Genomic DNA, 115,343 nt, shown 5'->3' on the forward strand with positions numbered 1-115,343 from the left:
CTTGTCTGCTGGCGGGAACCCCGGCATTCGCGATGGCGCCTGACAATACAGCGGCGCAGCCGCAAACGGATCGGCAGCCGGCCGCTCAGGAACATGAGGATTTCAAGGATGCGCGCAAGGATTGGAAGGCGATGCGCCATGACCATGCCGAACGCCGCTCTCAGCGCCTGAAGGAAGCCGCTCAATATTTCGGCATCAAGACCGAAGGCAAGACCGATGAACAGCTGCGGGATGAGTTGAAGAAGGCGCGCGAGGCGGATCCGGCCAAGTGGAACAAGTTCAAAGCCGAGCTGAAGGCCAAACGTCTGGTCCGCTTGCAGGATGAGGCCAAGCGTCTTGGCATTGCAACGGAAGGCAAGGATGCGAAGGCGCTTCATGAGGCGATCCGGGAGAAGAAGAAAGCGGATTGCGAGAAGAAGAAGGCGGATGGGACGTCGAGCGCGACGCAGGCGGAAGTTGCCCCGGCGCCATCGTCTTCGGCAGAGCGCCGCGCGTTGCCGAATTAATGGATGAATGCGGATCCCGCGCATGCAAGAGCCGCGCACGACCTGACGAACAGCCCGTACTATGGTACGGGCTGTTCGTCTTTCGCCAAGATTTGTCCACCTAAGAGAGAGTGCCCGATGGACAACTTTATGATGCTTGTCATGCTAGTCTGCATAATTGTCCAAGTCCCCTCATAGATATCTTAGCAGTCGAGTGTACACGGCTAAGCCAATTTTATCGAAATGAGGGGTGGATTTCATGCGTCGTCGAATCAGTCTACTTGCAGCAGTTCTTATGTGCCTAACGGCGTTGCTCGCCGCATGCGGCAGCGGCACGAAGGACGCGGAATCGGTTGTCAAGGATCTGGACAAAGTCGTAAGCAGCATGGAGAGCTATCATGGCAAAGGAACGATGACTCTGAATACCGGACAACAACCGCTCCAGTACGATGTAGACGTGACGTACCAGAAGCCGAATTATTACCGCATCGAGCTGACCAATGCCAAGAAGGACATCACGCAGATCGTCCTGCGCAACGATGAGGGCGTGTTCGTCTTAACGCCGCGCCTGAACAAGGTGTTCCGTTTCCAAAGCGATTGGCCGCAGAACCAAGGCCAGGTGTACCTGTACCAAACGCTGGTGCAAAGCATCCTGATCGACAATTCCCGCCAGTTCGCTATCGATAAAGAAACGTACGAGAAGGATTCCTATGTATTCGACGTCATGGCCAACTATCAGAACGGCTCGCTGGCCAGACAAAAGATTTGGCTCGATCAAGACAATTACATCCCGCTTAAGGTTCAAGTCAGCGACACGAACCAGACGGTGATGGTGACCGTCGAGTTCAAGGAATTCGCCTTCGACGCGAAACCGGACAAGAGCGTATTCGATACGCAGCGCAATCTGAGCGGGGCAGCGAACAAACCGTCGACAACCGAACCGGCTGACGAAGGTGCAGCTGACGCGCAAGAGCAGACGGATCCGGCGGCTACAGAAAACGGCAGCACGAACGGGGAGCAGCAACAAGGCGCAGACAACGCGGGCAATGCGGCCACCGGTACGGATGCCGAAGGAAGCACGGAACAACCGGATGCGCAAGCGGGCGAAGAGCCGGCTGAAGATACGATGGCGCCAGCCGATGACTCGAATGCCGGCGTAGACTTGCTCAGCGACGCGTTAGAGCCGCTCTATCTGCCTGAAGGCGTGGCTTTCGAGAAAACGATCGATATTGAATTCGGCGGCCTGCCGGGCGTGATCGACCGTTATTCTAGCGAGGACTACGACTTTACGATCCTGAAGACGCAGCCAGCCGACGTCGCTGCATCGACAATCAAAGGCACCATGGTTCCGCTGGGCTTCACGATCGCCGAGTTGACCGGCGGCGAAGAAAGCGAACAGCGTACGCTGACTTGGACGTATAACGGCATTCAATATCGCTTAACGAGCGGTACGCTGCCAGAGGCCGAGATGTTCAAGGTCGCTCAATCGGTTCAAGGCGAGATGACCAAATAACGATTGAACCAATCACAATCGTAGCACTTCCGTGCCTCTGCCGCTAAGTGACGATTGACCGAACTCCAATCGTAGCACTTCCGTGCCTCTGCCGCTAAGTGACGATTGACCGAACTCCAATCGTAGCACTTCCGTACCTCTGCCGCTAAGTGACGATTGACCGAACTCCAATCCTAACACTTCCGGCATCATTGACGGCTTTAGCCGATGGGTATAACATTAAGGCTATAAGTTTTTGCCCATCGGCCTTAAGCGTCATCTGATCTGCTCATGGATCGTCAGCCGCAAGTGGCGATGATTCCTCCCAAGGCTTGGACCTGAAACGTAATGCGCGAGCGCGGGGTTTTCCCCCGCGCCGTTTGTTTTGAATCCCAAGTCCGTTACGGGTCAGAAGGCAGATGGGCGTGCAACACGTAAGGCATGGAAGAGGAGAAGGTGGAGCGGTTGGACCCTTATTATCGCCCGACAAGGGCGGAGATTTCACTCGATGCGCTGAGGCGCAACTTGGAAGCATTCCGCGCGGCACTGCCGCAAGGCATGCGTCTGATGGCATCGGTGAAGGCGAATGCTTATGGACATGGGGCAGTAGAGGTAGCAAGGGAAGCCGAGCGATTCGGCGTCGATTATTTGGGTGTCGCATTTTTGGATGAAGCGATTCAGCTTCGCAAGGCAGGCATTGCAACTCCGATTCTTGTGCTCGGATTCGTGCCAGTGGAAGGGCTTGAGCTCGCAAGAAAGCTGAATATAACGATTGCGTTGTTCCGTGAGGATATTCTTCATGCCATATCGGCACTGCCGGCTGCGGAGCAGAAGCTTCGCGTGCATGTGAAGGTCGATACGGGCATGGGGCGTCTTGGCTTGCCGCCGGGCGATGAGGCGATTGCCTTCATCGAGCGGGCGTTAGCTGAGCCGAAGCTTGAGGTTGAAGGGCTGTTCACGCACTATGCGCGGGCCGATGAAGCGAATAAGGATTATACCGCGCTGCAGTATGAGCGCTTCAACAGTTTGACGCAGACGCTTGCGCAGCGGGGGATCGACATTCCGATCATCCACGCGGCCAACAGCGCGGCGGGCATGGAGACGCCGCAATGGGCATACGGTATGACGCGGCTGGGAATCGGCATGTATGGCCTGTATCCATCGCAAGAGGTCAATCAGACACGTATCAAGCTGTCGCCGGTCATGTCGCTCAAGACGCAGGTCGTCATGGTGAAGCAAGCGCCGCCGGGTTGGGGCATCAGCTATGGCACGCGTTATTTTACTGCGGGCGAAGAGCGGATCGGCACGCTGCCGATCGGATATGCGGATGGATACAGCCGGATGATGACCGGTAAAGCGCAGGCGATTGTACGGGGCGTGAAGGTTCCGGTACTCGGGACGATCTGCATGGACCAGTGCATGATCGCGCTAGATCCTGCCGCACAGGCCGGCGTTCCCGTCGAGGCGGGCGAAGAAGTTGTCTTAATCGGCGAGCAAGGCAGCGAAGCGATTACGGCCGACGACCTTGCGTCCATGCTGGATACCATCAATTATGAGGTGACTTGCATGATCGCAGCGCGTGTTCCGCGCGTGTATATCCGTGACGGTCAGCCTGTCGATACATGGAATCCATTGGGTTGATGGCAGATATTACCGGCAATCTCGACGCGTTTCTTGGAGGATTTCCGCAATTTTGCGCGAATAAGAATTAGAAGCACCGGGTATTGCGTGCATCATCTATCAATGTTTGCAGCATACATGCAATACGGACTGCATACGATGGATGGTGTATATTTCGAGGGGAACGAAGAAATACTGATAGTGCGCTTTTTTGGAAATGTTTTTGGAGGTGCGAGTTCGGTGGCCAATATGCAGAACACCAAGAGGATTATGATCAGTTTGCCGGATCATTTGCTGGAGGAAGTTGACGGGATCGTCGCCAAAGAAAACTCGAACCGAAGCGAATTTATTCGTCAAGCGATGAAATTGTACTTGATTGAACGGAAGAAACGCCAAATTCGCGAGTCGATGCAACGCGGGTATTTGGAGATGGCCAAGATTAATCTAGGTATGGCATCAGAGGCTTTTCAAGCGGAGGAAGACGCGGGCGACACGCTCGGCCGACTCGTAAGCGGGGTGTAAAGCTTGATCGTAAAACGCGGCGATGTGTTTTTTGCGGACTTATCCCCCGTCGTCGGTTCAGAGCAGGGGGGCGTTCGCCCGGTACTGGTCATTCAGAATGATATCGGCAACAGGTTCAGTCCAACGGTGATTGTGGCTGCCATTACAGCTCAGATTCAGAAAGCGAAGCTGCCGACCCATGTGGAGATCGACGCGGCATCGCATGGCTTTGACCGCGATTCAGTAATCCTGCTCGAACAGATCCGTACGATTGATAAGCAGCGGCTCACGGACAAAATTACGCATCTAGACGACGAGACGATGCGCAAGGTGGATGAAGCACTGCAGATTAGTGTTGGGCTGATCGACTTTTAATAACCTAAGCTTGCGGCATAAGCCTGGGATTCTTGAACCGTGAGGTTTAAGAATCCCAGGCTTTTTGCTGCGTACCGCCGCCGCTTGATATTCCGCTGCCTGAACGGCTAAGATGAACATATAATCGCATGTGGAGAGGATCGATACAGCAATGGGCACAATCGTAGTAATCGGCAGCATCAATATGGACGTCGTCAGCCATGTGGAGCATCATCCGCTTCCCGGCGAGACGATTCATGGAACGAATACAGGCAACTTCCCCGGCGGCAAAGGCGCCAATCAAGCGGTAGCCGCGGCGAGGTCCGGCGCTTCGGTTACGATGCTCGGCGCGGTCGGCGAGGATGCCTTCGGACAAGCGTTGAAGGATTCGCTCGCCGCGAGCGGCGTCGGCATCCATGCGGTGCTGACGAAGACCGGCACTTCGGGCCTGGCATTCATCGCGGTCAACGCGGAAGGCGAGAACACGATCATTCTGTCCGCCGGGGCGAACGGCCAGCTGATGGAGGCAGATATTGAAGCGGCACGGGCGGAATGGACCGGTGCTTCGGCGATTCTGCTGCAGAACGAGATTCCTTGGGAGACGACGCGCTTCGTTCTCGAGCAGGCATCCGCTGCCGGCGTACGCGTCTTCCTGAACCCTGCTCCGGCCTTGAAGCTGCCGCAGGACGTATTCCCGTGGATCGACACGATCATCGTGAACGAGACGGAAGCGCAGATCGTCACCGGCATTGCGGTGTCTGGCGCCGATTCGTCCGAGCAGGCGGCGGATGCGCTGATCGGACTTGGCGTTCGGGCAGCGATCGTCACGCTCGGGGAGAAAGGCTGCTTCTATAAAGATAAGGTTGGCGAGCGCGTCGGCATGCCGGCGTTCCGCGTCGAGCCGAAGGATACGACGGCTGCGGGCGATACGTTCATCGGCGCTTTCGCGGCCGAGCAGGCAAGCGGAGCGGGCATCGAGCAGAGCCTCCGTTTTGCCGCGGCTGCATCTGCGATCGCCGTTACGAAGGAAGGCGCGCAAGCGTCCATTCCGGCGAAGGCCGATACGCTTGCGTTCCTGCAGGAACGCGCGTAAGCTGGCCGCGGAAGGCCAATCAATCTCGTATTCGGTTACGACCGGATACGGGATTTTTTTGTATGCGCCAATACCGGCCTAGCTTGACGCACGACTGCAAATTCCGCCTCTAGACGTAGAACCTAATCCATCTTCCGTCGGTCCTCGGACAGGCCCGGATTTACGTATACTTAAGACATCAAGCGCGTTATGCGGCAGCGGCTCGGATCAATGGTGAAAGCGAGTGAGGCGGATATGATGATTCGCGTGGAGGAACGGGATTTGAACTTGAGCGGTACCGGTCAGATAGCAGGCGGCGCATACCGCTTCGTGAAGCTCGAAGGCATCAGCAAGGTGAATGGTCCCATGGCCTGCGAGCAAATGACGGTGAACGGGGTCGCGACGATGAATGGCAGCGTAGCCGCGGACCGATTCGAGCTGGCGGGCAAACTTACGGTTCATGGCGATCTGCTCATTCAGGCGGCGAAGGCCGAGGGGCAGATAACGATAGACGGGGACTTTCGCGGCGAGGCCGTCTCGCTTAACGGCATGGTCAAGGTGAAGGGGAATTGTGAGCTGCACGAAGCGGCTTTGGCGGGTGGCTTCACGATTCTAGGGAGTCTGCTCGCAAGCCGGGTCGATCTTAAGCTCTCCGGCCGCTGCCAGGCGAAGAGCATTCAAGCGGGCATGATCGAGATTCGGCAGCTTCAGGAGAGCAATTGGAGCAAGGGCCTCCGCTTTCTCATCCCGGCGCTGGATCCGCGTGCATGGGTCGGCCAGCTGATCGGAGAGCACATTCTGATCGAAGCTACCCAAGCTCAGCTCGTGAGAGGAGACCGGATCTCGATAGGCAAAGGCTGCGTCATCGACCGGGTGGAATATCGCGCGTCGTTGTTCATCGATCCGGAGGCGAAAGTACGAGAGCGGGTGAAAATATGAGCAAACGCGATTTTATGGCGCAGAACGGACTATTCGGCGGCCATGGCAAAGGTGCCGTGCCGCCTGTCCGCAAGCAGACCCTCCGCATTACAGGCAACGGCACGTCAGGCGGCGGACACTTCCAGCGCGTCCGGATTACGGGCGAAGCGATCATCCTCGGCGATCTGGAGAGCGAATCGTTCCGCTGCACGGGCACCGCGCGCATTCAAGGCGGCGCTCAGGCCAGGTCGTTCCGCGTGCAGGGCGAGACGGTTATCGAAGGGCTGCTGCAGGCGGAAGAGCTGTCCGTCATGGGGCAGATGAAGACGGGCGGGTTCCTCACTCGGCGCGCCAAGCTGAGGGGACAGCTAGAATCGCTCGGATCGTGCGAGGGCGGTCAATTAACGTTAAAGGGCGGTTTCGACGTGGCGGGCCGGCTGAGCGCAGAGCGGATGGAGATCACCCTCTATGCGCCGAGCATGGCGGCCGGCCTGCATGGCGGGACAATCGAGGTGAGGCGCAGCCGGCTGCTTGAGCTAAAGCAGCTATTCAGCGATTCGAAGAAGGCATGCTTGATGGCAGAGTCGATCGAAGGGACGGAGCTGTATCTGGAATATACGACGGCTAGCGTCGTGCGGGGCGGTAAAGTCACGATCGGTCCGGGCTGCAAGATCGGGCTCGTCGAGTATTGGCATTCGATCTCGGTCAGCAAGCATGCAGAGGTCGGACAGCAGATGAAAGTTTAGCGCGGATACGGCAAGCCCTTAACTTCTAGCGGAGGTTAAGGGCTTTCTTCGGTTATGCGAATTTGATGGTATAAAATCATTTCCTTGCTATCAAAATAAAGGAAAACGTTGTAACCAAGGTGATGCATGCATGATCTTCCATCGAAAGGTCGGGCAAGCCGGCGCCCGTTCATCGGATTCCGGCGGGCCGGGTGCACCGCCCAAAACGCCTGTGTGCCATACGCTTAGCGATAATATGGCCTGGCTAAAGTCGAAAATCGGCCATAGCGCGGATTTCGTCATTCGCATGATCGAACCCGTCTCCACTCCCAATAGCCAGCTGATACTGGCGTATATCGACGGTCTGGTGGACCAGCCGGGCTTGAATCGGGATATTATACAAGCCTTGCAGCAAGCCGCCGCAAGACATTCGGGCGATGCCGGCATGTGGCTGAACGAGCTGCAGCACCGGTTCGTGTCTACCGGTTCCACCGCCCGGAGCGAATATCTGGAAGACGCGCTCCAATCCATCCTCAACGGAATGTGTCTCATTCTCGCCGATGGCGCCGGATTTGCGCTTGTTGCCGAAGCGTCGGGCGGGGAGCAGCGCGGGGTAGAAGAGCCGAGCACGCAAGGGGTTCTGCGCGGTCCGCAGCGCAGTTTTACCGAAAATATCCGCACCAATGTCGCATTGGTGCGGCGCATTATACATGACCCCGAGCTCTATTACGAGGAACGTCTCATTGGACGAAGGACGCAAACCGCCGTCGGTCTCCTGTATATGAAAGGCATTATTAACGAAACCATCGTAAGCACGATCCAAGACCGTCTTGAGGCGATCGATATCGATAGCGTGCTGGAGAGCGGCTATATCGAGGAGTACGTGCAGGAAAAAACATTCACGCCATTTCCCACGCTGCTGAATACGGAGCGTCCGGACGCGGCGGCCGGCGCTTTGCTGGAGGGACAGTTCGTCGTGCTGGTGGACGGTACGCCGTTCGTGCTGATGGGACCGGTTACCTTCCATAAATTCTTCCAGTCGCCGGAGGATTATTACCAGCGCTTCGATATCGCCTCTTTCTTGCGGATGATTCGTTATGCCGGGTTCATGATCTCGATGTTGCTGCCGGCCGTCTATATTGCCGTGACTACCTTCCATCAAGAAACGCTGCCGACGCTGCTGCTCATCAGTCTTCTTGGCCAGCGTGAAGGCATTCCTTTACCTGCGCTCATGGAAGCTTTCCTGATGGAGATCACCTTCGAAGTCTTGCGGGAGGCCGGCGCACGGATGCCTCGGGCCATCGGACCGGCCATCTCCATCGTCGGCGCGCTCGTTCTCGGTCAGGCTGCGGTGCAAGCCGGCATCGTATCACCAGCCATGATCATCATCGTAGCCTTCACCGCCATCTCCAATTTCGTCATGCCGCAGCTTAATATCGCGATTGCCGCGCGGCTTATCCGCTTTGCCCTCATGCTCGCCGCGGGGGCGCTCGGCTTCTTCGGCATCTTCGCGGGAGTGCTGATTATCGCGATTCATTTGACGGGGCTCAAATCGTTCGGCGTCCCGTATATGGCGCCGTTTGCCCCGTTTGTTCCCGGCAGCATGCACGACATCATCATCCGGGCGCCGCTTCGTTCGATGAAGAAACGTCCTCGCATTCTAGGTACGAAAGATTCCGACCGCAGGCCGGGAGGGAGCGGACCGTGATGGCCTACCGTATCGCATGGAAGTTTAGCGCAGCGCTCCTGTCGTGCCTTCTGACAAGCGGGTGTTGGGACCGCAATGAGCTCAATGAACTGGGGATTATCTCGGCGACGGGAATCGACTGGGAGGACGGCAAGTGGCATGCGACGAGCCAAATCGTATTGCCGCTCAGCACGTCGGGCGAAGGCACCGCCAAGCAGATGAGTCTCTCGCCCGTGGACGTCTTCTCGACGGAGGGGGAGGGCATCCGGAGCGCTTTTCGCAAGGCAAGTCTGGAAACGACTCGGAAGCTCTATTTCTCTCACAATCAGGTTGTCATTATCGGCGAAGCGGCGGCACGCAAAGGCATTGACCCTTTGCTGGATGTCTATTTGCGCAATACGGATGCGCGGGAAGATGTCATCATCTTTCTAACGGCGGGGAAAGCCAGCACGATTCTTCGCCAGCTCTCGCCGACCGAATGGAATCCCGGCAACGGACTGCGTAAGCTGATCGAGATGGAAGAGTCGCAGAACTCCCGAATTCGCGCCATGAATATTTTCGAGGTCATATCGGAGCTGCTCGGTCCCACGCAATCCACGCTCATTCCGGAGATTCGCCTATCCGGCAATCCCCAAACGCTAACCCAGGTCGACGCGCAGAAAAAAACGCAGCTGGATGCCCGGTTGAAGCTCGGCAGAGTCGGTCTTGTGAAGCGGAACAAGCTGGTCGGGTGGGGGAAGTTCGACGAGTCGTTCGGCATGATGTGGCTGAGCAACCATGTGACGCGCGGGTTCTTACCCTATGCTTGCGCAAGCAAAGGGACCAGAAGCTCCAGCTTTCGCGTCATGAAAGCCCATACGAAAGTATCTCCCGTGCTGGTCGAGGGAGAGCTCGGGTTCAACGTGAACGTGGAAGCGGAAGGTAAGATCGAGGATTACACCTGCGAGGATGACCTTGCCGAGATCGAGGTGGTCAAGCGGCAGGAGAAGCTCATTGCGGAGGCGATCCGCCTGTTGATGAACAAGGGGTGGGAGGCTTCGAAGCGCATGAAGACGGATGCGATCGGATTCGGAACCAAGGTGTACGAGCGTTATCCGGCGCTCTGGGAGAAGATGAAGGAGGATTGGGATGAGCACTTTGTCGAGCTTGAACCGAACATACAGGTTCATGTGCATATCAAAGGGACAGGAAGCAGCAATCCATCGATCGTTTCCTATCAGAAGAAAAAATGAGCAGTCCTAACGTCGAAACGTCCACGGACAGGGTCGGCAAGTATCAGCTCATGACGGCGATCATCATGTTCGAAATCGGCAGCACGCCTATGTTCTTGCTCGGCATCAAGGCCGGTCAGAATGCCTGGATGGCCATGGCGGTCGGTGCGGTTGCCGGTCTTCTCGTACTGGTGCCCTGCCTGTATCTGCAGCGGTTGACTGGCGACACGGATTGGACGGAGATGCTGCTGCAACGATTGGGCAAGTGGGCCGGAGGCCTCGTCGCGCTGTTCTATGCGCTGCTGCTAGCCTACGAATCGATGCGCAACGTGCGGGATTTCGGAGAAATGGCCAATGGAACCATCTTGCCGCAAACGCCGAAGTGGGTGATCATGATCGTCATTACCACCATCGCCTGTTACGCGGTCCGCAAAGGCATTTTCGTGTTATTCCGAACAATCGAACTGTTCTTCCCGACCGTTGTGATGAGTTATACGACCCTCGTACTGTTCTTCTTCATCTCGGATTTGCCGTCCGTTCACAGGCTGCGGCCCATTCTGGACAAAGGCATCGGACAGGTGCTTGGCGAAGCCTTGCCGGAGCTGATCTCGTTCCCGTTCGGACAAGTCTTCGTATTCCTCCTGTTCTGGAAATACGTCAAGTCCGGCACGGGATTCGTGCGTACGAGCCTTGCTGCCTACGGCGTCGTCTCCTTGTTTCTTACGATCATGAGCGTACTCACTTTATCGATCCTCGGCGCGGATGTGGCCCAAGTCGTGGCCTATCCTTTTCTCGAGGCGGTTCAGCTCATACATATCGCGGATTTTCTCGAGCGTCTGGATATCTTCGTCACGCTCATTATTTTCTTGGGCCTCTTCGTGAAGCTTGCCGTGTTCTATCTGGCCTCGAACCTGATGGTCAGCCGTATGACCGGACTGCCTGAACGCACATGCGGCTGGTTTCTGGGGATCGTCATTTTCGCCGCTTCCTTCCTGGAGCCGAGCCAGACGTTTCATATTTGGCTGGGACTGAAGGTACAGGTGAAATACGTCTGGATCTTCCAGATGCTTATGCCTATCCTTATACTCGCGCTTACGCTTATCAGCAAGCGAAGAGGTCAAGCTTCATGCTGACGAAAGGGAAGCAATCGGTACCGTAACCATGCTATTCTCCCCAAGAAGCGGGGGGAAGCGTGGTTTTTTTATATCCGCCAGAGCTATCCGCTCGGGTGTGTTCGGGCGAGGCACTCGCGATTTGTACAAAACAAAAATGACAGGATTCGTGTTTGTCCATTGTCGATGGGCAAACGTTATTTTATATTTCTTAATAATGATAATCAATCTCAGTTAGTTGAGGTGCCGATTCAAAAGGGGGAAGAAAGATGAAACAAAAAACATTGCGTACTGCCGGTACGGGTATGATGATCGCGGTACTATCCATGATGCTGCTCGCTTGCGGCAATCAGTCGACGAACGGTTCGTCCGAGGAGGCAACAACGGCTTCAACGTCTAACGAAGCGCAAGCAACGACAGCCGAGCAGGAGAATGCAGCGTCGTCCGATAGCACGAGCGAAACCAAGCTATTCAAAGATTGGACGGGCCACGAAGTGGAGGTACCGACCAATCCGCAGCGTGTTATCTATCATGGCGAGGTGACAGGGGATCTGCTCGCTCTAGGCATCGTTCCGGTCGGAATCCTGAAGCAGGAGGGTACCGTGTTTGACGATCAGGTCGCTGAGGCGGAAGACGTTGGCTTCCCGATCAGCACGGAGAAGTCGCTCGCTCTGAATCCCGACCTGATCATCATCTCCAATAGCGATGAAACGTTATATGAGCAAGTGTCCAAAGTAGCTCCAACCGTAACCTTCAATTCCTTCGATCCGCTGGAGGAACGCATTCGTTTCCTTGGCGACCTCTTCGACAAGAAGCAGGAAGCAGAGGATTGGTTGGCCGCTCATGCCGCAGCGACCGAAGAGATGTGGAAGCTGCTTCGCGAGAATGGCTTGCAGGAAGGCGAGACCGCGTCGGTCTTCACGATGTACCCCGGCGACCGTCTGTTCGCGATGGCTGGTGCCGGATTGCCACAGCTATTGTACGGAGAGGGCGGCATGAAGCCAACCGCAGAGATTCAGAAGGTGCTGGATGAAGAACTGGGTTTCGTCGAGATTTCGCAGGAAAAAATGCCGGAATTCGCCGGAGATCGGATCTTCATCCTGAACGCAGTAACTCCGGAGGCGCAGAAATCGACGGAAGATATGATGCAGAGCAATGTGTGGAAAAGCTTGCCTGCCGTTAAAGCCGGCAAGGTATATAGCCTGGATATCGTCAAAGCGTCCAGTGACGCCACCTCCAGAGAGTGGCTTCTGCAAGAGCTGCCGAAGCTGATGATCCCTTAGTGCATCCATAACTGACCGACGAATATAGCCGGAATAGGGCTCTTTCAACATACCGTTGAAGAGCTCTTTTTCACGTTGCAGGCATACATCTCATGGGGTGCTCTGCAGCATGTCTGGAATAATGACGATCGCTGACGTATAATCAGAAGAAAAACAGTAAGTGATAAACATTCTCATTTACAAGGATGTGAGGTGCACGGAAATCGTGAATAGGAATGGAAGCAGCGCATCTTTGTCGTTCACGGCGTTCCTGTTCCGCTTTGTCCATATCGAACGGCGTATCGAGCAACCAGAACACGTGATGCTTGAAGTGAACTGTGAACGGCACACGCTCTTGTTCTGCGAACAGGGGGAAGGTCGGTTATATATCGGGCGGGAATTGTTCCCGTTCGTTGCCGGCAAGATCTATCCGCTTGCTCCTGGCGAAAGTTATCAGCTCGAGCATGACCGCTCGGACGCGCTGGAATATAAGGTGCTTCATTACGATGCCGTACACATGGTCACAGGGGATCCGGAGCTTTTCACGCGCCCGCTCTTTGAATCCAGGGACTTGTTGAACCGTTATTCGCCTGTCCCGCGGATCGGCGTATTGGATTCGCTGTATTCGGGACGTTCGTTTCAGTCGGATGCGGAATATAGTCAGATGAACGTTCATTTTCACAAACTGATGGAGCTTATCGTGACCCGCTATACGCTGCCCCAAGCGGAACAGAGCCCGGAGAGTCCGGAAGCCAGCATCCTGAGCGCCATTCAATACGTGGATGAGCACTTCGCGCAGGAGATCAGCGTTCAGAAATTAGCGGAGCTCGCCAATATGCGGCCCGCTCAATTCACGGCTTTGTTCAGGCAAATTACCGGCCGCAAACCGCTTGAGTATGTTAATTATGTGCGAATTGAACAGGCCAAGGAGCTGCTGATGCGCTCCGATGACCCTTTGCGCGATATTGCAAGCCAGGTGGGCTTTCGCGACGAATATTATTTCAGCAGGCGTTTCCGGCAGCTCACTGGACTAGCTCCCCGCCAATACGACAGATCCCTCCAACGCCATACCCTTGTTCAGGATTGGGCGGGCCATGAAGTCAACATTCCCGGGAAGCCGGAGCGGATTCTATTCTTCGGCAAGTCGGCAGGAGACCTTCTTGCGCTTGGCATTCCGGTTCTGGACGGCGCATCGTATTCCGCTTTGCCGCCGCTTGATTTGGAGTGGGCTTTGCAGAAACAGCCGGATCTTATTCTATTCGATAGCAACAATGAACAGTTGTACCAGCGGCTCTCCCGCATCGCGCCGACCTTGACGTACAACTCGCATGCGAAACTGGAAGAGCGGATGCGTAAGGCGGGCAGCTGGTTCGGCATGGAGACGGAAGCGGAGGAGTGGCTGACGGCGTATGATCGCAGATCCGAGGAGATGTGGAACAACCTCCGAGGGGCAATGCAGCCGGGCGAGACGGCATCGGTATTGGTCCATCATCGGGGGACTCGCTTGTTCGTCATGGGCAATATCGGGCTGGCCCCGTTCCTCTATCATTCTCATGGATTCCGGCCCGTGAGCAAGGTGCGGGAAGCGCTGCAAGCAGGCAGGGCCTACAAGGAGATTTCGACGGAATCGGTAAGCCAGTATACGGGAGACCGAATATTCGTGATGATGCCCGAGTGCGAAGCCGCGCGAGCCGCGACGAAGAAGATGTTCGAGAGCGAAGAGTGGAAGGCGTTGCCTGCAGTCGTTAACGGACATGTGTACAAGCTGGAGGAGCAACTTTGGAATATAGGGGATGCCGTATCGTGCCTCAGGTTACAACAATTGTTGCTTCAGTTGCTAGAGGGTGAGCGCTCTCGAGTGAATGTTCCATCTGCAGCTGCCGAAGGTTAGATAAGGGGAAGGACGCTGGTAAGTTAAGCGTCCTTTTTGATTTATATAAGGAGTGCTGAATAAGAGAAGTACGACGACAAGATAATCCCGATTTAGAACCTTGATAAATCAAGGTTTCTTTTAATTGGAGGGATTTTCTTGTCGGTTTATTTTGGACATGAAAATCCCATGTTTACGTTCTAGCGACAAAAAAATCACCTTAATAAGGTTTATTTCGGCTTAAATTAGACGAAATTGAATACTAAGAATCAAGTAGGAGTGATTGAAGTGTATACAACGCCTTTAATTAAACAGCGAAGTGGTCGATATGGAAATAATCATTGGATCGTGTACAGCCCGAAAATAAAAAGAGAAGTAAATTTATTTAGTGATCTTGAGTTTGATCACTGGGTAACAATTGAAACTGATTGGACTGTTGAAACTTTCTGTGAGCAGCCGGATAAAGCTGAAGGGGAAGAAGGAACATCCATTTTTGACATGTGGATTAAGAAAAAGGATGGTAGGGAGATCTATTTTGAAATTAAATACGAGAAAGCTCTCACTGATGAACATGTGGTAAAACAAATTGATATACAGAAGAAATGGTGTGAACACCATGGTAAAGAGCATCAAGTTCGTACAGAAAAAGATATTAGAAGTAACGAAATCTATTTAGAAAATCTAAAAGATATACTTCCATATTTACTGAATAACAGCACCATTGTGGAAATTGACAGCTATAAAGTGGCTGCTCAAATTAAAGACGGGAGAAAGACATTAAAGGAATTGAATCAAATATTAAATATGAATTTACCTCGGTTATATGAAGCCGTTGCTTGCTTAATATGTTCTGGTGAAATAAGAGCCAATCTTGAGAAAGTATATTTTGGTCTAGAAACGGAGGTGTGGATAGATGAGACGGAAAAGCTTGGTTGAAAAATTAGGAATTAGCCATGACTTGCTCAACTTATCAGTGTGGCCGATTGTAGATACAAGTGCCTTAAATGAAGTTGCTGCTAAAAAATATCAAAGCAGAAAACGGGCTGTTGAGATGTATTTACTGGATGAAGCAACCCTGAGTGAGATTTCTGAGGTAACTGGAATTGAAAAAAAGGAAATAACCCGATATATAGAGCGATGTTTCATGATTGATCAATACGGACAGATTCTAGGATTTAGAGCTTTAATTCCTGGGCTCCATCTAAAGAGTTATGAACGGGAGCATCTCCCAAAAATGAAAGCTTCAAATTATTCGGGCGCGTTCGATTTGTTACTTGAGAAGTTTCCAGTATTAAGAGATTGGATTGATGATAAAGCTTTAGCGAAAAAAAGGAACTCAAATACTATTACTTATTCAGTAAAGTATTTACATAAACATTTTAGAGAGAAGTGTAAGGAATTAGGGATTTCTATGAGTGAATATCCTCTAAATACTGAAGATCAGGGGAGGAGATCTTTGGAGAGGTATGTCAAAAAATTAAAGGAACGTCATTTTGGTAATGAGCATTTATATGGTGAGGTTGCTGCCATGATGGCAAAAAGTACGGGAAGTGGAACTAAGAATTATGTAACGAATTTCAGACCTTTTTCACGTGTTATGTTCGATGCACATAAAATTGATCTAATATTGACGATTCGATATACGGATCCTAATGGAAATCAAGTGAAAAAAACCTTAAAAAGGATTTGGCTGCTTGTAATACTAGAAATCCCAACTAATGCAGTTCTGGGTCACTTGTTGTGTGTTAAGCCTGAATACTCTCAAATGGATGTTCTACAATGTATCCAAAACGCAATTCATCCACACTCATCAATGACATTTACAATAAAAGGGCTCGAGTATCCAGAAGAAGGATCATTCCCCTCAATATCTATTCTTGAAACTCAATGGGCAGTGTGGAGAGAATTCTGGATGGACAATGCGAAAGCCAACCTAGCTAAGAATGTGAAGGATAAGCTGACCCAAACAGTTGGGTGTTTTATTAATGCAGGTCCTGTAAAGTCTCCTTTGCGACGTTCGGTTATAGAGAGATTCTTTCGTATTCTTGCTGTTAATGGATATCACTTACTTCCTTCCACTACAGGGAGTAATCCCAATGATCCCAAAAGGAAAAATGCTGAAGAGAAGGCGCTGGCTTCAGAGATTAGTATTGAACATCTAGAAGAACTAACAGAAGCAATGTTAGCCCAGTATAATATTGAGCCACATAGCGGTAATTCAGGTTTAAGTCCCATTAAGGCAATGCGTGACAAAATTCACTCGGGATATCTACCAAGAATTCTACCTGAGCACAGGCGTCAGGAACTGGGCCTTTTGGTAATTAGCCAGACTGTTACCGTAAAAGGAAACTTAAGTAAGGGGAAAAGGCCGTATATAAACTTTGAGGGAACACAATATAGAAATGAGGTCCTATCTCAGCATGCGAGTTTAATAGGAAAGAAACTAACGATTTATATAAATATCATGGATGTACGTTCTGTCAGAGCTTTTTTTGAGAATGGAAGCGAACTCGGTCAGTTACGTGTCTCCGGTAAGTGGGTTAAAACTCCCCATAGTTTAGAAACAAGAAGATTAATAAATAAATTCCTACGGAGTGAGAAGAGAGCATTCTTCTTGGCAAGTAATGATTATGTTCAAGCTCTTAGAGATCATCTTAAGAGCAGTAAAAAGAAAGGAGATAAGAATTGGTATGCTCATCAGCAAAGATATCAGCAACAAATGGATAAATTAACAGAGGTAGCAAGTGATGTTGATAATGAAGAAGTAACCGAAGTATGCGAAACGGAAAGTTATCAAGAAGAAACGGTGTTTAATAATATTATCGTAATTACAAATGAAGAAGAAGGAAAAGTCGAAGAACTTGAATATGACTGGGAAGAGTTCTTTAAACCAATTTCTTTTTAGGAGAGCGATTATCATGAGCATGGAGCAAACAGCCCTTGATAGACCCATTATACCTACAGGGACACATCATTTAGTACAGGATAAGTACTTGGTAGCAACAAATGAGATTATTAAATTGTATACAAAAGTAGATGAATGGATTGAGGATAGATCGCCTGGTGGGATTGTTTATGGGCTGCAAAGACGTGGTAAGACACAAGCTATAAGCTTTATTCGCGAAAAACTTAAGACAAAGTATCTTGATGAATTACCCATTTTCTTCATACCGGCTAAACACAAGTTTACAGCGAATGAAGAAGTTTTTTACGAGTGGTTGTTACAATGGGTTGGGCATGAATTTCCGTTTACAGGTAAGAAAAATCAGAAGTTTGATCGTCTATCAAAATTTTTACTGGAGCAGGGGCAAAGCTCGAAATACAAACAGATCGTTATGTTTATTGATGAGGCACAAGCGCTACTTGAAGCTCACTACAAATGGCTTATTGATCTTTATAATTACTTGCATGAATACAAGGTTATGTTAGTAGTTATTCTAATAGGTCAACCAGAACTTAAAAGTAATAAAAATATTTATGTAGCGCAAGGAAGTCGTCATATTGTTGGCAGATTTATGCTTAAGGAGCATCAGTTGTTTGGAGCGAAAACAGTTGCTGACTTGCAAGTCTGCCTTAAAGGATACGATACGCTTGAATATCCGGAAGGAAGTGGATGGTCATATACAAAATACTATTATCCAGATGCATACTTAGAAGGAAAACGACTTGAAGGCTGTGCAACACAGCTATATGAGGCATTTGCGCTGGTAAGACAAGAAAATGGTTTGGGAGGTAAAATGGAGATAGGGATGCAAGACTTAACTAATACAATAAAGTATGCTTTGGTTAAGTATGGCGCAGAATCTAAAGAGAAAAAAAGATGGATTGACCTTGAGACTTGGGTAAAGTGTGTTAAAAGATCTGGTTACGTTGATTCAGAAGTTTCTTTTATTGTTACAAAGTGAAATTGAATCTAAGTTGCTTGATAAATACGATATTGGTAATCGTGAAATAGCCTGCATCCCTTGTGTGGCGTTTCAAAAACAGTAACTGTGATTAACGGTACATCCGTCTCAGTTAATTGACCAAGGCAAGCATATGAGTCGGGTATTGAGTCACTAGTTCCTCTACAATTTTGAATTTCTTTGCGAGGTATGTGATGCGAATGGTCAAGTTGTGAAAAGTCGAGGTGGGCCCTAGAACTTGCGTACATTGCCGCGGCGCTAAACAATGCTGCAAGGAAAGCTTTGGGTACTAAAACAAACTTACAATATGAGCTCCTCCGCAAATCAAGCGGATCTTATTCTTTCGTTCACAGCGATTAGTAACTTAAGGGTCGGTCGCTGTCTGCGAAATAAGTTGATTGACATTAGAACGCACTGGCGATAGCGACCGTTACGCTCTTTTTCATTTCTTGTCAAAGTATTCGGAAGATGTGTCAGCGGGTGACATCGCTGGATTAGGCTCATTGTTTTGAAACACTGAATGATATGGTGAATGCAAGTTACCTGAGAATAGCGTAGTCTGTTTTTTAGCTCAGGGCAGCTTCTAGGTCAATGGTTTGGTTAAAAGAAATTAATAGATTCCTTTTCCGAAATTCAGAAGAAATTGTAAAGGGTCATTCAGATTTTTCAAACTTGGCAGATAAAAATATGTTTCACTAATATGATTATATGTTTTGGAATCCATTGATATCCAGTCTTTAATGACACGGTCACTTATTGGTAAGTTCACTTGCCACTCAAAAAATGAGTTGAATTTCGGATCTACATAAAAGTTTGAACATACACATTCAAATGCTTCTCTTCTCTTGTGATTTTGTGTCTCGCAGGAGGAGGAACTTCCACATATTTTGCATGTATTCTTCAATTCAGTCAGATGGTGGGGGCATTTTTGAACGAAGATGAACTGATGTAATATGCTGTGATAACCAACTGCTAAGCAGTCTTCACAAAAGGTAAACTCTTTTCTTAATAGAAAGTTAGGATTGAGGTGAGTGAGCATTCCAACCATTTTATTAAAGTAATAATTAATATGGTTACTAAAGTCAGTACCAGTTGACAGTGATAGATGCTCAAGATCAATACCATTTAGCCTTAATAGACCATAACGTTGATTGGTTAAATTCCCTTTGTAGTCTTTTGTTCCAAATTCCCTAACTAATTCACGAGATGTAATAGCATTAGCATACTTGATTTTCTCAACAATAGACCATGTTGATTCAAATGGATTAATCCATTTCGGATTCCAGGTAAGTCTCAAAATAGCTCAACTCTTTTCATGTTTTATTGTCCTAATTTCTAACTTAAGTTGATTAAGCTTTGTGAAGTACATCTCTAACTCAGTTTGAGATAGTTTATTTGAGTGGACTTTAGTTGTTAGTAACTTTTCTCCAGAGTCTAAAAATAAGAACAATCTATCGCGCTCATAATTTACTGGAATCTCCACCATATAATATGGGCTAGTTTGATTAAACCATTGTTCTCTAATAGCCTTAGGACAGGTATAGAAGTTATTTTGAAACTGGATACCTTGAGAAGTTATTAGCGCAACATAAGCTTGCATAGATATATCTCCTCTATTGTTATTTAGATATCTGTATACCCAAATCCAAACTTTGTAATCATAAACGAACACAAATTGTGTTGAAATATAAAAAAAGATGATGGCCAACCTGGGTTAGTTGGCATCATCTTTTTTTATCTGTTTGTTTTATAAATTTCGCATTGTTCATAGCATACTCAAGTGCTAAGTTTATTAACTCGTTTCTCGAGCGATTACTTAATTTAGATAAGTGATCAAATTTCTCTTGCAGTGCTTTATCTATTCGTATAGTAATTGTAACCGATTTATCTTCTTTGGGAGTAATAATAAAATCATCTTCGCTCATCTTTTTAATCACCTCTACACAGTAGTATAGAAGTAATTGAGTGTGCAAAACATAACACAAAATGTATTCAATAATGAATACATTTATGGTGTTGTGGATATTCTGTTAACAAGTTGTGGATTACCATTTTGAAATGAGGTGTTATTAATGAATCAAACTAATTTTGAGGTAAAGATGAAAATATTAAAAGCTGCAAAAATACTATTTGCAAGTAAAGGTTATGACCAGACAAGTGTACGTGATATATGCAATGATGCTGGTGTGAATATCATGATGATATCATATCACTTTCAAGGAAAAGAAAATGTTTTAAGCTCAATATTTCAGTCTTCTATGCAATTACTTGATTTTACAGGGGAGAAAGAAGCCACAGAAAACCCTATTCTAAGATTGACTAGAATAGTACGTAATGTTTCTTCGTTACGGATTAATGATCCTGATATGATGAGCATACTTCAACAAGAGATAACATTACCGAAACCTCGTAATGAAATTATACAGTTTTTAATCACACCATTGTGGTCGGAACTTGAAGAGTTACTTCTCTTAGGAAAACGATTGAAGCTTTTTAAGTACGATTCATTAGAAACGACAATAATATTTATAATTAGTTCAGTGTTTATGTCCAGACAATTGGAGTTTTTTAATAGAAATATCCAAGATCCTGTTGATGATATTGAAGAGATAACTACGAGAATGAGTTCTTTGATTCTTGGTGCTCTTAAGTGCCCTGAACAAGAATTGAAAAGCATCTTACTGGAGGAAGTATGAGCTTAATACATCTTAACCATTTCATTGAATCTGGTTATTACGAGCAGCTTAAAGAATGTATTAAGTATGCTGACAAGCTCAAAGATAGAATAAGAGATAAATTAGATAATCAGGAGATCGACAGATATGTTTGGGAAGAAAATGGGGTTGTAGGTAAGTTTAGAATATTGAAACGCTATAGATACGACCATGCTAATTTGCATGAGTACTTGTTCAATTATGGTTTATTGCCAGTCACGACCTCAATTAAGACGGAACTGCTTTTTGATCATGAGAAAAAAATTCTTAAGGAAGCGATGGGAGATGAGCTTACAAAAGAGATCCAGGTAAGGTTCCATCGAGATAATAAATCTGATATCCCTAGTAGATTGAACCGGAAGACATTAGAAGTCAGTCAGATAAGTACTTCAGATTGCGTTCAGTTATGGATGGATAATAAAAGAGTATTAGATATACTTACTAAACAGTGGAATTTGATTAAATCAGCCATCGGCGACTGCTATAGTAACGGAGATAATAGGGAGGTTAGATCAGAACACGGCAGGCTAACAATAAGAAAAAAATATATAATTCCCCCCTTAAATGTATTGGGGATTTTGGGGGAAGAGGCTTTGCTTAGAAGTGCTTATATAAACACTGAAAAATTGGAGGAGTATGCAGTCAGGGGATTTCTCAGCAAATTAGAAATCAATAAGTTTCGTCAGGTCACTTCTATTAATAGACAGTTCTTATTAATGGAACTAGAAGTTGAAAAAAAAGTCGAAGCATGGTTATCTCGGAGACGTGAAAAGCTTATGAAAATAAGTATGAACAAATGAAGAAAAATTCCTGAATGACTGTCTAGCTACCTGTATAAGCCTGTGGTAGGATAAGGACATTTTGCGGAGGAATGACATTGGCGATGAAAATTAATTGTAGCAGGATATGATCTTGCAATGAACTAATTGATTATCACTACTAGTGAAAATCAAAATGCTGCAGGGAATGCATTAGTGGTGTATAAACACTTTGAGATATAAAGGAGAATAGGGCAATAAGGTAATTAGGTTTACTTGTTGGAAAAACTAGTAATACTAATGATAGATTACTAGTAAGCGAGGCGTGATAATATTATGGTGAGCCCGAATCCTCATTACAATCCAATATTTTGTTGGAATAATGAATGGATTAAATCTTACGAATCTCCATGGGGGATAATTGAAAAGTTTAAGTATGCTAACAGTGTAAGATTTGCTGATCTACAACGTTACTTTGGCACTAAAGCCATTAAGGGGCTTAAGCAATCAACCTCCAGTAAGAAATATTGTGAATTGATTTCACTAGGGGGCCTTGATAATACAATTGTTAAAAGTGCTTTTGGGTTTGACCTAAAAGAGCTAAATCAAAATAATCTAAAAACAATGACGAAGGCATTTTCATCAACGCCTAATGAATATGTTCGTGAGCGGCTAACTTGGTGTCCGGTCTGCATAAAGAGCGGATATCACTCAATCCTACATCAATTTAAGTTAATTCATAAGTGTCCCTTTCACAATGTTACACTAGATTTTCAATGTAAAGAGTGTAATCAAGATTACCCATATTCATTAAATGATTCGTTCTTTAGCGAGCCCTTCCAGTGTCGGTGCGGAGCAAAATTGATCAGTGAATATGAAGTGAACTATTTTTCTATGTGGTCGAGTTTTAAACCTGAACTAACTTGTCACATTGTACAAAAGTGGCTCAGTTATTACGAGCAAGATATCAAAGAAGAAATGATTTTTTTTAGAGAAACGGATATAGAAAAATACCCAGATGCGCTAGAACATATAGTTTCAGCATTATTTCCAGATCATATACCCACGAATAAGTTGATTCATTCGGTAGTATGTTCGAGTTCAAATATTAAAAAACATGGTAACTATCTGGATCAATATAATAAAATATTAGATTCATCAGCGCTAAAATACTCGAGATTTATGTTGAAGATGAATGAAGCCATATATTCCAGTACAGTAGGAACGTTTAACTCCATTACAAGACAAATCAAAAGTAAGGTGCTTTGCACCCATAGGAAGTGTATTAAGAGGACTAAGAGTGGTGACTTATCATGCCCGTATGCTTTTGCTTATGTTCATTGGAGAAAATTCATTGAAGATTTTGAGGTCAGTTGGTATGTGGAAAATCGGAATTTCGTCGCTAAAAAACCTCAATTAGAAAAGGTTATATGGACAATTTCAAGAACAGATTCTAGTGCAATAGATGATGTATTGGATCAGATAGAGAGAAAGAACAAAGGTGGGATTTTTAATAGCTTGACGACTACAGGTTGGATAGTTAATAAAGTAATTGCACAATTACTCCTGAACCATTTTTATAATTGGCTACAATATGCGACAAAAAATGTAGAGAAACGCGAAGTACTAGTAATGCGAAATAAATACCACGACCTTCCATTTTTCTTTATCAAGATACCTGAAGGAGAACAGGGAGTGCTTGAGTTTCATATTTGGAATAAACCCAAGCCCCACACTTCTGCAATATTATCCAAATTAAATTGTCCGAATAAAAACAGGAAGAGCTTTATAAATGTTGTCTAAAAGGAAAAACATTGTTTTTACGATAGTCAGTTTCTAAATCCACATTTAAAAATTCCAAATTTACATAATCGCTTGCATCTTTTTCTGGTCTCAGTTTATTAGCTAGATAATGGTTCATTGTCCTATCAGAATAGTGATAATGATCGAGGGCGGCTCTGATCTGTTCAATCGTAGCACCATTAGCATATGTTTGGTGAGCAAAATAGTGTTTTAAGAACCGTGAAGTAATACGATGACCATCGATTGTTGTCAGACCAGCTGCGCTAAGACGTTTAGAAATAGATGCAGACAGTGTAGAAGTGCGATAATGATTACCGTAACGGTTAGGGTAGAACGGTGATGGGTCTTGTTTGTCCAGCTTTATGCCTAGTTGAAGGGTCTGTCTATACTCCATTAATAAATCGATGATTTTATTCAATATAAAGACACGTCGAGTACTGCCGCGCTTATTTTGAACGATTAGATAGTGTTTACCAGAGTCTGTAACTAGTAGATCACACCATTTAGATTCGGCAATCTCCTGTAAACGAAGTCCAGTCGTTGCTAAGATCATTATCAGTGATTGTATCTTAGGGTTTGCCTTGTAGAACTCTATGGCCGATGTCAACTCATTATGGTTAATATCTTTTTCTGGGACTTCTTCTTTCTTAATGATCACAGATGCTAAACCCTTACTTAAATCATCTGTAAGATATCCCAGCTTAAAACACCATGCTGTAAAGGCTTGAAGGAGTATGATTTTTTTTGCACGAGTAGAAGATTTTCTGTATTTCCCAGTTAACTGTTCTTGGTAAACCTTCATATCGTATAAGCTAAGTTCTCTCATATCGGTTTTTTCTGTAGTATAAAGGTATTGAAGAAAAGGTATTAATTGACGAAAGTAATCCTTTTTAGATGACTTATTGGCTCTTCTTGATGGTCTGTGTACATAAAGGTAAAGCATGATTAGGTTCGAAATAGAACTGTAATCACTGTATTTTGTATATTTGTTTTCTTTAGTTGGAATTCTAGCGAGGATAGGACTAGCATGGTCTGGAGTCATTAATGCCGTAGTTAGTTCAGCTATCGATAAATGTGGCAGTTGGAGTGTAAGACTAGGAAGAGATGTTTTGTTAATAAAGTTTATAAGATCCGCCATTCCAGTAATCACCTCAAAAAAAGAGTTAAGATTGACCTCCTCTAGAACACTTCTATATAGTTTGCTTGATCCCTCCTTAAGCATTACACAAAATCTATGTAGTAATTGACGAAATCTCAGTGTGACATCCGTTTCCAATGATTGATTGTAAATGCAAATCTAATGTTCAGGCTATCCGCTTCATTTAGGATTAGTAAGAGAGGCATGGAATATGTTTGGGAGAATGGGCAAGATTTACTTTCGGAGTCAATGAAAAACAGAAGTATGATCGTCAGCAGCAGCTGTGTGTGTGATGACCGAAAATATAGTTGTTTAACTCGAAATAAAGTTGTTTAACGGAAATTAAAGTTGTTATGTCAGATTAGGTTAAAATGGACCCCAATGAAAATAAAGTTGTTTAATGTTATGGATTCTAAGGTTTCAGTCAGCAGTATACGGTGACCGAAAACACAGAAAACCCATGGAACTCCTGAGAATTTTCAGGGGTTCTTTGGTATGACCACACCATAAGATAAGTCATTAAGCTCCCATGAAATTAAATCTTGGTTGCTAGTAAAATGAAATGACAATAGAAAAGAAGACCGACCGCTGTTTCAATCTTTTAATAGAAAAAAGGAGTGATATACCGCCGGATCGACCGGAGCGATCTATGCGATTCGGGCCGAGCGAGTCGCGTCACCGTAAACCGACTTATTCGAAGTGACACGAACAGCTACCAGTCGAGACTGTAAGAATATAGTGTCTTGCTAGATCAAACCACCGACCGTTCCACTAACAAACGCGGTGCGTTCTGATTCGTTTCATCGTGTGAGAAGGCGATCAATTGTATTTGATTCATACCTAGCGGCAACTTAAAAAGGTTCCTTCTGGCATTGGGCTGGTCAGATTGAATATTCAACAACTTCAACACCGCTGGTCTGATCTATTATGATGCGGCACGTTACACACGTGAATTGATCTTGAAAAAGGGCACAGTTTTATTAGAAATGAACCGTTTTCACAGATACCTGAAGACTTCTATAATTACCTTAGAAAACGCTTCCGCGAAAGGGTGATTACAATAACAGCGCGATTATTACGCAAGCAATTTCAGAAACAACTGCCATTTCATGTTTTCGTAGGACTCGGTATTTTGTTCTTGATTCTGTTTAGCTACATCCCGATGTTCGGTATTATCATCGCCTTTAAAAATTACAAAATATCATCGGGCGTCGAAGGGATCTTTACGAGCTCATGGGTCGGTCTTGCCCACTTCAAAGAACTAATCCATGACTATAATTTTCCGTCTTTGGTTCGTAATACCTTGATTCTCAGCATTCTGAAAGTTATATTCTCGTATCCGGTACCCATTCTATTCGCCGTGATGTTGAGTGAAGTCAAGCATGTGGTCTTCAAGCGATTTGTGCAAACTGTTTCTTATTTGCCTCACTTTATCTCCTGGGTTGTTGTAACAGGGATTGCATACGCTTTCTTCTCGACGGGGTACGGTATATTTAATGAGTTGCTCATGTCGCTCGGGCTGTTGAGGGAGCCCCTAGATGTCCTTACGAATCCAGACTCATTCTATGGACTAGCGGTATCAACGGCAATCTGGAAAGAAGCAGGCTGGTGGACGATTATTTTCTTGGCCGCGCTCGCCGGAATTGATCCTTCGTTGTATGAGGCTGCGGAGATTGACGGGGCCGGAAGGATAAAGCGTATCATGTACATTACCCTCCCTGGACTAAAAAGCGCAAGTATCGTTGTTTTAATTCTATCGATTGGGAGCATATTGGGCGGGGGATTAGTGGGTTCAAATTTTGAACAGTCCATGCTGCTGGGCAATTCCCTTAACAGCGAGAAGTCGCAAATAATTCAGACCTATGCATTCAACATTGGCTTAGCACAGGGGAGATTCTCATTTGCGACCGCCATCGATCTGGCTCAATCCGTCATTTCCGTCTTTCTGATTTTCACGAGCAATGCCATTGCCAAACGAGTCTCTGGAACCAGCTTGTTTTAGGTAAATGAAATGAAGGGAGGTGTTCTCGTGGGCAGAAGAAAATCGTTCGAGGATTGGAGTTTGGACACCGTTATCCTGATCGCATTACTGCTGATCGTTTTGGTTACGCTGTATCCCTTTTACTACATCCTGATCATTACGTTCAATGCCGGGACGGACACGACAAATGGAGGCATGTATCTATGGCCGAGGGACTTTACGCTCGAGAATTATATCTATTTCATTGAGGATCCCAAGTGGATCCAAGCGCTGGGAATGTCGTTGCTGCGGACCGTTGTTGGCACTGGCCTTGGGGTACTGTTCACGGCAATGGTAGCCTACGGACTGGCCAAGCGCGATCTGCTGTTTCGTAAGGGCTACTTCTTCGTCATCATCGTGGCGATGAATTTCTCTGGCGGTTTGATCGCTTATTATGTGGTGCTCAAGAGCTTGGGATTGATTAACTCCTTTGGCGTCTACGTAATCCCTGGTATGCTGAACTTGTTCTTCCTGCTTATCGCGATTTCGTTCTTCAGCGAGCTGCCGGAGGAACTGGCTGAGTCTGCTCGCATCGATGGTGCCAGCGAGTTCCGGATCTTCTCTCGTATTGTCATGCCGGTGTCGATGCCGCTGATCGCGACAATGTGTTTGTTCATTGGTTCGGGACATTGGAATGCATGGCTGGATTCAGCTTACTTCGTCCAAGATGAGAGACTGCGCACATTAACGTACCGCATGATGCAGGTCATCAACCAGTCGATGGTAGCGTCGGCTGGAGAAGCAGCGGCCTCGACCATGTCGAGATCAAAGGTTACGCCGTTCTCGGTGCAGGCGACAGCGATGGTTGTATCGATCATCCCGATTCTTGGTGTATACCCGTTTCTACAAAAGCATTTCGTCTCTGGCATGATGCTTGGCTCGGTCAAAGGTTAAAATCAAATGGTTTTAGAGCGCACTGACTGACAGCAGGCGGCGCTTTGAAATAACCAACATATGAGGGGGAATGGGAATGGCAAAGCGTTTCAAGGGTACAGTCTTGTTGATGATCTTCATTCTGTTGCTTGGCAATATCCTAGCGGCTTGCAGCAATACTAATAACGCAAGTTCGAATGGTACGGGCAATTCAGCGAATAATGAGGTTGTGACGTCGGCCAATGCACAATCAAATGGCAATACCGGAAGCAGCCAAGCCACCTGCGAGAAGCCTGTAGAGCTTTCCATGTTCGTGGATGCTACCTGGTATCCTTTCCAGGAGTGGTCTGGCGAAATTCCTGAAGCCATCACGAAAGCAACTTGCGTAAAGCCGGTTGTTACCGTGGCTACCGATGACAAGCAGCTTGCATTGATGGTAGCTTCCGGGGACCTGCCTGATCTGGTTGTTTCGTTCAACTTTAAGCTCATGTCCGACGGGAAACTCAGCATGCCCTATAACGAGATTTTTCCGAAATATGCCCCTGATGTGAAATTCGATCCGATCAAAGAACTTGTGAACACCGTCGGAGATGGAAATTATTATGCGATTCGCAATGATTTCTCAACGGAGGCGGAATGGAAAGCCAATCCATACGCTCATATGATGGTAGCGGGTCTGGCAATGCGTAAAGACATTCTGGAGGAACTCGGCAATCCCGCGATCCAGTCCTTAGCAGATTTGGATCAGGTGTTCGCGCAAGTAAAGGAAAAGCACCCGGATATGACACCGCTAATTCTAAACCCCAATTGGCAGCGTCCATATTTCGATGCCCAATTTGGCGCCCAAGGCGGTTTCGTCGATCAGAACGGAAAACTGGTCTACTATTTGAGAACGCCAGAGGTTGAGAAGTCGATGCTGTATATGAACAGCTTGTACCGCAATGGCTATATCACATCCGAAAACTACGCGTATAAGAACGAGACAGAAACAGAGCAAATGATGCTTGCTGGCAAAGGCTTTGCTTACACATGGACGTACTCCGCTGCCGATCGGTTAAATGCGGATGCCAAAGGCGCCTATCAATTCGTTCAGCTTGCTGAACCGCTAGGACCGGAAGCATCAATCGTAAGCACGGGAACTGGCGGACTTGGCGTCTATGTCACGAAAGACAATAAAGACGTGGAAGCTTCTGTCCGTTTGCTCAAATATATGTATTCTGAGGAAGGCTGGCGGCTCGGCGAGTGGGGAATCGAAGGAACGGACTGGACCTGGAATCAAGCAGGCTATCCTGAGTTCAAGTATGACGTGAACGATCTTGATTATCTGAAGAATAAAGGCGTCTACTGGTGGGGCGTTCCGTGGGAAACTGGCGTGGGCATGGCGTTAACCGCTTATAAAGCAGGATCAGAAACCACGAAGCAGGGCGAGCAATATAGTAAGATCATTTCGTTTAATCCGGCGATTGGTATGGTGAATCCGGATACGGATTCGCCGGAGGCAATTATCAAGTCGAACATCGATAACATGGTCAAGACGGAAATTACCAAGGTCTACCTTTCCAAGACTACGGATGAAGCGAAGAAAGCTTTCGATGACATGCTGAAGAAAGCCGAAAAGATTGGGATGGCGAAACTCGAGGACTGGGCGACCGCGCAATATGGTCCCTATAAAGAAAAATATGAAAGTATGACCCAATAAAGAGGTTTCAGTTGCGTTGTCCCTATACGGAATGTAAAGTTCCCCTTAAGGGCTTTATATTCCGTATAGGCTTTTGGCCCTTGCATCTATCATATGGATCAAGGAGAACGAGACCATTATGCGCATAAGTACCAAGATGGTGATCGGCTATGTGCTGCTTATTGTATTGCCGTTTATTCTATTTGCCGTATTTATTTACTACCAGTTAAACGATAAGCTGCTCACGCAATACCGGTTGGTCAATCAACAGAATATTGAACAACTAGCTGCCACGTTGGATTCCAGCTTGAATAAAATTGAATCACTGCGATCGATCTATCAGAACAATACAGCGCTGATTGATTACCTGCGCGGCGACTACATGGAAGAACGGGACCTGATTTATTCCTATCTAAGAGACATCAGTCCAGCTATCTCGTTCGCAAGTTTAGCGGAGCCATCGATCGAATCGCTGGTCATTTATCCCCGGTCGCAGACACGACTGCTGACGGTATCCGGCTTTAGCGCATATAACAACATCTATGACTCCTTGTCCAAGGATGAGATTGCTTCTCTTGGGCCAACTAAAGGATTATGGAAGTATTCAATGGAAGAAAGCGGCCTGTCATTAAGTTATTACTATAAGATCTACAATGATCTGTATACGAACGATCTTGGAATTATTGCGTTTCATGTAAAACCGGTCCTTGTTCAACAATTTCTGCAAAATTTGCAGCAAGTCCATCCTGGTAACGCGATAATCCTTATGGATCAGAATAAACGTATTCTTCACGATGAGCGGGATGCCGAGCTAACGAATCTTCAATTGACGGAGCTCACTTCAATCAACCAGAAAGATGGGTTGGACCTTTTCGCGATGAATGATCACGCACGAATGATCAATTCCGTAACCATACCCCGATTGGGATTGGAAGTCTTCGAAATAAACAAGCCGGATATGCTCTTGCAAGCGGTGCAATCGAAGAAGTGGTGGGTAGCCGGAGGGATCGGTGCGCTCATTCTGCTGACCGTTCTTTATTATCTGATCGTCTCATCTTTGACGAAACGCATTCTATTGTTGTCCCGTCATATGCGCAGAGTCGGATCAGACTCGCTCAACAATCATTTCACCGGCAAGCTCGGAACGGACGAGATAGGGTTTCTAATTCGTAACTACAATGCCATGATTACGCGAATGGATGAGCTGGTCAATCATGTTCAGAAGGTAGAGCTGCTTAAGAAAGAAGCCGACTTTAAAATGCTGCAAGCGCAAATCCAACCTCATTTTCTCTATAATACGCTGGAAACGATGCGAATGTTAGCCAGATCGAATCGGGATTATACGGTGGCTGATATGGCCTACTCGCTGGCGAACCTGCTTCGATACAGTCTGTCCAAGAGCGACGATACTTTAGTGAAGGATGAGCTCGATCATGTTAGAGCCTATATCGGGATTCACCAAATCCGCATCCCTGATTTGGTATGCGAGATGAATATCGATGACAGCTTGCTAACGATCCGTTGTCCCCGTTTTATCTTGCAGCCGCTGGTGGAAAACTGTATGCTCCATGGGCTATCGAAGAAGAGGGGGGCGAAGTGGATCTCCATCGGGATCAGACGACTCGATGATCGCGTTATCGTTGAGATCGCTGACAATGGCGCTGGGATCGAGAGCGGGAGGCTGTTCCAGGTACAACACGCCATCAATGAGAGGGAGCCGGACAACATTTCAGTGAATACTGGCATGGGTATCGGACTGCATAATGTTGCGCAGCGGATCAAGGCGTACTTCGGTCAAGATTCTGCAATCAGTATTGCGAGCCGTAATGGAGACGGCGCCATCTGTTCGCTCTCGTTCGTGCCTCGAGAGGAGGACCGTTATGTTCAAACTGATGATCGTGGATGACGAACCGATTATTCTGGCCGGAATTCGGGATATGATCGAGAGTCAGAATACCCCATTTACGAAGATTGTCACAGCGCAGGATGGGTTCGAGGCGCTTGAGAAGCTGGACTATTTCTATCCGGATTTGATAATCACCGATATTCAGATGCCCGAGATGGATGGACTTGAGTTCATTCGCCATGCGAAATCCAAGCTGGAGACCCGTTTCATCATTCTGTCAGGTTATGATGTATTCGAATACGCACGCAAAGCGATTCACCTGCAGGTCGTTGAATACTTGCTGAAGCCGATCAATGAACAGGAACTGAACGATCTGTTGAAACGCATGGCAATCGACATCATGGCCAGCAGTCAGCAGGAGGAATCCAAGGCTGCATCAGAAAACCCGTCTGAGGGCTCCTACAGTGAGCATGTGAAAATGCTCCTTACTTATATTCATTCCAATTATCGAAAAGACATTTCATTATCGGATGCGGCTGCTTATTTGAAGTTGCATCCGGTCTACACCGGGCAACTCTTCAAAAAGGAAACCGGCAAAACCTTTGTCCATTATATCCATTCGATCCGCATGAAGAAGGCGAAGGAGCTGCTTGCCGACAAGAATGCGATATCGCTTGAGAAAATCGCAGCTTGCGTAGGTTACGAGAACCGTCGAACTTTCTATAAGGTGTTCAACAAATATGTTGGGTTAACGCCTGGCCAGTATCGGGAAAGTTGCATAGCTCAGAACGAATAGGAGGATATAACGATGACGTTCGTGGCATCACATCGCCTGTATGAGAAGGGAAATTATATGTTGTCCTATACCGAGGTATCCGCCGCGAATCCCGGCTATGCTTGGCGGGATGGCATGGTAAGCGGTAACGGTGAGAACGGATATATTACGTCAGGCGCCCCGTATTGGGATAGCTTTATCTTTCAGCATATGTGGTTCAACTTTCCATCCAGGGAACCTAGATCCATTCCGGAAGAATTAACAGGACAGCTTGCCGAAGCCAGATGGAATGTCTTTAACCAAAATGACAGCTGGAAGATTACGGACGCAGATGGGGCTGTCAGAAAAAGAACCTTCTACTACAGTTACCATCCCGGTCATCAACTGAGATTGCACATGACGAAAAAAGGAACCGTGTCGAATTATGAGAGATGGACGAATTATGAAACGGCCGAGACCGGAGTGCGGTACACCGACGAAAATGGCCTATGGCTGCGGACATCCTTTACGTCCAGAGAAGACAATGTATCGATTACGCAGATAACCCGATCCTCAATGGGCAAGAAGATTAACATGACTATTTCCATCGATGATATTTCGAATATGTGCAGGGCTCACAATGGGCATTCCGAAGTGGAAGCTCTCCGATATAAAAAAATAGTGGATGCCGACGTGAATTATATTGCCCAGGTCGCACATTACCCGTCTTACCCGGGAAGCGAGTTGATCGATGGCGGTTATGCAGGACTCACGCAGGTCATCGTTGTAAATGGTACGAAAAAGAGTGTACTGCTGGATGACACCTATGAATCCATGAACGTCGGTACTGATCAGAATCCTGCGGTCGAAGTTATGAATGCAGACGCGGTCATCTTAATTACGAAATCGGATCGAACCCGTGAAATGGGTAAGATCGGGGATTTCGCCGGCATGACGCAATATGCGATCATAGAGCAATTATTCCAGTGCACATCGGCCGTTGCAGCAAAATATAAGGATATTGACGGCAATTTCAATTATCAGGCTGCTCTCGTTCCCCATGCCAAACTACATGCTTCAGAATTTAACGCCGTTCGGTTCTCAATCGGAGGCGACGAGGAATATAAGAACGCGGACAATCAGGCACTCATTAACGCGCAGCGTGCAAGCACGTCCAAAGTCAATCATGCTTTCCTGGAGCAAATATATAATCAGGGTCGCTATGCGATGATCTGCTGCAGCGGATCTAGCGCGCCCCGCTTGTACGGTATGTGGACTGGCGAATGGAACCCCGGATGGCGAGGCATCTATACACTCGATGCCAACGTTAATCTGCAGGTTGCTGCGATGAATACCGGGCATCTAACCTACGCGCAGCTTGGATATATCGCGTTCTTTCTCAGGAATGCCCCTGACTTCGAAGCCAATGCACGTATGGCTTACGGGATGCATGATGCACTGCAGGTGTCAGTCAACTCGGATGGGGACCGCGGCATGCATGTGGAATATGACAACGATTATCCGTTCCAGTATTGGAACGCGGGGGCAAGCTGGTGTTTGCTGCCCATCTATGAATACTGGCAATGTTACGGCAATCAGAAGATTCCGATTTGTGAGCCTATGAGGATCCATGCTTTACAGCCTATTCTGAGCGTGAAAGACGGGGGCATGACAGACGAGGAATTCGGGCAACTGTTGGATAAAGGGTATCTGGATCTGGAGAAGGACATCTTGCTTCCCCTTCTAACCAAGCAGGCTAATTTTTGGGAACAAATCTGTACGCCTGCATACTACACCGATGTCAACGGCATTGCCCGCCATCAGAGCGACAAAACGGCGCTGAATCCAGGTGAGAAATATATGATTATTCCTGCATACTCGCCGGAGAATAACCCGATTGGTTACAGCAGTACGATCACTGCGAATGCCGCCATGGATATTGCCGCCGCGCGGGATGGCCTCATGATGGTCATCGCTATAGAGCAAGCAGTCCAACGTAGCGGCTGCGAGACTTCGATTGCCAAATGGGAAGCCTTGCTTCAGCTTCTGCCGAATTACAAATATGACCGTGATGGCGCGCTTCGCGAATGGTCGATGAGTGAATATATGGAGAATAACAACCACCGCCATTTGAGCCATCTCTATGCAGCATGGCCCGCTTATGAGACACAGCAGAATCGAGAATTGGCCAGAGCGGCAGCCATTGCGCTATCGAATCGAGACCAATACAACACCGAGGATGCGACTGCGGGACATGGCTGGGTGCACAAGGCACTGGTCAACGCGAGGTTAAAGGATGGCGATGGGATGCTCGCTTCTCTTCTGCCCATGATGACCGATGCCGGATATTACCCTTCCTTAATGACCGATCATGATACCAACAGAAGAAATCACACCTATTGTACGGATACATCGTTTGGCACTGTGGCAGCTGTACATGAAGCGCTGCTGTTCTCGAATACAGGCGAAATTGAAGTTCTACCTGCATTACCATCCGATTGGGAGTCGGGATCCATTGATGGTCTCATGGCAAGAACCCTGGTAGAAGTTAAGGAACTATCCTGGAATCGTACTGCAAAATCGGTGCATGTAAAGCTACGCTCGAGAACCGATCATAATATAGTTCGATTGTCTACAGGGATGTCTTGGACGCAAGCATTCGTCGATGGCAGCGAAGAAGACATACATCAAGACGAAGGTGGCAAACATATACGGCTAACGCTTCATGCGGGTACGGATGTATCGGTTGTGTTTTCGTTATCCAATACCGATATTTAGTGTGGAGAAGATAGGTCGAACGGCAGCGTAGCCTGGGTTGATTAAGAGACCCAGGCTTTTTTCGTGCCAGCGATTGCGACTTAGCGCCGGGACTGCGTTGGCGTGCATCCGAATGTGCGCTTATACAGTCGATTGAAGTAGACGGGTTCCATGCCTACGGCTGCGGATGCATGTCGGACAGTTAAATGAGGATTGTCGATCAGCAGCAAGTGTGCGGTTTGCAGACGGAGTGCCTGCAAATATTGCAGCGGAGTTTGCCCGGTCTGCTGCTTGAAAAAGCGCGTCAGTTGTTTGGGCGAATATCCGGCGCGCGCGGCAAGCTCGGTAACGGTAATTGGACGGCTTAGGTGGTCATGGATGAACCGGAGCGTACTGTCCACGATGCTTTCCTGCATGCTGCCGGATGAGCTCGACATGGCTGGCGAGAGATTAAGGTTATTGCTGTGCATTTGCTTTAGTATTTCTAAGCACAAGGCGGTCAGCGATTCTGTCGCTGCCCAGGGATTATGCTCGGGGCCGGAATTCTTCCAGATTCTTTGGATTAACGCACAAGTATGAGAGAGATCCGACAGCATACCGACAAATGCTTCTTCTCCGAATCCCCAGCTGGACAGGGCGCCGCTCTTGTTCTCCAGATACGTGGTATATCCGACGTGCCAGGCATCACCATCAACAGGCATATACTCATTGGGCACGTTAGCCGGAATGTAGAGAAGCGAGCCGGGTTCCAGCAACTTCCATTGCTCCTGCCTAAGCTCGCGGAATTTGCCAGCTCCGCTGAGGGTAATGAGCACCTGATGCGCTGAGAAGCCTTCTAGGCGCGTAATGGCGATTTGCTGATCCATCCCTACCGTGTAAACCGCAAGGGGCAAGCCGTTCGCAAAAGAGAGGGAAACATTGCTTCTCAAGGGGTAGTGCTCCAACTGAGTCACCTCAACTGTCTATTTTGTACTATTCATAAGGAGGACAAAAGAGAATAAGTTACTTGAATTAATACTATTCGATGTTAAGCGGATATTCAATAAGGAAAGAGTTGTCCCAAATGTACTATCTATTGTCTCGAATGAATTCTATTCTGCAAAGCCGGCGTCCCTATATAATCGGGTTAAACCACTAGCAGAGGAGAAAGAATGATGCTCAAGATAAAGCCCTATTGGGAAGACTTGTCCGTTCTGCAAATATATCGGGAGGCAGCCAGATCCTATTATATTCCCTATCCAGGCGTAGACGAAGCATCGAGAGGCAGACGCGGCGAGTCGCCATTCTACCAATCGCTGAACGGCGTCTGGAAGTTCCAGTATCACGCTAGCGTGAAACGGGTCAGGGAGCCGTTCTACCTAGACAGTGCGGATACAGGCAACTGGGACGACCTGCTTGTGCCTTCCTGCTGGCAGACGAGCGGCTATGACCAGATGCATTACCTTAACTATCATTACCCGATCCCCAACGACCCGCCGTTCGTCCCAGATGATAACCCGGCCGGCTTGTATGTGCGCGAGTTTACGTTGTCACCGGATTGGGAAGACAAGGATAGCTTCGTGGTATTTGAAGGTGTGAATGCATGCTTTTATTTGTGGGTGAACGGCGAGTTCGCGGGCTATAGTCAAGGAAGCCGAATGCCGGCGGAGTTCAAGCTCAGCTCGTATTTGCGTCCGGGGACGAACCGGATGGCGCTCATGGTCTTGAAATGGTGTGATGGCACGTATATCGAAGATCAGGATATGTGGCGCTTTAACGGCATCTTCCGGGACGTATATCTGCTTGCGCGGGATAAGCGCCATATTCGGGATGTCTTTAACCGTCAAGTGCATACCGCGGATTACGCGAAAGTAACGCTCTTATCCGATGTTGAGACAACAGGTCCGCTTGAAGTGAATGCGGTGTTGACCGACTCGAAGGGGCAGCTGATCGCAGAAGCCAGTGCCATTGTCGAGGGCAAGGGAACAATCACAATGGCAGTCGAGTCCCCGAAGCTCTGGAGCGCTGAAGCTCCTCATCTCTATAAGCTGTATGTATCGGCTGGAAGCGAAACACTTGTGTTCCAGGTCGGATTCCGACAGGTGGAAGTCAGGGACGGGATCTTCCTCATTAACGGCAAGCCAGTCAAGCTGAAGGGCGTCAATCGCCACGACTCTCATCCGGTTCTGGGAGCTACAATTCCGATGAAAGCGATGCGTGAGGATTTGCTTATCATGAAGCAGCACAATATCAATACGATTCGCACCTCACATTATCCGAACGATCCTCGATTTCTGGAACTCTGCAACGAATACGGGTTCTATGTCATGGATGAAGCGGATCTGGAATGCCATGGCACGGGGCAAGCCGGAGAATTCAAACATGGCTCGTTTCATTACCTCTCTGCGGACCCGGATTGGTTGGAAGCGTTCATGGAGCGCGCCGTCCGTATGGTCGAGAGGGACAAGAACCAGCCTTCCGTTGTGATATGGTCGATGGGTAATGAATCCGGCTACAGCCTGAACCATATCGCGATGGCAACGTGGACGAGAAAGCGTGACACGTCTCGGCTCGTTCATTATGAATGCACTGCACCTGAGATGAAGGGCCATTCGGATATCTCCTCTCTAGACATGGAGAGCAAGATGTATGCATCCGTAGAGGCTTTGGAAGCTTACGCTCGTGATGACGACAATATTCTCCCCATGTTCGTTTGCGAGTACAGCCATGCGATGGGCAACAGCTCTGGGGATCTGAAGGATTACTGGGAGGTGATCTACAAGTACCCCAAGCTCATGGGCGGATGCGTCTGGGAATGGTGCGATCATGGCATGCTGGCGAAGACAACGGACGGACGCTCCTATTATGCTTACGGCGGCGATCTAGGCGATGATGATCGGCCGAATGACGGCAATTTCTGCATCGACGGATTGGTCGATCCGGACCGAAAACCCCATACCGGGCTAATGGAGCTTAAGCAGATCATCGCTCCGATTAAAGTGACGGCGGAGGATTTGACGGCAGGCAGGCTTCGGATTGCCAATCTGTACGATTTTATCGATTTGTCGCATCTATCTTTATATTGGAAAGTAGAGTTGGATGGCGAATTACGAGAGCAGGGACAGATTTGGCAGCTTGAGGCTAAAGCGGGGGAGGATCAGCTGGTTGACCTCTCATACCGCCTGCCGGATTCACCTGGAAGCTGTCAATTGACGTTGTCCTTCCGGCTGAATCAGGATTTGGCATGGGGAGTCGCCTCGCATGAGGTTGCATTCGCGCAGTTCGAGCTTCAGGAAGGATCGACTACTCCAATGGCTGCGCTTGTTCGTCCGAGAGGGCGCTGTTTTCCGTTGAGAGCGGAGGAACAAGAAGATGAACTGATTCTGACTGGCTTTGATTTCCGCTATGCATTCTGTCTCGCTAAGGGAACCTTGTCCAGTATAAAGCGTAATGGGCTTGAGATGTTGGATGCCCCGATCACCTACTCGATTTGGCGCGCTCCGTTAGATAACGATCTGCACGCCGCCGTCAAATGGAGAGCGGAAGGGTATGACCGGGCACAGACGAAGATTTATAGCTGTAGTTGGTCGCAGACAAGCGAGGAGACCATTGAGGTTACTGTGGAATTTGCTTTGGCAGCCTCGAATCGCTACCCGATTATGCGGGGGACGACGGTTTGGCGCGTAAATGCCGGAGGCGCAATTACACTGTCAACCCAGACGAAGGTGAGAGATAGCGAGAGCTTCGTGTATTTGCCCCGTTTTGGCTTTGAGATCGTCATGCCGAAGAGCAACGACGAAGTGGAATATTTCGGATATGGTCCGCATGAAAGTTACATCGACAAGCGGAACAGCGTCCGAAAGGGTCGTTACGTAACAATGGTACAGGACATGCACGAAAACTATATTATGCCTCAAGAGAATGGTTCGCGTTATGGGACGGAGTGGGCAATCATCTCGAATCGTCTGGGCATGGGACTGCTGCTTACCTCGGAGGAGGCCTTCTCGTTCAATGCATCCAAATACAGCGTGAACGATCTGGAACGCGCGAAGCATAACTATGAGCTCAGCGAGAGGGAGCAGACCTTCGTACATGTGGACTATAAAATGAGCGGCATTGGTTCAGCTTCTTGCGGGCCCGAGCTATTGGGAGCGTACCGGCTGAAAGAAAAGCACATTTGCTTCAATATCACGATTACGCCGATCTTCAAGGAAGATGAGTTATCTGGGAGATAGAAGGTATTGTAATCTGCTGCTAGCCGTGGATTATAGCAGTCAAACACTGCCTTCTCTGAAATGATACGACTCTTTAGAGCGCCAGGGCTTCACCTCTGGCGTTCTTTTTCTTTTTCGTAGTCTCTGTGCAGCTTGGAAAAGTAGCTTTTGCCTATAATTACAGTCGGAATTTGGGTTCATTTCATCACTAAATTCCGATACGATTCATGAAGAAGGAAAAGCTATTGAGGAATGGGGGGGCAAAAGTAGAAAGCGCTTTCTCGGTTGTTTGGTATCAAATTTCAAAGAGATTAGGGACATTCTATGAGGAGGTTATTACATTGAAATGGGGCAATCGAATTGTAACCAGCTTCATCTCAACGGTCTTGGTTGCAAGCATGAGCGTGACTGCGTTTACTTTTCCGGTCGCGGCTTCAAGCAGTGACCCAACTGTAACTGGGGTTGAGTTAAATACTGATTCTGCAATCGTGGGGCAGCCTGCAATTGTTGAAACTGTCAGCGAAGCGGGTTTTGTTCATCCATCCATTGGCTTCAGCGCGGATTCACTTACATTAATGCAACAGCAAATCGCGATCGGCGCTGAGCCTTGGGCCAGCGCGTTCGAGACGTATCGCAAGAGCTCTGCAGGATCTTTGGATTACGATATTCGCAATCAGAGCAAAATCGATCCCTCTAAACCGGCGTATACGAAGGTCGATAATGACGCGAAAGCAAAAGAAACGAAGGTCGATGCCGAAGCGGCCTACACGAATGCCGTCATCTGGACAGCGACAGGTGACATGAGATACCGCGAGAAGGCGATGAAGATCATTCGCCTATGGTCCCAACTCGATCCGGCCAATCCAACGGGCTTTACGGATTCTCACATTAGCATCGGCGATGCGATGGTGAATATGGTTCGAGCCGCTGAGCTGTTGCGTTATACCGAGAGCGAAGGGGAATGGGCATGGACGGAATTGGATACCGCGAATTTCACGAACAACTTCCTTATGGCTTTTTACGACAGCAACTTTTACCATAGCAACGGAAGATGGATGAATCAGCATGGTATCGTAACGCAAGCGTATATGATGGCGGCTATCTTCTCCGACAATCAAGCTTGGTATGAAGAAGCTGTCGAGTGGGCGACAACGAATAAATCCGTGGTTAAGAAGGGGCAATCCGGAGATATAGTCAATCAAATTCGGTATGTCACACAAAATGAAAGAACGGGCGAGCCAATTGTTCCCCATGTACAATTAGTCGAGATGGGTCGCGATATGGGGCATGCATCAGGTAATACAAGCACGTTATCCATGATCGCGTATATGACAGCTCTTCAAGGAACGAAGGTAGATCCCGATTCTGCTTCACCAACCTTCGGCGAAATAACAACCAAACCTGACGGGGTAGGAGTATTCGAATTTCTAGATGACCGTATTTTGGCCGGTGCGAACCTGCTTGCCCAGTATAATCTAGGATATGATATCCCCTACACGCCGGTGAATACCAGCAATGGGGTTATTGGCGACGCGAGCGCATCTTATTATAACACGGTATCCGATAACGGAAGAGGACTCGGATATGCCTCTGAAGTGACGTACGGCTACTATACACTTCTATCCGACACACCAATGAACCCCAATGACGAGCGCATCAAATATCTTCATCAATCGATCGAAAAACTGGGAGGATTGAAAGCGTTTCCCTCCTATGTCCTGATGCAAGGAACGGCAGATCTAGCTACTGGAGAGGTGGTTGGCCCTCCTAAACCACTCAGTCAGCCTACTTATGCTGAGGCGAGAGCCGCATATAACCGTTATCAAGCATTTGATTACCTTGGCAGAAGCACGACTACTAGCACGAACATCTTCCAGGATCTAGACGGCATGCGTTCTGTTCTGTACGACGTACGCTATGAGAATCAATATACCTGGTATGACTTACAATTGAACGACAGCTACAGCAACATTACAATCCGAGCTGCCAGCAATTCCAGCGCGGGCACGAAGGTCGACGTGATCTTACTCGATCAGGTCGAGGGATTGGATCGCACGAATGTGACGGCAAGCGATTTGGCTAAAGGCGAAGTCGTTGCTACGCTGCAGGTACCGAATACAGGATGGTGGACGAATTATACGACCGTATCCGGAAAGTTGAGCAGGCCACTGTCCGGTCAGCATTTACTTGCTTTCAAATATTACGGCAGCACGAACGCGCTTTCCTACCAAATCGCGTTCGATTGGTTCTCCTTCTCCGATGCCTATGCAGGAAATGAGAATAAGGCAACTGATGGTGTATTGTCCGGCGATGCATCAATTACGTCGGATGGGGTGCTGTTGAACAATGGTGGAACGGTATCCTTCAATAACTTGAATTATGACAGCGGTAACAATAGCGCGGAGTTTCAAGTGAAGACGACGGATGAGAACGGTAAGTTGTTGCTTTACAGCGAGGGACAATTAATTACGACCTATCCTTTGAGCAGCACAAGCGGCTCGTTGATTAAATTGACTTCCAATATCGAAAGCGTAGATATCGGCAAAATCACCGGTATTCGTAATGTTGAGCTGAAGTACGAGGGCGACTCGCCAATTCTATTGAAATCGTATCGGAATATCGAACGTAACCGATTGATTACGACCGGGACGTCCTCGAGTAATGTAAAGCAGATTGAAGATCAGGCGATCGCGGTATCCGGCGACTTCAAGATCGGTTCCGCAGGACAGCGATCTTATGTGCAAGCTTCCAATGACAGCGTCATTTATTTAAGCCAAGGTACGCTTCAAGTGGACCGTACCAAGGACAGTATTGTCACCTTCACAGTCAAATCTAATAAGGAAGCCCAACTTAATTTGAAACGAGATGCGTCTACAGCACCGTTCGCCGTCATTCATGTACCGGATACCAAAGATGAATGGCTTAAGGTCAGCACGAACATCTCGGATAAATACGTCAATCCGAATGACTATCCAACCAATTTGAAGAGCGTGTTTCTTTCGATCGAATCAGCTCTTCCGAATGTGAAATTACAATTAGACAGTTATGAACTTGACCCTGCCGAAACGCCGCCGAGCGTGAAGCTTACGAATGCTCGCGGCATTGAGCTTCAGTCTGTGGTTGGCTATGAGAATGGTGGCGATATTCACCTTCAGGTCTCCGTTCAAGACCCTGATTCTGCTCAAGTGTTGCTATCCAGTGATAATCCAAGTTACATGGTTAGCAGCTTGAATGGAAAAGAAGGCGGCGAGATCACCATTAAAACTGCAGGTTTAGCCGTTGGTGAATACGCGTTTCATCTTTATCTGCAAGATGATACCGGTAACTATGTGGACAAAGAGGTGAAGCTCCTTCTCTATCCGGAAGAAGAGAATCATGCTCCAACAGGACTTACTGCAGCGTTGACAGGTCCGACTAGCGCGACACTTCAATGGACGGCAGTAAAAGGCGCAGCCTATTATACGATTTACCGCAAGAGCAGCATTCATGGCTCCTTTGTCAAATGGAGTGAGGTCACAGGAACGACATTCACGGATGCCAACCTGAGTGCGAATTCGACTTATATCTACCAAATAACGGCTGGCGGGAATTCGGGGGAAACTCAGCCAAGCGAAGCCGTTTCAGTAAGCGCGCTATCGAAGATCGATATAACAACGTCTATGGTGAAGGCGTCGTCAAATGTTTGGCCAGGCACAGGGACACCGGAGGAGAACGGTTGGCTCGCATTCGACGGCAATACGACTACGGCAACAGACGCTGTTACCAATCCAAGCTGGATTCTCGTCGACCTGGGTGAAGGCAATGCACAAGTAATCGGCGGCATCAAGTTCTATCCGAGAAGTACGCATATCAGCCGCGTGAACGGTGCCATCATTCAAGGCTCTAATGACGGTACGAACTTCGTCGATCTGTATACGATCAGCGGCATCGGATCTGCCAAATGGTATTTCGCTTCGTTCAGCACCAATTCCGACACGGCTTATCGTTATCTGCGGTACTATACGTCGAAGTCAAATGCGAATGTAGCGGAACTGGAGTTCTACGGGAAAGGATCTGAACAGGCAAACGAAGCTCCTGTATTCATTCCTTTATCGCCGCTTGCCATTTCATTGGGACAGACGATCAATCAAATGATTAATGCCAGCGATGCGGCCGGCGATGCAATTACGTATGCTGGTATAGACCTGCCGGCCTCTGCTGTAATTAATGAGGCAACCGGCGAATTTACTTGGACGCCGGATACTGCAGGGAGCTATACCCTGCAATTCATGGCGACCGATTCAAAAGGAGCAACGGTCACCTTATCCTGGATTATTGAGGTCACCGAGGTAACACAGCCAGAACTTGATCATTCCGCGACATTGTCCGGTCCCATCCAAGCAGCTGCCGGTCAAGCCATTGATTTGACGATTGGCTTGCACGGCGTGACTGAAGGGTATACGACAGCACAAGTGGTTGTTCATTACGACCCGGATAAGCTGGCGTTCATGACGGAGGAGAACGATCAAGGACAACTGGTATTGGCTGAAGAGGCGATCACCGTACTGCAGGAAGGCATTCAGGTCATTGGTACGGGCGTCAAAGCAGACAAAGGACAGATGCTGCTAATCGTCGCGCGTACGTCACAGGATAGCGAGACAGCTGATTCTGTTGATCTCATCGTACTGCACGGACAGATTCAACCCCATGCACAACCTGGAGCAGCGGTTGCCTCAAGGTTGAGTGATGTTGAAGTTTCGATAAATGGCGAATCCGCCACTCTAGATGTTTCACAAGCCGCGTGGAGCATTCAAATCGTGGAGGGCGTTAGCAGAACGCAGCTTGAACAGACGATTCAACATGCGCAGGAAGTGTCTGAAGCAGCTGTTGTGGGCACTGCGCCTGGTCAGTATCCGGCTGGAGCGAAGTCGGCACTCGATATGGCAATTGCAACCGCAGCAGCCGTTCGGGACAACAGTGCGGCTACACAGGAACAAGTCAATCAGGCCGTGGCAGACCTCAATGCTGCCATCACGACGTTCCAGAACAGCGTCATTCGTGAGCAGACGCCGTCAGCAGATAAAGAGGCGTTGAACGATTTAATCCAGAGCGTACAAAACAGGTTAAGCAACACGGTTGCAGGCACGAAGATTGGTCAATATCCAGAGCAGGCTATTGCGGCTCTGCAAGCTGCGCTGGAATCTGCAATGGCAGTGAAGAATTATGCGCAGGCGACACAATCTAGCGTAGATGAAGCGGTTGCGGCACTCCAGCTTGCGGAGGAGACGTTCGCTCATCAATTGGTAACCCTTGTACCAGGTCAAATCAAAGTAACCCTGAATGATCTGTCAGTTATTGCAAAATATTATGGCACGAAGTCGACAGATGCGAACTGGAGTCAAATCGAGAAAGCTGACTTGTTCGGAGCAGGTGAGATCACGATCCGCGAGTTGGCAGCAGTCGCACAGATGATCGTCGAAGATTGGTTAGCGGAATAAGCAGCCTGAGTGAAAGGAAGGTGCAAATGCGCCTTCCTTCTTTAACATAACGAGAAGGGATGACCCGATATGAAAGGAAAGCTTCTTGTAAGCCTGCTCGTCTTCCTCCTAATCAACACAGGCGGTTATACTGCAATTGCAGTTGAACAGCAATCAGTACCGAGATTTGAACTAAGCGTTTCCCGTGAGTCCAACATGTTTCATATTTCGGTAATTGGCTATGAGCTTAAAGATATGTATGCATTTGAGATTATGATGGAGTTCGATTCAAAGAAGCTTCGTTTTATTAGACAAACAAATGATTTAGCCGGCTACTCGATCACACCGCCCCAAGAAGGAAATACATTAACCATAGCGCATACCAAAATTGGACAAGTTACCGGGGAGAGCGGGAGGCAAGTATTAACCCAGCTTGAATTTGAGCGAATGGCTCCCGGCACAAGCACAATCACGCTTCAGCATGTGAAGCTGGTGGACTCGAAGCTGGATCCATTATTTATTCATCTTTCAGATGTACAATTAAATTTGATTACACATGAACGTTTCCTTGATATTGAAGGGCATTGGGCAGAATCTTCCATCATGAATGCATGGAATGAAGGATTCATTGAAGGATATGCGGATGGAACATTCCGTCCAAGGCAAGCTGTAAGGAGGGCCGAATTTGCAGCGATGATCGTTCGGGCATTACAACCGGAGAGCCCCGATAACGAAATTCTCCCGTTTGTAGACGGCCGTGATATTCCGGCTTGGGCAATTCAGAATGTGCAAGCGGCAGTCCAAGAAAAGTGGTTGATAGGCTTTACAGATGGTACATTTCGCCCGGCTCGTGAAATGACGAGAGCCGAATTGGCCGTCATTGTAGATCGTGTTCTAGATCAATCAAGAGACGTTACTGAAAATCTCCGGTTTACAGATGTTGATGAAATCCCGCGTTGGGCAAAAACCTCCGTAGACGAGGCTGTTCAGTTTGGACTGATGCAAGGAACGGGGAAGAACCGTTTCTCACCGAACTCAGCAGTTACCCGCGCAGAAGCAGTCACCGTGATTATGAATATCCTTGAAGAGCGCAGACGTTAAAGGTATTCAGTAGAATTTCCGCTTCTTATAGTTGCTTTTCCCCTCCATAACCGAATGCGGTTATGAAATAATGGTGCTACATGCCAGGTCAGGAGCCGCAACGGTTCTTGGCCTTAATTATTCGCAGAGGAGCATGATGATGTCGGGAGCGATCAGAGAAAAGTTGAAGGCGTTGATCGATCGATCGATGCTGCTGCTTGAAACCCAGGGGGACTATTATACAGACGGAGCCAAGCTTGCTTTATCCGATCTTGTGCAGTGTGCGGTTCGAGCATTAGAGGGGAATGACGAGCTCCCCTTCATCCGTAACCGCGAATTTATAGAGGCAAGAGAAGATGAGGCTGTCTTATTCGCGACTCAACGGTATACGATGGCTCCTTCCTATATGAACGAAGGTCATAACACGCGTTATTATGGTCTGGAAGCCGGCCTATCCTGGTTCGAGGCACAGGATGTAAGGAATGAGGATTACTGGACATTGGAGCAGAAAGCTGAATGCGTGATGACGAAAGCATCGGAGTTAATATCAGCTGCAAATGTGGGACAAGGGCTAGGCGAATATGATCCGGAGGCTCGGGAAAAGCTTGTTCAAGCGATGGAAAGGTTGGCGTCCGCCAACTCCCTTGACGCGCTGTCGGGCACGGACGACCGATTGGCACGCGCAATTGTAGACGTTTATAACCGCCTCCGGACATTCCGACATTCCCGTTTGCTCCGAAACGAGCTGGACCCTTCCTCGAACTTGTACGTTGCGAAAGATGAGATCACCAGAATAAAGGTGAATAATGAGCGGAATGAACAGCTTCGTGAACAAATGGCTCAGATTGAACAGATTGCTAATCGATACAACCTCGATTATATCGAGAAGGCTTCACAGCTCGTTATGAACGAACAGATGGATTATGAGCAGATTAATACCCATTTCTACGTCTGGAGCTCTACGGATAAAATCGCGAATTTCACGGCACCGATGCAAGCTGTAAAAGCGACGCTATCGTTCGTTCTCCCCTCTGAAGACAACGAAAAAGATGGCCTTGGACATGTCTGGATTGATAACGTGGAGATTCTGGCTGCCAGCGGGAACAACCTGAACATACTAAACGGCGGATTCGACCAAGGGGAGAGTTTGCCTGATCATTGGATGCCTGAAATCAGAAAGGGAAATTCCGAATTCAAGTGGGAAAGCGAATATCCTTTTTGCGGAGGCGGTGACCGAACTAACGTCAGTCCTATCCAACTCTCTTCGCAATCGGCTTTCGGCTATAAGGATGGCGTGCCAAGAAGATCGATTTACCTTTGTAATCCAACGAATCAGGATGAAGGAGCTTGGACGTATCAACCTGATTTTGAGATAGAGGGAGGCGCGACTTACACCCTTACGTTTGCCGCGAAATTGGACGGTAAATTGAATAAAGGGTTGAAAGCGATCCTTACGTATAAGGATGAAGCGAACGAGGTGATTGATAGATTCGAATATATATTTAATCGCAAATCCGCACTTCCGAATTTTTGTTTCCTGCTCACGATGCAGTGCGACGCGATTCAATATGCACTCACGGAAGAACGCGATTATGCCATGAAGGCCAAGCATGCGATTCTATATACACTGAATGATTTTTGCCAAGGCGCCGAACATTGGATGGTGACTAACTTACGTCCGCAAGGGAGCGATTCTTACGGTGCTGTTCAAGGCGGGCGTATGCTCTGCAGCATCGCTGTAACGTACTCGCTTATCAAGGAAACCTCTGTGTTTTCCGCTGAAGAGAAGCGTCGATTCTATGCAATGATCGAATACCTACTGAGATATATGTTGGATTTAAGAGACCGAACAGAACTCACTGCCCATGAAGCCCAGCAGGGCTGCAGCAATTGGCAGACTGATATGTGTGCCGGAACCGCCTATATGATGATGGCTTTGGACGATTTTCCGAATCGCCAAGCATGGCTCTGCAATGCGCATATGGTGTTGGTTTCCCAGCTGAATCTGACTGTCAATCCAGACAACTCATGGCCAGAATCGATTCGCTATCATCATGCGGCGCTTGAACGTTTCGCGGGCTATGCGAAAGTCGTGCGGCATATGATGGGTGATAATTTGTTCAACGATACACCGCTGGGCAAGATGTTCGATTTCAGCCTGCAGACGCAAACGCCGCCGTATGGTTATTTCGGCCATCGCATCGGTACTCCGCCCTTCGGCGATCATGCTTTGCGGGACGGGGCGGAATTTGCCTGCTTCGCAACTTATCTCGAGGAGATCGAGAGGATCGATAGACCACTGGCGGATCGCATGTACCATACGTGGAACATGGCTGGGAGACCGGTCAAAGGGTTCTGGGGTGAAGCCATTGTGTTGGAGAATTTGCTTGGCAGCGGAAGCAGCTATGAACCTGAATCTAACACGAGATTTCAACTAGGCTCCAACTCGGAGTTAAGGGATGCGGGTATTTATATCTTCCGAAGAAACTTCGGCTATGAGCGTCAAAGTTATTTTGCGATCATGTCGAGCCCGAAGCCGATCGGGCATGGTCATCTCGATCAAGGCTCGTTCATCTTGTACAAGGATTCCGTGCCGCTGGTCATGGATTCGGGAATTGAAGGCTATTTCGACAGTACGACGAATTGGCATGTGAGTTCGTATTCCCATGCCTGTGTGCAGTTTCAGACCAAGCAAACATACCTTGCGACCAATAAAGTGAGAGAGATTAACCTTTCGGCAGGTACTTACAGCCTTGAACGAGGATGGGTCGATGTCCCAAGAACAAGCCGTGTCCTGGATTGCAAGCTTGGCGAAGAGGTTGACGAGATAACGATTGAAATCATGAACCCGGAAGGAAGAGGCCGGCATACGCGGCATGTCCGGTTCTTTAAGAAAATCGAGATCTACTTGATAAAGGATACGATAGAGGATTTCGAAGGAGAAGTCTTATTCAGTCTGCCTGTGGCCTCTCCTGCGTCCATGATTAAAGGGAATCGCGTCTATTCCACAGGGCTGTATGATGTGGACTTGGAGACGGTGTTCCTCAGTGAGGTGAAGCAACTTCGATTAGAGCAGGGACGCTCTACCTTGTTCTTTGATAGCGGACACGGCAGCATTAGCATGATGGATTATATCCGGGCGGTGGCGGATGCACAGGAAGGATTCGTAACGCTCTTATATCCGAAGAGAAGGGCGCAGCCGAACATCATCGTAACGATGAAGAGTGAGCGTACAGCTTTGATAGCGATAGAAGATCAAGAGTTGGTCATTACCTGGTAGATAATCGCGTGAAAGAGAGGATGCAACTGTGGGCAACTCAATATGGTTCCAAGAGCCGGCAAGCAAATGGGAGGAAGCGCTGCCGATCGGCAATGGTACGTTTGGCGGGATGATTTATGGTGGGATCGAGAAGGAACAAATTCAATTAAATGAAGACAGCCTTTGGTTTGGCGGTCCATCGGATCGGAATAATCCGGATGCCCGTGCAAATCTGGACCGTATTCGCCAGCTTCTTCTTGAGGGGCGTCCGCAGGAAGCGCAGCGGATAGCCGCGCTTGCACTCTCTGGCGTACCTGAATCCCAACGGCATTATTTACCGCTTGGCTATTTGCATCTTACCTTTCATTCCGGTGCTGAATCGTCCCGTTTCTATCGACGTGAACTTGACCTGAACCTTGGAATGGTGAAGGTCAATTACCGTGTTGGAGGTATCAATTATAAGCGGGAGATCTTTGCTAGTTATCCGGATCAAGCCATCATCATGCGTATTACGGCTGATCGCCCCGGAGGAATATCGACGGATATTCGTCTAGGTGGGGTTCGAAATCGGCATCTGGACGGCGTTGAACGGACAAGCGACCGTATGATTCGGATTCATGGCCGAGCCGGAGGACAGGATGGGGTCCAGTACGCAGCTGTAGTAAAAGCGGATGCGCAGGGTGGAACGGTGCGAATCTTGGGCGAAACGATTGTCGTCGATGGAGCAGACAGTCTCGTGATTCAGATGGCTGCGGCGACCACGTATCGATATAGGAATCCAGGAGAAACATGTAACGATCGGTTGAATCGTATCTCGGGAATGTCCTTCGATGAGCTGTTTCGCCGTCACCTGGACGACTACGAAACCCTATATAAGCGAGTATCCCTTCAATTGGGAAAGCGGGATGAAGCGCTCGAAGCAATACCGACGGATGTGAGATTACAACGTATACAAGCTGGAATGGTAGACCACGATCTGATTGCGAAATATTTTCAGTTTGGTCGGTATCTCTTGATTGCGAGCAGCCGTAGTGGTGCGCTTCCTGCAAATTTGCAGGGCATCTGGAATGAGCACCTGAATCCGCCGTGGGATAGTAAGTATACGATCAATATTAATGCCCAAATGAATTACTGGCCGGCCGAGGTCTGCAACTTAACGGAATGCCACGAGCCGTTATTCGACCTGATCGACCGAATGCGTGAACCGGGAAGAAGGACAGCGCAAGTCATGTATGGCTGCACTGGATTTGTCGCTCACCATAATACCGATTTATGGGGAGATACCGCGCCTCAAGATGTCTACTTGCCTGCGACCCACTGGCCGATGGGAGCGGCTTGGCTCTGCCTGCATTTATGGGAACACTTTTTGTATGGCGGAGATCTCGCTTTTCTTAACAAGGCTTATAAAACGATGCGAGAATCGGCGGCGTTCTTCCTCGATTTTTTGACCGAGCTGCCGGATGGGCGCCTGGTGACGAATCCATCTGTCTCGCCCGAGAATACCTATATTTTGCCGAATGGGCAGTCGGGAACATTGTGCATAGGCCCGACGATGGATAATCAAATTTTAGATGAGTTGTTCACGGCATGTATCGAGGCATCCACGGTATTGAAAATAGATGATGACTTCCGGCTTCAACTCCGTGTAGCGCGTGAGCGTTTGCCTAAGACCTCGATTGGACGTCATGGGCAAATTATGGAGTGGTTGGAAGATTACGAAGAGGCGGAACCTGGCCATCGGCATATGTCTCATCTATTTGCACTTTATCCAGGGAGTCGGATTACACCCGATCTTACACCAGAATTAAGCCAAGCAGCACGTATTACGCTGGACATGCGCCTTGCTCATGGAGGCGGTCATACCGGGTGGAGCAGGGCCTGGTTAATCAACTTTTGGGCCCGATTACGGGATGGAGAACAAACCTATCAGAACATTCTGTCGTTATTGAAGCATTCTACCCTGCCTAATTTGTTCGATAATCACCCACCGTTTCAGATCGATGGTAATTTCGGCGCGACGGCGGGGATCGCCGAGGCACTGCTGCAAAGCCACGCGGGCGAATTGCATGTTCTGCCGGCGCTTCCTGCGTCTTGGGGAGAGGGGAAGGTTACCGGATTAAGGGCTCGTGGCGGGCTAACGGTAGATATGGAATGGTTTAAGGATGGCAGTTTCGAAGCGGTCATTAGGGTTAATCGTACAAGATCTTCTACTATTCGTGCAGCCTTAATTACGCAAGTCACGAGAACAGACAAAACACAGGCAGAGTATGTTCGCAACAGCGAAAGTGCTATTGTTTTTCTGATTAAAGCGGGGGAATCTTATTTAATTTCCGGTAAGTACCGGGAGAGTTGAATCGAAGCGGGTTTTCGTTATCGTTCCGCTAAGATTAGCCAAGCTCAATCTAAAGTCGAGGAAGTGAAAGCTTACTATGGTGGCAGGCGAAGATCAAGAATGGCTAGATAGCATCATTGCGAAAATCAAGACAAAGATGGAGTGGGTTAGCGAGAAGTCCAGAACAAAAATCCCGTATACCACGATACATGGCACGCATGATGACCGTTCCGTCGATAATCCCTCAGGGACGGTGGATAACGGAATCAATTGGTGGACCAACGGATTCTGGGGCGGCATGATGTGGCTCATGTACCATGAAACAAACGATGAGAAATTTAAAGACATTGCCAATATCTCCGAAGCCAAGCTGGATGAATGCTTCCGTCAATTTTATGGCCTGCATCATGATGTAGGATTTATGTGGCTGCCTACCAGTGTTGCGAATTACAAAGTAACAAAAAAACCGGAGTCCAAGAAAAGAGGGCTTCATGCGGCCAATCTGTTGGCGGGACGATTCAACTTGGCGGGAGGTTTCATTCGAGCTTGGAATGATCTCGAGGGAACTGACACCCGCGGATGGGCGATTATCGACTGCCTGTTTAATCTTCCTCTATTGTATTGGGCTTCTGAAGAAACGGGAGATCCGCGCTTCAGACAGATTGCGATGAAGCATGCCGACACGGCCATGACCGCATTCGTAAGGCCGGACGGTTCGGTCCATCATATTGTGGAATTTGATCCGTTCCTTGGGGGAGTGGTGAGAACCTATGGCGGGCAGGGATTCGAAGATGGATCATCCTGGACAAGAGGACAGACGTGGGCGCTGTATGGTTATATGATGAGCTATTTGCATACGCAGAAGGAAGAGTACCTGCAAACAGCGAAACGGGTTGCCCATTATTTTATGGCCAACATTCCGGCCAATGGCATCATTCCCGTTGATTTTAGGCAGCCATGTGAACCCGCCTATGAGGACTCCACGGCAGCAGCGATCGCGGCATGCGGTTTAATCGAGATTGCCAAAGCTGTGGGTCAATATGAGAAGAACATTTACCTTAAGGCGGCTCTGAAGTTGCTGAGAACGCTAGATGAATCGCGCTGTGACTGGACGACGAATAGCGACTGTATCCTGATGAACGGATCCGAAGCTTACCACCGCAATAACCATCACAGCTCGATTATTTACGGCGACTATTACTTGATGGAAGCGGTATTCAAGTTGAAGGGTAATGACTTGTACCTGTGGTAGATATCGTGCTTGACAACAGATTAAAAAAGAGGTGATCCCGATGACCAATCAATTCTTTAATGCGCATCACTCTCCGATCGGCGCTTTTGCGAGTTTTACGCTCGGCTATCCTGGGGCAAAAGGCGGATTGGGGCTGGAGCTTGGCAAGCCTGCTGACCAGAATATATATATAGGCCTACAGTCGGCAGATGGCAGCTGCTATCACGCGCTACCGTTCTTCGATAAAGGCGTGGATGAAAGCAGCCGTTATGATGTGGAGAAGCAAAATACAGCGGAGGAAAACAAAATTCTTATTCCATTCGCGCCGCAAGAAATGAAACGGGATTTCCGTCTTGGCACGGACGAATTTGTTGCGGAGGATTTGACTTTTCGTATCTATTCCAACGTTGAGCCGGTGCCGGATCCAAGCAAGTGCGATTCAAATGACATGAAACGCGTTATTGTTCCATCCGTACTAGTGGAGCTTACCGTAGATAATACGCAAGGCAGCTTGGCAAGGCGCGCATTCTTTGGTATGGAAGGCACGGATTCCTACAGCTCGATGCGGGTGATGGATGACACTTGCGACAGAGGGATCGTTGGCATCGGTCAAGGGAGAAATACGGCAATCGTATCAAAGGATGCGGGTGTTGTGTCGGCGTTAGGCTTTACGATGGAGAAGATACTGCTCAATACCATTCCATTCAATCGCCACTTCGGACTTGGACGCGTGGGAGCCTTGCTTATGGAAGTGCCGGCGGGACAACGTCGCACTTTCCAATTCGCCGTATGCTTTCATCGCGGCGGAGTGGTTACGTCCGGCTTAGATGCTTCCTACTATTACAGCCGTTATTTCCCGTCAATTGAAGATGTCGCCGAATATTCTTTGAAGCACTTCGGTGTACTAGCCTCGTCTTGTCTTCGAGCGAACTCATTAATTGACCAGTCGAGGCTCACGGAGGACCAGCGATTTATGCTGACCCATGCGATCCGCAGTTATTATGGAAGCACGGAGTTTCTGTCACATCAAGACAAGCCGCTGTGGGTAGTGAACGAAGGCGAGTATCGGATGATGAATACGTTCGATCTAACGGTGGATCAGTTATTCTATGAGCTGAAGATGAATGCATGGACGGTACGCAATGAGTTGGACTGGTTCACGAAGCGGTATAGCTACGAAGATCAGGTATTTGAGCCTGGCAGCGATATGCTCTATTCTGGAGGGATCAGCTTCACCCACGATATGGGTGTGGCCAATGTATTTTCGAGGCCGGGTTATTCTGCTTACGAGCAAGCTGGACTGGATGGTTGTTTCTCACATATGACCCATGAACAGTTGGTCAATTGGGTGCTCTGTGCAGCGTCCTATGTAGAGCATACTAAGGATGAAGCATGGCTGACAGCTAATCATCAGGTATTCATGCAATGCTTCGCCAGTATGCTCAATCGGGACCATCCTGACCCGATAAAGCGTAACGGAATTATGGGGTTGGATAGCTCTAGGACGGCTGGTGGTGCGGAAATCACCACCTATGACAGCTTAGACGAATCGCTCGGTCAAGCGAGAAATAATCTATATCTGGCAGGGAAATGCTGGGCAGCATACGTTGCGTTGGAGAAGGTGTTCCTCTTATTAGGCCAGATGGAAACATCCGCAGAAGCAGGGATGCAAGCCGAGAGATGCGTGGCAACCATCGTATCGCATCAGACTGCAGAAGGCTATATTCCAGCCGTCATGGGCGAAGACAACGATTCGAGAATCATACCGGCAATCGAAGGTCTTGTGTTCCCATACATGACCGGATGCAGGGAAGCTCTGGATCCTACAGGCCGATACGGCTCCTATATCCGGGCGATGGAACAGCATCTTCAGACTGTCCTTCAGCCGGGCAAATGTCTCTTCGAGGACGGGGGCTGGAAGCTGTCGTCGACCAGCAATAACTCCTGGCTCAGTAAAATCTATCTATGCCAGTTCGTAGCACGTGAGATCCTTGGCTTCGAATGGAATGAACGGGAGCGAGCATCAGATCGCGCTCATGTCGAATGGCTGACGCATCCGGAACATTCCTATTGGAGCTGGAGCGATCAGATCATCGCGGGCGAAATACATGGCAGTAAATATTACCCCCGTGGTGTAACAGCGATTCTGTGGCTGCTTGAGGTTAAGTAGGTTGCTTAAGTGGACTGATGAAGATGAAGGCCGGCGTGTTGACACGTCGGCCTCTTCTATATGCACAGCGCTATTGTCTGAGCAGCGACGGCGTTAAACTAACGGGAGTTTAGTGCGGTATACATCAAAAAAATGCAAAAAAAAATTGACTTCGAGTGTACTCGAAGTCGTAGACTAACCACTATGGTTAATGAGTCATGATATGTTCCGGTATCTCGTACTTTTCCCCGCATTCCGATTTGTTATTAACTGGATTCCATGCATCGTCTTGTTGGCCTTTCGAGACACTGGCATAGTAAGCCTTCTTCTTTTTAATGTGCATTAATTGAAGGTTATACTCTCGAATCTTCGCTTCAAGTTCTTCTTCTTGCTTAGCAATGAGCTCAGCCCTTTGAGGGATCGTGTCGTCACCTTGCAAACACATATCAATGTAATGCTTGACTTCCGAAATGGGCAATCCTGAAATACGCAAGGAATGAACCATTCGCAGCCAATCCAAATCATGGTCAGAGAATAATCGAATGTTTCTGCCGTCTCTCGAAACGAAAGGGATTAATTGTTGGTCATCATAGTAACGGATCGTATGCTTTGTAAGGCCCGTAATCTCGGAAACATCTTTAACGGTGTACTTAGCTTCATGAAATGACTGATCCAAAATTTCGCTCCTCCTTGCCCTTGACTTCGAGTTACTCGAATACTTTATGATGTCATTGTATCAATGTTGCGAACGAGCATCAACTGGTAATCGCCATTATCATTCCCCCGGTTATAACAAAGGAATGGAGGAATCACACGATTGGCTCTGTCAACGAGTTTGTTATCGAATCAATGGATGAATGTGGATGCTGAAGAGAAAATATAACCAAGGTTATTCAACAAGATGTACACCATGATTATCGAAAAGAGGGAACATATATGAACAAGAAATACAATACACTTTTTGACCGTTTCACCTTTAAAAACGGGATCAGTATCAAGAACAGATTAGTTATGGCCCCAATGACAACATGGGCGAGTAACGAAGACCTGACCATTTCTGATGAGGAAGTGAACTTTTATCGTAGAAGAGTAAATGGCGTTGGTCTGGTCATTACTGGTTGTACGCATGTTACGCCAAATGGACAAGGCTTTACCCATGAATTTGCTGCTTACGACGATTCGTTCATCCCAAGTTTGCGTAAACTGGCGGATGCTGCGAAAAGTGGAGGAGCTCCAGCAGTTCTTCAAATCTTCCATGGGGGCGCCAGAGCTTTGCCTGATCTTGATGTTGTTAGTGCTAGTTCTGTGAAGTTCCCTATGCCGGGTACAAAAGAGCCTAGAGCCTTGTCTAATGAAGAAATTATATCCATCATTCATGCATTTGGCGAAACAACACGTCGAGCGATAGAAGCCGGATTTGATGGGGTTGAAATCCACGGAGCCCACGCATTTCTAATTCAAAATTTCTTCTCTCCGCAGACTAATACACGTACAGACGAGTGGGGAGGAACGATTGAAAATCGTATGCGTTTTCCAATCGCCGTTATTGAGGTCGTAAAAAAAGTTATACAAGAACATGCGAAAAAATCGTTTATCCTGGGCTATCGATTCTCACCGGAAGAGCGTGGCGGCTATGGATTGGAAGATACTTATCAATTAATCGACCGTCTCATCGAACAAGGTCTGGATTACATTCATGCTTCCCTAGATGATGTTTCTTTAAAGCCAATGGACAAAGAAGATGGTCAATCACGGCTTGAATTGATTCTTGAGAAAGTCGCAGGCCGAGTACCTGTGATGGCTGCCGGATCGATGAGAACGCCGGACGATGCCCTTAATGCTTCTGCGCTTGGATTGCCGTTGTTTGCACTAGGCCAAGCCTTAGTCATGAATCCAGGCTGGGTCACGTTGGTTCAAGAAGGGAACGAAGATCTGATCGTAAAAGAATTAGACCCACAAGCGATCAAAGAACTTGATATTCCTGAGAAGCTCTGGCGAGATGGAATCCAAGCCATGCCAGGATGGTTCAAAATAAAACAAGAGGAAGGAAGATAAAAATGCGTAAAAACAAAGTTTGGTTTGTTACAGGAGCCTCTAAAGGTTTGGGGCTAGCAACCGTTAAAAAGTTATTGGAACAAGACTATAAAGTAGCTGCTACTTCCAGATCCGTCGAAGAACTAATGAAGGCCGTCGGACAACATGATAACTTCTTGCCAATGCAGTTGGATGTGCTAAATGAGACAGACATTAAACAAGTTATCGAATTAACCGTTGAGCGTTTCGGAAGCTTAGATGTCATTTTTAATAATGCGGGATACGGACAAGTCGGACCTTTCGAAGAAATTTCAGATGAATTGGCTCGAAAAAACTTTGATGCGAATGTATTCGGTACGTTTAACGTGATTCGCAATGCGCTGCCTCAATTGAGAAAACAGCAGTATGGACATATCATTAATATTTCCTCGATTGGCGGTTACGTTGGTTTTCCGGCCAGTACAATCTATGCCGCCGCTAAATTCGCGATCGATGGTATGAGTGAGTCCATCACGCATGAGTTGCAACCGTTAGGTATTCACGTGACATCCCTTAAGCCGGGGGGGTTCCGTACGAATTTCCTTTCGCCGGGCTCTTTATTCTGGTCAGATAGAGACCCAATTGAAGATTATGATCAAATCCGTCAAAACACACAGGCTAATTTAGGCAAAAACGATAAAAACCAAGGTGGAGATCCAAATAAATTTGCGGAATTGCTGATTCGGATTAGTAAGGAAGATCAGCCGCCCTTACATCTGTTTATTGGAACTGATGCCTATAAGCTGGCAACCAGCAAAATCGAGAATATTCAAAAAGAAATGGATACATGGAGAGTAATTGCTACCTCAACTGGTTTTGATGAGTAACAATTTTGTGAAACGAGCGTTCGTATCCACGAGGGAGCGCTTCGAGCCGGATCGTTATGTCCCTGCCCTTCTCATCGCGATCGGCAAGGTTATCGAAAACCTGTCGGGGAGTTCGTTAGCTACAATACGTTTTAACGTTGAGGAGGATGAAGTGATGGTTAAAGGGCGAAACATTAAGAGGGTTTGGACGGTACAGGAAAGGAAGATTAGCGATATCCACACTGCAGCACCTGTTCTCGAATCGGGACGATGGGAAGAGTTCGACCCGTTCTTGTTATTGATGGAGGATAAGTTTGAAAAAGGCGCATTCGATGTACACCCGCACCGGGGAATAGAAACCATTACATTTGTGCTGGACGGCACGATTAACCATTACGATAGTGCTAGCGGCGGGGGAGGTACGTTGACGAAAGGCGATCTGCAATTCATGACTGCAGGCAGAGGCGTCGTTCATAACGAGACGCCAGTCGACGGGGAAACCGTTCATATTCTTCAGTTATGGGTAAATCTGCCCCAAGAGTTCAAGATGACCGAGCCCCGGTATCAAAATTTACACGCCCAGGATATGCCCGTCCGGTATGAAGAGGGGGCTGTTATCAGGGTTTACTCGGGATCTTCCGGTGAGGTGACTTCGAACACCTTGAATTATGCGCCTGTTACGTTTCTGGACATCATGTTAGATGCTGGGGCGTCTGTCATCCACGACCTCCCTGGACATTATAACGGCTTTATCTATGTGTTGGAAGGCAACGGAACCTTCGGGGAAGAACAAGTGGAAGCTTCTAAAGGGCAAGCGATGCAGTTTGATTCCGCGGATGATGCGAACTGGAGCACAGTTCATTTGACAGCAAAGGAACCGATGCGTGCGGTTCTGTTTGCTGGCGCTCCTTTAAGAGAGCCGGTGGTTGCCCGAGGACCTTTTGTTATGAATACGGAAGAAGAGATCATTCAAGCGTATACGGAATACAGGAACGGAACTTTTATAAAGTAACGAAAAAAGAATTCTTATCTAAACGAAGGAGGAACACGTATGACTAAAGTATGGTTCATTACCGGTGCGGCCCGTGGATTAGGAGCCGAAATTGCCAAAGCTGCCCTTGCGGCAGGCGATAAGGTGGTTGCAACTGCACGCCGTCCGGAATCTATAAGGCACACACATGGCACTTCGGATAACTTACTTGCCGTGGGCCTGGATGTTACTCGCGAAGATCAGGTTAAAGAGGCCGTGTCTGCTGCTGTTGCGCATTTCGGGCGCATTGATGTTCTTGTTAACAATGCCGGGTACGGCCAACTTGGTGTGTTTGAAGAAACCACATTGGAGGAAATCCGTGATCAATACGAAACGAATGTCTTCGGACTAATGGCCGTTACGCAGGAGGTCGCTCCGTTGATGCGTAAGCAGCGCAGTGGGCGTATTTTTAATATCTCATCTGTAGCTGGGTTCAAAGGCGTATTCGGCGGCTCGATTTACAACTCCAGCAAATTTGCTGTGGAAGGCTTTACCCAAGCGATTGCTGAAGAACTCGCTCATTTCGGCATACTTGTAACATCAATTTCCCCAGGATTCTTTCGAACGGACTTCCTGGATTCGTCTTCGGTGAAATATTCCAATCACACCATCGCTGATTACGACAAACCGTTGGCGGATTTTCGCGACTTCCACGATGATCGAAACCATGAACAAGCCGGAGACCCTGCAAAGCTAGCTAAGGTCCTCCTGCATTTGGCAGAGGTTGAAAAACCACCAGTGTCGTTTATTGCGGGGTCTGATGGGCTGGAGTGGGTGACGGAAGTTCATAAAAACCTGCAGTCTCAAATCGAAGAATAGCGTAGTCTTTCGATAAGCACCGATGGTGAATGGTAAAGCGTAAAGCGATATACCTAGGATGAAAGCAGGCCGGCAAGCTATTGCCGGCCATTCCTAGCTGAAAATATGCGATTGCTGAGGAAACCGCATCTATCGTCGGTTACGTCACGGCTGTTTCGCCCGGCACGCCATGCCTCTCGCCGACCCTGTTGTAACGCATGGACCGTTTGTTCTGAGCCTGAGATGGAAGCATGGAGGGACATTGCGACTTCAACTGGGTTTACTGATTGAGGATTTCAGGTGAGATAGCATTACGCTATCTGGGAACGTTAGCTCAATACAAACAGCAAGCAGCCAACCATGAAGAGCGGCTGCTTTTTATCACGGACAGGATTGTTTAAGATTAATCGCGCTGAGCCGTATCACAGTTAATCATTACGCGAGGGAACGATAGTTGAGGGGCTTGCTTCGCGGCAGCTCTTCTTTTGTTTATTAAAGTAACAGGCATTGTTAGTTAAGTATTTTATTAAACATATTCTGTTTTTACAGTGTCTAACTAGTATTTTAATGTTCAGTCTATAACTTATTTTTCAAAAGCTGACGGTTATTCAATACAAAAATCGCGTAAGATCAATGATCCCGGTCTATAACTTTATTTTCACTTCACAGCTATCGAAGCGTTCAAATATAGTTGTTTCTCACCCTTATGGAATAGGAATTTGCCTCTTCAATCCAGGGATTCGTTGCTAGAATAAAGACATCGGATTGATTCGACGCTTACTTGAGGAGGGCTTGTGCAAAGGTGAATGTAACTACGGAAGTTGTACGCGACAGACCGTCAGCGAAAAGTAAAACATCAGCTGGATGGTCGATATTGAAAAGGGACTGGTTTCTCTATCTATTGTTAATTCCTTTTTTACTCTGGTATGCCATCTTCGTCTTTAAACCAATGTATGGCATTCAAATTGCCTTTAAGGATTACAGCGTGTTCAAAGGGATTGAAGCAAGTCCATGGATCGGACTTGCGCATTTCCAGCAGTTCCTTGAAAGCGAATATTTCTGGAGAGTGCTCAAAAATACATTAGTCATTAGTTTTTATTCCTTGCTTTTTGTATTCCCGGCGCCGATTATCTTCGCGTTGTTGCTTAACGAAGTGAAGAATGCTTTGTTCAAAAAGACGGTCCAAACGCTTACTTATATGCCGCACTTCATCTCCGTTGTCATTGTTGCGGGTATTGTGACCAACTTCTTGTCACCGAGTTCGGGTATCGTCAATCTTCTGATCGAGAAGCTGGGCGGAGAGAAAATCTATTTTTTGGCCATTCCGGATTACTTCAGGACGATCTTGAATTCCATGACGATTTGGCAGGGTACGGGGTTTGCAGCCATCATCTATATAGCAGCGCTGGCTGGGGTAAACTCGGAATTGTACGAAGCGGCTGTTATTGACGGCGCATCCAAATGGAAGCGGACGCTGCATGTCACGATTCCAGGCATATTACCGACGATTATGATCATGCTTATATTGCAAATCGGCGGTTTGCTTGAAGTCGGCTATGAAGCCATCATTCTCTTGTATCAGCCCGTCACGTATGAGACAGCAGACGTTATTAGCACTTACGTCTATAGGGAAGGGCTCGTCAACGGTCGATATGATATGGCAACGGCAGTCGGATTATTCAATTCCGTTGTCGGGTTGCTGCTGATTGTATTTGCAAATCGAATTAGTAAGAAATATACAGAATCTGGATTGTGGTAGGTGGAAGCTGATGCTGGAGAGTCGCGGGGAGAAAGTATTTTACGTCTTCAACTATATCATCTTGGGCTTATTTGCCCTCTCAACCTTATATCCTTTGCTGTATGTGTTGTCTGCTTCGTTAAGTTCTCCACAAGCAGTCGTCACCGGGGACGTTTTCTTATATCCCAAGGAATTTACGTTGACAGCCTATAAAGCGGTATTTAAAGAAAACGGCGTATGGATGGGCTATGCGAATACGATCTACTACACTGTGGCAGGAACATTCACAAGCATGGTATTAACAATATGCGGTGCGTATGCGCTCTCGAAGAAAAGATTAAAAGGCAGAACGTTTTTTAACCTGCTGATTTCCTTCACGCTTATCTTCGCACCGGGTATGATTCCGATGTATTTGAACTTCAGAGACTTACATTTGCTGGATAGCCGATTCGGTATTGTTATCGGGTTTGCGGTCAGTACCTTTAACTTCATCATCCTAAGAACCTTTTTCCAGGCCATTCCGGAGGAGATCGAAGAGGCTGCCCGCATAGATGGCGCAGGAGATGTACGAGTGTTGTTTGGAGTCGTGCTACCCTTGTCGAAAGCCGCACTAGCTACCATATCGCTTTTCTATGCAGTGTCGAGATGGAATGGCTATTTTTGGGCGATGGTGCTGCTTCGCGATGAGGATAAGTATCCGCTCCAAGTGCTATTGAATCAACTGGTCGTCAAGATGAAGCCATCGGAGAGCATGCTCAACGACATTTCTTATTCGACTGGCGAGACGATCATCTATGCGACGATCATTGTCGCCGTTATTCCCATCATTGTCGTCTACCCGTTCATTCAGCGGCACTTTGTCAAAGGGGTTATGATTGGTTCGCTGAAAGGTTAACCGGTATCAGAAGCGAGGCTGTTTCACTTCAGCCGAGCTTTGATATAATTAATTCGCTGCATCTAAAAAGGGAGGATCAACATGAAAAAGAAAATGGCCGTTGTGGTGGCCGCAGCATTGGTTAGTACGACTTTATTGGCCGCTTGCAGCAACAATGGTAATGAAAAGAATTCGCTGCCCAACTCGGAAACATCATCGAATGAGCAAACAACGAATACTTCGACAGAGCCATCGACCAAAGCCAGTCAAGAGCCGCTTGATCTAAGCATCTTTTACTTTGATGGTTCTGGTGTCGTGAAAATGGATTCACCGGTACTGACGAAAGCTGCGGAACTCACGAATATTAGCTTGAACAATGTAGCTCCCGCAGGAGGAGAAGAAAAACAAGCGTATAATTTGATGCTTGCATCGGGATCTTTGCCTGACCTCATCAGTTATTATATCTCGGACTTGAATTCAATCGGTTCGGAAGACGCTTTAGCACCGCTCAATGAGTATATCGATAAGTTCGCGCCTAATTTCAAAAAATTCCTTGAAGAGAACGAGGACGTTAGAAAAGCGATTACAGCGGCGGATGGGAACATCTACACCATTCCTTCCGTAGCGGACGGAACGGCTTCGACGGGTTGGTTCATCCGCCAAGATTGGCTGGACAAGCTCAATCTTCAATCGCCAACTACGGTTGATCAATATTACGAGGTGCTGAAAGCATTCCGTGACCAAGATCCGAACGGCAACGGCAAAAAAGACGAAGTGCCTTATATGCAGCGTGACAATGTCGTCGGCGCCTACTCGCTGCTGCCGTTGTGGGATGCGTACCATTCCTTCTATATCAAAGAGAATAAAATTGTATTCGGCCCTTATGAGGATCAGTTTGAAATTGGTATCTCGAACATTGCGAAATGGTATGCCGAAGGATTAATCGATAAAGAGATTTATACCAGAGCGAAAGCCCGTGAAACGCTGCTGGGCAACAATACAGCTGGTTCTACGCACGATTGGTTTGCTAGCACATCCAATTTTAACAACTCATTAAAAGACCAAGTGCCAGGACTAAACCTTATTCCATTTGCCCCTCCCGCCAGCAGTTCGGGCAAAGTGTTCGAGGTAGGTAAACGAGCGAAATTAACGGGCTTTGGCTGGGGAATATCGGCGAATAGCAAACACATCGAAGAAGCAGTGAAGTATTTTGACTTCTGGTGGACGGAAGAAGGCCGCCGTATGTTTAACTTTGGCATCGAGGATCAGTCCTACAAGCTTGTTGACGGCAAACCGATATTCACGGAAGAAGTGTTAAGCCAACCAGCGGTAAATGGTTACTTGGTGGAGGCATACGGTGCACAATTGACGAAAATTGGCGCATGGCAGGATTTCTCGTATGAGGAGCAATGGACGAATGAAATTGCGCTGAAAGGCATCAAACTGTATCAGGATAACAATTTGATTTCCTCCGATTACACGCTGCCGCCGCTGAGCTTTACGCAAGAGGAACAGGAGCGAATAACTGATCTTAAAGGTCAAATCGATACGTACTTCGCCGAGAAAGCGCAAAAGTGGGTGATGGGCGGCGAAGAGGTAGCTTCTAATTTTGCAGCCTACAAGGATGAATTGAAGAAATTAGGCGTTGATGAATATATCCAAATTTATAACGATGCCTATACGCGTTACCTGAATATGAAGTAATATGGAGGCAATAGAGAAGCTGATGAGGCTTCTCTATTGCTCATTTCAATACACATTGGAGCGTGTCCGAACATGAGAAAGTGGCTGTATTCTAGCACATTCCGGAAGCGAATATGGTTGTCGATCAGCATGTTTACGGCAGCAGCGTTAATTGTGTCCGGTATCATCTCTTCTACGATTGCCTCTAATATCTTGGAGAAGAAATCCTATTCCTTAAACCAGGGCATGGTGGATAAATCCGCTCAAGCTTTGGAGGAGAAGTTGCGGAAAATAAGGCTGGCTGTCCTTACTTTCGTTTCGAGCGACCAGTTTAATCAGTTAATAGCCAGAGCCTCGTCTGGCGAACAGTTAAGCTACTACGATCATTTCACGCTCAATAAATCCTTGCAGACGCCAATCTTTCAGATGCAGTTGATTGAACCTGGAATCACGTCATTTCTCATACACACACCAATCGGTGAGTTCTACTCCAATTCAAGTGGCCGCAATGAAGCTACCTTGTTCGAGAAAAGCAACCTATTCCACTATCTGGACCATAAGCTACCCACTTGGGTCGAGTCACATGAGGATGATCTATTCGTAGGTAGCAAAAAGGTTCTAAGCTTGTTGTTTGAGCCCTATATCCAGAACACATCATCCAACATGAAGATGGTGGTGAACGTGAGCGAAACGGCATTGCGGGATTATTTAATGATGAACAATGACGAAGCCGTAATGATGTTGTTTACGGAGAATAGTAAGCTTGCCTTTGAGACAGATCCCATTACCCGCGAGTTGTCCAAGAATGAGGGGTTCACAAGTCAGTTGATGGGTAAGAAGGGACATTTTGATTATACGTTTAAAGGCGAGAAGTACTTGGTCAATTATTCAACGGTTTCCTATCCTGACAATTGGCTAGTTGTTCATCTAATGAGAAGAGATGCCTTATTGCGGGATGTACGTCTCATACAATGGATGACTGTCAGTACGATCGTTCTCTTTGTGCTATTGACTCTATTAATTTCTGGCAGGTTAACAAGCCGGCTTCTCAAGCCTTTAAACAATTTGCAGAGTGTCATGAAAAAGGTAGAGCAAGACGATCTGAAGGTTCGATTCGTCAGCGAATATAAAGATGAATTCACTCATGTAGGCTTGAGACTCAATAGTATGCTGGACCGTATTGGGTTGCTGATTCAGGAGCGGACGGAAGCCGAGAAGGCAGAACGTATGGCAGAATTGAAAGCACTGCAGGCGCAAATTAATCCGCACTTTCTCTATAATACCTTGAACACGATTCTGTGGAAGTCGTTCTCGAATGAACATAACGAGGTCAGGCAAATGATCGTATCTTTATCCAAGCTGTTTCGATTGGGATTAAACAATGGAGATGAGCTTACGAACGTCGACAAAGAAATCGAACATGTGTCGGAGTACCTGTTGATCCAAAAGATGTGCTATACAGATTTATTCGAATTTGAAATCGAATGCGATGATGAAGTTAAAGATTTTCAGACCTTAAAACTGCTACTTCAGCCCCTAGTGGAAAATTCGATCTTGCATGGCTTCAAAGATCTTCATGAAAAAGGGTTGATTCGAATTAGCGTAATCCAGGAGCATGGCGTCTTAACCATGCGTGTAGAAGATAATGGGCAAGGATTTGACGCGGTTCGCAAAATGGACCAATTCAACATGTCTGAGAGCTCGTCTACAAATGGTTTTGCTTTACACAACATTTATAAGCGGGTTCAACTGTATTACGGGCACAAAGCAGGATTTACTATGAGCAGCGTACCTTATGATAAAACGATCATTCAAATTTCGATACCCGTACGAGCAGAAGGAGAGGGTTTTGAGTGAAAGAGCGATTCTCAATGGTAGTTATCGATGATATTCCGGCAGTCGTTCACGGCATTGCGAATAATATGGCTTGGACCGAACATGGGATTAAGGTTGTGGGCACAGCGAGCAATGGACTAGATGGCTTGCACCTGATCAAGGAAGTCAGACCGGATATTATCATTACGGATATTCGCATGCCGAAATTAAGCGGAATCGAAATGATCCAACAAGCCAATCAGTCAGGTGCGAAATTGATCTTTATCAGCGGTTACTCGGACTTTAGCTATGCTCAAGAAGCCGTTAAGCTCGGAGGGTTTGATTATATCGTAAAACCATTTACGCCCGAGCAATTACTCGAGGTCGTACTGAGAGCAAAAAGTGTACTGGAGGAAGATAGTCAGAGACAGCGTTATGTATATGATATCGAACGCAAGCTTAGAGAGAGCATGCCTTTGCTCAGGCAGGAATATTTGAACTTGCTGGTACGCTATCGATCCCATCCGCAAAAGGTAAAAGAGCGATGGGACTTCTTGAACGTGGACATGAAAGACGCGGGGTTTATCATTTTTGCCGTGGAGATGGACAATTATTACGCAGGGGATACGAACGCGGCGATCAATGATGTGGAAGTGCAGCGCTTCGCGCTTCAGAATATTCTAGAGGAGACTTTGCTTGCGGCTACGAAAGCCGTCGTTTTCCGTGATGGGATAAATCGGTTCGTTTGTATTTCGAATGATCACGAAGGGCTTGACACGCTGCAGCTTGCCGAACAGTGCCGCGAGAATATTGCCCGTTATTCTCGCGCAACCGTATCGATCGGGGTCGGTAAGACGGTCGAGCATATTCATGATTTGCCGATCAGCTACCAACAAGCCGTTCATGCGCTATCCTATAATTTCTATTCGGGCGGAAACAGCGTATTCGCCTATCCCCTCTATGAAGGTGAACAAACCGTCACAATGACCATCTCGTCTGAAAAGGAAAAAGAACTTATTTATATCCTGCGTTCAGGCGCCACGGATCGGATCACGAGCGTGATAGACGAAATTTTTGGCGAGTGGAATCACATACAGCCGTTGCCTACGCCGGAGAAAGTCAGAGTGTACTGCATGGAATTAATGGTGACGGTCCGTAACGCTATGAATGAAGAATTGGATGTCGAAGACAATCGGATATTGGAACACAGAATGGAGGAGATGACCTATCATTCTGCGTCCATAACGGTTCTAAAGTCAATCGCGACGGAGATCTGCCATCTGTATTGCAGCCACACGAAGAGTAAACAAAAAGCAACCGCCAACGCCGTCATTAGTCAATCGATTGCTTATATTCGCGAGAATTTGCATAAAAACGAAACAGTGGATGATTACGCAAAACAAGTACACCTAAGTACAAGCTATTATTCAAATTTATTTAAGAAGGTAACCGGACAATCCGTTCTCCAGTTTGTCGTTACGGAACGAATGGAGAAAGCCAAGCTTCTGATCTTGCAAGGGTTGCCTCTACAGGAGGTTGCGGAGTTAGTCGGCTATGATGAGCGTTCCTATTTCAGCGATGTTTTCAAGAGAAGAACCGGCTTTACGCCGACGGAGTTCCGTAAGCAGTATCAGCCTTAGAAAAAATTGCTGCATTGCTCCAAAAAAGTGGAATTTGAGGGCTTAATTCATCGGAATTTGCCTCATGTTACCCGGGCGATTCAAGTTATGATATTTGTGAAAGCGCTTCACTTCGGGAGGGAGGTGATACGGATGTGAGGGGTATATCCATCAACTGCTGAAAGGCTAGACAGCACTTCAAGGCAGCAACAACAACTTAAATGAGGTGAGTTCATGAAACGAGTCGGAAAGAGGATCACTGGTTTTTCCCTTTTTGTCACATTAGCTTTGCTCATTACGAGTATCGGAATTGTACCCCCCAAGCAAGTTCAGGCGGCTGCATTTGCGCATCCGGGAATTCTGCATAATGCGGCTGATCTGACTCGAATGATTAATAATCAGAACACAGAACCCTGGAAGTCGGCGCTTACTGCGTTTAAGACAGATGCTAAAGCGTCTTCGAGTTACGCGATGCAAGGTCCATACAGCACCGTCTGCCGCAATGACTCAACGCTATCGACTTGCACAAACGCCAATTATGGGAATAGCGCATTAGAGAATGATGCCAGAGCGGCTTATTACAATGCGCTCTTATGGAATATATCAGGGAACCAGGCCTATGCCGACAAAGCGATCCAAATTCTAAATGGCTGGTCCAGCACCTTAACGACGATCGCTGGGACGGACGCGCAGCTTGCGGCAGGAGACAACGGTATTTTCCTGGCAAATGCGGGTGAGCTCCTTCGATATAGTAATTCAGGCTGGGCGTCGGCTAATATTACGCAGCTGGAGAATTTGTTGACGAATGTTTTCTATCCGCAGATATCGACGGTAGGGGATGCGAACTGGGGCGGGTCATGCTTGAAAACTATGATCTCGATCGCCATTTTCACGAATAATCAAACGATGTTTGATTATGCGATTAACAGTTTCAGGACGAATGATTGCGCCGCGATGACGAAGAACATCATGTCCACTGGGCAAATATCCGAGTCGGGAAGAGATCAGGTCCATGCCTTGGGTGGGCTCGGAAACTTAATCGTCGTGGCGGAGATTGCTTGGAAGCAAGGTGTGGATTTGTATGGCGATGCAGATAATCGACTTCTGGCTGGCTCGGAATATTGGTCGAATTACAATCTAGGCAATACCCAGACATCTTATGATACAACTTATGGACGCTGCACCATGGGTCCATGGAGCGCCATTAATGGTACAGGGAGAAGCGCAACAATTGACTGGGCGCAAAATGAACTGATTTATGCCCACTATGTGGTGCGCAAGGGTATGACAGCCCCATTCTCTACGACCTATATGAATGGAATGCCTGCATCCGATCCCGATACTGCGCTGCTCACTTTAGCATATCGACTGGGAACCATTGCTGATTCGACGAAACCAACTGCACCAAGCGGCCTCACCGCAACTCCAGTATCGGATAAACTCATCAATTTGAGCTGGACGGCGGCTACGGACAATACGGCTGTCAGCGGATATAAGATTTATCGGAATGGAAGTATCGTTGGCTACTCCCAGTCCACGGAATATACCGATACGGGATTAACAGCATCCACCGCTTACACTTATTCCGTTAGCGCTTACGATGCGAAGTCGAATACTTCGAATGTCAGCAATACCGTCACGCCGACAACGTTGTCCTCATCCGCTTCTCAAATTCCATTCACTAGCCAAGATATCGGTAGTGTAGGGGTTGCAGGCAGCTATAGCTATAGCGGCGGAACGTATACAGTCAAGGGAGCTGGCAGTGATATCTGGGATAAAACGGATCAATTCCGATTTGCCTATCTCCCCTTAAAAGGAGACCGGACAATAACGGCTCGTGTTGTCAGTTTGACTAATACGCACTCCTCGGCCAAAGCTGGGGTCATGATTCGCGAAACGCTGCTGGGTTATGGCAGTAACGTATTCTCTGCGATGAAGCCAACTCAGGCTGTATTCCAGAATAGAACCGCACCTGGGGCCGCAACAAGTTCGTTAACCGCGGCAACAGTATCTGCACCCTACTGGGTCAGAGCAACCCGTTCTGGTAATACGGTAACAGCGTACATTTCTACGAATGGTACGTCATGGACGCAGACCGGCTCGTCGTCTATTTCTGCAGCTAGTACCGTCTATGTTGGCCTAGCTGTCACATCTCACGTCAACACGACGCTGACCACCGCGACTTTTGACAATGTCAGTATTCAGTAGTTGAAGAGAGTCGAACAAGCGGTATAACGAAGGAAGGCGTGAACGCCTTCCTTCGTTACATATGGATACATGGATTGGAGATGCATCTAGAGCGGGAAGGCGAATTCGCCTTCCCTTCTTTTATAGGCCTGTAGGGCGCATGAAGGAAGAGGTGAGAAAGATTCGGAGTGGAAGGGTTTGGACTAGGCCGATTTTTGTGCGATTTCTAGTACCTTATGTGACATTCTTAATCCTGCTTTCGGTTTGCCTGGCGGTATCTTATGACCGAACGCAGCAGATTGTCAAGGAAGAGATCAAGAAGACTAATCTGCTTGCCTTGGAGCAGGCGAAGCGGACGATGGAGATCCGGATGTCGGAGCTGAATAACACCATGTGGGAGATGCTTTCACTCGCCTCCGTTATGAGAGCACAGTATATCAATGAGCCTTTCGATGGTGGAAATTCCATTCGTTTCCTTAAGGCGAGCCAAGACTTGAAGGGAATGTCCATACAGAATGAATTTATTCTCGACTATTTCCTGCTCTTCAAGCGAAGTCAGCTAGCGGTTAATCGCGATAAAATTTATACGTTCCAAGAATTAAACGGGCTGTATTTTCGTGTTAACGGGTACGATTACAAGCAGTGGCATAGCCTGCTCATCGAATCGTTCTATCAGGAGCAGTATTTGCCGGCAATGGCGATCACATTGTCAGACTACGTCCATTCGGCAATTCCGTTTGTGCATACGCTTGGGAGGAAGGAGGATTCGCTAGGTTCACTGGTCATCCTCATTGACAACAATAAAGTGACCGAGTTGCTCTCCGGTCTGAGGTTGTCTGAGGACAGTATCGCTTATATTGTCAATAGGCAAGGACAAACTATCAGCTGCGTTACCGGCAATCATTTTGAATGCAGTCCTTCAGCCTCGGAGAGAAAACTGGATACGACCGGTTTGATCTTATCCTCCACAAATTCGTCGGTGCTCGGCTGGACGTTCGTTGCTGTTTTACCGAAGGAAATTGTGGCCAAGCAATCGTCAGACATTACGCATTCCATCTTTCAAATGCTATTGGGCTCGCTGATTGTAGGAATTGCCGCTGCGGTATGGTTTGCCTATCGGAGCAGTTATCCTTTAGCGAGGCTGGTCAAGAGCCTGACGGAGAATGGGGACGCTCAGCTTGCGGCTAGAGGTAGTACCTACAGCTGGATAGAAGAGACCGTCAGCCGTTTGTTCGAGCGCCAGGCTGATATCGAACGATTACATAAAGCGCAGTTACCGCTCATACAGAATGCCTTCAGTGAACGGCTGCTGAAAGGTGGTTTTTCCTCGGAGGCGGAGATCCGAACTTCCATGGCACATGCTGGAATTGCGATGGAAAGTTTGTCATATCTGGTGCTTGCCGTACATTTTCCGGGCTATGGGGATGAGGCGAATCCCCGAATTCTGGCCGAGATTGAGACGAAAAAGATGATTGTGAAGGAGGCGCTGGCTGCCTGCTGGGGAGACAAGATTCGTATTCATGATGCCGAGATCTACCATTTAGCCATTATTTACCGTTGCTCTCCGGAGGAGATCAATAACAAAAGGGCAATTGAGCAGCGGGCTGTGCAGCTAATTGCTGGCATCTATCGACGCTCAGAGGAGTCCGTTCCTGTCTTGATCACAGCCGGCAGCTGTTGCTCGGAGCTGCTGCAACTGCCGCAATCATACAGGGAAGCCATTCAAGCGTTTCGCCATCAGGAATGGGAAGAGTATTGTTCCTTTATTTGGTACGACGAATGTAAGATGAGTCGGACTTTGATGTTTTATCCGCAGGGAATGGAGTCCCAGCTTTTCAACTTCACGTTGATCGGCGACGAAGAGCGTTGCGAGGGATTGCTGCGGTATTTGTATGAAGAGAATGTAAGGAAACGCAAGCTTTCCTTAGCCATGAAGCAACAGTTCCTAAATGAACTCAATGGTACCTACATTAAAATATTGGCAGAGCAAAATCGAGAGCCTGCCGAAGGCGAGGGCTGCATTCAACTGGCGACAATCAAGGAGGCCGAGACTTACTTTGAGCGGCTGATCGGCAAATACAAAGAGTTGTGCCATCTAATAAACCTTGATAAACGAAGCCATCATAGCGAGCTTCGAGATAAGCTGATCGCTTTCATCGAAGAGCATGCGTTTGATGCGGATTTAAGCGTGACTAAGGTAGCGAGTGTGTTTGATATTTCAGCAGCATACTTCTCCCAATTTTTCAAAGAGCAGACAGGCAAAAACTTCTCATTCTATCTGGAAGAAATCAGGATGGGTAGAGCGACGGAATTACTCGTGAATAGGAAGCTATCCATCCATGAGGTGGCAGTGTTGTCCGGCTATAATTCCTCAAACACGTTTATCCGGGCGTTCAAGCGAAGGTTCGATATGACCCCTTCCGAATACCGGCAGATCCAAACCAATGCATGTATGTAACCGCTTTCCATGTGATTGCACCTGAATCTGTCAATATCACAGCCGCAATCCTAGCTAATGTCAATAAATCTGGAAATTGCAACTTTATAATTGGTAGCGATTTCACTATTCTCAAGGGGAACTGTGCGAAATCCGGCAGTTCGTGATTCTATCGTGCTCAATCCAATCATAAGGGAGGTGTAACGAAGCTTGAATACGCAACAGCAGATGGCGCATTTGATCCCAGAACGGACATTAAGCAAGAAGGTAAAGGCATGGAGAAGGATCATGAAGGGCTGGCAGCTTTACACGCTGCTGATACTGCCACTAGCTTATCTAATGATTTTTAAGTATGTGCCAATGTACGGGACCGTGATTGCCTTCAAAAACTTTGTGGCGGCCAGAGGGATTTGGGGGAGCGAGTGGGTAGGACTGGTTCATTTTGAACGTTTCTTTCATTCGTATCAGTTCGGAAGGGTATTCCGCAATACACTGACTTTGGCAGCATACGAGCTGCTAGTCGGGTTTCCACTGCCGATTATTCTGGCCCTCAGTCTGAATTATGTCAGAAATGCCTTCTTCAAAAAGAGCATTCAGATGATTACGTATGCGCCCCACTTTATCTCGGTCGTCGTCCTTGTCGGTATTACAATGCAGATGCTGCAGCCGGGAACCGGAGCGGTGAACATTGTGCTCGGCTTGTTCGGAATGGATTCGATTCATTTTATGGCGATTCCGGAGTATTTCAAGACGATCTATGTATTATCAGGGGTCTGGCAGAATGTCGGCTTCGCTTCCATTATCTATCTTGCGGCATTATCGGGAGTCGATCCGACGCTTCATGAAGCTGCTGTTATGGATGGGGCATCCAAGCTCAAACGAATGTGGCATGTGGATATTCCTGGCATCACGCCGATCATCGTCGTGATGTTTATTCTGGCAATGGGTAATTTCATGGAAATCGGCTTCGAGAAGGTGCTGCTTATGCAGAATCCGTTGAATTTGAGAACCTCGGAGATTATTGACACATACGTCTTTAACATCGGGCTGAAGGGAGCTGTCCCGCAATATTCCGCAGCGGCCGCAATCGGCCTGTTCAAGAATTTGATCGCACTATTTCTACTTGTGACGGCTAATCGTCTTGCCCGGCGGAGTGGCACGAGTCTTTGGTAATGAGCAAGAGAAAGGAGGCTCGTATGAGCAAGAACGCTATCAGGGAGAGTAAAGGTGACCGGGTATTCGATGCTGCTAATCATCTGTTGCTTGGACTCCTGCTTATCATCATTATCTATCCACTCCTTTACATTGTAAGCGCATCAATTAGCTCCAGCGAGGCTGTGATAGCAGGCGAGGTATGGTTATGGCCTGTTCAACCGACATTGGACGGTTATATGGCGGTCTTTGCCAATAAGATGATCTGGTCGGGTTTTATGAACTCGTTCTACTATGCGGGCGTTGGCACGCTGATCAACGTTATTGTCACGCTATTGGCAGCATATCCCTTATCCCGTACGGATTTATTCGGGCGTGGCTTCTTCATGCTGCTGTTTGTATTCACGATGATGTTCAGCGGCGGTCTAATTCCGACATACCTCGTTGTGAAGGCGCTCGGTCTCTTGGATACACGTTGGGCGCTGATCATCCCGACCGCACTTTCGGTATGGAATATGATTATTGCAAGAACGTATTTTCAAACAACAATTTCCAGTGAATTGTTGGAGGCTGGCCAAATGGACGGGTGCAACGATTACCGGTTCCTATGGTCCATCGTTCTTCCTCTATCAGGACCGATTATTGCGGTCATTGCGCTGTTTTATGCTGTTGGTCATTGGAATCAGTACTTTCATGCGATGATCTATCTTCGTGATGAATCCTTGTTTCCCCTGCAGCTTGTGCTTCGGGACATTTTGATTCAGAATGAGGTGGATTTCTCCGCCATGAGTGATGCGGGTGAACTTGTCAGAAGGCAGGGCATACGGGAGTTACTGAAATATTCACTCATTGTAGTATCCACGCTGCCGATAATGGTCGTTTACCCTTTCGTACAGAAGTATTTTGTCAAAGGGATGATGATCGGATCTCTTAAGGGTTGAGTGGATCCGGCAAAAAGAGATATTGGGAGGGCTCATATGAAGCGCAAATGGAGTATGTTTATGGCGTTAATTCTTACCTTTTCGCTCGTCTTGACCGCTTGTACGGATGATAATACCGCGGAAAAAGAGGCAACCAGTGAGGCAGAGAGCAGCGTCACGATGACGGAGCCGGGAACGTTCCCGATTGTCGAGGACAAGGTGACGCTGAAGGTGCTGATTAGGGGACATGCCGATGTCGATTTTGAAACGAATGATTTTACGAAGTGGTACGAAGAGCACACCAACGTTCATCTGGAATTCGAGGTCGCTCCAGAAAATGGCTTCGAGGAAACGCTTAATCTGGCACTGGCCAGTGGTAACTATCCGGATATGATTATCGGCATGGACATCACTCCGGCAACGCAGATGCTCTATGGCAAATCAGGAACTTTCCTCCCATTAAACGAGATGATCGAGAAATACGGCGTTAATATGAAGAATATCTTTAAGGACAAGCCGCTAGTCCAACAGGTCATAACCGCACCGGACGGCAATATTTACAGTCTGCCAGATGTTGGCGATTGCTTCCATTGTAATTATGCCAAGCGGATGTGGATCAATAAAGTCTGGCTGGATAAGCTTGGGTTGAAAATGCCGGAAACGACAGAGGAGTATTACGAGGTGCTGAAGGCGTTCAAGGAGAAGGACCCGAACGGCAACGGCGTATCGGACGAGATTCCTCTTGCCGGTGCAGTAGGCGGTTGGAATACGGAAATCGAGGGCTTCCTCATGAACAGCTTTATTTATAATCCTCAAGGTACTGGACAGACGGGGATGATGCTGGATAACGGGAAAGTTGTAGCGGCCTTCACGCAGGAGAAGTGGAAGGCGGGCCTCGATTACATGAACCGGCTGTACTCGGAAGGTTTGATCGCACCAGAGACATTCACGCAGGATAATACACAATATCGACAGATGGGCGAGGGCGGGGACGTCGCCAGAGTCGGGTCATGTCCGGGAGGCCTTTATGGCTGTATTGCTTACGGTAAGGAGCGTTTCAAGGATTACGTCGTACTGCCGCCCCTGGCTGGTCCGGACGGAACCAGGATCGCCTGGACGAGTCCTTATGAGGGAATCAAGTCTGGAAGTATTGTCATAACGAATAAATCAAAGTATCCTGAAGTCGCTTTCCGCTGGGCAGATGGCCTATTGGATGCTGGTGAAGTCTCGTTGCGTTCGGATACAGGGGCTAAGGGAGTCTATTGGGACTGGGCGGAACCTGGTGACATCGGTATTAACGGTAAGCCTGCGATTTGGAAGAAGCTTAAAGAGAAGCAACCTGGCGATAATACAGGCTGGCAAACGCGCGCTCCACGATATGGTCCAAGCGATTTCCGTCTCGGAGAGAAGCGCAATGAAGAGATTCCGCTGGAGATTATCCTCTATGAGGCTGCCCAAAAATATGAGCCTTATAAAGTGCAGGATGATCAAGTGCTGCCACCGCTTTTTTACTCCGACGAGCAGGCAGCAGAATTAGTGAGTCTGGAGAAGAGTATTACCGACTACAAGAAGGAAATGACAGCGCGCTTCATCATCGGGGACGCTGATCTGGAGCAAGAATGGAACGTCTATCTCGATACGTTGAAGCAGATGGGAATTGATCAGTATAGCGAACTGATCCAGCAGGCCTATGACGCTCGTTAGTAATTCCTAAACTGAAACATATGAGCGAATGTATGTGAGGTTGAAGTTAATGCGGGGCTCAATACTTAACGCAAAAGACTAATTCCAATTCAGCTTGTACTCCTTCAAGGGTGCAAGCTATTTCTTATGTAAGCCCGTATAGGGCTGGGGATCGCGGTGGCGAAAGTAGGAGAGGGCGAGGCTGGAAGTGGATGTTTTTGTGGCCTCTGATTAAACAACTTTATATACATGAATTTAGCCACTGCGCAAAGGGAATTCGGCTCCATAAAACAACGCCCGTACTTTCCATTCCTTCGGGAGTCATGACGCATGCGGTAATGGACTTCTTGTGAACATCCAAACCGCAAGCGCGCTCGATTAGGATATCCATACAACTCACCTTTCTACGGCAAATAAATTGAGGACTGGTGCAACAACCAGAAAAGGATTACTCTACCCCGCGTGCTTCCTAAAAAGGAGCGACAAACCGTGGTGCACCGTGATCGTTGGAGTCAGACTAACGGATGGGTTCGCGACACCATAGCTTAACGACCTTCCTCACCAGCCGTAAGAATAGTATAAAACGCCGCATAAAAATTGTCATTACTCTGTGCTGCCCCGCCAGGAGCATGGATGGCTAACGGGCAGATTACATTAATGATCTGATGCTTAAAAGAATATATTTGGCATATCACGAATAAGAGATACATAATACATGCGAGGTGAGATTAACGTATTACTACATTAATATCCATTCTGATGACTACACGAAAAAAGTAAAGTCAAAGGTTCTAGAGCAAATGAAGAACTCAATACGTCGAGAAATATCCTCATCCTGACGCAAAAACAGTGGGACGTGTAGTAAATCTAATTACTGTTTTTGAAGGCGCAGAGATTTTTCAACAATATCCTTATAATAAGATTATTGTTATAGCTACAGATGGCTCAATTGTAAATGTAGACAACGAACGAATGCTTCTCAAAGATTACGTTAACTGGTTCAACACTTTTAATAATAAGGAACCGGTGTTAAGTTGGAAATGGCCAAAGGACTTTGATGTTATCCAGAGGCAAGAAATGTTTCGTAATAAAGAATTCTCGACTGATTTAAAGAGTTCAATATCAAAATATAAATTGCCATGTGATAAATACTTCGAGAACCAAGGGTGCAAGTAGTTACTAAAAATACAAGAATGATAAGAAGAGGCAAAATATTATTAGATCCGCTTAATAAGCGGATCTTTGTTTTTAGGGCGACTTTCTCTTCTTATATGACGCACTGATATGAAAACGAGCAGTCAAAGATCATTTTAGAAGATAAATTATATGAGTCCAAGAGTGCAAGATCTGAGATGAGCGGTATCTAAATGAGTTTGAGGATGACAGAAGTGAATAAATGATAGTCCAGCCGGAGGTTCATGTTTATATTAAGCATTAAGCTGCTAGCTGTATTACGGTGAATGAGGAGTGACAATTCTATTTCATCATTGACACCGACTCAAGCTAAAGACACCTTCTCCTGCCCCTTTGGTTTAGTGCCTTGGTTTCCCTTCCTTCTTTTTACGTTGATTTGATCTCCAAACATAACCAGCAGTGATTAATCAATAATAGGAGCAATAGTTTGCTATTAACTAAGTTGATTAGCGCAGGAGGATTTATGTAATAATTCATTGTGCCAAAGACACTAGTATCAGGTAAAATGAACATAGATATTTTTTCGGAAAAACCTCCTAATTTTAACAGGTTATTTATAACTTATTCCGGAGTTTGGTTGTTTGGTAAATGGAACAAATAAATATAGTAAAGGGGAGTAGCTGGGATTAATGAGAGCTAATCAAAATAAAGGTATAAAAAAAATTAGTGCTACACTGAATAGGTTTATCAGAAAAATAATTGTTGCCTTGATTGCAAGTTTCGAGAGGTTTAATAATTATTTAGAATCGAAAAATATAGTTGAAGACAGTATATTTGAAGCGCTGACTCCTAGCGACAAAGTTGATACAGATAAAATTTACTCCAAGACACTAGAGTGGTCTATCCAAAGTAAGGATATAAGAAATGTTGCATTATCTGGGCCCTACGGATCAGGCAAAAGTAGCCTCTTAAAGACATTTGAAAAGCGTAATTTGAATAAATATTCTTTCTTAAACATCTCATTATTGACTACCCAATCTGAGAGAGTTACATCAGAAGAAACAGTCAATTCCATCGAAAAAAGTATTTTGCAGCAAATGTTCTATAAGGTTGAGGATAAAAAAATACCATATACTCGATTCAAAAGAATAAGAAATATTAAAGACAGATCATTTGTATACTATTTATTTTATCTATGCTTCTTTTTATTTAGCGTATTTGAATTATTTAAGCCAGGTGTTTTGAAGAAGTTGGTAAGCAATACGATCTTTGAGGTGGAAATTGCAGATCAAGAAATGTATAAAAGCATTCTAATTTCCTACTCTGTTATATACATTTTCGTATTGTTGCTGCTTATTTATAAAGTTGTTTATAAAAATTTTCGATTGAGTAAAATTACTCTGCAGAACATAGAAGTTGTAGCTGCTGATAATTCTATCTTCTCAAGATATATAGATGAAATATTATACTTTTTTGAAGCTACTAAATTCAATGTTGTAATATTTGAAGATCTAGATAGATTCAATAATGTAGAGATATTTGAAAACCTGCGTGAATTAAATTCACTTATTAATAATTCTGAAAAAATAAATAGAAAGGTTACTTTTATATATGCTGTAAAAGATGATATGTTTGGCACGGAAGATAGTTTGGAGACAAGCAGAAATAGAACTAAGTTTTTTGATTTCATAGTACCAGTAGTACCAATTATTAATTCGTCAAACTCAGGTGAAGTTTTGAAGGAGAAATTACGAAAAGACGATCGTTTGGGAATGGGAATTACAGATGATTTTATTAATGATATAACTATCTTCATCGATGACATGAGAATTTTAAAGAATATTCACAATGAGTATATTCTTTATATGAAGAACTTAGGTGGTATTAAATTAAATTCAAATAGTTTATTGGCTATGATTGTATATAAAAATATATATCCGTCGGATTTTGTAAAGTTGCAATTTAATGAAGGTATGGTTTTCAATGTTTTACAAAAGAAAAATTCACTTGTCCAAAAGCGTATTGATAGTTTAAACCATATGATTGAAAAAATCGAAAATGATATCAATTTAGCAGAGAATGAAGAGTTTAACTCCTGCGAAGATCTGCAAGCAGCTTATGCTGTGGCGATATTTGGTTATAACGGTGGCATAACGGTAAGTATTAATAGAAGGAACTACAGCAGCTTACAAGAAGTATCTGATTTTTTTTCAAACCTTGAAACTGCTAATGATATTAGAGTTTACCGCAATGGAGGATGGAATAATAATTTTACGATCGAAGATATAGCTACAGCATTTAACACACGATCTAATTACTATTATCGCGTCAATGCAATAAAAAATAAAATAGAAGATCGAATCAATGATTTAAAAATTGAACTAGATAAATTAAAAGAAATAAGGGAGGAAGTGAAAGTATGGTCTTTAGTGGAATTGATTCAGCATAGTCAATTCGAAGATGTTTTTGAAGGTGACATAAAAAACGAGAAATTATTGATTTTCTTATTGAGAAACGGATATATTGACGAGACATATCATCAATATATCACATACTTCTATCCAGGAAGCCTATCATTTGAAGACATGCAATTTATTATGAGTGTAAAAAATCAAGAACAACTCTCTTTCAGTTATGTATTAACGAATTTACCACAGGTTAGTGAACGATTATATGCAAATGACTTTAAGAAGCCGGAAATATTGAACCTTTCGTTGGTCAACTATATTATCAGTTCGGAGAATGGTTCACAATATTTTAAAATTATTCTGTCTCAATTAGCTAATGGAACGGAGAGATCCATTCAGTTTATTGACTTGTTTAAGAAGAATACATCGTTCAAAGAAAAGTTTTTAAGAGAATTGTATAAAGAATGGCCTTTAATTTGGAAGTATGTGGTGTGTGATTCTAATTACCCTGAAAATAAGAAAGAAGAGTACTTGCTTGATATTCTTTATTACGCTTCATTAGATGACATTCCACTATTGAATCAAGATAATGTCTTGACAGATTACCTAGCCGAGAAGTCGAATTTTCTTGAATTAGGAATTGATGAAACTAAAGATGAAAGAATAAAACAAATTCTTTCTATTTTACAGGTTGAGTTCAAAACACTTCATGAGCCGTTAAATGGGACTAATATTTTAAGACATATTTTCAAAAACAACCTTTATGAAATAAATCGATTTATGATTGATTTATTTTTAAGGACATTTCATGGTCTTACTCAGGAAGGCTCTCATAACTACTCTCAAATTTTATATTCAAATAGTAATGAACTTATCGAGTATGTGAATAGCAACATTAATACATATATCACAGATGTTTATTTGACTAAGGATGTAATTCAAGAAGAAGAGGACGTTTTCCTAACGTTACTAAACAATGATGCAATAAACGTTTCGCTGAAGAAGGAAATATTAAAAAGGCAAGTCTTGATTTTGGGAGATTTAGAAGAAGTAATAACTAAAGATATCTGGCCAATTGTTTTACTCAATAATAAAATCAGACCCACTTGGGGGAATGTGGTAACTTATCTTACTGAATATGAAGTAGTTGATAATGCTGCAATTGCATTTTTTAATAACCCTGAAAATAGTGATGAGTTATCTAAGTCGTCGCTACTAGAGTTAGAAGGAACGGACGAGAATTCACTTCAAAATATCACAGTGCTACTTATTAATGAGATCGGTATCAATGAAGAAGTTCTTTTTAAACTATCAAAGAGCTTACACAGATTTAATGAATACTCACTAGAGCATTTACCTCACAAGAGAATTAATACACTAGTAACTAGTGGGATATTGGTTTTGTCACCAGAAAACTATGCAGAGGTAAAGGAAAAGGTGCCAGATCAAACTCTTCATATACTGCTTATTGAAAAGGAACCTCGAGAATACTTAGACAACCAGACAGCTTATGATCTTGGTGCGGACGATTTGGTAGAACTACTGCGCTCTACACATTTCAATGTTAATGAGAAATGGAGAATTATTGAGGGAATATCTTTTCAGGATACTCCGAGTTCTCCTAGACTAGCTGGGATGATATCGAAAATTATTTTAGAGCATAACAAGGGACTCACAATGAGTATTTTCAATTACATTTTGGAATCCCAAGTCTCAACTAATAAGAAGGCTATGTTGCTTTTAAAGCAGATTAATACTATGGACAGCGAGGAGATCATACATACGTTGGCGAGAATGGAAGCGCCTTATTCGGATATAACAGAAAGAAAAAGGCCTTTACTTGAGGATAATGACATCAATCGAGAATTGTTGGAGATTCTTATTAAAAAAGATATAATCTCCTCGTGGAAAGAGGATAAAGGTGGGTTGCGCGTTAATACAAAACAAAGGATGAACGGTTAGGGATATCGATGTTCTAAATTTCTTCAGCGTGACGTCTCAATGTTGGCGTTCACGCTTATTTTATATGGTCATTTCTTATATCGGCAGCTGCGATATTTTCTCATGGGCGCATGGAAAACCGTCCTGTGGTCGCGGTCGCCGAACGCTTCGCCTATCTTCGGAATCGAGAAGCCGGTCAGCAGAAAGGATACTCAAGGAGAAGACGATTTTATGCTAACAAAAAAGTGATGAGAAATGGACAGCACAATTAGTGGTTATTATCTTGTCGCAAAAAATGAACACAGCACACATTTGTAGGTATTTTCTTGTCGTGAAAAACACTTCTTTGAGCGTTAATGGTATTTTCTTGTCGCTAAAGAGGGTAGTTTCTTGTCGTTGTACTATTGTCCTCGGTCCCGCCGCCGCCGCTTAATGTTTGACAGGAGAGCCAACAGAGAGTATTGTTAAACAATCATTTAAAACAAATGTTTAACAGGAGTGGAGAAAGAGATGAAAGAAGCAATTCAAGCATTTCTCAAGAAGCCGACTACCATTGTCGGCATCGTAACGGCGTTAATGTTCCAGGTGATCTTCTCGGTCATTTGGATGACAGGTTATAATGGGGTATCGGATACGGAACGGCTGAAGGAGCTGAAGGTCGGCATCGTTGCGCTCGATACGCAGATGGGTCCTGTAATCGCCGAGCAATTGGGCAAGTCGCTGCCGGTTCAGACGGTGCAGGTGGAGGCGCAGGATGAGGCGCTGACGATGCTGAATGACCGCGAGCTTCAGATGGTCGTCACGATCCCGGCGGACTTCAGCCAAACGGTTGCCGCTCAGGATGGCACGGCGAAGCTGACGTACAGCATTAACGAATCGAATGCGCAAATGATCAAGTCCGTAATGAATGCCATGGCGGCGCAAATTACGGCTAACGTGAACAAACAGGCGGTCATGCAAGGCGTTCAGGCGGTTCTGACGCAAGCGAATCTGCCGGCGGAGCAAGCGCAAGGCGCCGCGGCCGCATTGTCGGAGCGGGTGACGAGCGAGTTTAACTACTCCAACGTCGTGGAGGGCCAGAACAATCAGATGGTGCCGATGATGCTCGTGCTCGCTTCTTACGTCGGCTCGATGCTGCTTGCCATGAACATGGAGAACTCGTCGATGGCGCTCGCAAGCCGGTTCAATCGTTGGCAGCGGTTCGGTGCGCGCAGCATCATCAGCATCGTGGCTGCCGTCTTCATCTCGCTGGTCGGTTCGTCGTTCGTCCTCATGCTCGGGGGTCAGGCGGAACATGGATTCCTCGCGATGTGGGGCTTCCAGGCGCTGTTCCTGCTCGCGTTCATGTTCACGGCGCAGCTGTTCTTGCTTTTGCTAGGTCTGGGAGGCATGCTGCTGAACATCATCATGCTCTCCGTGCAGCTCGTTTCTTCGGGCGCCATGCTGCCGCGTGAGCTGCTGCCGGACTTCTATCACGGTATCAGCGCGTACCTCCCCGCTACCTATGCGGTGGAAGGGATGATGGATCTGCTGTTCGGCGGACCGGGCGTCAGCGGTGCCGTTGCCGGTTTGCTGATCATATTCGCGGTAGCGATCGTGCTTGGCGCAGGTGCGGTTGCCCTTCGGAAGCCGAAAGCGCCGCAAGGAACGGCTCAGGTCGCTTAGGTTCTCGAACAAAGAAGGAGGCGTATACAAGCCAGTGCGAGCGGAAGATTCGGATGTAAGAATGAGGCTGCTGGTCGCGGCCAAGCGCTTGTTCGCCAGACAAGGCTATGACGGCACCAGCGTCCGGCAAATATGCGAAGAGGCCGGGGCGAACGTCGCCCTTGTCTCGTATTATTTCGGTGGCAAGGAGAACATGTTTCAGGCATTGTTCGATACCTTTTTTCCAAAGGCGCTCATCATGGAGTTTGTGGACCGCCAGGTGGACCCGATTAACGGAGTCAAGGAACTGGTCAGGGAAGTCATGCGGTTCCATACCACGGAACCGGAGCTCGTCGTCTTGCTTAATCAGGAGATTGCGCTCAATTCTCCCCGCATCGATATTATTCGCAGGAACGCGTTTCCGATCTGGATCAAGCTGCGGGAGCTGCTCCGGCAGGGGCGGGAGGACGGCGTCTTTCATTTCCGCTCGCTGGACCATACGATGATGACCGTCCTCGGGAACGTCCTGTTCCACAAGCAGCGGAATTATTTTTTGCCGATCCTGATTGGCGATTCGAATGATCAGGAGGCAGCGATTGAAGATAGCGTAGATTTTGTGATGCGGGGCCTGCAAGCGAATACCGACATCATCAGCCAATAAGTGACAAAAGTTGCTATTCCTATATAGACACAATACTTTTTGTCTGCTATGATAAACTCAATTATAAGACAGCAGATATAGTGATCGGTTATGCGAAGAACGCATGCATGGGCAATATGCCCGGCTGCGTTCTTTTTTTGTTTCTCCGGAGTGAAACGCGCCTTCGCCATGCAAGACGGCGATAGCCGGTTCGCCTTGGGTTAACCGGGGCTGTCTGTTTCTAGGAAGGAAGAGGCGATGAACAGAAAGCGGAATATCGTAATTGGGCTAACGGCAGCACTGCTGTCTGCCATGCTCGTCTACGGCATCTATGTGCTGCAGTTGAGGCAAGTGCGATTCCAGGAGACGGTGACGATCTTGGTGCCGAATCGGTTCGTCTCGGCGGGGGAGCGGATCACGGCCGATATGCTGGATTACAAGCGAATCGCACGCGGATCGTATATGACCGGTATGCTAATGAATGCGGGCGATGCCGTCGGACTGGAAGCGGTCATCCCGCTCGGACAGGACGAGCCGTTGCTCGCGTGGAAAATGGACCGCTATCGGCTTCAGCCGGATCGGACGCAGTCCACCTTCCAAATCCCCAAGGATTATGTGCTGTCGATCTCGAGCGGCATACGCGCCGGCGACAAGGTAATCGTATACGTCTCCGGTCCGAACGCGTCTTCATCGCGACTGTTCGAGGCGCCCGCGGTCGTCGCTTCCGTGAAGAGCTCGGCGAATGTGGAGATCGATGATCCGGAGAACCCGAATCTGCTCTCGATGGCCAGTGGCGATAAGGAAAGCATGTATGCCTCCCGGCGCAATGCGAACGGCATGATCGATACGATCAATCTCAACCTGACCGAGGCGCAGTGGCTGGAGCTGGACACGCTGTGCAAGAGCGGCGAGAACAAGCTGGTCATCGCGTATTCCCCTGCGTCGCTCGATGTAGGAGAGACGGAGAGTTCGCCGTGAGCGCGGGCGCATCGCTTATTGCCTTCGTCGGCACGACGCCGAACATCGGTACGACCGTATCGGCCTTTGCGGCGGCCTACCGGATCGCGGAGATGAGCAGGGGGCGGGTCGGATTTCTGTGCTTGAACTTGAAGAGCGCGAAGATTCACCGCTTCCTCGGCGTCGATCGCCCGACCGTGACGCTAGATGATCTGCGGCCAGAGCTCCATACCGCTACGCTCGAGCCTGCGAAGCTGTCGCAAGCGATGGTGCAGATCCGAAGCGGCGTACCTCTGTACGTACTGTTCGGCAATACGTTGCGCGATCAGGCGGAGTTCTACCAGCCGGACGAAATCGAGCATCTGCTGGAGACGGCGATGCGGCTTTATGATGTTGTCATTGCAGACGTGGGCGCTTACTGGGACAATGCCGCGACCGTCTGCGCGCTGCGTCAAGCCGATCTGCGCATCTTGGCGACAACCCCGGCGCTGTCGCACTTTCAGGAGGACGCGCAACGTTGGATGAAGCAGCTGTCACCGCTGTTCGAAATTCCGAGCAGCTACGAGGCTTTAATAATTGGGCAGCCGGGACGCAGCCGAGGATATCCGGCCAAAGATATATGCAAAGAGATGGGGGTGCCCTACATGGGCGAGATCAAATTAACGGAAAGCATGCTGTCTCAGCTGGACAGCGGCACGATCGATGAATGGCTGGCTCATGATGAAGAAGGGCAGCAGGCGATGAGCGAGACGGCAAGAGCGATCGTGCAGCGGCGCAGCTTGGCGATCCGGCCCGTCATGGCGGTACAGCCTTGGTACAAACGGCTGGTTGCCCATCGCGGCGGGAAGAGTTCCTAGATGGATAAGCGCAAGGAGAGGTTCTCGCCGACCGCATTCTCGGCGCAGCTGCGTATGGAACATGCCGAAGAGCGTGCAGGATCGGGTCAGCTGGAGGAAGCGCAGCGCGATTTTGCCAGGCTGGCGGAAGATATACGGGGTTATCTGGCGATGCCAAGAGGCGATACGGAGGAAGAAAGGCGCAATTACAACGAGCGGTTGAACCGGGCTGTTCTGGGCTACGCCGAAGAGCGCGAGCAACTGCTGGCGATCATATCCGACCGACTGCTGCGCCAACGTATCCATGATGTTGCCGGATACAACCATTCTTACGGATCGCTGGCTGAGGCGCTGTTCGCCGAGGTAATCGGAATGAGCGTGCTGGAGCTTGTCCTGCAACAGCGGGAGGGACTCGAGGAGATTCAGGTCGTCGGAACGCAAATTTATGAGGTGCGGGGAGGCACGAGCAGACGCTCGGCTTACGCTTTTGACTCCGAACGCGAGGTTGAGCGGATTCAGCAGAATCTGGTGCTTTACAACAACGACCGGATCAACCCGCGCAAGCGATGGGCGGAAGTCATGCTCCGCGACGGGACTCGGGTAACGATGACCGGATTCGGCTTTACGTCGCAGCCGACGCTGACGCTGCGATTTTACACGGTAAGACGGTTTGACCTGGCGGCGTTGGCTAGCCCGGCCTATGGAACGATTAGCGAGAAGTTAAGGCAACTCTTGGCGGTGGTTCTGCAAGCGCGTTTCAACCTGGTGTTGATCGGACCGACGAACTCGGGCAAGACGCATCTGATGAAGGCGCTCATCAACGAGCTGCCGGATGAGGAGCGGCTCATTACGATTGAGAGCCGTCACGAGCTGATGCTGCGGCGGGATTTTCCCCTGAAGAATGCAGTGGAGTACGAGACGGACGATGAGGATGCGCTCCATGGCGCGAATCAGGCGTTCAAGCTGGCGCTGCGCCAATCGCCGGAACGAATCATTCATGCCGAGATTCGGGATGACGATGCCAATATCTATGTCCGGGCCTGCACGCGCGGCCATCAAGGCAGTATGACGACCGTGCACGCGAATGCGCTCGAGGACGTGCCGGAAGCGATAACGGATATGTGCATGCAGGATGGGCGGGCGATGAATCCGGATCGGCTGGCCAAGCGGATCGCGGAATATGTGACGCAGATCGGGATAGAGATGCGGATCGTAAGCGGGACGAGAAAACTTGTCCGCCTTGCCGAGCTCAGTTGGTCGGACGGCACGGTTACGGTGCAGGATTGGGCTAGATACGACGAGGCAAGCGGCGGATGGGTGTATCCGCATCGGCCTTCGGAGAAGGCATGGTCACGAATCGGGGCTTCCGGCGCACGATATCCTTCCACCTTGGAGGAGGAACTCGCTTGAGCGGATTCGCATTTCAGCCGATGTGGCTGTTACTGGGCGCGCTGTTCGTTACGTTGTTCATCCTGCAGCTGCTCTTGCTGCGCATCTGGTCGACCCGGCAAATTCGGCAATCGCGGTTAAGCTACCGTCAGGATAATCGTCTGCGGTCGCGCCTTACACGCTGGCTGCAGCGTTTCGAGCGGCCATACCGCCATCTAGCCGAACTGATCGAAGCGGTCGAGCTGCCGATTGCGCCCGATACGGTTCTTGCGGCGACCGGCTTGCTCTTCCTGACAGGCACGACGCTTGGCGTCATCTTGTTCCACAATCTGAAGGGGACGCTCATGCTGGGCGCAATGCTGACCGGACTGCCTTACGTCGTCTTATGGATGCTGCTGATGCGGCGGCGGATGCAGACGCGTATCGATTTTCTCCCGGCGGTGGAGCTGTTCTACCAATGCTGCCTAATGAATGGCGGGCGGCAAATCCGTACCGCCCTGCAGCGGACCGTGGATGAGAAGCGATTGCTGGGACTGATGCAATCCGTGTTCGAGCAGCTGTACCGCAATTTGTCCGTCCGTGGGGATGACGAGGCAAGCCTCCGTATTTTCGCCGCTTCCTCCGGTCATATCTGGGCGGATTACTTCGTCAATATTCTGCGCGCAGGCCTCGCTGAAGGCTACCCGATCACCGACAGCTTGAAGGAGCTTATCCACGATATGCGAAGGGCGCGCAGAGCGAACCAGCAGGAGCGCAACAAGCTGCTCGAGATCCGGATCGCGAACTTTACGCCGATCCTGTTCCTCGGATTGTTCCTGTTCATCAACTTTCGCTATAACCGGGCCAGCAGCTACCTGTATTACGTCGTGGACCCGCAAGGCAGAGAACTGATTCTGAACGCGGTCGCGCTTATCTTTGTTTCGTTCCTGATGGGTCTGTGGCTCTCGCGCAAAAAAATGTAAAGGCAGGTGACAGCCGTGTCGGACGCTACTGCCCAGATCGTGATGTGGACCGCTTTGGCCGGACAATATGCGCTGGGCTTCATCGCCGCGTTCTTCCTCGGGTGCGCGATGCTCGAACGCAAGCCGAGGTTCATGCACCTGATGGCCGCTCGGCTGCGGACTCGTCAGGTGCCGGAGGAATGGCTGAAGCTCGCGCGGGTCAGCAGATCAGCCCCCGTTTATTTGGAGCGGGAGCGGCTGCTTGCCGGCTGCGGCTTTACGTGGGATGCCGGCTGGTATGTGCTGCTTCGCCAGCTTTATTTTACGCTGCTCCCGCTGTGGGCGCTTGCCGCTTACGGGCTCATGCAGCTCCCGATTCAGGCGGTGCCATCCTTCCTCGCTCCGCTACTGCTCGCGGGCATTACGCTAACGCTGCTGTGGGACCAAAGCTTGCTTGGGATGTTCCGCCGCGCGCGTGCCGAGCGAATGACGAAGGAAATATACGTGGTCAGCAATCAGTTGCTTTATCTGGCCGGGTCCTCGCTTCATATCCACACGAAGCTCATGCGCTGTCTGCCTTACGCGAAGGTGATGCGTTCCGATCTGCAACTGCTGCTGGGTGAATGGTATCACGATGCGGAAGGGGCGATTCGCCGGTTCAAGCTGCGGCTCGGCACCGAAGAAGGACTCAGCTTTGCGGAGACGATCGATTCGCTGCGGCTGCATGACAGCGAGCAGTATTATGAGCTGCTGCGCGAGCGGATTAAGGATTATAAGGAAAAGCTGGAGCTGGCCAAGGAAAGCCGGAAGGAATCGTCCTCGTATGTGCTGTTCGTGCTGGCCGGGCTGCCGATTATGTACACGTTTCAAGTGTTCATTTATCCCTGGGTCAGGGAAGGGCAGAAACTGTTCGAATCGCTTAATTAACGAGATAAACATTAAACTATTGGAGGTTATTCACGATGCGTAATATTCTTATGACGGTCATGATGATTGTAGTGGTGGTGCTGTTGTTTAACGAAATCATCTCGAAGGATTCGACAGGGACGCAGGCGCAGATTGAAACGCAGGGCAATGCGGCCAATACGAAGATCGGCGCGATTAATCCGTAGCCGATGCGTTCCATTCTCGTATCGCTGCTGCTCATTATCGTCGTGATCACCATGTACGCGTCCATTACGGGCGGGGAAACGGGCATGCATGAACAGCTGGAGCAATCAGGCAACAAGATGAGCGATACGATCGAGAGGCTGAGCCCATGAAGGCAATCCTGGCGTTTGTTCTGTTTGCCGCTACCATGTGCTGGATGATGTTCGCACCGGTGTACAAACATGTATTGATTGTGCGTCAAGCTGTTCTGCAGCAAGAAGTCGATTATTTGCTCGAGGTAGGCGCGAGCGGCACCTATGGCTACATCGACGCTGATATGATTACCGCTTCGCAGCAGCGTCTGGCGGAATATGGGCTACAGCCCGATCAGCTGAAGTATGAGGTGTCATCCACGAGCGGGGAGATCGGAACGGATCGCACGCAGCCGCTTCCGCGTGGTGTCGGGCTCGGGCTTCGATTGAGCTACCCGGTCGAAGGGTTGTTCGAGATCGACCGGCTCATCGGCCTGACACCGCCGCCGGATGACATGCGGATTAGCGCGCGGGGGCTGAAGATGAGCGAATACGTGCCTTAGTTGAAAGCTGCATGAGGCCGTGATTTCAGGGAAGGAGGGCGCTGCATGTACAAGCTATTATGGATCATGCTCATGTCCGTCGTGTGGATGGTCATGCACGCCCTCCAGACCGATGAAGAGATGGCGATGCATGCGCTCTATCAAGGCAAGCATGCCGTGAACCGGGCTGCGCACGCCGCTGCCCAACAGCTGGACCCGGCGCAGCTCGCCGAGGGCCATCTTTACATCGAGGAAGAGGCCGCCGCCGAGGCTGCCGTCCATTACCTGCAGCAGAATATGGAACTCGACGAGAACGGCGATCCGCTGCCGGGCAGTTATTTTCAGGAGGGCGTAGAGCTGCTGGCCGTGGATGTCATCAACGACGGTGTGTCGTTTCCGTATTTGTATCGCAACAATCTGTACGACTACGAGGTGACGCTCGATAAGCCCGGCGTGGTCGTCATTATCGGATTGAAGTACCCGCGCGTGTTCTCGGTTCTGCCGCCAATCGAGTGGACGATCAAAGGAACGGCGGAGCTAGTTGGGGGATAAGAGAGGTGAGCCGTGCAGATGAGCTGCGCGGCTGTTTATTTTTTGCAACATCCAGTCCTCGAGTGTCGTCATGGTTACATCCTTGCTGAGAAGGGTATCGTGACACTAGAGCGAAGGAGGTGTTCGGGTGAAAAGGCTGTGGGTGATTGGCGCAATAGCAGCAGTCATTGTAATCGGCATCGCGGCTTACTTCATCGTTGGGGAAGGGCCGGATCAGCGCGAAGAAGCTGCACCGATAGCGATTCAAGAGACGATTGGCGATTTGGCGTATGAAGTGCATCTGGATCAAGACCGCTTCGGTCTCGATGACAAGATTATCGTGCGGACGAAGATAACGAACCTCGGATCCGAGAAGCTTAGCTATGTGTCCGGCAGTTCCAGCTGTCCCCGTCATGCGGACGTGAACATCGCCCACGAGCAGTCCGGTACGCAGCTGACGAATCCATCCCAAATATGCACGTCGGACGAAGTGACTTCGATCCTTGAACCGGGCAAGGCGGCGGAAGGCGAAATTGAGTTTCTCCCAGAGCAATGGAAGGGGAACAAGCTTGTGCCTGCAGAAACGGGTGCCTACGAGGTGACGGTTGCTTTGCCGCTGAACCGGGAACAGATCGAGCTGAAAATGAAGCGGGAGACGGTGAAGACGACGATCGTGCTGGAGTAAGGGAAGCTGTGGGATCTGGCGGCCGCAACTAGGGATGAAGGAGGCCGTGCAGATGGAGCTGCGTGGCTTTTTTACGCGCGGATTTGGTATAGGCCCAATAGATAGTGGACGGTGGCTTAATTCACTACATCGTAGAAGGCATTGGCCGCATCGAACCAATCCTTGGCCTCGGGGTCACAGCCGGTTCCGATGGCAGACAATACTCTGGGGCGGATTAGCCGGTTACTCATCCGTGCTTGAAGGTTTATCAAGCGTGGCTTCAACCAATTCCGACCGCTGCTCGCCCCATAAGGCGCGATTCGTCGCTGTTTCGTGAGTCGACCTTGCCGAATATGGTAACAAGTTGCGAAATCGAGTTCGAATAGCCGATGCGTCGTAATCCGGGCTCCTTGTTGCTCCGTTAGATTGAGGACCGTTACAAGTAAGTCTGTCACTTTGGCTCTGAGAATAGAAGGTAAAGATAATTCGATCCGAATGGAGATTTTCATAAAACCAGAACGTATATCGGTTAGCAAAAATAGGCTCTTTTCTGCTGCTTTTTGTCAAAATTTCTGGTGACATCAGCCTCTTGTTACCCTGATAATAGAGGCTATAGACACGGGAATTTTGTGCGCTAAGAATAGGAGTGTTGCACCGATGATGCACCCGCATACTGAACTTCGATATATTGATGACAAAATGGGCTATGGCGTATTTGCCACCAAATTCATTCCAAAAGGCACGTTAACGTGGGCGTTGGACGATCTGGATCAGGTGCTGTCGCCAGATACCGTGCATGCGTTGGAGGATGATCGGAAGAAGCCGGTGTTGAAATATTCGTACCGCAACCAGCTTGGGGAGTATATTCTGTGCTGGGACATCGGGAGGTACGTCAATCACAGCTTCCATGCCAACTGCATGGGGACGGCCTTTGAAGTTGAAATCGCGGTCCGGGACATCTATCCGGGCGAGCAGCTGACCGACGATTACGGTACGCTGAACGTCGATGAGCCGTTCGAATGCTTCCCGGAGGATGGGACCGATCGGGTGTGGGTCATGCCGGGCGATCTGCTCAAATATGCGGATCAGTGGGATGCGCAGGCGCTGGACGCATTCCGTCACTATAACGAGGTCGAGCAGCCGCTCGCCCATCTGATTCGGCCGGAGTTCCGCGAGAAGGTCGCGGTGGCCGCCAATGAACATCGGCTGCTCGATTCGATTCGATCGCTTTATTACAATCGGGAAGCCATCAGCGCAAGCAAGTGAGGCGCTCGCTGCATCAGCTCCTGGAAAAATTCACGCTGCAGGGAGATAAAGACCACCGGTGTCAGCGTTCGAATGGTGGCGGTGCGCGGGATGTTCTTGATCAGGGCCACTTCGCCGAGGAAGTCGCCGTCGGACAATACGGCCACCTGCTGATTCTCGCCCTGCGCATCCTTTTTTAATACCTCCACCTTGCCCCGGACGATAACGTAAAACTTGTCGCCGGGGTCTCCTTCATAGATGACCGTTCGTTCCTTCGCATACGATTCCGTGACGAAATACCGGGAGATTTCCGCAAGCAGCGGCAGGTCTAACCCCTCGAAGATCGGGAACATCCGCAGCCGTTCCGCCTTCACCTCGACATGGAACCCATCCTCGCTGATCTCAAAGCCAGACTGTTTGTTCCAGGACTGCTTATACCGTCCCTCCGGCAGCTGCAGCAATTCCTGATGCGTGCCCTGTTCAGCGATTTGCCCTTGGTGCAGCACATAGATGCAATCCGCATGCTCGGCAGAAGCGAGCCGATGCGTGACCGAGATAACGGTCCGCGATGCGGCTATCTGCGCCAGCGTTCGGTTAATGGCAGCCTCGGTTGCCGGATCGAGTGCGGAGGTTGCCTCATCGAGAATGAGGATAGCGGGATCGCGCAGGATCGCTCTTGCGATCGCGACGCGCTGCCGCTGACCGCCGGACAGCCGGCTGCCCCGTTCCCCGACATCCGTGTCGTATCCGTCAGGCTGACTCACGATGAAATCATGAATCTCCGCGTTTCTGGCAGCCTGCTCCACTTCGGCGTCGGAAGCATCCGGCTTGCCAAGCCGAATATTCTCGAGGATCGATCCGCGGAACAGGAAGCTCTCCTGGAAGACGATCCCCGTCTGCGCACGAAGCGACTGCAGGTTGACGCTGCGGATGTCGACGCCGTCGAACAGCACGGCCCCTTGCTGAGGGTCATAGAAGCGCATGAGCAGGTTAATGATCGTGCTTTTGCCCGAGCCGCTTGCGCCAACGAAGGCCGCATAGGTTTGTTTCGGTATCGTCAGGCTGACGCCGCGTAGGCTCGCATGCTCCGGCGTGTAGCCGAAGGTGACGTTCGCGAAGGCAATGCCGCCTGTCAGCGACGCAAGGAGAGGCCCTTCCTCATTGGCTGCCACGGACGGATTCTCCTCCATCACTTCCTGCACGCGCTCCATTCCGGAAACGGCTTCAATCAGCATCGGCGCAAGCCATGTTAGAGCGGCTACCAAATAGCTGAGCGAAATCAGAATGGTGCTGAAGGCGAGCAGCGAGCCGATCGACAAGACGCCGTTGTAGGCCAGCAACGAACCGACCCCGATCGTCGCCAAATTCAGGAACATCGTGCCCATATTGGTCGTCCGGTCGATCAGAAAGCTGAGGAAGCTTGCGTTCGCCGATTTGTCCGCATAGGCATTCATTCGATCATGGAAGCGCCGGATGAACAACGTCTGCAGCCCGAACGCCTTAATGACCGGCTGCGCGCCGGTATTCTCCTGAATGGTGCTAGTCAGCTCAGCCTGCTCTTCCTTCCAATCGTGGCTGGCGTCCAGCGCCTTCTTGCCGAACAGCTTCGGCCCGATCAGGCAGAGCGGAAGACCGACAACGGCGAGCAGTGCAAGCTGCCATTGGAGCGCGAATAGCACGATCAGATTGAGCACTAACCCGAATAATGACAAGAGCGCATACGGGATCAATTTGAGGAACGCGTCGATGGAGATGAGGTCGCTGTTGAAGCGGGCGACGATATCGCCGCCGCTTGTCCGGTGGTAGAAATCCGCCGACAAGGTTTGCAGTTTGCCGAACAGCCGCTTGTATTCTTCTGCCATCATCCGCGCACTGAGGCCGGCGAACATCCGATCCCGCCATAGGCCGATCATGACGGTAGCCAGGGCACCGGATCCCATGAGGATCAGAATGAGGATGAGCCGCTCGTAATTCTTCGGTACGATGGCCAGATCGATAATGAACTTGAAACTGAGCGGCATAAAAGTTTCGAAGGCCAACTCGACAAGCAGGGCTGCAACGAGAAGCAGCGTTCGGCCTTTATGACGCCAGAATGCAGAAGCGAGAAATGTGAAAAAAGTCAGCATGCACGTAAATCCTCCTAAGACAGCCGATACACGGCAGATGCTATCCATTCTAGCGAAAAGCACTGATTCTGCCCAGCATAATCCATTAGGCGAGGGTCAAATTGACTACGACTGGAAGTATACGTATGGCAGGGTAAGGCTCTTTATATTTCTATGCTTTTTCGCGATACATAACGTATCTGATTTTTAACCATTCAACTCTGCAATTTACATGGGCAAGCGTCAATGCGGGGGAGTAAGATTTAATTATGAAAGCGATTCCACGAACAAAGATTCTGCCCGCCATTCCTGCCTCACAAGCCAATCGGCATTCGTAAGCATTCCCATGCGTCTCCCTGTTGTCACCATCCAAGGATGAAAGCGAGGCAACTCCCACACTTATGAAGAAAAAAACCAAAAAAGCGCTGGTCACGATGCTCAGCGCAGCGATGATCTCCACGACGGTGATCCCGTCCGCTGTTCCATACGCATCGGCCGATACGCCGCAACTCATCAAGAAATTCGACTTCGGCACGAAGACAAGTCCCGTGATGGAAGGCTATATCGGCGTCCACGACTCGCTGCTTTATACAGCCGATCTCGGTTACGGTCTCGAAGCCTCCGTCGTATCCCGTCTGCGCAGCGGCGGGGACGATGCGACGAACGATTTTATCCTGGGCACCGCTTATGTGTTCAAGGTGGATCTGCCTAATGGCGAATACGATGTGACGGTCTACTCCGGCGATCTCCTTACCGGTACTTCGACGACCAAGACCACGATCGCGTTGGAAGGCGAGACCAAAGGGACGGTCTCCTCCCGTCAAGCGATCACCCAGGCAACGTATCGGGCCGTGGTGACGGATGGGCAGCTGACCGTGAATGTATCGGGTACGGGAGCAGGCGGTTACTTGAATGCGCTCGTAATCGAGCAGGTTGTCCAGAAGGCGCCTGCGACACCGACAGGTCTTGCCGTCACTAGCATCCAAGCAGGTGCCGCAACCAGCAGCGTCGCTCTCCAATGGGATAGCGTAGCGGAGGCAGCTTCCTACAATGTGTATCGCAAAGAAGCCGGTGCTGAGTCTTTCACAAAGCTCGGTTCCGTAACGAATGCGGCAGCGTACACGGATACGACAGTCGCGGTCGGCAATACGTACGAGTACCAGGTCACAGCCGTTGGTGCTTCAAGCCTCGAGTCGGCGCCGAGCGGCTCGGTTTCCGCCGAAGTGAAACTTCCGGAGATCGCCCCGGTAGCTCCCATCAACCTCGCCGCCACATCCGTCACGGATGCAGGCATTCAGCTTAGCTGGAGCGCCGCTGAATATGCGACCTCTTACACGATCTATCGCTCGGATGCCGCTGAGGGTACATACACCGAGATTGGCACCAATACTTCCCCAACGTACACCGACAGTTCTGCGGATACATCCAAGGTATGGCACTACAAGGTCAAAGCCGCGAACGCCCATGGCACATCCGATTATTCTGCGGCAGCGGCAAGTTCCATCTACACGCCGCCAGCCGAACTGCCTGAAGGCGCGATTAAGCTTGATTTTGGCTCAGGAGCGGTCGCTGACGGATATATCGGCGTGGCGGCATCCACGGCATACACGCCGTCGCTGCACTATGGCTTTGCCGATCCATCGAAGGTAACCGCAGAGGATCGCGGCACAGGCGATGCGATCAAGTCCGATTTCGTCTCCCCGCAGGATACGTCGTTCCACATCGATCTCCCGAACGGCGATTACAAGGTGGAACTTGTAGCCGGCGATGCCGCCGACGCTTCCGAGATCGCGATCAAAGCGGAGACGATTCAGAAAGTGCAGACGACGAGCAAGGTAGCCGGCGAATACCTCGAGATGGAGTTCAAGATTGCGCTAGTGGACGGCCAACTCAATCTGGACTTCGCGGGCGCAGCGCCGAAACTGAACGCGCTCATTATTACGAAGCTGGATGAACGGACGGCGGGCCAAGAGCCGAATGTGTATATCGCAGGCGACTCCACGGTGCAGACGTACGATCCGTACTGGGAGCCGGAAGCGGGTTGGGGCCAAATGCTACCTCGGTTCTTCAACGACGACGTGACGTTCACGAACAAAGCGATCGGCGGCCGCAGTTCCAAATCGTTCATCGTCGAAGGGCGGCTCGACGAGATTCTGCTCGCGATCAAGCCGGGCGATTATTTCCTCATCCAATTCGGCCATAACGATGCGACGATCAGCGTGCCGGAGCGCTATGCGTCCGTGCCGGATTACAAGAACTATCTCAAAACCTATGTCAACGGCGCTCGCCAGCGCGGAGCGACGCCGATTCTGGTGACGCCGATGGGCCGCCGCGATTTTAACGAGACGACGGGCAAATTCAATGTCAGCTTCCCTGAGTACGTAGCGGGCATGAAGGAAGTGGCGGAGGAGCTGAACGTGCCGCTCGTTGACTTAAGCACGCTTAGCGTCGCGTATTACGATTCGATCGGTCCTGCCGCTTCCTTGTCGGTATTCCTGCACGTGGAACCGGGCATCTACGGCGCATTCCCGAACGGTTCCGCCGACAACACCCACTTCCAGGAGTATGGCGCGATTCAGCTGGCGAGATTGCTCTCCGGCGGAATTCAAGAATTGGATCTGCCGCTCGCCGATTACGTCCAAGACATCGAGCCGCCGGCTGAAGTACCGGCGAAGCCGACGGGCGTTATTGCCGGCAGCATCAGTAATGCAGGCGCGGTGCTGAAGTGGAACGAAGTCGAGCAGACGGATATTTACAAAATCTATCGCAAGCTCGCTTCGGATACGGAATACACGATGGTAGGGACAGCTACCGTACCGACGATCACCCTTGGCGGGATGTCGGAAGGGCAGACATATAACGTCTATGTGACGGCCGTGAACGGCAAAGGCGAATCCGCCGCTTCCGAACCGGTGACGATCACAACGAAAGCCGCCGCTTACCGCTACGACATGGGGGCCGCGACGAGCCCTGTCATGGCAGGCTATACGCCGGTAACGCTGGACACGCTGTATACCCGGGAGCTCGGTTACGGATTGACGATGAACGCGGGCATGATTACGCGCGACCGGGGGACGAGCGCAGCGGAGAACAATGACCTCATCCGCGACTGGCTCGGCTATTTCAACAACACATGGGAATTCAAGGTCGATCTCCCGAACGGCGCCTATGCGGTCAAAGCGTATGTCGGCGATCTGCTCGGCTCGGCCAGAACGACCATTGCCATCGAAGGCAAAGATTTCGGCACGGTATCCGCAGCCAAGAACAGCGTCGCCGAGAAGGTCATCAGCGAAGTGCAGGTAAGGGACGGCCAGATGAACATGGTGTTCGGAGGCTCTACCGGCATCATCAACGGCATCGAGATTACGCCGATCCTGCAATCGCCGACGGACGTGAGACTCGACAACCTCCAATTGGATCAAGACCCGCCGCTCGTGACGCTGTCCTGGAAAGGGCCGGCGGACGCGGAATCGTACAACGTGTATCGGACATCCGAGGTGAGCAGCACGCCTGAACTGCTCGGTATGGTGAATACAACGGCGTTCACTGACATCACGGCAGACCTGGGCATGAGTTACACGTACACGGTCACTTCGCTCGACAGCGCGGGCTTTGAGACGGTACCGTCGAATCCGCTGCAAGTGTCGACGATCGATCCTGAGCAGCAGCGGCCTGCCGTACCGACAGGTCTTGCGCAGACGGCGATTCACAAGAACGACGTCAGCTTCTCCTGGAACAAAATCGACAATGCGATCACGTATGCGGTTTTCCGTGCATCCAAGGCGGACGGCACCTACTCGCTCATCGGCAAAACAAGAGATACGTCTTTCACGGACACAACGGTACTAACGACGGTTCCGTACTACTACAAGGTAGCGGCGATCAACGCAGGCGGCGTCTCCGAGCTGTCGCAAGCGCTGGCAACCGAAGCGGTTACGCAGCTGTACCGCCAAATGGAATATCTCGACCGCGCGCCAGTCGCCGTGAAACGCGAAGATGGCGTCTATATCGGATGGAAGCTGCTCGGCACCGATTCCGAGGCGATCGCATTCAACGTTTATCGGGATGGCGTGAAGCTGAATGACGCTCCGATTACAGACAGCACGAATTTCCTAGATGAAGCAGGCACGGCAACGAGCAAGTATCAAATCATCTCCGTTCTCAGCGGCGCAGAACAGGCGGCCACGAAGCAGTTCGCGGCATGGGAGCAGAACTACTTGTCCATCCCGCTGCAAAAGCCGGCTGACGACTACACGAAGGACGGCCAGCCGTACTCGTACGTCGCAGGCGATGCGAGCGTAGGCGATCTGGACGGCGACGGCACGTACGAGATCGTGCAGATGTGGTCGCCGACGAACCAGAAGGACAATTCGCAGGCCGGCATCACGGGCATCGTCTATTTGGATGCTTACCGAATGGACGGCACGCGGCTGTGGCGCATCAACCTCGGCCCGAACATCCGGGCAGGCGCGCACTACTCGCCGTTCATGGTCTATGACCTCGATGGCGACGGCAAAGCCGAAGTTACGCTGAAGACGGCGGACGGCACCGTTGACGGCCAAGGCACGGTCATTGGCGACGCAACGGCGGACTACCGCAACAGCACGGGCTATGTGCTGCTCGGCAACGAATACTTGACCGTATTCAACGGTCTGACCGGCGCGGCGATCGATACGGTGAATTATGACCCGCCGCGCGGCGACGTCAGCTCGTGGGGCGATGCCTACGGCAACCGGGTCGACCGGTTCTTGGCTTCCGTCGCTTACTTGGACGGCGAGCACCCGAGTTTGGTTTTCTCCCGCGGGTACTACACACGCACCGTTATCGCTGCGTACGACCTCAAGGACGGCAAGCTGACGAAACGGTGGAAATTCGATTCCAATGACGAAGCCTACGGCTCGGCCTACACGGCGCAGGGCAACCATAACATGTCCGTCGGCGACTATGACGGCGACGGCAAGGACGAGATCACGTTCGGCGCGATGGGCATCGACGATGACGGCAAGCCGCTCTACAATACCGGACTTGGACACGGCGACGCGCTCCATGTCGGCGACCTCGATCCGACCCGACCGGGCAAGGAAGTCTTCGACGTGCACGAGCATACGGATTCCCCGTACGGCATGGACTTCCGCGACGCGGCGACGGGCGAGATTCTGTGGGGCGTCCATACGGGCATCGATACTGGGCGCGGCATGTCGGCGGATATCGATCCGAACCATATCGGCGAAGAAGTATGGTCAGCCACGATCACGAACGAGCAGCATATTCCGATCACAGGCCTGTACAATGCCAGAGGCGAGCTGCTGAGCACGACCGTCCCATCCTCGACGAACTTCGGCATCTGGTGGGACGGTGATCTGCTGAGAGAACTGCTGGACGGCACGCGCATTGACAAATGGGACTACGTGAACACCACGACGAACACGGTGTTCAAGCCGGAAGGCGTCGCATCCAACAACTCGACCAAAGCGAACCCGAACCTGCAGGCAGACCTCTTCGGCGACTGGCGCGAGGAAGTGATCTGGCGCACGACGGACAGCACCGAGCTGCGAATCTATACGACGACGGATCTGACCGACTACCGGATTCACACGCTTATGCATGATCCGGACTACCGCCTGGCGGTCGCTTGGCAGAATTCCGGGTACAACCAGCCGCCGCATCCGAGCTTTTACTTAGGCGCAGGGATGACGGCACCGCCGGCTCCGCGCATTACGGTAGTGGGCGGACCAACGGGAACAGAAGACACGACGGCCCCGGTGCTCACTGGTCTGAACGATCGGCAGCTCCGTGAGAGCGATACCTTGAAGATTGAAGTGTCCGCCAGCGACGCCGAATCGGGCATCGAATCGCTGAGCATCACCTTGGACGGAACCCCCGTCGAGGTTGGCCAGGAGATTCCGCTCTCAGGCTTGAAGGGTACGCATACGTTAACGGCTACAGCTGTGAACAAGTCCGGACTGACCACAACCGGCAGCGCTACGATTCAAGTGTATGGCGCAGGCGAGTTATATGCGTCGATCTCGGGCAGCCCGGCGAACGTGCTTGGCGGCTCCGAGTTTGCGACGGACTACACGCTGCATAACATCGCAGATGGAATCTACGCCCAGGACATTACGGTAAGCTATGATGCGGATGCGATCGAATTCGTCGGGGCGGCTTCGCTCGTGGAAGGCTTCCAGTTGCTCACCGTTGACTCCGATACGCCGGGACGTATTCGTATCATAGCGGCCTCCCAAGGCGAGAGCAGCGCGATCGACGAAGATACGACGCTCATCAAGCTGAATTGGAAGGCGAAGGTATTGGCAGAGCCGGTATCGACCGCAATCTCCTTCGCTAACACGGCTTCCACGGGCACAGGGGCCGAATCGCAGGTAGCAGCTGCATCGGCAGGCATCCAGATCCAGCCGGGAGCGGACAAAACCGTGCTTGCATCGCTCCTCGCAAGCGCGCAAGAGCAATTCGACAAGGCGAAGATCGGCACGAAACCGGGCCAATATTCGCAGCAGGCCAAAGACGCGTTCGGCGCGGCGATTGCGCAGGCAGCGGCGATTGCCGAAGACGATTTCGCAACATCCGTTCAAGTCGCACAGGCGGTGGAAAGGCTGACAGCGGCGATGAACGCATTCGCGGCATCGGTCGTTGTCGCGCAGCCAGGCGATTCGAATCAAGACGGAGCTTACACGATCGGCGACCTCGGCATCGTCGCTGCCGCTTACGGCAAGACGAACGAAGATCCGCAGTGGATCGCCGTGTATCAGCATTACGATCTGGACCATGACAACGTCATTGATCTGGATGACCTTGTCATCGTGGCGCAGGGCATCCTCCAGACGCCATAGCATAGATATGCCAAGCTGCGCGGGCCGATCCCGCACAGCTTTTTTTGTCTAGACAGGATCGAACGGCCTGTCAGGATTGACTCTCATAACCTTCTTTGGCGATCTGTTTGACTGTAGTTAATCAGATGTGGTTGGAGCCATCCGCGATGTAGAGCATGGTGCTACAATAGGGCTGACACGAAGAGATGGTGAGGTAATCATTCTTCAAACATCGACAGTGAGAGGCACTAGACGTGTATTCAGCTAATCAACCTACCGCAATTGAAAGCGTTGTCTCACAAGGGGAAAGACAGCAAGGATGGTCAGCGCGAGACGGCTTAATCGAGAAATGACAGTCAAACTGAAGCAGCAGTTATGCATCAATATTGAAAACCTATATGAAGGGATGAGTGAGCATGGCCAATCCAGTGAAGCTTTCGATCTTTACCGTGGCAACGCCAGACGTAACGCCCGAGCAGCTATGCGAAGTTGCCGCAGCGGCTGGCATCGAAGGAATCGAGTGGAGATGTAAGGCAACGCCCGAAGCGCTGCGGCAGGAAAAACCTTCTTTCTGGGGCAATAATCGGTGTACGCTATCGCCGGATGCGGAAGAAGAGGAGATTGTCCGCTTCGAGCAGGCCGCCAAGCAGCATGGGATGCGGCCGATTGCGATCACCCCGTATTTGACCGTTGGCGATCTGGAGGCGACCGAGCAGGTATTCCGCTTGGCGCGGAGATTCGGCGCCTCGATGGTGCGGGTAGGCGTGCCGGGCTATAACCGGACTCGCAACTATAACGAATTGTTCGAGGAAGGCGTTCGCTACTTAGCAGAAGTGGAGTCGTTAGCGAAAGATTATAACGTCAAGGCCCTTGTCGAGACACACCATGTGACGATTGCGCCGAGTGCGGGACTTACGCACCGGTTGGTCAGCCGCTTTAATCCGGATCAGATCGGCGTGCTCTATGACCCGGGCAATATGGTGCACGAAGGATACGAGAATTACAGAATGGGTCTTGAGCTGCTCGGTCCGTATCTGGCTCATGTGCATGTGAAGAATGCAGGATGGTCGTTCGACCAAACGCATCCGAATGCGTCGCAGGCTGCTGGCGGTTCTGGGGCAGAGGCGAATAGCCTCGATCCAATCGCATTCCAGAGCAGTTGGCGTCCGATCGCAAGCGGCGTCGTGCCTTGGAAGCAGGTGCTGGCGGACTTGAAGGCTGTCGGTTATGACGGTTGGTTCGGCTTGGAGGACTTTAGCAGCGCCTACAGCACACCGGAAATGCTCAAAGTTTACGCAACGCAAATCGGCACATGGATGGAGGAGTTGAACGGATGACACAGGTACGTTACGGGATAATCGGTATCGGCAATATGGGCGCGGGCCATGCCCGCAGCTTCCAGGAGGGCAAAATTCAAGGCGGTGTTCTGACGGCGGTTTGCGATAGTATGGCGGCCAAGCGCGACTGTGCTCGCGAGCAGCTGAAGGATGTTCAGGTATTCGACAGCGCGGAGGCTCTGCTCGATTCGGGCCTCGTCGACGCAGTAATCGTCGCTACGCCGCATTTTGACCATCCGGGCGAAGCGATCCGCGCATTTGCCAAAGGCGTGCATGTTCTCATCGAGAAGCCGGCCGGCGTCTACGTGAAGCAAGTGCGCGAGATGAACGACGCGGCGGCGGGCAGCGGCAAGAAGTTCGGCATTATGTACAACCAGCGAACGAATCCGCTCTACCAGAAGCTACGCGATTTGATAGCCTCCGGTGAGCTCGGCGAAATTCGGCGCACGAATTGGCTCATTACGAACTGGTATCGTTCGCAGGCCTATTATGACTCCGGCTCCTGGCGCGCGACGTGGGGCGGCGAAGGTGGCGGCGTCCTCATCAACCAATGTCCGCATCAGCTCGATCTATGGCAATGGACGATCGGCATGATGCCGACGCGCATCCGCGCCTTCTGCCATTTCGGCAAGCACCGCGACATTGAGGTGGAGGACGACGTGACCGCCTATGCGGAATACGAGAATGGCGCGACGGGCGTATTCATTACGACGACCGGCGAAGCGCCGGGCACGAATCGGTTCGAGGTATCGGGCACGCGCGGCAAAATCGTCATCGAGGACGACCAGATGCAATTCTGGCGTCTTCGTGAGAGCGAGACAGACTTTAATGCGCGCAATAAGGAGCTGTTCGGCCGTCCGGAATGCTGGAAGGTCGACGTTCCGATTCATGGCCGCAATACGGACCATGTGGGCATTATTCAGAATTTCACCGAAGCGATCCTGCACGATAAGCCGCTGATTGCCCCTGGCGAAGAGGGCATCCATGGCCTGGCGATCTCGAATGCGATGCATCTGTCCACATGGCTGGACGGTTGGGTGGATCTGCCTCTGGATGAGTCGCTGCACGAGACGGAGCTGAATAAGCGAATTGCAGGCTCCAGGCTGAAGCTAACGAGCGTGGAGTCGAAGCCTGCTGATTTGACCGGTACCTTCTAGCGCGGCAAGGCCCATGTTTGCTCGAACTTAATGATTAATGGGAGGCACATCGATTATGACACAATCGTTCGGACGTTCCGACGGCATGAATTACGCGCCCGTATCGGTGAAGAAACCGGAAGCTGTATGCGGGCCGGGTGAGTTTGCTTTCGCGGCCATGTCGCTGGATCACGGGCATATTTACGGTCAATGCAACGGGCTTCTTGAAGCGGGCGGTACCCTTAGCTGGGTGTACGATCCCGATCCGGTCAAGGTCGCCAATTTCCTGAAAGCTTATCCGATGGCGCAGGCCGCGTCGTCGCCTGAAGTTATTCTTGAGGATCCGGCAGTGAAGCTCGTGACCGCCGCGGCGATTCCATCCGAACGTGCGGCGCTCGGCATGAAGGTCATGGACCATGGCAAAGACTATTTTACGGATAAGACGCCGTTCACGACGCTTGCCCAAGTGGAGGCTGCCCGCGCGAAGGCAGCGGAGACGGGACGCAAGTATATGGTGTATTACAGCGAACGGCTGCATGTGGAAAGCGCGGTCTATGCCGGCCGGCTCATTCAAGAAGGCGCGATCGGCAAAGTTGTGCAGGTGCTCGGCACCGGTCCGCATCGGCTCAATGCGCCGTCCCGACCGGACTGGTTCTTCCGCCATGAGCAGTACGGCGGCATTCTGTGCGACATCGGCAGCCATCAGATCGAGCAATTCCTGTTCTACGCGGGCTGCAAGGACGCCAAGGTGCTGCACAGCAAGGTCGGCAATTACCGCAATCCTGAATATCCGGAGCTGGAGGATTTCGGCGATGCCACGCTGCTTGGCGACAATGGGGCGACGAACTACTTCCGCGTCGACTGGCTGACGCCGGACGGCCTTGGCACCTGGGGGGACGGACGCACCGTCATTCTCGGCACGGACGGATACATCGAGCTGCGCAAATATATCGATATCGGCCGCGAACGTACCGGGAATCATGTTTACCTGGTCAACCATGAAGGCGAGCACCATATTCAGGTTGACGGCCAGATCGGCTATCCGTTCTTCGGCGAGCTCATCCGCGACTGCCTCGACCGTACCGAGCATGCGATGACGCAGGCGCATACGTTCAAGGCCGGCGAATTATGCGTGGCAGCCCAGGCAGCTGCGGTGAAGGTGCGATAGCAGCGAAGTTCCCGTATTATCCTGGATTGTGCAATCCGCTCTTTCTTCCTGTGCGAAGCGTGGTACAATGAAGCAAAGCAGGGACGAAAGCGCTTCCTATAGCGCCAGAGCACATTCAGGAGGGGACGTAAGCGTGAGAGCACCTGTATCCGTCCATCATATGCACTGGAATTCACCGATCGAGCTGTCCTACCGGAATGACTCCCCGATGCCCGGAGCGCAATTTCATTCTCATGCCTTTTACGAAATCTATTACTTTCAAGGCGGCGAATGTAACTATATCATTGGCGACAAGCTGATGGCGCTTAAACCGGGCGATCTGATTCTGATGCACGGCATGACCTTGCATTGTTCGAACCCGGCGCCGCATGTGCCCTATGTGCGCACCATCGTCCATTTTGATCAGGCTATGCTCGGTTCGTTGCTTCAGCCAGAGGTTGCCGCCAGTCTGCTGCGGCCCTTCGAGGAACTGCGCAACCTTCGTCTCTCCTTAGATGAAGAGCAGCAGTCGGAGCTTGAGCATATGCTGCAGCAGCTCGATCGGCTATATCGTGAGCGCAAGACCAAGAGCAGTAGTGCGGCAGTCGACCGTTTCCTATTTCGATTTCTCGAGCTGCTGGCGCTCATTAAGGATTGGTGCGCAGCCTATACCTCTTCCTATGAGCAGGAGCATAGCTCGCTGAAGGAACGGCATGTGCAAAGCGTCGTCTCCTACCTGGAGACGCATTACGCAGAGGATCTGACGCTCGGGACGATAGCGGACGCGCTCCATCTGACGAAGCCGTATCTATCAAATCTGTTCAAGGAAGTGACGGGAACGACCGTCTTCAAATATTTGTACAACCGGCGTCTGAACCAGGCCAAAATGTTGTTCCGCCTCGAGCCCCACATCGCGGTGTCGGACGTCAGCAAGGCGGTAGGCTTCCAGCATCTGGCTCACTTCAGCCGGCTGTTCAAGTCGGCGGTCGGCGAGAGCCCGGAGCAGTACCGCCGCAGAATGGCGGCCGACGCTGCTATGACGTTCAAGACCCGGGGCATGTAACTACTAATTTAGCGCATGGCCTGAACGAATCGAATAGGCAGGATTGCATCCAAGAGCGGTAAACAGCCGCTCTTTTTGCTTTGCTGGCGCCTCCGCGCCATTTGCTTCGAAAATCTTTTTTTGGCCCCGGTGAACAAATTCGTATAATCAAGCGTCCTATTGCCAAGAACAACTTCTTTGGCGGAGATTCCAGAAATGAGGTGCTGCATTGGACACGGCTGCAAGGCTTCCAAGCGATGAGACGCAGATCAAGCTGGCCGTTCGTGGCGATGAACAGGCGCTGGCTGGCCTGCTGAGGGATAACTATACGATCTTGTACCGTTATTTGCTCAAGGTGACGATGCACAAAGCGATGGCGGAGGATTTGGTGCAAGAAACCATGCTCAGAGCCATCGAACGCATCGGTACTTTTAAAGGGAAATCGAAATTCTCGACCTGGCTGATTACGATCGCCACGCGGCTGTATATGGATCAGATGCGGCAAGAAGAGCGGGCGCGCAAATGGCAAACGGGGGAGCAGGCGCTGCAGGCCATCCGCTTCGAAGCGGCCATGCGTCAGGACGAGTGGCCGGAGACTCTCGATGCGCTGGGTAAGCTTAGTTACGAGATTCGCGTGACGATTCTGCTCAAGCATTATTACGGCTATGAATATGAGGAAATTGCCGCACTGCTCGATATCCCGGTAGGAACGGTCAAGTCACGTCTTCATAACGGATTGAAGCAATTGCGAAAGGAGCTGGAACGGTGAAGGACTATCGGAAGAACGAACGCCGAGCCGAACGTACTGCAGCTGAAGGTAAGCAATCCGAGCAAGAGCGGGCCGTCGATGAGGAGCTCGCGTCTTTACTCCGCGGGCCGTTAGCCCAGTGGGAGGAGCAGATCCAGCCGGAGGTCCCTGCGCTTGCCGATCTCGCTCAGCTCGTAAGTTCGCATCGGAGTCAGCAGCGCGTTCGTTTATGGCGCGACCTGCTCATCCTGTGGGTTATCGGAGGAATCGTGATCGCCTGCTTGCTTCTATTGCTCGAACAAAATGTGGTCTGGTTCGCCATCGTGCAAGCCATAGTATTGGTAGGCGCTGTCTTGTTCGGAGTACGCTTCGGAGGACGGGAACGGGAGGTGAGGGAATGAACGAGTTGAATCATCTAAGTCAAGGCGAGATATGGGTGCTTGCGTTAGTCGTGATCCTGCTCATTTGCCAGTCGACCTGGCTGTTTATCGATGCCCGCAAACATAGCCGCTTTCCATGGTTCTGGGGGCTATGGGGGCTGATCCAATCCCCGATGCCGCTATTATTCTATTGGCTTATCGTGCGCCGCGGCTTGCGAAAGCCGCAAGTATAGATAGAGAGGCAATGATGGCCCGCTGCCTGCCAACGTATAAACATTCATTTTTCTGATCGGAAAATAGGGTAATTTCCTATCGGAATTGGACTTCCCTCTTCTTTTCTAGTAGGATAGAATAATAGAAACGGGAAGTAGAGGCAGGGGTGGATATATGCTCAAGCTGGGGCAGAAGGTTGTCATTGTTTCCGACCTATTCGAACAGAATCTCCCGATTGGGGACTATGGATATATTATTGCTTTCGACCGCAACGCGGATAATGCGTTCGATTATGTCATTCGCGTGCCGAAGGTGAACCGCAACTTCTATGTGCCGGCCGAGGATGTCGAGCTGGAAGAAGTGCTGCTGGCGATAGAAGCCGACCGGATCGAACGCGAAGCGCTGATCGATTTCGCGCTGGCGACGCACAATGAGGAGCTGTTCAAGCGGATTATGAACGGCGGCGAAGTGGTGGAAGAAGCAGAGGGCAGCGAGAATGAGGTGCAGACGAGGGAAGATTTCATTCGTCAGATCCATTTGAAGGCCTGGATTTAAGCGATAGCACTGGCGGATATAGAAGAAGAGAGCTCTCGAAGTTGAGGGCTCTCTTTCTTTTTCATCCAAATGAATTATGCGCTTGTTGATGTGGAATCAGTCGTAGTGTTCGTCTCGCTGGTTTCAGCATCCTTCATGCCTTTACCGCCATGACGGCCGCCACCGAAGCCTTTGCCACCGAACTCGCCGTTAACGATCTTCTCGGCCTGTTCGGTCGATGTCGCTTTTTGATCAGTCGCCTGTGCTTCCGTAAGCTTGCCGTCTGTTACCGCTTGATCGATTTGTGCATTGATGGCGCTTGCGATTGCCGTCACGACGGTATTGACGTCTACGCTTTTATCGCTGGCGACGTCTGCGATTGTTTTACCTGCGGTGAGCTCGGTTTTCAGCTCATCTTCGGTGAGTCCGAGTGTAGTGGCTGCCGTGCTCAAGTATTTTGAGCCGCCGAACCCGAATCCGCCTTTTGCCCTTTCAGCTTTTTGCTCTTGCTTTGTGCTGATGTAGCTATCGAGATTTGTAGTGAAATTTTCCTTCTCTTCGGCCTGCTTCGCTTCGAAAGCAGTAGTGAGCGCGGCTTTCAGCTGTTCTTCTGTTACGCCTTGCGCCGTTGCCACTTCGACCAGCGTGCTGCCAGCAGCAAGCTTCTCTTGGAGCGCTGCGCGGTCAAGGTTCAGTAAGGTAAGAACGTCATCGTTAATGTATTGTCCACCGAATCCGCCTTTGCCACCGAATCCGCCGCGGCCTTCATGACCGGCTGGCTTCGTTCCATCTTGAGTTGTCGTTACGGAAGTCGTGCTGTCTGTCGTTGTACTTGTAGCTGCGTATGCGCTAAGCGGAATCATGACCGCCAGAGCTGCTGTAATACCGACTGTTTTCAATACTTTGTTCATATGATTTTCCTCCTTGGATAGATGGATTGGTTTGATCGGATACAAGGACCGATCAGCATTCCATGCTAGTTATTCGACTGGTTTGTCCTTACAAGAAAGATTATGGCCCGCCTACCTTAAGCGGACCTGAAACCAACCTAAAAGGAAGTTGAAGGGAAACTGAACGTTTGCTGAGAGCTGTCTAGCCTTATGCGCTCGATTCTTATATCTTTCTGCCGCAATTGCAGATTGCTGATCGATCGGTAACGGCCGTATTCTTTTCTTGACCGCTTCTACGTCAGACAAAAGGGAGTTCGAAATACGATGGATGAATGGACATGGATGCTGCTTAGCTGCGTCGTTATCTTTGCGGCAGGTGTGGCGCAAGGATTAACGAGCTTCGGCTTTGCGCTTATCGCGATGCCGCTGCTTGCGCAGACGCTAGGCCTGCAGCATGCAGTTGCGGTTGTTGTTTTGCTAAGTCTGCTGACGAATATCTCCGTGCTTGCTCCGATTTGGCGACATGTTAATATGCGGGGCATGTGGCCGCTCATCGCAGCGAGTCTGCTTGCCGCGCCGCTAGGAACTTGGCTGCTCCTGGCAGCACCGGCAATCGTGCTGAAGTCGGCCGCAGGTTTGTTGGTTGCGGGGTTCGCGCTGCTGCAGCTGCGCGGGATTGCTATTCCGGTTCATAACGAGCGGTTGTCCTACCCGCTGGCTGGTGCGCTCAGTGGTCTATTGAATGGAAGTATCTCGTTCAGCGGTCCGCCGGTCGCGTTGTTTTTGGCAGCGAGAGGGATGGAGAAGCACCGGTTCCGGGCGAATCTGACGCTGTTCGCGCTCGTTCTCAATATCGCGACGTTGGCGTTGTTTGTGAGCCAGGACCTTTTTGCGCAAGAGGAACTACAGCATGTTGCGGCGTTGCTGCCTGCCATGCTCCTCGGGGTAGCGGCAGGAATATTGCTAGCGAAGCGGGTGGACGAGAACCGGTTCAAACGGCTGATCCTGCTCTTTTTAACCGTCTCGGGCCTTTGGACGTTTCTATCGGCGATCGGGCTGTCGACTTAACCCGTATTCTCATTGAATTCGTCCATATTGTTACGCTATACTATGAAGAATGCGAGCATAGAGCTTGGAAAGGGAGGGGTATTTGCCCATGAGCATCACGCTTAAAGACGTCGAGCATGTAGCCAAGCTGGCACGGCTTACGCTGACAGAGCAAGAGAAAGAGCAATTTACCGGACAGCTGAATGCGATTTTGAAATATGCGGAGAAGCTTAATGAGCTGAATACCGACGATGTAGAACCGACCAGCCACGTGCTGCCGGTTACGAATGTCATGCGCGACGACGTCGTGCGCGAATCGGTACCGGTCGAGACGGCGCTGAAGAATGCGCCGGACGATGAGGACGGCCAGTTCAAGGTTCCGGCGGTATTGGAGTAGAAGATCGGCAATGCAAAGGCTTGCGAGCTTCGCTTGGATGGAAGCTCGTTCGAATGTTGAAGGGAGGAACGACTGTTGGCTTTATTTGATCTGCGCCTGCAAGACGTACATAACAAGCTGGTCGGCAAGGAGCTGACCGTAGCGGACTTGGTAGAGGCCTCATACACCCGTATTGGACAAACCGATGAAGCGGTTCAAGCTTTCCTTACATTAAATGAAGAGGGAGCCCGCCAAGCTGCATCCGAGCTGGACAAGCAGCTGCAAGAGGGCGGCGAACGCGGCCTTCTGTTTGGTTTGCCTGCGGGAATCAAGGACAATATCGTTACGGAAAAGCTGCTCACGACGTGTGCCAGCCAGTTTTTGCGTAACTACGATCCGATTTACGATGCGACGGTTGTGAAGAAGTTGAAAGCTGCCCAGTCGGTCACGATCGGGAAACTGAACATGGACGAATTCGCGATGGGCGGTTCGAACGAGAACTCGAGCTTCTCGCCAGTTCGCAACCCATGGAACACGGAATATGTTCCGGGCGGTTCCAGCGGCGGTTCGGCAGCATCCGTTGCCGCAGGGCAAGTCTACTTCTCGCTGGGTTCCGACACGGGCGGTTCGATCCGTCAGCCGGCGGCTTATTGCGGCGTCGTAGGCCTTAAGCCGACGTACGGCCTCGTATCGCGGTTCGGTCTCGTCGCGTTTGCTTCGTCGCTGGACCAGATCGGTCCGATCACGAAGAACGTGGAAGACTCCGCATACGTGCTGCAAGCAATCGCGGGCTATGACAACATGGATTCGACTTCGGCGAATGTCGAGATTCCCGATTACACAAGCGCCTTGACAGGCGATGTCAAAGGGCTCCGGATCGGCGTGCCGAAGGAATACATCGGCGAAGGCATCGATCCGAAGGTCAAAGAAGCGGTTCTGGCCGCGCTTAAAGTGTACGAGAGCCTTGGCGCAACGTGGGAGGAAGTGTCCCTGCCGCATACGGAATATGCGGTTGCGACGTACTATCTGCTCGCTTCGTCCGAAGCTTCGTCGAACTTGGCCCGCTTTGACGGCGTGCGTTACGGCGTGCGCGCCGACAATCCGGACAACCTAATCGACCTGTATCACAAATCGAGAAGCCAAGGCTTCGGCTCCGAAGTCAAACGCCGGATCATGCTAGGCACGTACGCGTTGAGCTCCGGTTATTACGATGCCTACTATTTGAAGGCACAGAAGGTCCGCACGCTGATCAAACAAGATTTCGACCAAGTGTTCGAGAACTACGATCTGATCATCGGACCGACGGCCCCGACGCCGGCATTCAAGCTCGGCGCGCAAGTTAACGACCCGCTGACGATGTACCTGAACGACATCGTGACGATTCCGGTCAGCCTTGCGGGCGTACCCGCAATCAGCGTTCCTTGCGGATTCGCCGACGGCTTGCCGATCGGCCTGCAGATTATCGGCAAAGCATTCGATGAACGGACTGTGCTGCGTGCGGCCCACGCCTACGAGCAGCATACCGATTTCCATAAACAACGCCCGCAGCTGTAAGCGTGCGTTTGTCGCAAGAGGCGCACTTTTGAGGATGGAGGGCTATAAGCGATGTTTGAAGCGAATCAATACGAAACGGTAATCGGGCTTGAAGTGCACGTTGAGCTCCACACGAAAACGAAAATTTTCTGCGGCTGCTCGACTTCCTTCGGTGCCCCGCCGAATACACATACCTGTCCGATCTGCCTAGGTCACCCTGGCGTCCTGCCCGTGCTGAACAAGCAAGCGGTGGAGTATGCGATGAAAGCGGCCATGGCGCTGAACTGTACCATTGCGGATGTAAGCAAATTTGACCGCAAAAACTATTTCTACCCGGATTCCCCGAAAGCGTACCAAATCTCGCAGTACGATCAGCCGATCGGCGAGAATGGCTGGATTGATATTGAAGTGAACGGCCAGACGAAGCGGATCGGCATTACCCGTCTTCACCTGGAAGAGGATGCAGGTAAACTGTCCCATGTGGACGGCGGCTATGCTTCCTTGGTGGACTTCAACCGTGTCGGCACGCCGCTCGTCGAGATCGTCTCCGAGCCGGATCTGCGCACGCCTGAAGAAGCGAAGGCCTATCTGGAGAAGCTGCGCGCGATCATGCTGTACTGCGATGTTTCCGACGTGAAGATGGAAGAGGGCTCGATGCGCTGCGACGCGAACGTCAGCCTGCGTCCTTACGGGCAGGAGAAATTCGGCATCCGTGCCGAACTGAAGAACATGAACTCCTTCAGAGGGGTCGTTCGGGGTCTCGAGTACGAGCAGATGCGCCAAGCCGATATTCTGGACGGCGGCGGCGTGGTCGTGCAGGAGACGCGCCGTTGGGACGAGTCCCAAGGCAAGACCTTCTCCATGCGCGGCAAGGAAGAAGCGCATGATTATCGTTACTTCCCGGATCCGGACCTCGTCCGCATGCATATCGACGAAGCGTGGAAGGACCGTGTCCGTTCCTCCATTCCAGAACTTCCGGATGCGCGCAAAGCTCGTTACACGAGCGAGTTTGGATTGCCTTCCTATGATGCGGATGTCATTACGGCGTCCAAGCAGCTGGCTGACTTCTTCGAGGAAAGCCTGCAGTATACGAAGGATGCCAAGCAAGTGTCCAACTGGATTATGGGCGAGCTCCTGGGCTACCTGAACTCTTACAACATGGAACTCAAGGACGTGAAGATCACCAGCCAAGGGTTGGGCGAGATGATCGGCTTGCTCGAGAAAGGGACGATCAACGGCAAAATCGCGAAGACGGTGTTCAAGGACATGCTCGTCTCCGGCAAATTGCCGCAACAGATCGTCGAAGAGCAAGGGCTTGTGCAGATTAGCGACGAAGGTGCGATTGCTTCCATCGTGGATGAGATCGTGTCGGCTAACCCGCAATCCGTTGCCGACTTTAAGGCCGGCAAGGACAAAGCGATCGGCTTCCTCGTCGGTCAAGTCATGAAGGCATCCAAGGGCAAGGCGAACCCGGCGCTTGCCAACAAGCTGCTGCTTGAGCGTTTGAATCAGTAGCATAATTTTCACAGAGCCTGTCTGCCTTAGTGCGGACAGGCTTTTTGTCTTATTTCATTACACGTATTTCTCCGGATTAGAGAAGGGAACTCGCTCTGCCACTCGAAGCCGATCGTCGTTTCAGCGCGGGCGCCTCAACCTTTTAACCCGCAATATGCTACAATAATGTCAACTTCATGAGGACTTCGTGTAGCTTGGCAGGCATAAGGGTAGATAGGTGTAGGAAAGGAGGCGGTGCCATGCATCGACCGGGTAAGCCTCGAACGTGGCTGGCGACGCTGCTTGCGTTCGTCATCCCTGGAGCGGGACATATGATACTGGGGTTGCCGATGAAAGGGTTGATCTTGCTCGCCGGCCTCCTGCTGGATTTGATTGCGATGATTTATTTTGCCGGTTCCGGAGGGGGCGAATATGCGCTCCTGCTCATTTATTTGGGTCTGGCGATTCCGGTATTCTGGTTCTATAGCGTTTTCGATACGCTTCAGCAAGCCGCGCGTATGAAAGAGGAGCAGGGCGAGGCCGAAGAGCGGGATACGGCATCGGAACGGACAGCGCATGCGCTCGGGGGGCTGAGCGTCGTTGTGCTTGGGCTTGCGATGCTCGTTTTGCTGCAATCGCCGCTCTGGCTCAGTCCGGCGATCGGCGAGATCGGAACGTACGCGCCAGGAGCGTTTCTAATGATCGCTGCATGGCTGCTTGTTGCTAATCGGGGGAGGAATTCAATGTTTCGCATGGGAAGAGTAACCGCTGCGGTTGTGATGCTTACGGTAGGCGGTTTGCTGCTGTGGGATCAACTGCAGGAACGGAACGATATTGCGCTTCTTGGCCAATGGTGGCCGGCTATCTTTATTCTGCTTGGCTTGGAAGTGGTAGTGCTCAGTCTAATCTACCGCAAGAGCAAGAAGCGGCTTTCGTTCGACGTTGGCGGCAGCTTCCTCGCCGTACTTGTCGCGATCACGGCATTCTCGGTGACGCAATACTCGACGATGCCGTTCCGATGGCTCGATCAATGGAAGGTGAATCTCGGCGGCATAAGCGGTTATTCCGATGAAAAAGGCTTTCAATATACCAATGAACCCTTATCCGTTGCGGTTCCGGAAGACTTGGAGTCCTTGTCGATTCATAACCCGAATGGCACGGTTATTGTGCGAACCGGCGATGTTCCTGATATGCGCATTGAATCGGTCACCTGGATTGACAGCGAAGATCAACAGGAAGCGGACGACACGGCAGCGGAATCGAAGATTGAAATTAACGGTACGGGAGAAATAACGATCGAAACAAAGGCCAAGGTTTACGGGACGAATGGAAGCCGTGTCCCTCGCATGAATTTAACAGTGACGATACCGCAAGACTCCGTGCTCGCAAAGGCGCTTGAGGCGGATTCGAATCAATCGACTGAAACTTTACCAGGCGCAGACTCGTTAGAAGGGGTAGGAACTGCAGAAGAAGCGCTGACGGGTGATGAATCTGCCTTGGGAACCCCCTCTCAAGTAGCGGAAGAAGAGCCGGAATATGCGGCTTCGATGTCTATTCAAGTCGACAATGGTACGATTGACGTGTCCGGCTTAACATTGCCAGGCGGACTTCACATACAAGGGACGAATGGTGAGATCGCGATAGCTGGTATAACAGGTCGAGTGGAAGCGGAGACGAAGAACGGCGGCATTACGGCCCGATCGGTCGCTGGTGATTTGAAGGCGTCGACAGGCAACGGGAATATTGCGGCTTCTCAAATTACCGGCGCGGCTGAAGCTTCGACCATCAGCGGTACGATTACGATGGATCAGGTTACTGGGCAGGCGGAGCTCGAGACGAAGAATGGCGAGATTATCGTACATGAAGCTTCTTCCGATGTTCAGGCCGATACGCTCAATGGAGATATCGAGATTCATAGCGCCGTAGTCGGCGGCGACTGGAATATTAACAGCTCTATTGGCGATATCCGGCTTTTTGTCCCGGAGGCGGCTAATTTCACCGTGAACGGATCGGTAACTTTTGGAACGATAACGTCCGAGCTTCCTTTGACCATAGGGAAGAAAACGATTCGTGGAGACATTGGTACGGGCGGCGCGAGAATCGATATCGATGCCAACAGCAATATTGCCATTCGCCGTTATACGCAGCAGTAGCGCAAGGGTCGTACGTTGACAAAATGAAAAGTATGCACGTACAATGGTTCTAGACTAAAGCAGAAAGGCGTGAAGGGCATGGGTACGTCCGTTGAGCAGGCACTTGAACAACTAAAAAGTACCGGCGTCCGTATGACCCCCCAACGTCATGCAATTTTGAGCTTCCTGATGGATTCGATGACACATCCGACAGCAGATGAAATTTACAAAGCGTTGTCACCTGCTTTCCCAAGCATGAGCGTGGCGACTATTTATAACAATTTACGGTTGTTCGTCGAAGCTGGATTTGTTCGTGAGCTCACGTATGGCGACGATTCAAGCCGATTTGATGCGGATCTTTCCGAGCATTATCACGCGATTTGCCGCACATGCGGCAAGATTGTGGATTTTGACTATCCGGCATTACTTGATGTGGAGAGAGTAGCAGCACAGCAAACCGGCTTTAAGGTAGAAGGGCATCGGATGGAGATTTATGGGCAGTGCGAGGACTGCGCGAAGCCGCATTCTTGATCTGGTATGAAATTAAGAATAGAGGCTCGCTAAGCGTGCAGGGGGATAAGGGATGAACCTTACTTCTGCACGCTTATTTTTTTGTCAGCAAGATTCATTCCTACATCTACAGAAAGAAAGGCGTGTCGTTATAAGTGGAACCGGTCCAGATCAGGCCGCGTCAAAGACGCTCAGGCGGATTTTTACGATGGCTCGTACTCTTTAGTGGTCTATTATCGATGGCGATCGTAATCGCGATTGGCTATTGGCGCTATATACCCAATGACAACGAAATCACTCCCGATTATGGGCAAGAACACCCGATTATAATTGCTGGCGAACCGAGTAACCTCGGAGGGATCATTAACGGAGAATCCATTAAGTTACCGCTGTCGGTGTTGCAGGACAAGCTGGGGCTGAAGGATGTCATATGGTATGAGGAAGCGACAGGGTCAATCGTATTAACGAATGTCGAGAAGGTATTAAGGCTGAAGACGCAGCAATTGACCGCTACGATGAACAGTAAGCCCTATGAGTTGAGAGAAGCAGCGGAAGTAAAAGATAATGAGGTTTACATTCCGACTGCACCTTTAGAGGAACTATACGGCCTTCAGATTGAATCGAGCGCGGAGAGCGGGATTATAACGGCCCTCACCTCTGGAACCGCCGTTCAGCTTGCGGAAGCGCGTGCGAGCACGGCGATCCGGCTCGAACCAACGATTCGCTCCGCAATCGTAGAGCGGTTACAGGCGCAGGAGATCGTTCGTATTTGGCGGGACAGCGATAAGAAAGGCTGGTCGTTGGTCCAAGCGAGCAACGGTGTAATCGGCTA

At 49.4% G+C, this 115,343-nt stretch carries 84 protein-coding genes (2 of these 84 cut by a window edge); 76 read left to right on the forward strand and 8 right to left on the reverse strand.

The annotated features are described in order from the left end of the window. The 16 genes from FHS18_RS20425 to FHS18_RS20500 all read left to right on the forward strand — a co-directional run. A protein-coding gene (locus FHS18_RS20425; protein ID WP_183602036.1) for a hypothetical protein crosses the window boundary here: on the forward strand, positions 1 to 506 show its 3' portion. 43 nt of this gene lie to the left of the window's left edge; 506 of the gene's 549 nt are visible here — the last part of the coding sequence; its start codon lies off the left edge, out of view; it ends in the stop codon at positions 504 to 506. Between the two features lie 238 nt (positions 507 to 744). Continuing rightward, positions 745 to 1,998, forward strand: coding sequence for a LolA family protein (locus tag FHS18_RS20430; RefSeq protein WP_183602038.1), 1,254 nt, complete (start codon positions 745 to 747; stop codon positions 1,996 to 1,998). A 444-nt stretch (positions 1,999 to 2,442) separates the two neighbouring features. Continuing rightward, positions 2,443 to 3,618: an alanine racemase gene (alr, locus tag FHS18_RS20435; protein WP_183602200.1), complete on the forward strand. Its 1,176-nt coding sequence runs from the start codon at positions 2,443 to 2,445 to the stop codon at positions 3,616 to 3,618. Between the two features lie 219 nt (positions 3,619 to 3,837). Further along, positions 3,838 to 4,119 carry a ribbon-helix-helix protein, CopG family gene (locus FHS18_RS20440; protein ID WP_183602040.1) on the forward strand — a complete coding sequence of 94 codons (282 nt, stop codon included), beginning with the start codon at positions 3,838 to 3,840 and terminating at the stop codon, positions 4,117 to 4,119. Positions 4,120 to 4,122: 3 nt separating this feature from the next. After that, positions 4,123 to 4,473 (forward strand): type II toxin-antitoxin system PemK/MazF family toxin, encoded by a 351-nt coding sequence (locus FHS18_RS20445; protein ID WP_183602042.1) that lies wholly within the window; start codon positions 4,123 to 4,125, stop codon positions 4,471 to 4,473. Between the two features lie 151 nt (positions 4,474 to 4,624). Next, positions 4,625 to 5,545, forward strand: coding sequence for a ribokinase (gene rbsK, locus FHS18_RS20450; RefSeq protein WP_183602044.1), 921 nt, complete (start codon positions 4,625 to 4,627; stop codon positions 5,543 to 5,545). 210 nt (positions 5,546 to 5,755) lie between these two features. Further along, positions 5,756 to 6,463: a hypothetical protein gene (locus FHS18_RS20455; protein ID WP_183602046.1), complete on the forward strand. Its 708-nt coding sequence runs from the start codon at positions 5,756 to 5,758 to the stop codon at positions 6,461 to 6,463. Further along, complete coding sequence (locus FHS18_RS20460) at positions 6,460 to 7,188, forward strand: hypothetical protein (RefSeq protein ID WP_183602048.1); 729 nt, start codon at positions 6,460 to 6,462, stop codon at positions 7,186 to 7,188. Before FHS18_RS20455 ends, FHS18_RS20460 begins: the two co-directional genes overlap by 4 nt. Positions 7,189 to 7,318: 130 nt before the next feature. Further along, positions 7,319 to 8,875 (forward strand): spore germination protein, encoded by a 1,557-nt coding sequence (locus FHS18_RS20465; RefSeq protein WP_183602050.1) that lies wholly within the window; start codon positions 7,319 to 7,321, stop codon positions 8,873 to 8,875. Then, positions 8,875 to 10,086 carry a Ger(x)C family spore germination protein gene (locus FHS18_RS20470; RefSeq protein WP_246427802.1) on the forward strand — a complete coding sequence of 404 codons (1,212 nt, stop codon included), beginning with the start codon at positions 8,875 to 8,877 and terminating at the stop codon, positions 10,084 to 10,086. Before FHS18_RS20465 ends, FHS18_RS20470 begins: the two co-directional genes overlap by 1 nt. Continuing rightward, positions 10,083 to 11,198: a GerAB/ArcD/ProY family transporter gene (locus tag FHS18_RS20475; protein ID WP_183602054.1), complete on the forward strand. Its 1,116-nt coding sequence runs from the start codon at positions 10,083 to 10,085 to the stop codon at positions 11,196 to 11,198. The genes FHS18_RS20470 and FHS18_RS20475 overlap by 4 nt, the downstream gene beginning before the upstream one ends. 248 nt (positions 11,199 to 11,446) lie before the next feature. After that, positions 11,447 to 12,460: an ABC transporter substrate-binding protein gene (locus FHS18_RS20480; protein WP_183602056.1), complete on the forward strand. Its 1,014-nt coding sequence runs from the start codon at positions 11,447 to 11,449 to the stop codon at positions 12,458 to 12,460. A gap of 205 nt (positions 12,461 to 12,665) precedes the next feature. Beyond that, entirely contained in the window at positions 12,666 to 14,330 is a 1,665-nt protein-coding gene (locus FHS18_RS34520; protein ID WP_183602058.1) for a helix-turn-helix domain-containing protein, read from the forward strand. A 267-nt stretch (positions 14,331 to 14,597) separates the two neighbouring features. Then, positions 14,598 to 15,245: a TnsA endonuclease N-terminal domain-containing protein gene (locus tag FHS18_RS34990; RefSeq protein WP_183602060.1), complete on the forward strand. Its 648-nt coding sequence runs from the start codon at positions 14,598 to 14,600 to the stop codon at positions 15,243 to 15,245. Then, positions 15,223 to 17,214, forward strand: coding sequence for a hypothetical protein (locus FHS18_RS20495; RefSeq protein WP_183602062.1), 1,992 nt, complete (start codon positions 15,223 to 15,225; stop codon positions 17,212 to 17,214). Before FHS18_RS34990 ends, FHS18_RS20495 begins: the two co-directional genes overlap by 23 nt. A gap of 13 nt (positions 17,215 to 17,227) precedes the next feature. Further along, complete coding sequence (locus FHS18_RS20500; RefSeq protein WP_183602064.1) at positions 17,228 to 18,214, forward strand: ATP-binding protein; 987 nt, start codon at positions 17,228 to 17,230, stop codon at positions 18,212 to 18,214. A gap of 610 nt (positions 18,215 to 18,824) precedes the next feature. Here the strand turns inward: FHS18_RS20500 and FHS18_RS20505 are convergent. From FHS18_RS20505 to FHS18_RS20515, 3 genes are all read right to left on the reverse strand, one after another. Further along, positions 18,825 to 19,511 (reverse strand): TniQ family protein, encoded by a 687-nt coding sequence (locus FHS18_RS20505; protein WP_183602066.1) that lies wholly within the window; start codon positions 19,509 to 19,511, stop codon positions 18,825 to 18,827. Between the two features lie 6 nt (positions 19,512 to 19,517). Continuing rightward, positions 19,518 to 19,814 carry a hypothetical protein gene (locus FHS18_RS20510; protein WP_183602068.1) on the reverse strand — a complete coding sequence of 99 codons (297 nt, stop codon included), beginning with the start codon at positions 19,812 to 19,814 and terminating at the stop codon, positions 19,518 to 19,520. Between the two features lie 124 nt (positions 19,815 to 19,938). Next, the gene (locus tag FHS18_RS20515; protein ID WP_183602070.1) at positions 19,939 to 20,139 is read right to left on the reverse strand and encodes a CopG family ribbon-helix-helix protein; all 201 of its coding nucleotides are present in this window, start codon (positions 20,137 to 20,139) and stop codon (positions 19,939 to 19,941) included. Between the two features lie 147 nt (positions 20,140 to 20,286). On the opposite strand from FHS18_RS20515, the gene FHS18_RS20520 reads away from it, so the two are divergent. The 3 genes from FHS18_RS20520 (at position 20,287) to FHS18_RS20530 (ending at position 23,489) form a co-directional block, all read left to right on the forward strand. Continuing rightward, a complete protein-coding gene (locus FHS18_RS20520) occupies positions 20,287 to 20,910 on the forward strand; it encodes a TetR family transcriptional regulator (RefSeq protein ID WP_183602072.1) in 624 nt (207 codons plus the stop codon). Next, positions 20,907 to 21,728 carry a hypothetical protein gene (locus FHS18_RS20525; protein WP_183602074.1) on the forward strand — a complete coding sequence of 274 codons (822 nt, stop codon included), beginning with the start codon at positions 20,907 to 20,909 and terminating at the stop codon, positions 21,726 to 21,728. Before FHS18_RS20520 ends, FHS18_RS20525 begins: the two co-directional genes overlap by 4 nt. A gap of 294 nt (positions 21,729 to 22,022) precedes the next feature. Next, positions 22,023 to 23,489, forward strand: coding sequence for a TniQ family protein (locus FHS18_RS20530; protein WP_183602076.1), 1,467 nt, complete (start codon positions 22,023 to 22,025; stop codon positions 23,487 to 23,489). Here the strand turns inward: FHS18_RS20530 and FHS18_RS20535 are convergent. Then, positions 23,473 to 24,627: a tyrosine-type recombinase/integrase gene (locus tag FHS18_RS20535; protein WP_183602078.1), complete on the reverse strand. Its 1,155-nt coding sequence runs from the start codon at positions 24,625 to 24,627 to the stop codon at positions 23,473 to 23,475. The two genes, FHS18_RS20530 and FHS18_RS20535, sit on opposite strands and share 17 nt — an antisense overlap. A gap of 1,132 nt (positions 24,628 to 25,759) precedes the next feature. Here FHS18_RS20535 and FHS18_RS20540 point away from each other — a divergent pair. From FHS18_RS20540 to FHS18_RS20565, 6 genes are all read left to right on the forward strand, one after another. Then, entirely contained in the window at positions 25,760 to 26,629 is an 870-nt protein-coding gene (locus FHS18_RS20540; protein ID WP_246427793.1) for an ABC transporter permease, read from the forward strand. 27 nt (positions 26,630 to 26,656) lie between these two features. Then, positions 26,657 to 27,541 carry a carbohydrate ABC transporter permease gene (locus FHS18_RS20545; RefSeq protein WP_343060596.1) on the forward strand — a complete coding sequence of 295 codons (885 nt, stop codon included), beginning with the start codon at positions 26,657 to 26,659 and terminating at the stop codon, positions 27,539 to 27,541. A 76-nt stretch (positions 27,542 to 27,617) separates the two neighbouring features. After that, positions 27,618 to 29,219, forward strand: coding sequence for a type 2 periplasmic-binding domain-containing protein (locus FHS18_RS20550; protein WP_183602082.1), 1,602 nt, complete (start codon positions 27,618 to 27,620; stop codon positions 29,217 to 29,219). Positions 29,220 to 29,337: 118 nt separating this feature from the next. Next, a complete protein-coding gene (locus tag FHS18_RS20555; protein ID WP_183602084.1) occupies positions 29,338 to 31,104 on the forward strand; it encodes a sensor histidine kinase in 1,767 nt (588 codons plus the stop codon). After that, entirely contained in the window at positions 31,079 to 31,840 is a 762-nt protein-coding gene (locus FHS18_RS20560) for a response regulator transcription factor (protein ID WP_183602086.1), read from the forward strand. Before FHS18_RS20555 ends, FHS18_RS20560 begins: the two co-directional genes overlap by 26 nt. A gap of 57 nt (positions 31,841 to 31,897) precedes the next feature. Further along, the gene (locus tag FHS18_RS20565; protein ID WP_281378818.1) at positions 31,898 to 34,576 is read left to right on the forward strand and encodes a glycosyl hydrolase family 95 catalytic domain-containing protein; all 2,679 of its coding nucleotides are present in this window, start codon (positions 31,898 to 31,900) and stop codon (positions 34,574 to 34,576) included. A gap of 80 nt (positions 34,577 to 34,656) precedes the next feature. Here the strand turns inward: FHS18_RS20565 and FHS18_RS20570 are convergent, their stop codons facing one another. Then, positions 34,657 to 35,484: a helix-turn-helix domain-containing protein gene (locus FHS18_RS20570; RefSeq protein WP_246427795.1), complete on the reverse strand. Its 828-nt coding sequence runs from the start codon at positions 35,482 to 35,484 to the stop codon at positions 34,657 to 34,659. 222 nt (positions 35,485 to 35,706) lie between these two features. On the opposite strand from FHS18_RS20570, the gene FHS18_RS20575 reads away from it, so the two are divergent. The 7 genes from FHS18_RS20575 to FHS18_RS20605 all read left to right on the forward strand — a co-directional run bounded on the left by FHS18_RS20575 (position 35,707) and on the right by FHS18_RS20605 (position 54,276). Next, positions 35,707 to 38,769, forward strand: coding sequence for a glycoside hydrolase family 2 TIM barrel-domain containing protein (locus tag FHS18_RS20575; protein WP_343060598.1), 3,063 nt, complete (start codon positions 35,707 to 35,709; stop codon positions 38,767 to 38,769). Between the two features lie 320 nt (positions 38,770 to 39,089). Next, on the forward strand, positions 39,090 to 44,225 hold the full coding sequence (locus FHS18_RS20580) for a carbohydrate-binding protein (RefSeq protein ID WP_183602091.1): 5,136 nt from the start codon (positions 39,090 to 39,092) through the stop codon (positions 44,223 to 44,225). Between the two features lie 69 nt (positions 44,226 to 44,294). Next, a complete protein-coding gene (locus FHS18_RS20585) occupies positions 44,295 to 45,305 on the forward strand; it encodes an S-layer homology domain-containing protein (RefSeq protein WP_183602093.1) in 1,011 nt (336 codons plus the stop codon). Between the two features lie 133 nt (positions 45,306 to 45,438). Next, complete coding sequence (locus FHS18_RS20590; RefSeq protein WP_246427796.1) at positions 45,439 to 48,564, forward strand: heparinase II/III domain-containing protein; 3,126 nt, start codon at positions 45,439 to 45,441, stop codon at positions 48,562 to 48,564. A 28-nt stretch (positions 48,565 to 48,592) separates the two neighbouring features. Then, positions 48,593 to 50,896 carry a glycosyl hydrolase family 95 catalytic domain-containing protein gene (locus FHS18_RS20595; protein WP_183602095.1) on the forward strand — a complete coding sequence of 768 codons (2,304 nt, stop codon included), beginning with the start codon at positions 48,593 to 48,595 and terminating at the stop codon, positions 50,894 to 50,896. Positions 50,897 to 50,972: 76 nt separating this feature from the next. Beyond that, on the forward strand, positions 50,973 to 52,127 hold the full coding sequence (locus FHS18_RS20600) for a glycoside hydrolase family protein (protein ID WP_183602097.1): 1,155 nt from the start codon (positions 50,973 to 50,975) through the stop codon (positions 52,125 to 52,127). Between the two features lie 40 nt (positions 52,128 to 52,167). Then, the gene (locus FHS18_RS20605) at positions 52,168 to 54,276 is read left to right on the forward strand and encodes a glycoside hydrolase family 52 protein (protein ID WP_221401403.1); all 2,109 of its coding nucleotides are present in this window, start codon (positions 52,168 to 52,170) and stop codon (positions 54,274 to 54,276) included. 187 nt (positions 54,277 to 54,463) lie between these two features. Here FHS18_RS20605 and FHS18_RS20610 read toward each other — a convergent pair whose 3' ends face one another. Continuing rightward, positions 54,464 to 54,931 carry a MerR family transcriptional regulator gene (locus FHS18_RS20610; protein ID WP_183602099.1) on the reverse strand — a complete coding sequence of 156 codons (468 nt, stop codon included), beginning with the start codon at positions 54,929 to 54,931 and terminating at the stop codon, positions 54,464 to 54,466. 260 nt (positions 54,932 to 55,191) lie between these two features. On the opposite strand from FHS18_RS20610, the gene FHS18_RS20615 reads away from it, so the two are divergent. The 28 genes from FHS18_RS20615 (at position 55,192) to FHS18_RS20750 (ending at position 91,084) form a co-directional block, all read left to right on the forward strand. Then, positions 55,192 to 56,310 (forward strand): NADH-dependent flavin oxidoreductase, encoded by a 1,119-nt coding sequence (locus FHS18_RS20615; RefSeq protein WP_183602101.1) that lies wholly within the window; start codon positions 55,192 to 55,194, stop codon positions 56,308 to 56,310. A 2-nt stretch (positions 56,311 to 56,312) separates the two neighbouring features. Continuing rightward, entirely contained in the window at positions 56,313 to 57,155 is an 843-nt protein-coding gene (locus FHS18_RS20620; protein ID WP_183602102.1) for an SDR family oxidoreductase, read from the forward strand. 154 nt (positions 57,156 to 57,309) lie between these two features. Further along, a complete protein-coding gene (locus FHS18_RS20625; RefSeq protein ID WP_183602104.1) occupies positions 57,310 to 58,146 on the forward strand; it encodes a pirin family protein in 837 nt (278 codons plus the stop codon). A 39-nt stretch (positions 58,147 to 58,185) separates the two neighbouring features. Then, on the forward strand, positions 58,186 to 58,983 hold the full coding sequence (locus FHS18_RS20630; protein ID WP_183602106.1) for an SDR family NAD(P)-dependent oxidoreductase: 798 nt from the start codon (positions 58,186 to 58,188) through the stop codon (positions 58,981 to 58,983). Positions 58,984 to 59,764: 781 nt separating this feature from the next. Beyond that, positions 59,765 to 60,721 (forward strand): ABC transporter permease, encoded by a 957-nt coding sequence (locus tag FHS18_RS20635; RefSeq protein ID WP_343060600.1) that lies wholly within the window; start codon positions 59,765 to 59,767, stop codon positions 60,719 to 60,721. Then, a complete protein-coding gene (locus FHS18_RS20640; RefSeq protein WP_221401404.1) occupies positions 60,669 to 61,595 on the forward strand; it encodes a carbohydrate ABC transporter permease in 927 nt (308 codons plus the stop codon). Before FHS18_RS20635 ends, FHS18_RS20640 begins: the two co-directional genes overlap by 53 nt. A gap of 81 nt (positions 61,596 to 61,676) precedes the next feature. Next, positions 61,677 to 63,278: an extracellular solute-binding protein gene (locus tag FHS18_RS20645; RefSeq protein WP_183602108.1), complete on the forward strand. Its 1,602-nt coding sequence runs from the start codon at positions 61,677 to 61,679 to the stop codon at positions 63,276 to 63,278. 72 nt (positions 63,279 to 63,350) lie between these two features. Further along, entirely contained in the window at positions 63,351 to 65,114 is a 1,764-nt protein-coding gene (locus FHS18_RS20650; RefSeq protein WP_183602110.1) for a sensor histidine kinase, read from the forward strand. After that, positions 65,111 to 66,712 carry a response regulator gene (locus FHS18_RS20655; protein ID WP_183602112.1) on the forward strand — a complete coding sequence of 534 codons (1,602 nt, stop codon included), beginning with the start codon at positions 65,111 to 65,113 and terminating at the stop codon, positions 66,710 to 66,712. Before FHS18_RS20650 ends, FHS18_RS20655 begins: the two co-directional genes overlap by 4 nt. A 213-nt stretch (positions 66,713 to 66,925) precedes the next feature. After that, positions 66,926 to 68,899: an alginate lyase family protein gene (locus FHS18_RS20660; protein WP_183602114.1), complete on the forward strand. Its 1,974-nt coding sequence runs from the start codon at positions 66,926 to 66,928 to the stop codon at positions 68,897 to 68,899. 337 nt (positions 68,900 to 69,236) lie between these two features. Then, positions 69,237 to 71,336, forward strand: coding sequence for a helix-turn-helix domain-containing protein (locus FHS18_RS20665; protein ID WP_183602116.1), 2,100 nt, complete (start codon positions 69,237 to 69,239; stop codon positions 71,334 to 71,336). Positions 71,337 to 71,543: 207 nt separating this feature from the next. Further along, positions 71,544 to 72,488: an ABC transporter permease gene (locus FHS18_RS20670; protein WP_183602214.1), complete on the forward strand. Its 945-nt coding sequence runs from the start codon at positions 71,544 to 71,546 to the stop codon at positions 72,486 to 72,488. 23 nt (positions 72,489 to 72,511) lie between these two features. After that, a complete protein-coding gene (locus FHS18_RS20675; RefSeq protein ID WP_183602118.1) occupies positions 72,512 to 73,408 on the forward strand; it encodes a carbohydrate ABC transporter permease in 897 nt (298 codons plus the stop codon). A gap of 36 nt (positions 73,409 to 73,444) precedes the next feature. Further along, entirely contained in the window at positions 73,445 to 75,091 is a 1,647-nt protein-coding gene (locus FHS18_RS20680) for an ABC transporter substrate-binding protein (RefSeq protein WP_183602120.1), read from the forward strand. Positions 75,092 to 76,893: 1,802 nt separating this feature from the next. Continuing rightward, positions 76,894 to 80,574: a YobI family P-loop NTPase gene (locus FHS18_RS20685; protein ID WP_183602122.1), complete on the forward strand. Its 3,681-nt coding sequence runs from the start codon at positions 76,894 to 76,896 to the stop codon at positions 80,572 to 80,574. 489 nt (positions 80,575 to 81,063) lie between these two features. Further along, entirely contained in the window at positions 81,064 to 82,218 is a 1,155-nt protein-coding gene (locus FHS18_RS20690; protein ID WP_183602124.1) for a YhgE/Pip domain-containing protein, read from the forward strand. 34 nt (positions 82,219 to 82,252) lie between these two features. Continuing rightward, positions 82,253 to 82,858, forward strand: a complete 606-nt coding sequence (locus FHS18_RS20695) for a TetR family transcriptional regulator (protein ID WP_183602126.1) — start codon at positions 82,253 to 82,255, stop codon at positions 82,856 to 82,858. A 237-nt stretch (positions 82,859 to 83,095) separates the two neighbouring features. Further along, entirely contained in the window at positions 83,096 to 83,815 is a 720-nt protein-coding gene (locus FHS18_RS20700; protein ID WP_183602128.1) for a CpaB family protein, read from the forward strand. Beyond that, positions 83,812 to 84,651: a CpaE/TadZ family protein gene (locus tag FHS18_RS20705; RefSeq protein ID WP_183602130.1), complete on the forward strand. Its 840-nt coding sequence runs from the start codon at positions 83,812 to 83,814 to the stop codon at positions 84,649 to 84,651. The genes FHS18_RS20700 and FHS18_RS20705 overlap by 4 nt, the downstream gene beginning before the upstream one ends. Then, complete coding sequence (locus FHS18_RS20710; protein WP_183602132.1) at positions 84,652 to 86,040, forward strand: ATPase, T2SS/T4P/T4SS family; 1,389 nt, start codon at positions 84,652 to 84,654, stop codon at positions 86,038 to 86,040. It abuts the gene before it with no gap. Further along, complete coding sequence (locus FHS18_RS20715) at positions 86,037 to 86,981, forward strand: type II secretion system F family protein (RefSeq protein WP_246427798.1); 945 nt, start codon at positions 86,037 to 86,039, stop codon at positions 86,979 to 86,981. Before FHS18_RS20710 ends, FHS18_RS20715 begins: the two co-directional genes overlap by 4 nt. Before the next feature lie 15 nt (positions 86,982 to 86,996). Beyond that, on the forward strand, positions 86,997 to 87,887 hold the full coding sequence (locus FHS18_RS20720) for a hypothetical protein (RefSeq protein WP_343060601.1): 891 nt from the start codon (positions 86,997 to 86,999) through the stop codon (positions 87,885 to 87,887). Between the two features lie 35 nt (positions 87,888 to 87,922). Beyond that, on the forward strand, positions 87,923 to 88,072 hold the full coding sequence (locus FHS18_RS20725; protein ID WP_183602134.1) for a hypothetical protein: 150 nt from the start codon (positions 87,923 to 87,925) through the stop codon (positions 88,070 to 88,072). Positions 88,073 to 88,075: 3 nt separating this feature from the next. Further along, entirely contained in the window at positions 88,076 to 88,222 is a 147-nt protein-coding gene (locus FHS18_RS20730) for a hypothetical protein (protein WP_183602136.1), read from the forward strand. Continuing rightward, positions 88,219 to 88,644, forward strand: a complete 426-nt coding sequence (locus FHS18_RS20735; protein WP_183602138.1) for a hypothetical protein — start codon at positions 88,219 to 88,221, stop codon at positions 88,642 to 88,644. The genes FHS18_RS20730 and FHS18_RS20735 overlap by 4 nt, the downstream gene beginning before the upstream one ends. 45 nt (positions 88,645 to 88,689) lie before the next feature. Further along, positions 88,690 to 89,175 (forward strand): hypothetical protein, encoded by a 486-nt coding sequence (locus tag FHS18_RS20740; protein ID WP_183602140.1) that lies wholly within the window; start codon positions 88,690 to 88,692, stop codon positions 89,173 to 89,175. Positions 89,176 to 89,302: 127 nt separating this feature from the next. After that, positions 89,303 to 89,839, forward strand: a complete 537-nt coding sequence (locus tag FHS18_RS20745; protein ID WP_183602142.1) for a hypothetical protein — start codon at positions 89,303 to 89,305, stop codon at positions 89,837 to 89,839. A 636-nt stretch (positions 89,840 to 90,475) separates the two neighbouring features. Next, positions 90,476 to 91,084 (forward strand): SET domain-containing protein, encoded by a 609-nt coding sequence (locus FHS18_RS20750; RefSeq protein WP_183602144.1) that lies wholly within the window; start codon positions 90,476 to 90,478, stop codon positions 91,082 to 91,084. Here the strand turns inward: FHS18_RS20750 and FHS18_RS20755 are convergent. Beyond that, on the reverse strand, positions 91,051 to 93,189 hold the full coding sequence (locus FHS18_RS20755; RefSeq protein WP_183602146.1) for an ATP-binding cassette domain-containing protein: 2,139 nt from the start codon (positions 93,187 to 93,189) through the stop codon (positions 91,051 to 91,053). The genes FHS18_RS20750 and FHS18_RS20755 overlap by 34 nt on opposite strands. A gap of 380 nt (positions 93,190 to 93,569) precedes the next feature. Here FHS18_RS20755 and FHS18_RS34995 point away from each other — a divergent pair, with 380 nt between their 5' ends. The 9 genes from FHS18_RS34995 to FHS18_RS20800 all read left to right on the forward strand — a co-directional run bounded on the left by FHS18_RS34995 (position 93,570) and on the right by FHS18_RS20800 (position 106,550). Beyond that, positions 93,570 to 100,013: a rhamnogalacturonan lyase family protein gene (locus FHS18_RS34995; RefSeq protein WP_183602148.1), complete on the forward strand. Its 6,444-nt coding sequence runs from the start codon at positions 93,570 to 93,572 to the stop codon at positions 100,011 to 100,013. Positions 100,014 to 100,420: 407 nt separating this feature from the next. Beyond that, the gene (locus FHS18_RS20765) at positions 100,421 to 101,329 is read left to right on the forward strand and encodes a TIM barrel protein (RefSeq protein ID WP_183602217.1); all 909 of its coding nucleotides are present in this window, start codon (positions 100,421 to 100,423) and stop codon (positions 101,327 to 101,329) included. Continuing rightward, on the forward strand, positions 101,326 to 102,486 hold the full coding sequence (locus tag FHS18_RS20770) for a Gfo/Idh/MocA family protein (protein ID WP_183602150.1): 1,161 nt from the start codon (positions 101,326 to 101,328) through the stop codon (positions 102,484 to 102,486). Before FHS18_RS20765 ends, FHS18_RS20770 begins: the two co-directional genes overlap by 4 nt. Before the next feature lie 55 nt (positions 102,487 to 102,541). Next, entirely contained in the window at positions 102,542 to 103,633 is a 1,092-nt protein-coding gene (locus FHS18_RS20775; RefSeq protein WP_183602152.1) for a Gfo/Idh/MocA family protein, read from the forward strand. 133 nt (positions 103,634 to 103,766) lie between these two features. Continuing rightward, the gene (locus tag FHS18_RS20780; RefSeq protein WP_343060602.1) at positions 103,767 to 104,675 is read left to right on the forward strand and encodes an AraC family transcriptional regulator; all 909 of its coding nucleotides are present in this window, start codon (positions 103,767 to 103,769) and stop codon (positions 104,673 to 104,675) included. A gap of 208 nt (positions 104,676 to 104,883) precedes the next feature. Continuing rightward, positions 104,884 to 105,423, forward strand: a complete 540-nt coding sequence (gene sigY, locus FHS18_RS20785) for an RNA polymerase sigma factor SigY (RefSeq protein ID WP_183602154.1) — start codon at positions 104,884 to 104,886, stop codon at positions 105,421 to 105,423. Then, positions 105,420 to 105,803, forward strand: coding sequence for a DUF5345 family protein (locus FHS18_RS34540; protein ID WP_183602156.1), 384 nt, complete (start codon positions 105,420 to 105,422; stop codon positions 105,801 to 105,803). The genes sigY and FHS18_RS34540 overlap by 4 nt, the downstream gene beginning before the upstream one ends. Beyond that, positions 105,800 to 106,015, forward strand: coding sequence for a hypothetical protein (locus FHS18_RS20795; RefSeq protein ID WP_183602158.1), 216 nt, complete (start codon positions 105,800 to 105,802; stop codon positions 106,013 to 106,015). The genes FHS18_RS34540 and FHS18_RS20795 overlap by 4 nt, the downstream gene beginning before the upstream one ends. Positions 106,016 to 106,169: 154 nt before the next feature. Further along, a complete protein-coding gene (locus FHS18_RS20800) occupies positions 106,170 to 106,550 on the forward strand; it encodes an ATPase (protein WP_183602160.1) in 381 nt (126 codons plus the stop codon). 74 nt (positions 106,551 to 106,624) lie between these two features. Here FHS18_RS20800 and FHS18_RS20805 read toward each other — a convergent pair whose 3' ends face one another. Then, positions 106,625 to 107,440, reverse strand: coding sequence for a hypothetical protein (locus FHS18_RS20805; protein WP_183602162.1), 816 nt, complete (start codon positions 107,438 to 107,440; stop codon positions 106,625 to 106,627). A 303-nt stretch (positions 107,441 to 107,743) separates the two neighbouring features. Between FHS18_RS20805 and FHS18_RS20810 the strand changes: the two genes are divergently transcribed. The 7 genes from FHS18_RS20810 to FHS18_RS20840 all read left to right on the forward strand — a co-directional run. Then, positions 107,744 to 108,487 carry a sulfite exporter TauE/SafE family protein gene (locus FHS18_RS20810; protein ID WP_183602164.1) on the forward strand — a complete coding sequence of 248 codons (744 nt, stop codon included), beginning with the start codon at positions 107,744 to 107,746 and terminating at the stop codon, positions 108,485 to 108,487. Positions 108,488 to 108,575: 88 nt separating this feature from the next. Then, positions 108,576 to 108,863, forward strand: a complete 288-nt coding sequence (gene gatC / locus FHS18_RS20815; RefSeq protein WP_183602165.1) for an Asp-tRNA(Asn)/Glu-tRNA(Gln) amidotransferase subunit GatC — start codon at positions 108,576 to 108,578, stop codon at positions 108,861 to 108,863. A 75-nt stretch (positions 108,864 to 108,938) separates the two neighbouring features. Next, positions 108,939 to 110,396, forward strand: coding sequence for an Asp-tRNA(Asn)/Glu-tRNA(Gln) amidotransferase subunit GatA (gene gatA / locus FHS18_RS20820; RefSeq protein WP_183602167.1), 1,458 nt, complete (start codon positions 108,939 to 108,941; stop codon positions 110,394 to 110,396). 51 nt (positions 110,397 to 110,447) lie between these two features. Further along, complete coding sequence (gatB, locus tag FHS18_RS20825) at positions 110,448 to 111,890, forward strand: Asp-tRNA(Asn)/Glu-tRNA(Gln) amidotransferase subunit GatB (RefSeq protein WP_183602169.1); 1,443 nt, start codon at positions 110,448 to 110,450, stop codon at positions 111,888 to 111,890. Between the two features lie 239 nt (positions 111,891 to 112,129). After that, complete coding sequence (locus FHS18_RS20830) at positions 112,130 to 114,022, forward strand: DUF4097 family beta strand repeat-containing protein (protein WP_183602171.1); 1,893 nt, start codon at positions 112,130 to 112,132, stop codon at positions 114,020 to 114,022. A 78-nt stretch (positions 114,023 to 114,100) separates the two neighbouring features. Then, positions 114,101 to 114,532, forward strand: a complete 432-nt coding sequence (gene perR / locus FHS18_RS20835; protein WP_183602174.1) for a peroxide-responsive transcriptional repressor PerR — start codon at positions 114,101 to 114,103, stop codon at positions 114,530 to 114,532. Between the two features lie 218 nt (positions 114,533 to 114,750). Next, a protein-coding gene (locus FHS18_RS20840; protein ID WP_183602176.1) for a glycosyl hydrolase family 18 protein crosses the window boundary here: on the forward strand, positions 114,751 to 115,343 show its 5' end (the start). It continues 1,057 nt past the right edge of the window; 593 of the gene's 1,650 nt are visible here — the first part of the coding sequence; its start codon is at positions 114,751 to 114,753; its stop codon lies beyond the right edge, outside the window.

The organism is Paenibacillus phyllosphaerae (genome assembly GCF_014192105.1).
Classification (GTDB): Bacteria; Bacillota; Bacilli; order Paenibacillales; family Paenibacillaceae; genus Paenibacillus_Z; species Paenibacillus_Z phyllosphaerae.

Coding starts and splice junctions, on each gene's coding strand:
- FHS18_RS20430 (WP_183602038.1), top strand. CDS start 745: ATGCGTCGTCGAATCAGTCTACTTGCAGCAGTTCTTATGTGCCTAACG.
- rbsK (WP_183602044.1), top strand. CDS start 4,625: ATGGGCACAATCGTAGTAATCGGCAGCATCAATATGGACGTCGTCAGC.
- FHS18_RS20455 (WP_183602046.1), top strand. CDS start 5,756: ATGGTGAAAGCGAGTGAGGCGGATATGATGATTCGCGTGGAGGAACGG.
- FHS18_RS20460 (WP_183602048.1), top strand. CDS start 6,460: ATGAGCAAACGCGATTTTATGGCGCAGAACGGACTATTCGGCGGCCAT.
- FHS18_RS20465 (WP_183602050.1), top strand. CDS start 7,319: ATGATCTTCCATCGAAAGGTCGGGCAAGCCGGCGCCCGTTCATCGGAT.
- FHS18_RS20470 (WP_246427802.1), top strand. CDS start 8,875: ATGGCCTACCGTATCGCATGGAAGTTTAGCGCAGCGCTCCTGTCGTGC.
- FHS18_RS20475 (WP_183602054.1), top strand. CDS start 10,083: ATGAGCAGTCCTAACGTCGAAACGTCCACGGACAGGGTCGGCAAGTAT.
- FHS18_RS20480 (WP_183602056.1), top strand. CDS start 11,447: ATGAAACAAAAAACATTGCGTACTGCCGGTACGGGTATGATGATCGCG.
- FHS18_RS20495 (WP_183602062.1), top strand. CDS start 15,223: ATGAGACGGAAAAGCTTGGTTGAAAAATTAGGAATTAGCCATGACTTG.
- FHS18_RS20500 (WP_183602064.1), top strand. CDS start 17,228: ATGAGCATGGAGCAAACAGCCCTTGATAGACCCATTATACCTACAGGG.
- FHS18_RS20510 (WP_183602068.1), bottom strand. CDS start 19,814: ATGCAAGCTTATGTTGCGCTAATAACTTCTCAAGGTATCCAGTTTCAA.
- FHS18_RS20515 (WP_183602070.1), bottom strand. CDS start 20,139: ATGAGCGAAGATGATTTTATTATTACTCCCAAAGAAGATAAATCGGTT.
- FHS18_RS20520 (WP_183602072.1), top strand. CDS start 20,287: ATGAATCAAACTAATTTTGAGGTAAAGATGAAAATATTAAAAGCTGCA.
- FHS18_RS20525 (WP_183602074.1), top strand. CDS start 20,907: ATGAGCTTAATACATCTTAACCATTTCATTGAATCTGGTTATTACGAG.
- FHS18_RS20530 (WP_183602076.1), top strand. CDS start 22,023: ATGGTGAGCCCGAATCCTCATTACAATCCAATATTTTGTTGGAATAAT.
- FHS18_RS20535 (WP_183602078.1), bottom strand. CDS start 24,627: ATGGCGGATCTTATAAACTTTATTAACAAAACATCTCTTCCTAGTCTT.
- FHS18_RS20550 (WP_183602082.1), top strand. CDS start 27,618: ATGGCAAAGCGTTTCAAGGGTACAGTCTTGTTGATGATCTTCATTCTG.
- FHS18_RS20555 (WP_183602084.1), top strand. CDS start 29,338: ATGCGCATAAGTACCAAGATGGTGATCGGCTATGTGCTGCTTATTGTA.
- FHS18_RS20560 (WP_183602086.1), top strand. CDS start 31,079: ATGTTCAAACTGATGATCGTGGATGACGAACCGATTATTCTGGCCGGA.
- FHS18_RS20565 (WP_281378818.1), top strand. CDS start 31,898: ATGTTGTCCTATACCGAGGTATCCGCCGCGAATCCCGGCTATGCTTGG.
- FHS18_RS20575 (WP_343060598.1), top strand. CDS start 35,707: ATGATGCTCAAGATAAAGCCCTATTGGGAAGACTTGTCCGTTCTGCAA.
- FHS18_RS20585 (WP_183602093.1), top strand. CDS start 44,295: ATGAAAGGAAAGCTTCTTGTAAGCCTGCTCGTCTTCCTCCTAATCAAC.
- FHS18_RS20590 (WP_246427796.1), top strand. CDS start 45,439: ATGATGATGTCGGGAGCGATCAGAGAAAAGTTGAAGGCGTTGATCGAT.
- FHS18_RS20600 (WP_183602097.1), top strand. CDS start 50,973: ATGGTGGCAGGCGAAGATCAAGAATGGCTAGATAGCATCATTGCGAAA.
- FHS18_RS20605 (WP_221401403.1), top strand. CDS start 52,168: ATGACCAATCAATTCTTTAATGCGCATCACTCTCCGATCGGCGCTTTT.
- FHS18_RS20615 (WP_183602101.1), top strand. CDS start 55,192: ATGAACAAGAAATACAATACACTTTTTGACCGTTTCACCTTTAAAAAC.
- FHS18_RS20620 (WP_183602102.1), top strand. CDS start 56,313: ATGCGTAAAAACAAAGTTTGGTTTGTTACAGGAGCCTCTAAAGGTTTG.
- FHS18_RS20625 (WP_183602104.1), top strand. CDS start 57,310: ATGGTTAAAGGGCGAAACATTAAGAGGGTTTGGACGGTACAGGAAAGG.
- FHS18_RS20630 (WP_183602106.1), top strand. CDS start 58,186: ATGACTAAAGTATGGTTCATTACCGGTGCGGCCCGTGGATTAGGAGCC.
- FHS18_RS20645 (WP_183602108.1), top strand. CDS start 61,677: ATGAAAAAGAAAATGGCCGTTGTGGTGGCCGCAGCATTGGTTAGTACG.
- FHS18_RS20650 (WP_183602110.1), top strand. CDS start 63,351: ATGAGAAAGTGGCTGTATTCTAGCACATTCCGGAAGCGAATATGGTTG.
- FHS18_RS20660 (WP_183602114.1), top strand. CDS start 66,926: ATGAAACGAGTCGGAAAGAGGATCACTGGTTTTTCCCTTTTTGTCACA.
- FHS18_RS20665 (WP_183602116.1), top strand. CDS start 69,237: ATGGAGATCCGGATGTCGGAGCTGAATAACACCATGTGGGAGATGCTT.
- FHS18_RS20670 (WP_183602214.1), top strand. CDS start 71,544: ATGGCGCATTTGATCCCAGAACGGACATTAAGCAAGAAGGTAAAGGCA.
- FHS18_RS20675 (WP_183602118.1), top strand. CDS start 72,512: ATGAGCAAGAACGCTATCAGGGAGAGTAAAGGTGACCGGGTATTCGAT.
- FHS18_RS20680 (WP_183602120.1), top strand. CDS start 73,445: ATGAAGCGCAAATGGAGTATGTTTATGGCGTTAATTCTTACCTTTTCG.
- FHS18_RS20685 (WP_183602122.1), top strand. CDS start 76,894: ATGAGAGCTAATCAAAATAAAGGTATAAAAAAAATTAGTGCTACACTG.
- FHS18_RS20690 (WP_183602124.1), top strand. CDS start 81,064: ATGAAAGAAGCAATTCAAGCATTTCTCAAGAAGCCGACTACCATTGTC.
- FHS18_RS20700 (WP_183602128.1), top strand. CDS start 83,096: ATGAACAGAAAGCGGAATATCGTAATTGGGCTAACGGCAGCACTGCTG.
- FHS18_RS20710 (WP_183602132.1), top strand. CDS start 84,652: ATGGATAAGCGCAAGGAGAGGTTCTCGCCGACCGCATTCTCGGCGCAG.
- FHS18_RS20725 (WP_183602134.1), top strand. CDS start 87,923: ATGCGTAATATTCTTATGACGGTCATGATGATTGTAGTGGTGGTGCTG.
- FHS18_RS20730 (WP_183602136.1), top strand. CDS start 88,076: ATGCGTTCCATTCTCGTATCGCTGCTGCTCATTATCGTCGTGATCACC.
- FHS18_RS20735 (WP_183602138.1), top strand. CDS start 88,219: ATGAAGGCAATCCTGGCGTTTGTTCTGTTTGCCGCTACCATGTGCTGG.
- FHS18_RS20740 (WP_183602140.1), top strand. CDS start 88,690: ATGTACAAGCTATTATGGATCATGCTCATGTCCGTCGTGTGGATGGTC.
- FHS18_RS20750 (WP_183602144.1), top strand. CDS start 90,476: ATGATGCACCCGCATACTGAACTTCGATATATTGATGACAAAATGGGC.
- FHS18_RS20755 (WP_183602146.1), bottom strand. CDS start 93,189: ATGCTGACTTTTTTCACATTTCTCGCTTCTGCATTCTGGCGTCATAAA.
- FHS18_RS34995 (WP_183602148.1), top strand. CDS start 93,570: ATGAAGAAAAAAACCAAAAAAGCGCTGGTCACGATGCTCAGCGCAGCG.
- FHS18_RS20770 (WP_183602150.1), top strand. CDS start 101,326: ATGACACAGGTACGTTACGGGATAATCGGTATCGGCAATATGGGCGCG.
- FHS18_RS20775 (WP_183602152.1), top strand. CDS start 102,542: ATGACACAATCGTTCGGACGTTCCGACGGCATGAATTACGCGCCCGTA.
- FHS18_RS20795 (WP_183602158.1), top strand. CDS start 105,800: ATGAACGAGTTGAATCATCTAAGTCAAGGCGAGATATGGGTGCTTGCG.
- FHS18_RS20800 (WP_183602160.1), top strand. CDS start 106,170: ATGCTCAAGCTGGGGCAGAAGGTTGTCATTGTTTCCGACCTATTCGAA.
- FHS18_RS20805 (WP_183602162.1), bottom strand. CDS start 107,440: ATGAACAAAGTATTGAAAACAGTCGGTATTACAGCAGCTCTGGCGGTC.
- FHS18_RS20810 (WP_183602164.1), top strand. CDS start 107,744: ATGGATGAATGGACATGGATGCTGCTTAGCTGCGTCGTTATCTTTGCG.
- gatC (WP_183602165.1), top strand. CDS start 108,576: ATGAGCATCACGCTTAAAGACGTCGAGCATGTAGCCAAGCTGGCACGG.
- gatB (WP_183602169.1), top strand. CDS start 110,448: ATGTTTGAAGCGAATCAATACGAAACGGTAATCGGGCTTGAAGTGCAC.
- FHS18_RS20830 (WP_183602171.1), top strand. CDS start 112,130: ATGCATCGACCGGGTAAGCCTCGAACGTGGCTGGCGACGCTGCTTGCG.
- perR (WP_183602174.1), top strand. CDS start 114,101: ATGGGTACGTCCGTTGAGCAGGCACTTGAACAACTAAAAAGTACCGGC.